This window comes from Agrobacterium sp. 22-210-1 (assembly GCF_053522525.1).
The window spans coordinates 228,354-342,369 of sequence record NZ_JBNWCI010000004.1; the positions used below are offsets into that span (position 1 = coordinate 228,354).

104 protein-coding genes (1 of these 104 running past the window's edge) are annotated in these 114,016 nt (G+C 58.8%); 63 read left to right on the top strand and 41 right to left on the bottom strand.

The window, feature by feature from the left end:
• Positions 1-162: the final stretch of a DUF1223 domain-containing protein gene (locus ACQZ5F_RS23230; protein ID WP_225338245.1), read on the top strand. The gene continues 579 nt to the left of window position 1, outside the view; the window shows 162 of its 741 coding nt (coding positions 580-741); its start codon lies off the left edge, out of view; it ends in the stop codon at positions 160-162.
• Between the two features lie 400 nt (positions 163-562).
• Positions 563-955 carry a DUF2794 domain-containing protein gene (locus tag ACQZ5F_RS23235; protein ID WP_046799574.1) on the top strand — a complete coding sequence of 131 codons (393 nt, stop codon included), beginning with the start codon at positions 563-565 and terminating at the stop codon, positions 953-955.
• A 127-nt stretch (positions 956-1,082) separates the two neighbouring features.
• Here the strand turns inward: ACQZ5F_RS23235 and ACQZ5F_RS23240 are convergent, their stop codons facing one another.
• The 3 genes from ACQZ5F_RS23240 to ACQZ5F_RS23250 all read right to left on the bottom strand — a co-directional run bounded on the left by ACQZ5F_RS23240 (position 1,083) and on the right by ACQZ5F_RS23250 (position 5,306).
• Positions 1,083-1,820 carry a Bax inhibitor-1/YccA family protein gene (locus ACQZ5F_RS23240; RefSeq protein WP_046799573.1) on the bottom strand — a complete coding sequence of 246 codons (738 nt, stop codon included), beginning with the start codon at positions 1,818-1,820 and terminating at the stop codon, positions 1,083-1,085.
• 217 nt (positions 1,821-2,037) lie between these two features.
• Positions 2,038-4,599, bottom strand: a complete 2,562-nt coding sequence (locus tag ACQZ5F_RS23245; protein ID WP_225338246.1) for an ABC transporter permease — start codon at positions 4,597-4,599, stop codon at positions 2,038-2,040.
• Positions 4,596-5,306 (bottom strand): ABC transporter ATP-binding protein, encoded by a 711-nt coding sequence (locus ACQZ5F_RS23250; RefSeq protein WP_052818730.1) that lies wholly within the window; start codon positions 5,304-5,306, stop codon positions 4,596-4,598. Before ACQZ5F_RS23250 ends, ACQZ5F_RS23245 begins: the two co-directional genes overlap by 4 nt.
• Positions 5,307-5,409: 103 nt before the next feature.
• On the opposite strand from ACQZ5F_RS23250, the gene ACQZ5F_RS23255 reads away from it, so the two are divergent.
• On the top strand, positions 5,410-6,060 hold the full coding sequence (locus ACQZ5F_RS23255; RefSeq protein WP_225338247.1) for an arylesterase: 651 nt from the start codon (positions 5,410-5,412) through the stop codon (positions 6,058-6,060).
• 68 nt (positions 6,061-6,128) lie between these two features.
• Positions 6,129-6,722 carry an RNA 2',3'-cyclic phosphodiesterase gene (gene thpR, locus ACQZ5F_RS23260; protein ID WP_052818732.1) on the top strand — a complete coding sequence of 198 codons (594 nt, stop codon included), beginning with the start codon at positions 6,129-6,131 and terminating at the stop codon, positions 6,720-6,722.
• On the opposite strand, the gene ACQZ5F_RS23265 is transcribed toward thpR, so the two are convergent.
• Entirely contained in the window at positions 6,656-7,135 is a 480-nt protein-coding gene (locus ACQZ5F_RS23265; protein WP_052818733.1) for a low molecular weight protein-tyrosine-phosphatase, read from the bottom strand. The genes thpR and ACQZ5F_RS23265 overlap by 67 nt on opposite strands.
• Before the next feature lie 59 nt (positions 7,136-7,194).
• Here ACQZ5F_RS23265 and ACQZ5F_RS23270 point away from each other — a divergent pair, with 59 nt between their 5' ends.
• The 7 genes from ACQZ5F_RS23270 to ACQZ5F_RS23300 all read left to right on the top strand — a co-directional run bounded on the left by ACQZ5F_RS23270 (position 7,195) and on the right by ACQZ5F_RS23300 (position 13,012).
• Entirely contained in the window at positions 7,195-7,500 is a 306-nt protein-coding gene (locus ACQZ5F_RS23270) for a 4a-hydroxytetrahydrobiopterin dehydratase (RefSeq protein ID WP_046799568.1), read from the top strand.
• A 51-nt stretch (positions 7,501-7,551) separates the two neighbouring features.
• Positions 7,552-7,932, top strand: a complete 381-nt coding sequence (locus tag ACQZ5F_RS23275) for a YkvA family protein (protein WP_046799567.1) — start codon at positions 7,552-7,554, stop codon at positions 7,930-7,932.
• Positions 7,933-8,228: 296 nt separating this feature from the next.
• The gene (locus tag ACQZ5F_RS23280) at positions 8,229-8,732 is read left to right on the top strand and encodes an invasion associated locus B family protein (RefSeq protein WP_003523183.1); all 504 of its coding nucleotides are present in this window, start codon (positions 8,229-8,231) and stop codon (positions 8,730-8,732) included.
• 266 nt (positions 8,733-8,998) lie between these two features.
• On the top strand, positions 8,999-10,171 hold the full coding sequence (rlmN, locus tag ACQZ5F_RS23285; RefSeq protein WP_137086094.1) for a 23S rRNA (adenine(2503)-C(2))-methyltransferase RlmN: 1,173 nt from the start codon (positions 8,999-9,001) through the stop codon (positions 10,169-10,171).
• Between the two features lie 108 nt (positions 10,172-10,279).
• Positions 10,280-11,233, top strand: coding sequence for an ABC transporter substrate-binding protein (locus tag ACQZ5F_RS23290; RefSeq protein ID WP_046799566.1), 954 nt, complete (start codon positions 10,280-10,282; stop codon positions 11,231-11,233).
• A gap of 106 nt (positions 11,234-11,339) precedes the next feature.
• Positions 11,340-12,221, top strand: coding sequence for an ABC transporter permease (locus ACQZ5F_RS23295; RefSeq protein ID WP_046799565.1), 882 nt, complete (start codon positions 11,340-11,342; stop codon positions 12,219-12,221).
• Complete coding sequence (locus tag ACQZ5F_RS23300) at positions 12,218-13,012, top strand: ABC transporter ATP-binding protein (protein WP_046799564.1); 795 nt, start codon at positions 12,218-12,220, stop codon at positions 13,010-13,012. Before ACQZ5F_RS23295 ends, ACQZ5F_RS23300 begins: the two co-directional genes overlap by 4 nt.
• A 39-nt stretch (positions 13,013-13,051) precedes the next feature.
• On the opposite strand, the gene ACQZ5F_RS23305 is transcribed toward ACQZ5F_RS23300, so the two are convergent.
• Together ACQZ5F_RS23305 and ACQZ5F_RS23310 are read right to left on the bottom strand one after the other, a co-directional pair.
• Entirely contained in the window at positions 13,052-13,699 is a 648-nt protein-coding gene (locus tag ACQZ5F_RS23305; RefSeq protein WP_046799756.1) for a LysE family translocator, read from the bottom strand.
• 147 nt (positions 13,700-13,846) lie between these two features.
• The gene (locus tag ACQZ5F_RS23310) at positions 13,847-14,701 is read right to left on the bottom strand and encodes an SDR family NAD(P)-dependent oxidoreductase (protein WP_046799563.1); all 855 of its coding nucleotides are present in this window, start codon (positions 14,699-14,701) and stop codon (positions 13,847-13,849) included.
• Between the two features lie 315 nt (positions 14,702-15,016).
• Between ACQZ5F_RS23310 and ACQZ5F_RS23315 the strand changes: the two genes are divergently transcribed.
• Positions 15,017-16,240, top strand: coding sequence for an argininosuccinate synthase (locus ACQZ5F_RS23315; protein ID WP_046799755.1), 1,224 nt, complete (start codon positions 15,017-15,019; stop codon positions 16,238-16,240).
• A 54-nt stretch (positions 16,241-16,294) separates the two neighbouring features.
• On the opposite strand, the gene ACQZ5F_RS23320 is transcribed toward ACQZ5F_RS23315, so the two are convergent.
• The 3 genes from ACQZ5F_RS23320 to ACQZ5F_RS23330 all read right to left on the bottom strand — a co-directional run bounded on the left by ACQZ5F_RS23320 (position 16,295) and on the right by ACQZ5F_RS23330 (position 18,445).
• A complete protein-coding gene (locus ACQZ5F_RS23320; protein WP_225338249.1) occupies positions 16,295-17,491 on the bottom strand; it encodes a multidrug effflux MFS transporter in 1,197 nt (398 codons plus the stop codon).
• 5 nt (positions 17,492-17,496) lie between these two features.
• Complete coding sequence (locus ACQZ5F_RS23325) at positions 17,497-17,955, bottom strand: MarR family winged helix-turn-helix transcriptional regulator (RefSeq protein WP_046799562.1); 459 nt, start codon at positions 17,953-17,955, stop codon at positions 17,497-17,499.
• A gap of 133 nt (positions 17,956-18,088) precedes the next feature.
• Positions 18,089-18,445, bottom strand: a complete 357-nt coding sequence (locus ACQZ5F_RS23330; RefSeq protein WP_225338250.1) for a hypothetical protein — start codon at positions 18,443-18,445, stop codon at positions 18,089-18,091.
• A 244-nt stretch (positions 18,446-18,689) separates the two neighbouring features.
• On the opposite strand from ACQZ5F_RS23330, the gene ACQZ5F_RS23335 reads away from it, so the two are divergent.
• The 4 genes from ACQZ5F_RS23335 (at position 18,690) to ppa (ending at position 24,158) form a co-directional block, all read left to right on the top strand.
• Positions 18,690-20,750 carry a M3 family metallopeptidase gene (locus ACQZ5F_RS23335; protein WP_225338251.1) on the top strand — a complete coding sequence of 687 codons (2,061 nt, stop codon included), beginning with the start codon at positions 18,690-18,692 and terminating at the stop codon, positions 20,748-20,750.
• A gap of 162 nt (positions 20,751-20,912) precedes the next feature.
• Positions 20,913-22,733: a translational GTPase TypA gene (gene typA, locus ACQZ5F_RS23340; protein ID WP_046799559.1), complete on the top strand. Its 1,821-nt coding sequence runs from the start codon at positions 20,913-20,915 to the stop codon at positions 22,731-22,733.
• Positions 22,734-22,949: 216 nt separating this feature from the next.
• The gene (locus tag ACQZ5F_RS23345) at positions 22,950-23,456 is read left to right on the top strand and encodes a GNAT family N-acetyltransferase (RefSeq protein WP_006310825.1); all 507 of its coding nucleotides are present in this window, start codon (positions 22,950-22,952) and stop codon (positions 23,454-23,456) included.
• Positions 23,457-23,624: 168 nt separating this feature from the next.
• A complete protein-coding gene (gene ppa, locus ACQZ5F_RS23350) occupies positions 23,625-24,158 on the top strand; it encodes an inorganic diphosphatase (RefSeq protein ID WP_448731101.1) in 534 nt (177 codons plus the stop codon).
• Between the two features lie 5 nt (positions 24,159-24,163).
• On the opposite strand, the gene ACQZ5F_RS23355 is transcribed toward ppa, so the two are convergent.
• Positions 24,164-24,475, bottom strand: a complete 312-nt coding sequence (locus tag ACQZ5F_RS23355) for a DUF167 domain-containing protein (RefSeq protein ID WP_225338252.1) — start codon at positions 24,473-24,475, stop codon at positions 24,164-24,166.
• Entirely contained in the window at positions 24,472-24,762 is a 291-nt protein-coding gene (locus tag ACQZ5F_RS23360; RefSeq protein ID WP_003492418.1) for a YggT family protein, read from the bottom strand. The genes ACQZ5F_RS23355 and ACQZ5F_RS23360 overlap by 4 nt, the downstream gene beginning before the upstream one ends.
• 137 nt (positions 24,763-24,899) lie before the next feature.
• On the opposite strand from ACQZ5F_RS23360, the gene ACQZ5F_RS23365 reads away from it, so the two are divergent.
• Positions 24,900-26,132 carry an MFS transporter gene (locus ACQZ5F_RS23365; RefSeq protein ID WP_225338253.1) on the top strand — a complete coding sequence of 411 codons (1,233 nt, stop codon included), beginning with the start codon at positions 24,900-24,902 and terminating at the stop codon, positions 26,130-26,132.
• 12 nt (positions 26,133-26,144) lie between these two features.
• Here ACQZ5F_RS23365 and ACQZ5F_RS23370 read toward each other — a convergent pair whose 3' ends face one another.
• The 6 genes from ACQZ5F_RS23370 to hemC all read right to left on the bottom strand — a co-directional run bounded on the left by ACQZ5F_RS23370 (position 26,145) and on the right by hemC (position 32,189).
• Complete coding sequence (locus ACQZ5F_RS23370) at positions 26,145-26,876, bottom strand: glutamine amidotransferase (RefSeq protein WP_225338254.1); 732 nt, start codon at positions 26,874-26,876, stop codon at positions 26,145-26,147.
• On the bottom strand, positions 26,866-27,354 hold the full coding sequence (locus tag ACQZ5F_RS23375; protein ID WP_225338255.1) for a tellurite resistance TerB family protein: 489 nt from the start codon (positions 27,352-27,354) through the stop codon (positions 26,866-26,868). The genes ACQZ5F_RS23370 and ACQZ5F_RS23375 overlap by 11 nt, the downstream gene beginning before the upstream one ends.
• 14 nt (positions 27,355-27,368) lie before the next feature.
• On the bottom strand, positions 27,369-28,985 hold the full coding sequence (locus ACQZ5F_RS23380; RefSeq protein ID WP_225244932.1) for a heme biosynthesis protein HemY: 1,617 nt from the start codon (positions 28,983-28,985) through the stop codon (positions 27,369-27,371).
• A gap of 4 nt (positions 28,986-28,989) precedes the next feature.
• Positions 28,990-30,441 carry a mitofilin family membrane protein gene (locus ACQZ5F_RS23385; protein ID WP_225338257.1) on the bottom strand — a complete coding sequence of 484 codons (1,452 nt, stop codon included), beginning with the start codon at positions 30,439-30,441 and terminating at the stop codon, positions 28,990-28,992.
• A gap of 73 nt (positions 30,442-30,514) precedes the next feature.
• A complete protein-coding gene (locus tag ACQZ5F_RS23390) occupies positions 30,515-31,255 on the bottom strand; it encodes a uroporphyrinogen-III synthase (RefSeq protein WP_225338258.1) in 741 nt (246 codons plus the stop codon).
• Between the two features lie 4 nt (positions 31,256-31,259).
• Complete coding sequence (hemC, locus tag ACQZ5F_RS23395; protein WP_225338259.1) at positions 31,260-32,189, bottom strand: hydroxymethylbilane synthase; 930 nt, start codon at positions 32,187-32,189, stop codon at positions 31,260-31,262.
• A gap of 73 nt (positions 32,190-32,262) precedes the next feature.
• Here hemC and tsaD point away from each other — a divergent pair, with 73 nt between their 5' ends.
• From tsaD to ACQZ5F_RS23420, 5 genes are all read left to right on the top strand, one after another.
• Entirely contained in the window at positions 32,263-33,360 is a 1,098-nt protein-coding gene (tsaD, locus tag ACQZ5F_RS23400; RefSeq protein WP_225244936.1) for a tRNA (adenosine(37)-N6)-threonylcarbamoyltransferase complex transferase subunit TsaD, read from the top strand.
• Complete coding sequence (locus tag ACQZ5F_RS23405; RefSeq protein ID WP_046799549.1) at positions 33,360-34,343, top strand: NAD(P)H-dependent glycerol-3-phosphate dehydrogenase; 984 nt, start codon at positions 33,360-33,362, stop codon at positions 34,341-34,343. Before tsaD ends, ACQZ5F_RS23405 begins: the two co-directional genes overlap by 1 nt.
• A gap of 88 nt (positions 34,344-34,431) precedes the next feature.
• Positions 34,432-34,725 (top strand): YciI-like protein, encoded by a 294-nt coding sequence (locus tag ACQZ5F_RS23410; RefSeq protein WP_052818748.1) that lies wholly within the window; start codon positions 34,432-34,434, stop codon positions 34,723-34,725.
• Between the two features lie 6 nt (positions 34,726-34,731).
• Positions 34,732-35,175: an EVE domain-containing protein gene (locus ACQZ5F_RS23415; RefSeq protein WP_137085381.1), complete on the top strand. Its 444-nt coding sequence runs from the start codon at positions 34,732-34,734 to the stop codon at positions 35,173-35,175.
• Positions 35,176-35,182: 7 nt separating this feature from the next.
• The gene (locus ACQZ5F_RS23420; RefSeq protein WP_225338260.1) at positions 35,183-35,827 is read left to right on the top strand and encodes a class I SAM-dependent methyltransferase; all 645 of its coding nucleotides are present in this window, start codon (positions 35,183-35,185) and stop codon (positions 35,825-35,827) included.
• A gap of 9 nt (positions 35,828-35,836) precedes the next feature.
• On the opposite strand, the gene ACQZ5F_RS23425 is transcribed toward ACQZ5F_RS23420, so the two are convergent.
• Positions 35,837-36,205, bottom strand: a complete 369-nt coding sequence (locus tag ACQZ5F_RS23425) for a hypothetical protein (protein ID WP_448731102.1) — start codon at positions 36,203-36,205, stop codon at positions 35,837-35,839.
• 305 nt (positions 36,206-36,510) lie between these two features.
• On the opposite strand from ACQZ5F_RS23425, the gene sdhC reads away from it, so the two are divergent.
• The 16 genes from sdhC to ACQZ5F_RS23505 all read left to right on the top strand — a co-directional run bounded on the left by sdhC (position 36,511) and on the right by ACQZ5F_RS23505 (position 53,636).
• Positions 36,511-36,903, top strand: coding sequence for a succinate dehydrogenase, cytochrome b556 subunit (gene sdhC / locus ACQZ5F_RS23430; RefSeq protein ID WP_046799544.1), 393 nt, complete (start codon positions 36,511-36,513; stop codon positions 36,901-36,903).
• A gap of 11 nt (positions 36,904-36,914) precedes the next feature.
• Entirely contained in the window at positions 36,915-37,295 is a 381-nt protein-coding gene (gene sdhD, locus ACQZ5F_RS23435; RefSeq protein ID WP_046799543.1) for a succinate dehydrogenase, hydrophobic membrane anchor protein, read from the top strand.
• A gap of 7 nt (positions 37,296-37,302) precedes the next feature.
• Entirely contained in the window at positions 37,303-39,144 is a 1,842-nt protein-coding gene (gene sdhA / locus ACQZ5F_RS23440; protein ID WP_052818753.1) for a succinate dehydrogenase flavoprotein subunit, read from the top strand.
• Between the two features lie 15 nt (positions 39,145-39,159).
• Positions 39,160-39,939 carry a succinate dehydrogenase iron-sulfur subunit gene (locus ACQZ5F_RS23445; protein WP_052818754.1) on the top strand — a complete coding sequence of 260 codons (780 nt, stop codon included), beginning with the start codon at positions 39,160-39,162 and terminating at the stop codon, positions 39,937-39,939.
• A 205-nt stretch (positions 39,940-40,144) separates the two neighbouring features.
• Positions 40,145-40,687 (top strand): protease inhibitor Inh/omp19 family protein, encoded by a 543-nt coding sequence (locus ACQZ5F_RS23450; RefSeq protein ID WP_052818755.1) that lies wholly within the window; start codon positions 40,145-40,147, stop codon positions 40,685-40,687.
• Between the two features lie 93 nt (positions 40,688-40,780).
• Positions 40,781-41,944, top strand: a complete 1,164-nt coding sequence (gene zapE / locus ACQZ5F_RS23455; RefSeq protein ID WP_225338262.1) for a cell division protein ZapE — start codon at positions 40,781-40,783, stop codon at positions 41,942-41,944.
• A 178-nt stretch (positions 41,945-42,122) separates the two neighbouring features.
• The gene (gene mdh, locus ACQZ5F_RS23460) at positions 42,123-43,085 is read left to right on the top strand and encodes a malate dehydrogenase (RefSeq protein WP_003504984.1); all 963 of its coding nucleotides are present in this window, start codon (positions 42,123-42,125) and stop codon (positions 43,083-43,085) included.
• 32 nt (positions 43,086-43,117) lie between these two features.
• Positions 43,118-44,311, top strand: coding sequence for an ADP-forming succinate--CoA ligase subunit beta (gene sucC / locus ACQZ5F_RS23465; RefSeq protein ID WP_225338263.1), 1,194 nt, complete (start codon positions 43,118-43,120; stop codon positions 44,309-44,311).
• A 17-nt stretch (positions 44,312-44,328) separates the two neighbouring features.
• Positions 44,329-45,231: a succinate--CoA ligase subunit alpha gene (sucD, locus tag ACQZ5F_RS23470; protein ID WP_046799538.1), complete on the top strand. Its 903-nt coding sequence runs from the start codon at positions 44,329-44,331 to the stop codon at positions 45,229-45,231.
• Positions 45,232-45,409: 178 nt separating this feature from the next.
• Positions 45,410-48,406 carry a 2-oxoglutarate dehydrogenase E1 component gene (locus tag ACQZ5F_RS23475; RefSeq protein WP_046799537.1) on the top strand — a complete coding sequence of 999 codons (2,997 nt, stop codon included), beginning with the start codon at positions 45,410-45,412 and terminating at the stop codon, positions 48,404-48,406.
• A 53-nt stretch (positions 48,407-48,459) separates the two neighbouring features.
• A complete protein-coding gene (gene odhB, locus ACQZ5F_RS23480) occupies positions 48,460-49,683 on the top strand; it encodes a 2-oxoglutarate dehydrogenase complex dihydrolipoyllysine-residue succinyltransferase (RefSeq protein WP_225338264.1) in 1,224 nt (407 codons plus the stop codon).
• A 69-nt stretch (positions 49,684-49,752) separates the two neighbouring features.
• Positions 49,753-50,166 (top strand): MAPEG family protein, encoded by a 414-nt coding sequence (locus ACQZ5F_RS23485; RefSeq protein WP_052818757.1) that lies wholly within the window; start codon positions 49,753-49,755, stop codon positions 50,164-50,166.
• A gap of 13 nt (positions 50,167-50,179) precedes the next feature.
• The gene (locus ACQZ5F_RS23490) at positions 50,180-50,824 is read left to right on the top strand and encodes a LysE family translocator (RefSeq protein WP_046799534.1); all 645 of its coding nucleotides are present in this window, start codon (positions 50,180-50,182) and stop codon (positions 50,822-50,824) included.
• A 67-nt stretch (positions 50,825-50,891) separates the two neighbouring features.
• Positions 50,892-52,298, top strand: coding sequence for a dihydrolipoyl dehydrogenase (gene lpdA / locus ACQZ5F_RS23495; protein WP_225338265.1), 1,407 nt, complete (start codon positions 50,892-50,894; stop codon positions 52,296-52,298).
• Positions 52,299-52,424: 126 nt separating this feature from the next.
• Entirely contained in the window at positions 52,425-52,925 is a 501-nt protein-coding gene (locus ACQZ5F_RS23500) for a cytochrome b (protein ID WP_225338266.1), read from the top strand.
• 222 nt (positions 52,926-53,147) lie between these two features.
• Complete coding sequence (locus ACQZ5F_RS23505) at positions 53,148-53,636, top strand: DUF2867 domain-containing protein (RefSeq protein WP_225338267.1); 489 nt, start codon at positions 53,148-53,150, stop codon at positions 53,634-53,636.
• Here the strand turns inward: ACQZ5F_RS23505 and ACQZ5F_RS23510 are convergent.
• Complete coding sequence (locus ACQZ5F_RS23510) at positions 53,620-54,714, bottom strand: TraB/GumN family protein (protein ID WP_225338268.1); 1,095 nt, start codon at positions 54,712-54,714, stop codon at positions 53,620-53,622. The two genes, ACQZ5F_RS23505 and ACQZ5F_RS23510, sit on opposite strands and share 17 nt — an antisense overlap.
• A gap of 80 nt (positions 54,715-54,794) precedes the next feature.
• A complete protein-coding gene (locus ACQZ5F_RS23515; RefSeq protein WP_137085365.1) occupies positions 54,795-55,742 on the bottom strand; it encodes a tyrosine recombinase XerC in 948 nt (315 codons plus the stop codon).
• Between the two features lie 121 nt (positions 55,743-55,863).
• Here ACQZ5F_RS23515 and ACQZ5F_RS23520 point away from each other — a divergent pair, with 121 nt between their 5' ends.
• The 8 genes from ACQZ5F_RS23520 to fdhD all read left to right on the top strand — a co-directional run bounded on the left by ACQZ5F_RS23520 (position 55,864) and on the right by fdhD (position 65,005).
• The gene (locus ACQZ5F_RS23520; protein WP_052818842.1) at positions 55,864-58,080 is read left to right on the top strand and encodes a primosomal protein N'; all 2,217 of its coding nucleotides are present in this window, start codon (positions 55,864-55,866) and stop codon (positions 58,078-58,080) included.
• Between the two features lie 80 nt (positions 58,081-58,160).
• On the top strand, positions 58,161-58,547 hold the full coding sequence (locus tag ACQZ5F_RS23525; protein ID WP_046799530.1) for an AGROH133_08824 family phage infection protein: 387 nt from the start codon (positions 58,161-58,163) through the stop codon (positions 58,545-58,547).
• A gap of 259 nt (positions 58,548-58,806) precedes the next feature.
• Entirely contained in the window at positions 58,807-59,373 is a 567-nt protein-coding gene (locus ACQZ5F_RS23530) for a F0F1 ATP synthase subunit delta (protein WP_170979849.1), read from the top strand.
• Positions 59,373-60,902: a F0F1 ATP synthase subunit alpha gene (gene atpA / locus ACQZ5F_RS23535; protein WP_046799528.1), complete on the top strand. Its 1,530-nt coding sequence runs from the start codon at positions 59,373-59,375 to the stop codon at positions 60,900-60,902. Before ACQZ5F_RS23530 ends, atpA begins: the two co-directional genes overlap by 1 nt.
• A 30-nt stretch (positions 60,903-60,932) precedes the next feature.
• Entirely contained in the window at positions 60,933-61,811 is an 879-nt protein-coding gene (locus ACQZ5F_RS23540) for a F0F1 ATP synthase subunit gamma (RefSeq protein WP_046799527.1), read from the top strand.
• Between the two features lie 23 nt (positions 61,812-61,834).
• Positions 61,835-63,289: a F0F1 ATP synthase subunit beta gene (atpD, locus tag ACQZ5F_RS23545; protein WP_046799526.1), complete on the top strand. Its 1,455-nt coding sequence runs from the start codon at positions 61,835-61,837 to the stop codon at positions 63,287-63,289.
• Between the two features lie 129 nt (positions 63,290-63,418).
• Positions 63,419-63,829 carry a F0F1 ATP synthase subunit epsilon gene (locus tag ACQZ5F_RS23550; RefSeq protein WP_006310765.1) on the top strand — a complete coding sequence of 137 codons (411 nt, stop codon included), beginning with the start codon at positions 63,419-63,421 and terminating at the stop codon, positions 63,827-63,829.
• A 360-nt stretch (positions 63,830-64,189) separates the two neighbouring features.
• Complete coding sequence (gene fdhD, locus ACQZ5F_RS23555; protein ID WP_225338308.1) at positions 64,190-65,005, top strand: formate dehydrogenase accessory sulfurtransferase FdhD; 816 nt, start codon at positions 64,190-64,192, stop codon at positions 65,003-65,005.
• A gap of 45 nt (positions 65,006-65,050) precedes the next feature.
• Here the strand turns inward: fdhD and ACQZ5F_RS23560 are convergent, their stop codons facing one another.
• From ACQZ5F_RS23560 to ACQZ5F_RS23580, 5 genes are all read right to left on the bottom strand, one after another.
• The gene (locus ACQZ5F_RS23560; protein WP_432704561.1) at positions 65,051-66,826 is read right to left on the bottom strand and encodes a methyl-accepting chemotaxis protein; all 1,776 of its coding nucleotides are present in this window, start codon (positions 66,824-66,826) and stop codon (positions 65,051-65,053) included.
• Positions 66,827-67,200: 374 nt separating this feature from the next.
• The gene (locus tag ACQZ5F_RS23565) at positions 67,201-67,677 is read right to left on the bottom strand and encodes a chemotaxis protein CheW (protein WP_003504949.1); all 477 of its coding nucleotides are present in this window, start codon (positions 67,675-67,677) and stop codon (positions 67,201-67,203) included.
• Positions 67,678-67,941: 264 nt separating this feature from the next.
• Positions 67,942-72,102 carry a translocation/assembly module TamB domain-containing protein gene (locus ACQZ5F_RS23570; protein ID WP_448731103.1) on the bottom strand — a complete coding sequence of 1,387 codons (4,161 nt, stop codon included), beginning with the start codon at positions 72,100-72,102 and terminating at the stop codon, positions 67,942-67,944.
• 45 nt (positions 72,103-72,147) lie between these two features.
• Positions 72,148-74,073 (bottom strand): autotransporter assembly complex protein TamA, encoded by a 1,926-nt coding sequence (locus tag ACQZ5F_RS23575; protein WP_225338271.1) that lies wholly within the window; start codon positions 74,071-74,073, stop codon positions 72,148-72,150.
• A gap of 175 nt (positions 74,074-74,248) precedes the next feature.
• A complete protein-coding gene (locus tag ACQZ5F_RS23580) occupies positions 74,249-74,500 on the bottom strand; it encodes a YMGG-like glycine zipper-containing protein (RefSeq protein WP_003492347.1) in 252 nt (83 codons plus the stop codon).
• Positions 74,501-74,871: 371 nt separating this feature from the next.
• Between ACQZ5F_RS23580 and hemA the strand changes: the two genes are divergently transcribed.
• A complete protein-coding gene (gene hemA / locus ACQZ5F_RS23585; RefSeq protein WP_052818764.1) occupies positions 74,872-76,089 on the top strand; it encodes a 5-aminolevulinate synthase in 1,218 nt (405 codons plus the stop codon).
• A 35-nt stretch (positions 76,090-76,124) separates the two neighbouring features.
• Here hemA and ACQZ5F_RS23590 read toward each other — a convergent pair whose 3' ends face one another.
• Positions 76,125-77,318: a 1-deoxy-D-xylulose-5-phosphate reductoisomerase gene (locus tag ACQZ5F_RS23590; RefSeq protein ID WP_225244948.1), complete on the bottom strand. Its 1,194-nt coding sequence runs from the start codon at positions 77,316-77,318 to the stop codon at positions 76,125-76,127.
• Positions 77,319-77,504: 186 nt separating this feature from the next.
• On the opposite strand from ACQZ5F_RS23590, the gene ACQZ5F_RS23595 reads away from it, so the two are divergent.
• Both ACQZ5F_RS23595 and ACQZ5F_RS23600 read left to right on the top strand, forming a co-directional pair.
• The gene (locus ACQZ5F_RS23595) at positions 77,505-78,206 is read left to right on the top strand and encodes a phosphatase PAP2 family protein (RefSeq protein WP_225338272.1); all 702 of its coding nucleotides are present in this window, start codon (positions 77,505-77,507) and stop codon (positions 78,204-78,206) included.
• Between the two features lie 33 nt (positions 78,207-78,239).
• Entirely contained in the window at positions 78,240-79,493 is a 1,254-nt protein-coding gene (locus tag ACQZ5F_RS23600) for an FAD-dependent oxidoreductase (protein WP_225338273.1), read from the top strand.
• A gap of 6 nt (positions 79,494-79,499) precedes the next feature.
• Here ACQZ5F_RS23600 and ACQZ5F_RS23605 read toward each other — a convergent pair whose 3' ends face one another.
• The 4 genes from ACQZ5F_RS23605 to ACQZ5F_RS23620 are packed head-to-tail and all read right to left on the bottom strand — an operon-like array spanning position 79,500 to position 83,397.
• Complete coding sequence (locus ACQZ5F_RS23605; RefSeq protein ID WP_046799518.1) at positions 79,500-80,426, bottom strand: ROK family protein; 927 nt, start codon at positions 80,424-80,426, stop codon at positions 79,500-79,502.
• Between the two features lie 3 nt (positions 80,427-80,429).
• On the bottom strand, positions 80,430-81,596 hold the full coding sequence (gene nagA, locus ACQZ5F_RS23610; protein ID WP_225338274.1) for an N-acetylglucosamine-6-phosphate deacetylase: 1,167 nt from the start codon (positions 81,594-81,596) through the stop codon (positions 80,430-80,432).
• Positions 81,593-82,615 carry an SIS domain-containing protein gene (locus ACQZ5F_RS23615; protein WP_225338275.1) on the bottom strand — a complete coding sequence of 341 codons (1,023 nt, stop codon included), beginning with the start codon at positions 82,613-82,615 and terminating at the stop codon, positions 81,593-81,595. The genes nagA and ACQZ5F_RS23615 overlap by 4 nt, the downstream gene beginning before the upstream one ends.
• Positions 82,616-82,641: 26 nt before the next feature.
• Positions 82,642-83,397, bottom strand: coding sequence for a GntR family transcriptional regulator (locus ACQZ5F_RS23620; protein ID WP_046799515.1), 756 nt, complete (start codon positions 83,395-83,397; stop codon positions 82,642-82,644).
• A gap of 439 nt (positions 83,398-83,836) precedes the next feature.
• Between ACQZ5F_RS23620 and ACQZ5F_RS23625 the strand changes: the two genes are divergently transcribed.
• The 5 genes from ACQZ5F_RS23625 to ACQZ5F_RS23645 all read left to right on the top strand — a co-directional run bounded on the left by ACQZ5F_RS23625 (position 83,837) and on the right by ACQZ5F_RS23645 (position 89,341).
• Positions 83,837-85,018, top strand: coding sequence for a Gfo/Idh/MocA family protein (locus ACQZ5F_RS23625; RefSeq protein WP_225338276.1), 1,182 nt, complete (start codon positions 83,837-83,839; stop codon positions 85,016-85,018).
• 12 nt (positions 85,019-85,030) lie between these two features.
• A complete protein-coding gene (locus ACQZ5F_RS23630; RefSeq protein ID WP_003521273.1) occupies positions 85,031-85,915 on the top strand; it encodes a carbohydrate ABC transporter permease in 885 nt (294 codons plus the stop codon).
• Positions 85,912-86,769, top strand: a complete 858-nt coding sequence (locus tag ACQZ5F_RS23635) for a carbohydrate ABC transporter permease (RefSeq protein WP_020809501.1) — start codon at positions 85,912-85,914, stop codon at positions 86,767-86,769. The genes ACQZ5F_RS23630 and ACQZ5F_RS23635 overlap by 4 nt, the downstream gene beginning before the upstream one ends.
• Positions 86,770-86,806: 37 nt before the next feature.
• On the top strand, positions 86,807-88,039 hold the full coding sequence (locus ACQZ5F_RS23640) for an ABC transporter substrate-binding protein (protein WP_225338277.1): 1,233 nt from the start codon (positions 86,807-86,809) through the stop codon (positions 88,037-88,039).
• Positions 88,040-88,228: 189 nt separating this feature from the next.
• Entirely contained in the window at positions 88,229-89,341 is a 1,113-nt protein-coding gene (locus ACQZ5F_RS23645; protein ID WP_225338278.1) for an ABC transporter ATP-binding protein, read from the top strand.
• Positions 89,342-89,493: 152 nt separating this feature from the next.
• Here the strand turns inward: ACQZ5F_RS23645 and ACQZ5F_RS23650 are convergent, their stop codons facing one another.
• Entirely contained in the window at positions 89,494-89,979 is a 486-nt protein-coding gene (locus ACQZ5F_RS23650; protein ID WP_225338279.1) for a hypothetical protein, read from the bottom strand.
• Between the two features lie 243 nt (positions 89,980-90,222).
• On the opposite strand from ACQZ5F_RS23650, the gene ACQZ5F_RS23655 reads away from it, so the two are divergent.
• From ACQZ5F_RS23655 to ACQZ5F_RS23680, 6 genes are all read left to right on the top strand, one after another.
• Positions 90,223-91,086 carry a MurR/RpiR family transcriptional regulator gene (locus ACQZ5F_RS23655; protein WP_046799507.1) on the top strand — a complete coding sequence of 288 codons (864 nt, stop codon included), beginning with the start codon at positions 90,223-90,225 and terminating at the stop codon, positions 91,084-91,086.
• 84 nt (positions 91,087-91,170) lie between these two features.
• A complete protein-coding gene (locus tag ACQZ5F_RS23660; protein ID WP_225338280.1) occupies positions 91,171-91,953 on the top strand; it encodes an SDR family oxidoreductase in 783 nt (260 codons plus the stop codon).
• Between the two features lie 44 nt (positions 91,954-91,997).
• A complete protein-coding gene (locus tag ACQZ5F_RS23665) occupies positions 91,998-93,917 on the top strand; it encodes a beta-N-acetylhexosaminidase (protein ID WP_225338281.1) in 1,920 nt (639 codons plus the stop codon).
• A 13-nt stretch (positions 93,918-93,930) separates the two neighbouring features.
• On the top strand, positions 93,931-95,364 hold the full coding sequence (locus tag ACQZ5F_RS23670) for a M81 family metallopeptidase (RefSeq protein ID WP_448731104.1): 1,434 nt from the start codon (positions 93,931-93,933) through the stop codon (positions 95,362-95,364).
• A gap of 62 nt (positions 95,365-95,426) precedes the next feature.
• Positions 95,427-96,632, top strand: coding sequence for an MFS transporter (locus ACQZ5F_RS23675; RefSeq protein WP_225338283.1), 1,206 nt, complete (start codon positions 95,427-95,429; stop codon positions 96,630-96,632).
• 79 nt (positions 96,633-96,711) lie between these two features.
• A complete protein-coding gene (locus ACQZ5F_RS23680; RefSeq protein ID WP_046799503.1) occupies positions 96,712-97,452 on the top strand; it encodes a copper homeostasis protein CutC in 741 nt (246 codons plus the stop codon).
• Here the strand turns inward: ACQZ5F_RS23680 and ACQZ5F_RS23685 are convergent.
• The 7 genes from ACQZ5F_RS23685 to ACQZ5F_RS23715 form a co-directional block, all read right to left on the bottom strand.
• Positions 97,418-98,569: a glycosyltransferase family protein gene (locus ACQZ5F_RS23685; RefSeq protein WP_225338284.1), complete on the bottom strand. Its 1,152-nt coding sequence runs from the start codon at positions 98,567-98,569 to the stop codon at positions 97,418-97,420. The genes ACQZ5F_RS23680 and ACQZ5F_RS23685 overlap by 35 nt on opposite strands.
• On the bottom strand, positions 98,566-99,813 hold the full coding sequence (locus ACQZ5F_RS23690) for a glycosyltransferase (protein WP_225338285.1): 1,248 nt from the start codon (positions 99,811-99,813) through the stop codon (positions 98,566-98,568). The genes ACQZ5F_RS23685 and ACQZ5F_RS23690 overlap by 4 nt, the downstream gene beginning before the upstream one ends.
• Positions 99,814-99,856: 43 nt before the next feature.
• The gene (locus tag ACQZ5F_RS23695; protein ID WP_046799500.1) at positions 99,857-101,065 is read right to left on the bottom strand and encodes a glycosyltransferase family protein; all 1,209 of its coding nucleotides are present in this window, start codon (positions 101,063-101,065) and stop codon (positions 99,857-99,859) included.
• Positions 101,066-101,137: 72 nt separating this feature from the next.
• Complete coding sequence (locus ACQZ5F_RS23700) at positions 101,138-102,313, bottom strand: ABC transporter permease (RefSeq protein ID WP_046799499.1); 1,176 nt, start codon at positions 102,311-102,313, stop codon at positions 101,138-101,140.
• Positions 102,310-103,308, bottom strand: coding sequence for an ABC transporter permease (locus ACQZ5F_RS23705; protein WP_225244961.1), 999 nt, complete (start codon positions 103,306-103,308; stop codon positions 102,310-102,312). Before ACQZ5F_RS23705 ends, ACQZ5F_RS23700 begins: the two co-directional genes overlap by 4 nt.
• A 1-nt stretch (position 103,309) precedes the next feature.
• A complete protein-coding gene (locus ACQZ5F_RS23710; protein ID WP_046799497.1) occupies positions 103,310-105,211 on the bottom strand; it encodes an ABC transporter substrate-binding protein in 1,902 nt (633 codons plus the stop codon).
• Positions 105,208-107,100: an ABC transporter ATP-binding protein gene (locus ACQZ5F_RS23715; RefSeq protein ID WP_225338286.1), complete on the bottom strand. Its 1,893-nt coding sequence runs from the start codon at positions 107,098-107,100 to the stop codon at positions 105,208-105,210. The genes ACQZ5F_RS23710 and ACQZ5F_RS23715 overlap by 4 nt, the downstream gene beginning before the upstream one ends.
• A gap of 211 nt (positions 107,101-107,311) precedes the next feature.
• Here ACQZ5F_RS23715 and ACQZ5F_RS23720 point away from each other — a divergent pair, with 211 nt between their 5' ends.
• Entirely contained in the window at positions 107,312-108,271 is a 960-nt protein-coding gene (locus tag ACQZ5F_RS23720) for a glycosyltransferase family 32 protein (RefSeq protein ID WP_046799495.1), read from the top strand.
• Here ACQZ5F_RS23720 and ACQZ5F_RS23725 read toward each other — a convergent pair.
• Positions 108,263-109,006, bottom strand: a complete 744-nt coding sequence (locus ACQZ5F_RS23725) for a polysaccharide deacetylase family protein (protein WP_137085329.1) — start codon at positions 109,004-109,006, stop codon at positions 108,263-108,265. The genes ACQZ5F_RS23720 and ACQZ5F_RS23725 overlap by 9 nt on opposite strands.
• Positions 109,003-110,100 carry a glycosyltransferase family 4 protein gene (locus ACQZ5F_RS23730; protein WP_225338287.1) on the bottom strand — a complete coding sequence of 366 codons (1,098 nt, stop codon included), beginning with the start codon at positions 110,098-110,100 and terminating at the stop codon, positions 109,003-109,005. The genes ACQZ5F_RS23725 and ACQZ5F_RS23730 overlap by 4 nt, the downstream gene beginning before the upstream one ends.
• A 127-nt stretch (positions 110,101-110,227) precedes the next feature.
• On the opposite strand from ACQZ5F_RS23730, the gene ACQZ5F_RS23735 reads away from it, so the two are divergent.
• Positions 110,228-111,568 carry a nucleotide sugar dehydrogenase gene (locus ACQZ5F_RS23735; protein WP_225338288.1) on the top strand — a complete coding sequence of 447 codons (1,341 nt, stop codon included), beginning with the start codon at positions 110,228-110,230 and terminating at the stop codon, positions 111,566-111,568.
• A gap of 12 nt (positions 111,569-111,580) precedes the next feature.
• The gene (locus tag ACQZ5F_RS23740; RefSeq protein WP_046799491.1) at positions 111,581-112,063 is read left to right on the top strand and encodes a class I SAM-dependent methyltransferase; all 483 of its coding nucleotides are present in this window, start codon (positions 111,581-111,583) and stop codon (positions 112,061-112,063) included.
• Positions 112,064-112,100: 37 nt separating this feature from the next.
• Here the strand turns inward: ACQZ5F_RS23740 and ACQZ5F_RS23745 are convergent, their stop codons facing one another.
• Positions 112,101-113,795, bottom strand: a complete 1,695-nt coding sequence (locus ACQZ5F_RS23745; protein WP_225338289.1) for an adenylate/guanylate cyclase domain-containing protein — start codon at positions 113,793-113,795, stop codon at positions 112,101-112,103.
• Positions 113,796-114,016: the final 221 nt, after the last annotated feature.

Consider the following 114,016-nt stretch of genomic DNA (forward strand, 5'->3'; position numbering starts at 1 on the left):
GGCATGTGGGATGGTTCGCCGATGACGGTGAAGCTGCCGGCCAGCGTTGTGGCAAAGGTGAAAAAGGGCGGCTGCGCCGTTCTGCTGCAGACGGCCAATGCCAGCGGAGATCCCGCAGCAATCGTCGGCGCAAGTATCCTGCTTGGAAATGAAACCCCCTGATCGCCTGTCGGGCGATTGAAGATCCGGTCCGGGCATTGGGGGCTGGGGGTAAAGGGTCAATGCACCGGACCGGGTCATCTTGGTGCCTAGGCATCAATTGACAATAGGACTATTCCACCCAATTCGGGCCATGGTTTGACCGAAATACGGCAGGCCATGCGAAAATGGCTGCCTAAATGGTTACCATTTTTTACCCCTGCTTTTGTTGCAGGCAGTGTTCTTGGCATCGTTGGGCGGCAATTTTTCAGGGTTACCTTCTTCCCGTTCTATAGCCGGCTGAAAGATGTTGAGGCCCATCCAGCGACTTCTGCACTGGTGCACAAGCGTCTCGCAAGGCTTGCAATTTCGCTTTCACAGGCTCACATTGATGAGAAGACTTGGGTGGAATCGGAGGTATTGGATGACCGATCAACCGGATGTGCAGCAGGTGCAGACCGCTTCACGCGATAATTCCACCGTTGTCGATCTCCGCGAATACAGAAAAGACAAAGACCCTTTGCCGGTCACGTTTCACCGGCGCGAACTGGACGCGATCCTGCGCATCTATGGCCGCATGGTGGGTGAGGGGGAATGGCGTGATTATGCCATTGACCACCTGAAGGAAAAGGCGGTGTTTTCCGTCTTTAAACGCTCAGGCGAAATGCCGCTTTACCGGATTGAGAAGAACCCCAAGCTGGCGTCAAAACAGGGCGCTTATTGTGTGGTCAATACCGATGGCCGCATTCTCAAGCGTGGCCATGAGCTGCCGCAGGTTCTCAAGGTTTTCGACAAGGTTCTGAAGCTGATCGAATGAGCTTCTAAAATAGATGGCTCGCTTGGCGGATGCGACCGTGGGAAAGCGATTATCAGTTATGGATGTTTAAAAATAAAAAGGCGGCCGAAGGGCCGCCTTTCATCTGTCGTCTGTTGAACTCTCAACCTTAGTCGTCGCGGTTACCCATGAACTGCAGCAGGAAGGTGAAGAGGTTGATGAAGTCGAGGTAGAGCGTCAGCGCACCCATGATGGCCTTGCGGCCGGCAACGGCAACGTCGTCACCATCAAAGTACATTTCCTTGATCTTCTGGGTATCGTAGGCGGTCAGGCCTGCGAAGATCAGCACGCCGATTGCGGAGATCGCGAACTGCAGCGCGGAGGATGCAAGGAAGATGTTGACGATGGACGCGATGATCAGGCCGAACAGACCCATGATCAGGAACGAACCAAGACCGGAAAGGTTCTTTTTCGTCGTGTAACCGTAAAGCGAGAGCGCACCGAACGAAGCGGCGGTCACGAAGAACGTCTGAACGATGCTCTGGCCGGTGAAGACGATGAAGATCGACGACAGCGACACGCCCATCAGCGCGGCATAGACCCAGAAGGTCGTCTGCGCGGCGGAAACGCTCATGTTCTGAATACGGAAGCTAAGGAAGAAAACCAGTGCCAGCGGTGCGAGCATGATGACCCAGCGCAGCGGGGATGCATAAAGCAGCTGCTGGAAGGCAGGGTTGGACGCAGCGAATGAGTAGGTTGCGAAAGCCGCAACGCCGGTGATGACCAGAGCCAGCGCCATCAGGTTGTAAACCTTCAGCATATAGGCGCGGAGACCTTCATCGATCATCGCACCAGTCTGTGCACGGGTCTGCGCCATGCGGTTCTGGTAGTTATTGAAGTCAGCCATTGTTTCCTCTTTTGAGCTCCGTAATTGCTACGGTGTCGGGATACCTCCCGGGCGCCGCTGCGGAGCTTCAGCAAGCCTGTCCAGAATATGATGGCAGAACGTGTTCGATACAAGGCCTTTTGCAGCCGAAAAGACACCATATGCGCGAAAAGCGCTCACGTTTTGGCGATCATTACAAAGAATTAATCGCTAAAGTTAAGCGGGGCACAACCGATGATCATTCCCCCGCCTGCCGCAGAACCGGCGCGGCCTTCTGGCCGAGAATGCGCCAGGTGCCGATGAGGCCTATGCCAACAGTCATGACGAGAGCGACAACGAGGGTCCCGATCGCCACATCCGGCAGGAAACTGGAAGGCAACTTCATGATGCGGGCGATCACGAACCATGCGGAGACGCCGCCGGCGAAAAGCGCGAAGACGGCGGTGGCGAGACCGAGCATCATATATTCGTAGGAGAAAGCGCGAATGAGCAGATTTCGCGTGCCGCCCAGCGTTTTCAGGATGACGGCATCATGGGTGCGGGCTCGGTTTCCGGCAGCGAGTGCGCCGGCGAGAACGAGAACGGATGCGATCAATGCGACGGCTGCGGCAGCGCGGATGGCGGTGGCGAGCTGGCCGACCAGCCGGTTGACGACATCGAGAGCGTCCTTCACGCGCACGCTTGTTATCGTCGGGTAGGTGTTGGTAACGGAGCGCAATATCCGGCCTTCGTCGCTTGCGGAAGCGGAAGGATCGGCAAGTGTCGCCAGCCAGGCATGGGGTGCGCCGCGGAATGTATTCGGCGAAAATACCATGACGAAATTGATCGACAGGGATTCCCATTCGACGTTGCGCAGATTGGCGATCTTTGCCGTAATGCTGCGGCCGAGGACGTTGACGGTTACTGTGTCGCCAATCTTGAGGCCAAGTTCCTGTGCCTCTTTTGCCGCGAAGGAGACCAGCGGTTCACCGCTATAGTCTGGCCCCCACCATGTACCTTCCGTGAGCTTCGTGTTTTCCGGCATGTTTTCGGAATAGGTTATGCCGCGATCGCCACGCAACAACCAGCGGCCGGATGGCGGCACCTCCATCTTCGTCACATCTTCGCCGTTGAGCGCCAGAATACGGCCGCGCAGCATTGGCACTTCGGTCAGTGTGCCTTGGGGTGCTTCCCGTTTCAGCAGATCACGGAAGCCCTGCACCTCGCTGCCCTGAATATCGACGAAAAAGAAATTCGGTGCACGTTCCGGCAGGCTGTCGGTCAGCTCGCGGCGCAGATTGCCGTCGATCAGTGTCAGCGTCACGAGCAATGTCAGGCCAAGGCCAAGTGAGAGAACGACCGAAGGCGTGAGCGCTCCCGGCCGGTGAATATTGCCGATCGCCAGACGAAGGGCGGCGGAATGGACGCGCGGGCTGCGTTTGGCGATGGCCTTGACGCCGGAGGCCACCAGCCGCAGCACCACGAAGGCAAAAGCGATGGCGGCGAGGAACACCGAGGCTATGAAGCGATCTTCCGCCGAGAAGATGGCAAGGGCGGCCAGCGCTGCCAGCAACAGGCCCGTTGCTGCCAGATAGGGCCAGGACGGCCAGTTGCCTTCCTCGAAACCCTGTTCGCGGAAAAGTGCCGTTGCCGGAACCTCACGCGCCTGGCCTAGCGGCACGATGGCGAAAGCGAACGTCGTCAAGAGGCCGAACAAAGCGGCGAGACCGAGCGCACTGGAATAGAAGGCAAGCTCTTCCGGTACGGGCAGCACGCCTTCCAGAAACCGCATGGCAATCAGAGGTGCGATGGCGCCAACAACGAGACCGATGACGATACCGACGGCGGCAATGAAGGCGATCTGGAAAAGATAGGTCATGGTGACCACGGAGGCCGGTGCGCCGAGGCATTTCAGCGAGGCGATCGTCGTGCGCTTGGAATCGAGAAAGGCGCGAACGGCGTTGGCGACACCGACACCACCGACGATAAGGGCGGTGAGGCCCACCAATGTCAGGAATTGCGAGAAGCGGTTGACGTTTTCGGTCAGCGACGGTGCTGCCCGATCACTGGTGCGGATGGACCAACCGGCATTGGGAAAGGCCTTGTTGGCCGCGTCGGTCATCGTTGCCCGCGCTGCAGGGTCACTCAGCTTGATCTTGTAGGCGTGTTCGACGAGGCTGCCGGTCTGAACGAGACCGGAGGCGAAAAGGGCGTCGCGGCTGATCATCAGCCTTGGCGCGAAACCGAAACCGTCGGATAGCGCATCCGGCTCATCGACCACCGTGCCGGTCAGTTTCAGCTTTGTGTTACCAAGCAGGACTTCGTCGCCGATCTTGATGCCGAGCCGTTCCAGCAACAGCGGTGCGGCAATGGCGCCATAGGTGTCGCCATTGCCGGCCAGAAGTTCACTCAGCGGCCGGTTGGGATCGGCTACGAAGGTTCCATAGAGCGGATAGGCGCCGTCAATGGCTTTCACTTCCGTCAGCGTCTGTTCGGAACCATCGGCAAGGCGGGCCATGGAGCGAAGCCCAGTGGAAACCGCGACCGTGCCAAGGCCATCCAGATAGGCCTGTTCCTCCTGCGTCGCCTCCCTGTTGCGCAATTCGAAACGCACGTCGCCGGCCAGAATCGACTGGCCTTCGGTGGCAATGGCGCTGGTGACAGCGCGCGACACGGAATTGACGGCGGCGATTGCGCCGGTTCCAAGCGCGATACAGGCGAGGAAAATGTAAAAGCCGCTCAACCCGCCGCGAATTTCGCGCCGTGCGAGCCTCATGGCATTTCTGATATTCGCGAAAGACGGAAGAAGGGATCCCATCATGCCGATACCGCCCGCGCCATCTGGGGGCGCGCGCTGTCGCCCTCAATCTCGCCGGAGCGCACTTTGATCTGCCGAGAGCAGCGGGCGGCGAGTGACGGATCATGGGTAACGAGGACCATGGTCATGCCGCGTTCGGCCTGTTTGGTAAAAAGAAGATCGGCGATCTGTTTGCCGGTATCGGTATCGAGATTACCCGTGGGCTCATCGGCGATCAGCACGGCCGGCGAGGGGGCAAGCGCGCGGGCGATGGCGACACGCTGCTGTTCGCCACCGGAGAGCTGGCCGGGATAGTGGTTGAGGCGTTCTCCGAGACCGACGGCGACGAGTTCACGCCTGGCGATCTCGAAGGGATTGGGGGTATTGGCCAGTTCCAGCGGAACGGCGACGTTTTCCAGCGCCGTCATATTGGCGATGAGGTGGAAGGACTGGAAAACGATGCCGATATTCTTGCCGCGAAAATCCGCCAGCGCATCCTCGCCGAGCCTGTGCAGTTGCGTATCCGCGATGATGATTTCACCGCTGTCCAGCCGTTCGAGACCGGCAAGCACCATCAGCAGCGTCGATTTCCCCGAGCCGGAAGGGCCGACAATGCCGACTGCTTCACCTTCACCTATCAAAAGATCGATGGATTTGAGAACGTGGACGGAGGCGGCGGCGTTGCCGAGCGTGAGGTCGGCCTTCTTCAGCTCTATGATGCTTTTCGTCACAATTCTCGTTCCTATATAAGGTGATGAAAATGGTCTGGCGGTGTCGATGCGGTCGGTATTTCAGACAATGGAAACCAAGTTAGGCCAAGTTAGGAAAGCCGTGATGAGATTTAAAGCTGCCCTGTTTCACTTCATCGTCATTTTCTCCGCCGCCCTTTCCGGCACGGCTGCCACGGCTCAGGAACGGACATTGCAACTGGTCGGCCTCGGCGACAGTCTCATGGCCGGGTATCAGCTGCCACCCACCGACAGCTACACCGTACAGCTTGAAGCTGCATTAAAGGCGAAGGGCGTCAATGTCGCCATCGCCAATGCCGGCGTGTCCGGCGATACCTCATCCGGTGGTCTGGCGCGGGCGGAATGGTCGGTTCCTGATGGTACGGACGGAGTCATTCTGGAACTCGGCGCCAACGATGCGCTGCGTGGTATTGCCCCGGAACAGACGGAAAAGAACCTCGATTCCATCATTTCCGGTTTTCAGAAACGCAATATAGCGGTGCTGCTGGTCGGCATTATGGCGCCGCCGAATATGGGTGACGACTACGCCAGGCGCTTCAATCCGATCTTTCCGAAGCTTGCGGAAAAATACAACCTGCCGCTTTATCCCTTCTTTCTGGATGGCGTAGTGAGCGATGACAAGCTGAAACTGGATGACAAGATGCACCCCAATACCGAAGGTGTTGCCGTGATGGTGGAGAAATCTTTGCCGGCTGTTGAAAGCTTCATCAAGACAATCGGTGCGCAAAAAAAATAAGCACTTGCGCCCGTCTGCATTGCGTGATTCGCTATGCTTGTTCTGCCAAGAGATTCGGGGAGCTCGCCATGCCGAGACTGTTTACCGCCCTCGAAATTCCGCGCAATGCGGCTATGAGCCTCTCATTGTTGCGCGGTGGTCTGCCGGGAGCCCGGTGGATCGATGTGGAGAATTATCACATAACCCTGCGTTTTATCGGTGACATCGACGGACGGACCGCCGATGAGGTTGTCGATAGGCTGGATCGGATCGAGAGGCCTGAGTTCCAGCTCAATCTCACCGGTATGGGTTCCTTCGGCTCCAAGAAACCGCATTCCATCTGGGCCGGGGTTTCTCCCTCACCGGAAATGCATGCGCTGCAGGCCGAAGTCGAGAGAATTTGTCAAAGGATCGGTCTCCCGCCTGATCCGCGCAAATTCATGCCGCATGTGACGCTGGCGCGGTTGCGCTCCTCGCGTCTGGACGATGTGGTGCATTATCTTTCCGGACGCGGCAATTTCCGCACATCGCCCTTCACCGTCGGACGTTTCGTGCTGATGTCGTCGAAGGAATCGGTAGGAGGCGGCCCCTATGTCGTGGAAGAGGCGTTCCCACTTCACGAAGCGCGGTCCAGCTCCATCTTTTCGAGCAACGAGCTGCATCCCGCCAAAAGCATGTTGTAGACGGTCAGAAATCCGTCTTCACCACCGAAATAGGGATCCGGGACGCTCTCGTGGCGTCCCGAAGCATAGTCCAGAAACAGGTGGATTTTGTGCCTGCGGTTTTCCGGCGCCTTTTGAAGCAGTTTCGCCAGATTGCTCGTATCCATGGCAAGGATGAGATCGAAGTTTTCGAAATCGGCCTGGCTGACCTGCCGCGCGCGCTGCCCTGAAATATCGATGCCATGCTTGCGGGCTATCGCGATGGATCGGCGATCCGGGGCATTGCCGGTATGCCAGCCGCCGGTGCCGGCGGAGTCGACCGTCAATTGGCGGGATACACCATCTCTATCGGCAAGGTTTGTCAAAACGCCTTCGGCAAGTGGTGAGCGGCAGATATTGCCCATGCAGACAAAAAGAACAGCTATATGTTTCATGGAATATGCGTCGATCCGGTCGTTGAGGCGTTAATGGGTATCAAGCGGAGGCAAGATTGATGAAATATCCCAGAGTTGAACCGGAAGCCATCCGGCAGGCATTGTCTAAACTCGAAGGCTGGGCCCTGCGCGAGGACGGGGCGGCGATCGTCAGGTCCTTCAAGTTCTCCAGTTTTGCGGAAGCCTTCGGTTTCATGGCGGAATCGGCTCTTGCGGCGGAAAGGCTCAATCATCACCCGGAATGGTCCAATGTCTACTCGCGCGTGAAAGTCTGCCTCACCACCCATGATTCACAGGGCGTAACCGAGCGGGATTTTCTTCTGGCCGAGGCCATGCAGAAGGCAGCGGCAGGCCGGGGGAATTGAACGGCGGGCGTTAACTCCCATATAATAGCCGTGACCGGAGGACCGTCGATCATGGATGATGTGAAAATCGGTGAAATTCTTCTGCCGGGTGAAACCGACAAGCAGCAGGAGCGCGAGAATGTCGTGCGCGCCAAATTCTGGCCCAAGCTGAAGCGGGTGATGACCAAGGTGCCGTTCGCGCGCGACGCGGCTGCGGCCTATTATTGCGCGATCGACCGTGACACGCCGCTGCGCGCCAAGGGCATTATTCTCGCTGCGCTCGCTTATTTCATCATGCCCATCGACGCCGTGCCGGATATGCTGGCGGTCGTCGGTTTTACCGATGATATCGCGGTCATCACTGCCGCGCTCGCCATGATCCGCGCCCATATCAAGATGGAGCATTACGATGCGGCGGATGCCATGCTGAAGAGACAGCAGGAAGCCGGGTAACGCCTCTGTGATGTGCCCGCCCGACGCAGCCTGACGGGTGACAAATTCTTGCCTGAATTTGTGTGTCATACACATGAAGGAAGGTCGTTCCGCGCCCTTCCTTCAGGGTGCGGGGAGTCGCCAATCTGTAACACTGCAAGACGTTTTAGGCATTTTATGCGTGTTGTTGACGGTTTGGTAACCGCTTCCCGACCACAATGAGAAAAGACGATCCGCACCTGAACGTGGCCGATCCAGAAAATGGAGCCCGCCGCTGCTTCGGGCTAATGGAAGACAATAACCCGGCAGGAAATTCTATGTTTGTAAGAAGTGTAGCAACCGCAGCGGCCATTTTGCTGACCAGCGTCGGCGTAGCATCTGCACAGTCGCCCACGCGCATCCAGCAGTTCAATGCTTGGGGTGCCTATTCGTACAAATCGGGCAACAGCACCGTCTGCTACGTTCTTTCCATTCCGACCGCCAAGGAACCGGCGAGCGTCGATCACGGCGATATCTTCTTCATCGTCTCGCAGCGTCCGGGCCAGAACATTTCCTATGAGCCGCAGGCCATGGTGGGTTATCCGCTGAAGCAGGGCTCCAAGGTCAATGTGACGATCGACAACAAGAACTTCGTCATGTTCACCAAGGACAAGGCTGCCTGGGTTGAAAACGCTGCCGAAGAGCCCGCTCTCGTGGCTGCCATGAAGGGCGGCAAGTCGATGACGGTCAAGGCGGTTTCCGGTCGCGGCACCGCGACCTCCTATTCCTATTCGCTCTCGGGTATTTCGGCTGCTCTCAAGCAGATCGAGAGCTGCAAGTAATCCTGACGCTTTATCGCGTTTGATAATGGCCGGTCATCGACCGGCCATTTGCGTTTTTGCTTGTTTGATGCTAAAGGCGCGGCAACATTGACAGGCGGATGCGCGAAAAGTGCTCCGCCTTTGATTTTCTCGACATGCAGACGATTTTCCGCCTATCAGACAGGCCGGTCGTGCGATGCATGGAACGATGGGATAGCGTGATGTCCGTAATGCAAGCCCCTGCCGGCCTGGCAGTCAAAACCCCGCTGATCGCCAATAGCGATCTCATGTCCGGCAAGCCGTCGCTGATCGGCCTGACGCGTGAGGAAATGGGCGAGGCGCTGGCCGAGATCGGCGTGGCGCAAAAGCAGGTGAAGATGCGCGTCAGCCAGTTGTGGAACTGGCTTTATGTGCGCGGCGTCTCGGATTTCGACAACATGACGAATGTCGCCAAGGAGCTTCGCGAGAAGCTGAAGGCGGCCTTCACCATCGCCCGTCCAGAAATCGTCGAGGAGCAGATATCCAATGATGGCACCCGCAAATGGCTGATGCGTTTTCCACCGCGCGGTGCGGGACGCCCGGTCGAAATCGAGACGGTCTATATTCCCGAAGAGGGTCGCGGCACGCTGTGCATTTCGAGCCAGGTCGGCTGTTCGCTCACCTGTTCCTTCTGTCACACCGGCACGCAGCGCCTGGTGCGCAACCTGACGGCCGAGGAAATTCTTGCCCAGCTGCTGCTGGCGCGTGACCGGCTCGGCGATTTTCCCGATGGTTCGACACCGGTCGGCGCTTATGTGCCGAGCGAAGGCCGCAAGGTATCCAACATCGTGATGATGGGCATGGGCGAGCCGCTCTATAATTTCGAGCACGTTAAGACCGCGCTTCTGATCGCGACCGATGGTGACGGCCTGTCGCTTTCCAAGCGACGTGTGACGCTGTCCACCTCAGGCGTCGTGCCGGAAATCTTTCGTACCGGTGACGAGATTGGCGTGATGCTGGCGATTTCGCTGCATGCGGTGCGTGACGATCTGCGCGACATGCTGGTGCCGATCAACAAGAAATATCCGCTGAAGGAACTGATCGAGGCCTGCCGCAACTATCCGGGTCTTTCCAATGCCCGTCGCATCACCTTCGAATATGTGATGCTGAAGGATGTGAATGACAGCCTGGAAGACGCCAAGATGCTGGTGCAGCTGCTGAAGGGCGTTCCGGCCAAGATCAACCTCATTCCGTTCAATCCGTGGCCGGGCACGAACTACCAGTGCTCCGAATGGGCGCAGATCGAGAAGTTCGCCGATTTCATCAATCAGGCGGGTTATGCCTCGCCGATCCGCACGCCGCGCGGCCGCGATATTCTCGCTGCTTGCGGCCAGTTGAAGTCGGAATCGGAACGCATGCGCAAGACCGAAAGGCTGGCTTTCGAGGCGATGATGATCGCCAATCACGGTGCGGATGACTGAATCAGCCGCATTTGCGCCATAAAGCTGGTTTTCCGGCGGTTCTCCGATTGATTTCGGTCTGTCTTGTTCCTAGAAAGACGAAAACAGGGAACCAACAGGAGGATATCCATGCGCGCATTCATTCTGGCTCTCGCTGCTGCGAGCGCCATCGTTCTGCCGGCCAAGGCTGAAAACGTCACCGTTGCCGTCACCGCCATTGTTGAACATCCGGCGCTTGACGCTGCCCGTGACGGCGTCAAGGCTGCCCTTGCCGAAGCTGGCTACAAGGAAGGCGAGAACCTCAAATTCCTCTACGAGTCCGCGCAGGGCAATCCCGGCACCGCGGCGCAGATTGCGCGCCAGTTCGTCGGCGATGCGCCCAACGTCATCGTACCGATCTCCACGCCGTCGGCTCAGGCTGTCGTTGCGGCCACGCGTGACATTCCGGTTGTCTTCACGGCGGTTTCCGATCCCGTCGGCGCACAGCTCATCAAGAGCATGGAAAAGCCCGGCGGCAATGTGACCGGCCTTTCCGACATGCTGCCGGTTGGCGAACATCTGGCGCTCATCAAGGAAATTTCGCCGAACGCCAAGTCCATCGGCTTCATCTACAACTCGGCCGAAGCCAACTCCGCTTCGACGCTCGCCCTGCTGAAGGCCGAGGCCGAGAAGGCTGGCCTGAAGGTCGTCGAGTCCGTCGCCACCAAGTCCGCTGAAGTTCAGGGCGCGACGCGCGCTCTGGTTGGCAAGGCTGATGTGATCTACGTTCCGACCGACAACACCATCGTTTCTGCTTTCGAGGCGGCAGCGGGCGTTGCGAGCGAAGCCAAGATCCCGCTTTATGCCGCTGATACGGATTCCGTCGCGCGTGGTGCGGTTGCAGCCCTCGGCTTCAACTATTTCGACGTTGGCAAACAGACCGGCGCCGTCGTTGTCCGCATCCTCAAGGGTGAAAAGCCGGGCGACATTGCTGCAACCGTCGCTGTTGGCACCGATCTCGTGATCAACAAGAAGGTTGCCGAAAAAGTTGGCGTCACCTTCCCTGAAAGCGTGACGAAGCGCGCCACCAAGGTCATCGACTGAACCGAAACCAGACTGAATTGCGGGCGGCGGTATTACGCCGCCCGTTTTACGTGGCACGAGACGGTGCCCGTATCCGCCTGATGGCGGCAATAACAAGGACATTACCGTGAGCCAAATCGCCTTCTGGGGTGCCGTGGAGCTGGGACTGGTCTTCGCTTTTGTGGCGATTGGCGTCTATCTCGCTTTCCGGGTGCTAGATTTTCCTGACCTGACCGTGGACGGTTCGTTTCCGCTTGGCGCTGCCGTTGCCGCCGTGCTGATCATCGCCGGTCTGAATGCCTGGGTGGCGACGGCGGTTGCGATGGTTGCCGGTGCCGCTGCGGGCATGGTCACCGCAACGCTCAACGTTCGTTTTAAAATCCTCAACCTGCTGGCTTCGATCCTGACGATGATCGCGCTGTTTTCCGTCAATCTGCGGGTGATGGGAAAACCGAATGTGGCGCTGCTCAATCAGGATACGATGGTATCGCCGTTTTACGGCCTCGGCCTTTCCGAATATCTGGTGAGGCCGCTCTTCGTCGGCGCGCTGGTGCTGATCGCGGTCATTCTCGTCTGGCGTTTTCTTGAAAGCGATGCGGGCCTTGCCATGCGGGCGACGGGGGCCAATGCGCGGATGGCGCGGGCGCAGGGCGTGAAGACCGGCAACCAGATCTATCTCGGCATGGCGCTTTCGAATGCGCTGGTTGCACTCGGCGGTGCGCTGTTTGCACAGACCAACGGCTTTGCCGATGTGACCTCCGGTGTCGGCACCATCGTTGTCGGGCTTGCGGCCGTCATCATCGGTGAGACGCTGTTTGGCGCACGCGGCATTCTGATCGCGCTCATCGGCTGTGTCTTCGGCTCCATTGCCTATCGTCTTGCCATCCAGCTCGCTTTGTCGAGCGATGTGCTCGGTCTCAAGGCGTCCGATCTCAATTTCGTAACGGCGGTATTGGTGGCCATTGCATTGATCCTGCCCCGACTGCGCCGCGGGGGAGCAACATCGTGATTTCCCTTTCCGATATTCAGGTCGTCTTCGGACGTGGCACGCCGTTGCAAAAGCAGGCGCTGGCCAAGATCGATCTCACCATCGAGGATGGTTCCTTCGTCACCGTCATCGGCTCCAATGGCGCCGGCAAATCCACGCTTCTTGGCGTCTTGGCCGGCGACGTGCTGCCGACGGCGGGCAAGGTGATGATTGGTGGTGCCGACGTTACCCGTAAGCCGACCGCCAGCCGGGCCGGTCGGGTGGCACGCGTGTTTCAGGACCCGCTTGCGGGCAGTTGCGGCGCACTCACCATTGAAGAAAATCTGGCACTGGCGGCGTCGCGCGGAGAACGTCGCGGTTTGTTGTCGGCGCTTGGACGCGGCAGGCGGGATTTCTTTAGAGAACGTATCGCCTCGCTCAATCTCGGTCTCGAAAACCGACTGAAGGATCGCATGGACCTTTTGTCCGGCGGGCAAAGACAGGCAGTGTCGCTTGTCATGGCGACGCTTTCCGGTTCGGATGTGCTGCTGCTCGACGAACATACGGCAGCACTCGATCCCGGCATGGCTGAGTTCGTGATGGAATTGACCCGCAAGGTGGTGTCGGAGCGCAAGCTGACAACGCTGATGGTCACGCATTCCATGCGTCAGGCGCTGGATTATGGTACCCGCACGATCATGCTGCATGCCGGTGAAATCGTACTCGACGTGTCCGGTGACAGCCGCAAGGACCTGGAAGTTGAGGATCTGATCGACATGTTCCGCAAGATACGCGGCCAGAAGCTGGATGACGACGAGCTTTTGATCGGCTGATCATTCCCAAAGGCGCCTTCGGGCGCCTTTTTTTTGCACTCAGCGCGTCTGCGTGAAGAAAATCTTGACGGCGAAAAGCGAAAAGACGCCGGCGATCGTGTAATCCAGTCCGCGCAGAACCTTCCGGTTGCGTTGCAGCCAGGCGGAGAGAACATCTGCGGCAATCACGATGCCGATGCCGATCGGCAGCGCCACGATGATCGACCAGAGCCCTAGGAAAATAAGCTTGCCGGTGACATGCGGATCGGACGCGCTGACGAATTGCGGCAGGAAGGTCATGAAGAAGATGATGATCTTCGGGTTCAGGAGATTGACCCAGATGCCGTTCAGGAGCGCTGATTTCAGGGAGGACTGGGCTTTCTCGCCGGTGGTCTTGACCATCACGAAATCCGAGCCCTTGCGGATCGCCTGAATGGCGAGCCAGACCAGATAGGCGGCCCCGCCGGTCTTCAGGATCATGAAGGCCGTCGGCGAGGCGACAATGAGGGCGGCGACCCCGAAAGCGACCAGCATCGTGTGCACCGTGATGCCGATATTGGTTCCCAGAAGCGTCATGAAACCCGCTGTCCGGCCCTCGCGCAGCGACCGGCTGATCCACAGCGTCATGTCAGGCCCCGGCGTCACCGCCAGAAGCAGAATGGCGATGGTGAAGGCGATAAGTGTTGGCAGGCTCGGAACGAAATCCATCGCGGCACCCATGAAATCTGGAGATTGCCGTTGCTTAACGCGATTTCGTGTTCCTGCCAATGTTTTTGCGCGTCGGTGCGTTGGCGCGAAAGCAGCTGATCAATTAGAAAGCCGCCGCAATTTTCAAATCGCGGCGGCCGAGAACATTCAGTTTTTCAGGAAGCTGGTGAAGGCGGCGGAATATTCCGTGTGCCAGCGTGAAAGCGGCGGGCGGTTCTGGACGATGTCCTGCGCCGCCCAGAGAATGCGTTTCTCGTCCGTCGGGCGGTCCACTTCGCCATCCGGGCATAGAATGTAGAAATCGCCCCGGCTGATACTCTCGATCATGAAATCGACGGTCTGCTCACCGGTCCATGCGCCCTGCGGCTTTTCCGTCCTGCCATTGGCGGTCAGGCCGGTGAAGACGAAACCGGGGATCAGCAGGTGGGCAGAAACCGCGCCGTTGGGAATATTGCGCAATTCGTGCTGAAGTGCCTCCGTGAAGGTTTTGACACCCGATTTGGAGACGTTATAGGCGGGATCCCCGGGCGGCGTGGTGATGCCCTGCTTCGAGCCGGTATTGATGATGAGCGACGCCTCGCCATGGGCAACCATGCCCTGGCCAAAGACACGGCTGCCGTTCACCACCCCCATCAGATTGACGTTGATGACTTTTTCCCAATTGGCCTGTGGTCCGAAAATGGCGCTGCCGGGCTGGATGCCGGCGTTGTTCATGAGGACGTGGATGCGTCCGAAACGCTGGATGACGGCGCGTTCCAGCGCCTCCAGCTCATCAAGTTTCGATACGTCGGTCGGGATGGTGACGATCTGCGCTTCACCGTCCTTGGCGACGTTCAGAATATCCGCATGCGCTGCGGCGAGCTTTTCACCGTCGAGATCGACGAGCACGACACTCATGCCGAAGCTTGCGAATTTGCGGGCGGCGGCAAGTCCGATGCCGGATGCCGCACCTGTTATGACAGCGACATTATCTTCCTTGAATGCAGGGTGGATGGTCGTCATAGGTTTCTCCTTCGCGTCGTTTCTGCTGTTTCCAGCGGTTTGCAACGTTGCCTGAACCTGAGTGGCTTCATTCACGGTCTTCAAGTCGATCGCGCCGCTTCATGATAAAGCGCGAATTTTCTAAATGCATGTGACAATCGCTTCGTTCCCAGCGGCGCGGCCTGTCATCACCCGTCGCCAGACGCCCCCATCAATTGTTTTGTCGCTTATCTCACGGAAAAGCGCTTCACACATTTCGGGTTGCACTGTAAAAGTGCCGAAATCCCAAGGAAATGGCGGTGCCCGGATGCCGTCATCATGCAGATGGACATCACTATGGCACTTCCGAAAGACGTTAAGAAAGTCGTTCTCGCCTATTCCGGCGGTCTCGACACCTCGATCATCCTGAAATGGCTTCAGACGGAACTCGGCGCTGAGGTCGTGACCTTCACTGCCGATCTCGGCCAGGGCGAAGAGCTTGAGCCGGCGCGCAAGAAGGCCGAGATGCTGGGCATCAAGGAAATCTTCATCGAGGACGTCCGCGAAGAATTCGTCCGCGATTTCGTATTCCCGATGTTTCGCGCCAACGCCGTTTATGAAGGCGTCTATCTGCTCGGCACCTCGATTGCCCGTCCGCTGATTTCCAAGCACCTGATCGAGATCGCCAAGAAGACCGGCGCTGACGCCATTGCCCATGGCGCCACCGGCAAGGGTAACGACCAGGTCCGTTTCGAGCTTTCGGCCTATGCGCTGAACCCTGACATCAAGATCATTGCGCCGTGGCGCGACTGGGCGTTCAAGAGCCGTACCGATCTTCTGGAATTCGCCGAACAGAACCAGATCCCGGTCGCCAAGGACAAGAAGGGCGAAGCGCCTTTCTCGGTTGACGCCAACCTGCTGCACTCCTCTTCCGAGGGCAAGGTTCTGGAAGACCCGGCACGGGAAGCGCCTGAATATGTGCATATGCGCACCATTTCCCCGGAAGCGGCCCCCGACAAGGCAACCGTCATCAAGGTCGGCTTCCGCAAGGGCGACGCCTGCTCCATCAATGGTGTTGAAATGTCGCCCGCGACGCTTCTCGCCACGCTCAACAATTATGGTCGCGAAAACGGCATCGGCCGTCTTGATCTGGTCGAGAACCGTTTCGTCGGCATGAAGTCGCGCGGCGTTTATGAAACGCCCGGCGGCACGATCCTGCTTGCCGCACATCGCGCCATCGAATCCATCACGCTCGACCGGGGTGCAGCGCATCTCAAGGACGATCTGATGCCGCGTTACGCTGAACTCATCTACTACGGCTTCTGGTTCTCGCCGGAGCGTGAAATGCTTCAGGCGCTGATCGACAAGAGCCAGGAACATGTGGAAGGCGAAGTGACGCTGAAGCTCTACAAGGGCAATGTCATGGTAACCGGCCGCGAGAGCGAAAAGTCGCTTTATTCCGACGCGCTGGTGACCTTCGAAGACGACCACGGCGCTTACGACCAGAAGGATGCGGCAGGCTTCATCAAACTCAATGCACTGCGTCTTCGCACACTCGCCAAGCGTAACCTCAGCAAATAATTCTGCTGTCGTGGAAATAATGAAACCCGCTGGCTGCGACGCCGGCGGGTTTTTTCACGTCTCTCTTCTGGAGACGATGCGGAAGCCGATATAGCTGGCGACGGCGGTGAATTCCATCACCGGAATGATGATGCCGAAGCCGGTCAGCGGGGAACCGATGAGTGAGGCCGCAGCCCCGCCTGCAAACCCCGATCCCATCTGGATGAAGCCCATCATCGCCGATGCCGAACCGGCAATATGCGGGAACGGTGCGAGGGCCGCCGTCACCATGGATGGCGTCAGCAAGGCTATGCCGACTGTTGCGACCGCCACAGGCCCCATGATCGAAAGGAAGGATGGCGGTATCAGGAATACCGACAGCAGGATGAGGAGACCGCCTGTTGCCGAAAAACAGAGACCAAGTATGACTGAACGGCGGTCACCCAATCGCGGCGCGATATAACGCAGGGCGATGGAGCCGAAGAAATAGGCGCCGGTTTGCATCAGCATGCCGATGCCGAATGCGGTGGGGGTCATGCCGACTTCATTGATGAGAATGAAGGTCAGCATGGTGGCCTGCGCATAAAGCGCGCCGATGGAACCGCCGAGCACGAGTGCGGCAAGAAGAAAACGTGGCTGTGTGAGCAATGTGCCATAGGCAGACAGGAGACGGCGGGGGCGGATCAGGTTTCTGTCCGGGACTGTCGTTTCGCGCAGAAAGACCACGACCGAAAAGATGGCGATGGCCCCGAGACCGGCCATGAGGAAAAACACCGATTGCCAGCCGAAGGCTGCAAGGGATAGCCCGCCGATTGTTGGTCCCATGGCCGGGCCGACGGCCAGCATGATGCCGATGAGGTTTATGATGCTGGAGGCGTCAGCGCCGGTGAACTGGTCGCGGACCACCGCGCGCGCCACTGTCATGCCGACGGAGGCGCCGATGCCCTGTACCAGCCGGGCGACAAGCAGGACTTCAATCGTCGGTGCAAAAACCGCAAGCAGCCCGCCGCCGAGAAAGATTGAAAGAAAGAACAGGCTGGCCTTTCGCCGTCCAAAAGCGTCGGATGCCGGTCCGGCTATCAACTGGGCGATGGCGAAACCGGCAAAATAAAGCGACAGGCTGAGTTTGACGGCGGGCTCGGTGGTGGCGAAAACCCGTGTCAGCTCCGGCATGGCAGGTGTATAGATCGCCATGGAAATGGGCGCCAGCGCCGTCAGTAACGCACCCAGTATTGCCGTACGCTTTCTGGACATGATCGTTTCTGGCGACATTGCGATCAGCTGTTCTGGCTCGGCTGTTCCGGCTGCAGATTGTTACGAAGTGTCTGCAGGAAGCTGCGGAAGAGCGCAACTTCTTCCTCGTTCAGACCCTGGGTGGCGTGACGAACCAGCTGGTCGATTTCCTGCCGCACGGCTTCAAGCATGTCGGCGGAGGTTTTCGTCAACACGATGCGCTTGGAACGTCTGTCCTGCGGGTCCTGCTGGCGCTCGATGAGGTCAAGGGATTGCAGCTTGTCGAGATAGGCGCAGATCGTCATGGGCTCAATGCCGAGGCGGGCGGCGATGTCAGATTGTTTGCTGCCATCAACGACGGCAACCGTCAGCAATGCTCTTGCCTCGCCGGGGGTCAAGCCCAGTCCGGCTTCGGAAATGCGGCGCTCAAATGCACTGTTCAGCAGACGCGCGCCGCTGTTCAGCAAAAATGCCAATGAATCTTTTTCGCGTTTCGTGCCCATGCTTCGCCTTTTCGTAAGTCAGCCTTACTAAATTCCGGGCGATAATCAATGGTACACAAATCATATTGTCGAAAATCGAGTAAAGTATGTGTCAGTTCGGTTGCTATATGCTCAAAAAGATAGTCGAAGATCGTTACGCCAAAGCAAAAAAAGACAGGACGTCCTGCATTTTTTGCGCCTCATCCGCCGTGCCGATGGAGCTGGCGATTTCGGCCCGGTCGGAAAAATACGACAGGAAGTCGAAATCCGTATCATCGGTCACGTCGGATATGTCGATTACCTCACCTTTGGCGTTCAGCGTCTGCACCGGCAGTTCGGAGGAAAGCTCAAGCCAGGTATCGTGGCCGATTTTCCCCGCATCGTAATATTCCCTGGCGATTTCGCGCAATTCGCGCGGGCTGATGCGGGTGAAATCGATGCGTTTCACCGTCTCCTCGAAGCCGGCACCTGCATCGGATTTGGCCGCCTTGCCGAAATCGGTATTGCCCACGGATCTGGCATTTCTGGAATTGTCCCTGAAAAGGAAATTATTAGAGGACCTTAAAGAATAAATCTCCATAATACATATCTCCATCATGGGATATTATTTCAATAAACCAGATCATGTCGCCGCGGCTCCGGTCAATACTTTGCCGTGGATACATTGGCGTATTCCACACCAAATTCCGGATATTGAATTGGCGGTGGAGGCGTGCCCATATGGGTTTAAACCGGAATTGTACAAGGAAGATGAAATGCCATCCAAGACCGCGCTTTATCCCGCACTCGTTACCTGGAACGGTCACAACGGTCTGCCGAAATTCGATGCGGTCAAGGATGAGGATTTCGCTCCGGCCTTCGAAGCTGCCCTTCTGTCGCACGAACAGGAAATTGATGCGATTTCCGGCAATGCTCAGGCGCCGACGTTTGAAAACACCGTGACCGCGCTCGAAATAGCAGGCGACGAACTTTCGCGCATTTCAGCCCTGTTCTGGAACAAGGCTGGGGCGCATACCAATAGCGCCATTCAGGCACTGGAGCGGGAAATCGCACCGAAAATGTCGCGGCACTATTCGAAGATCGGCATGAATGAGGCCCTCTTCAAGCGTATCGATACGTTATGGGAGAAGCGCGATTCGCTCGGGCTGACGGGCGAGGAAAAGCGTGTTCTCGAACGCCACTGGAAGGGTTTCGTGCGCTCCGGCGCCAAGTTGCAGAAGGACCGGCAGGAACGGCTGGCGACCATCAACGAGGAGCTTGCCGGTCTTGGCGCCAGCTTCGGGCAGAATGTGCTGGCGGATGAAAAGAGCTGGAAACTGCTACTTGCCACGGAAGAGGAGCTTGCCGGCATTCCCGGCTTTCTGCGCGATGCGATGGCGGGTGCTGCCCGCGAGCATGGCGAAGACGGGAAATTCGCCGTTACCCTTTCCCGCTCGATCATCGAGCCTTTTCTGACCTTTTCCGAGCGCCGGGATTTGCGCGAACAAGCCTTCAAGGCCTGGGCGGCGCGGGGTGAAAACGGTGGCGAGACCGACAATCGCGAGATCGTCCATCGCACACTCGAACTGCGCGAGGAGAAGGCAAAGCTTCTCGGTTACGCGAATTTTGCCGCCTATAAGCTCGACGACACAATGGCAAAAACGCCCGACGCCGTGAACGGCCTTCTCGGCCAGGTCTGGGAAAAGGCAGTTCTTCGCGCCGCTGAAGAAGAGGCCGAGCTTGCCGCCATCATTGTCGAGGAAGGCAGGAACCACGAGGTTTTGCCATGGGACTGGCGGCATTATGCAGAAAAGTTGCGGACACGGAAATTCAGCTTCTCCGAGACTGAGTTGAAACCCTATCTGCAACTGGAAAAGATCATCGAGGCCTGCTTCGATGTGGCCAACCGGCTCTTCGGAATTCGCGCCGTGGAAGCAAAGGGCGTTGCCGCCTACCATCCGGATGTGCGGGTTTTCGAAATCCGCGATGAACAGGGCGATCTGAAGGCCATGTTCCTCGGCGATTATTTCGCCCGTCCTTCCAAGCGTTCCGGCGCGTGGATGAGCTCGTTCCAGTCACAGCACAAGCTGCCCTTGAAGAACGGCACCATCGGCGAAATACCGATCATCTATAATGTCTGCAATTTCGCAAAACCGGCCGAAGGAAAACCGGCGCTGCTTTCGCTGGACGATGCACGCACGCTGTTTCATGAATTCGGCCACGCGCTGCATGGCATGTTGTCTGATGTTACTTACCCTTCCGTGTCCGGAACGGGTGTCTCGCGCGATTTCGTCGAATTGCCGTCGCAGCTTTACGAACATTGGCTGACGGTTCCGGAAATCCTGGAAAAATATGCCCTGCATTATGAAACCGGTGCGCCGATGCCAAAGGCGCTGCTGGACAAGGTTCTGGCCGCGCAGACCTTCAATGCCGGTTTCAGCACGGTGGAATTCACTTCTTCGGCCATTGTCGACATGGCGTTTCACACCCGCGACAGCGTCGGTGATCCAATGGCCGTGCAGGGTGAGGTGCTTTCCGCGCTCAACATGCCGAAATCCATCGTCATGCGGCATGCGACGCCGCATTTCCAGCATGTGTTCTCCGGTGACGGTTATTCCGCCGGTTATTATTCCTACATGTGGTCGGAGGTGCTGGATGCCGATGCGTTTTCCGCTTTTGAGGAAGCCGGCAATGCCTTTGATGGTGAGATGGCGCGCCGGCTGAAGGACAATATCTATTCTGTTGGCGGTTCCATCGATCCGGAGGAGGCCTATCTTGCCTTCCGCGGCAAGATGCCTAGCCCGGACGCCATGCTGTTGAAGCGCGGCCTCGTATAAGAGCACGCTATAAAAGACTGTCATATTTCTGAGCTAGAACCGGAGCGCAGGGGGCTTATGACAAGCCCCCCCTTTCGCATTTGCAAAAAAAAGGTTATGAGCGCGCCAAACTAAATTGGCGCATCTCACGATAGTAGCGCCCAACCTCAGAGATTTTGAACAATGGCACTTCGCAACATCGCGATCATCGCGCACGTTGACCATGGAAAAACGACGCTCGTGGACGAGCTTCTGAAGCAGTCCGGCTCGTTCCGCGACAACCAGCGCGTCGCCGAGCGTGTGATGGACAGCAACGATCTCGAAAAGGAACGTGGCATCACCATTCTCGCCAAGGCGACCTCGGTGGAGTGGAAGGGTGTCCGCATCAACATCGTCGACACCCCCGGCCACGCCGACTTCGGCGGTGAAGTCGAGCGTATCCTGTCGATGGTGGATGGCGCGATCGTTCTGGTCGATTCGTCCGAAGGCCCGATGCCGCAGACCAAGTTCGTGGTCAGCAAGGCGCTGAAGGTTGGTCTTCGCCCGATCGTCGCGATCAACAAGATCGACCGTCCGGATGGCCGTCATGAAGAAGTCATCAACGAAGTGTTCGACCTTTTCGCGAACCTCGACGCCACCGACGAGCAGCTCGACTTCCCAATCCTTTACGGTTCCGGCCGTGACGGCTGGATGAACGTCAACCCGGAAGGTCCGAAGGATCAGGGTCTTGCACCCTTGCTCGACCTGGTTCTCGAACATGTTCCGGAGCCCAAGGTCGAAGAAGGCCCGTTCCGTCTTATCGGCACGATCCTTGAAGCCAACCCTTTCCTCGGCCGTATCATCACCGGTCGTATCGCCTCCGGTTCAATCAAGCCGAACCAGGCCGTGAAGGTGCTCGGCCAGGACGGCAAGACGATCGAAACCGGTCGTATTTCCAAGATTCTCGCATTCCGCGGTATCGAGCGCACCGCGATCGATGAGGCTCATGCGGGCGACATCGTTGCGATCGCCGGCCTTTCCAAGGGCACTGTCGCAGACACCTTCTGTGATCCCTCCGTCACCGAGGCGATGACCGCGCAGCCGATCGATCCGCCAACCGTTACCATGTCCTTCATCGTCAACGACAGCCCGCTTGCCGGCACCGAAGGTGACAAGGTTACGAGCCGCGTTATCCGCGACCGCCTGTTCAAGGAAGCCGAAGGCAACGTTGCGCTGAAGATTGAAGAAGCCGAAGGCAAGGATTCGTTCTTCGTGTCCGGCCGTGGCGAATTGCAGCTGGCCGTTCTGATCGAAACCATGCGCCGCGAAGGCTTCGAGCTTGCTGTGTCGCGTCCGCGCGTTGTGATGCACAAGGATGAGAACGGCACCCTGCTGGAGCCGATCGAAGAAGTCGTGATCGACGTTGATGAAGAGCATTCCGGCGTCGTCGTTCAGAAGATGTCCGAGCGCAAGGCTGAAATGGCCGAGCTTCGTCCTTCCGGCGGCAATCGCGTTCGCCTGAAGTTCTACGCCCCGACCCGCGGCCTGATCGGCTACCAGTCTGAACTTTTGACCGACACGCGCGGCACCGCAATCATGAACCGCCTGTTCCACGATTATCAGCCCTTCAAGGGCCAGATCGCTGGTCGCGTCAACGGCGTTCTGCTGTCGAATGGTTCGGGCGAAGCCGTCGCTTACGCCATGTTCAACCTTGAAGATCGCGGCCCGATGATCATCGAGCCGGGTGAGAAGGTTTATGCTGGCATGATCATCGGCATTCACACGCGCGATAATGATCTCGAAGTGAACGTGCTGAAGGGCAAGCAGCTGACCAACATTCGCGCCGCCGGCAAGGATGAAGCCGTCAAGCTGACCCCGCCGATCCGCATGACGCTCGATCGCGCTCTTTCCTGGATCCAGGAAGACGAGCTGATGGAAGTGACGCCGAAGTCCATCCGTCTGCGCAAGATGTTCCTCGATGCCAACGACCGCAAGCGTTTCGAAAAGGCCAAGCTTGCTGTCTGATTGCGACTTGTTGTGACGAATTTGAAAGAACCCGGCTTCGAGCCGGGTTTTTTTATGCATTCGTTTTTATGTGTGCATGAGTCGAAAGGTGCTTGTGTCAAAGGTTAAGGATGCGTTAATTTTTGCTGGTCGTCCACATGAATAGGCTGTGGGTAAGCTTGCCGGTGTTAACCTTTATGACTGGCAAGTTTCCGTGGCCGGGGCCAGAATCGCGTTATGAAAACGTTATCCATCGATGTTCGCCGTGCCGAGCCGCATGATGCGCGCGCCATCTCCGAAGCGCACCGTCTGTCGTGGCAACAGGCCTATGCGGGGCTGATCCCGCACCGGCCGTTGACGCAGATGCTGGAACGCCGCGGCGAAATCTGGTGGAAGAAAGCGACCAGAGGCTCCGCCACCATGCTGGTGGTGGAAGTGGCCGGTGTGGTTGCCGGATATGCGACGCTGGGCCTCAGCCGGGCGCGTGGGCTGCCGCATGACGGCGAGATTTACGAACTTTATCTGCGGCCGGAATATCAGGGCATCGGGCTCGGCTCGCTGCTGTTTACGGAGGCCCGCAGGCTGCTGACATCGCTCGGCTGCAATGGCATCGTCGTGTGGTGCCTCGAAGACAGTGACGTCGCCAATCGGTTCTTCCGTTCGCATGGCGGCCGCGACATTGCCGAAGGTATGGAAGATTTCGGCGGCAAGTCGTTACGCAAGGTTGGTTTCGTCTGGAACTGACAAAAGCTGCGGATGGATTGCGTATTGGCGTGGTTTTTCCCGTCGCCATGCGTAATCGCGATAACCTCAAATCCCGCATTCTGCCTAATCCGCTCAAAGCCATGTTGCAATGCGGCGACTTTCCCAGTATCGAAAACCAAATCCAACCCGTCGAATTGAGGGAAGCGAATGCGTATCGATGCAATTTCCATAGGCAAGAACCCGCCGGATGACGTGAATGTTATCGTTGAGGTGCCGGTCGGTGGCCATCCGATCAAGTACGAGATGGACAAGGACGCCGGTGCGCTGATCGTTGATCGCTTCCTCTACACGCCGATGACCTATCCGGGTAACTATGGCTTCGTGCCGCACACGCTGTCCGACGATGGCGACCCGATCGACGTTCTCATCTGCAACACCCGCCCGCTGGTTCCCGGCTGTGTTATCAACGTCCGTCCCATCGGCGTGATGATCATGGAAGATGATGGCGGCAAGGACGAGAAAATCCTCGCTGTTCCGGCTCGGAAGCTGACGCGCCGTTACGACAAGGTTCACAACTACACCGACCTGCCGGAAATCACGCTGAAGCAGATCGAGCACTTCTTCGAGCACTACAAGGATCTGGAGCCCGGCAAGTGGGTGAAGATGGGCGGCTGGCAGGATGTCGACGTCGCCAAGAAGCTGATCGTCGAAGCTATTGAGCGCTACAAGGCGCAGGGCTGATCGGCTTAACCCATCAGCTTTTTAAAGAGCTTTTCGAAATCCTCCGGGTCGGTGTCGATCCGGAGGATTTTTTTGCGCGCTGTTTCGCCTGAAATGATGGTGATGGACGATTTGGGCAGCCTGAGTTTTTTTGCCAGCAAAACAATCAGGGCCTTGTTCGCCTTGCCGTCTTCCGGCACGGCGCTGACGCGGGCTTTCAGATAGGCGCGTCCGTCCGCATGCTGCTCCACACCGTCAATCGCATCCCGCCCGCCGCTCGGCGTCAGGCGAACGGACAGGCGGACATGATCATCGTGTTTCTGCCAGCAGCCACTCAAACGGTCATCGGATAAAGCGTGTTCCACATGAAGGAGCGGATGAAGAAGATGATCAGCAGCAGGATGATCGGCGAAATGTCGATGCCGCCGAGATTGGGCAGAATGCGGCGGATGGGGCGCAGGGCCGGTTCCGTGACATTGACCAGGAAGCTGCCGATGGCATTCACAAACTGGTTGCGGGAATTGATGACGTTGAAGGCATACAGCCAGGAAAAAATGGCGCTGGCGATCAGCACCCACGTGTAGAGGTTCAAAGCCAGATCGATGGTCTGAAACAGGGCAAGCATCAATATCTCCGTATCTTGGTTGCAAGACATTTAGACATTCGCTGGTGAACGGGCAAGTGTTGCGCCAATAGGGCTGGCGATTCTTGTGATATCGCTCTATTGCAAACGTCTCATATTCTCTCGAGAGCACCCAGCCGATGTCCCTGCCTTCTGCCGAAAACCGTTTCGGTGCATTCCGGCATAGTTCCTATCGTCGCTTCTTCAGCGCCCGCTTTTTTTCAGCCTTCGCCATCCAGATTGTCAGCGTCTCAGTCGGCTGGCAGATGTATGAGGTGACCGGTAACGCCTTTTATCTCGGTCTGATCGGGCTTTTTCAGTTTCTGCCGTCGCTGCTTTTGATCCTCGTTACCGGAACAGTTGCCGATAGACACAATCGCCGGCGTATCATGGCCGTTTGCCTTGTGGTCGCGGCTGGCTGCGCCGCCGCCCTGCTTGGTTTGACGCTGACGCACAGCTTTTCTCCGTGGCCGGTTTTCGCCATTCTGGTCGTGTTCGGAATTGAGCGGGCGTTCATGGGGCCGGCGGTTCAATCGCTGGCACCAAATCTTGTGCCCGTCGAGGATTTGCCGAACGCCATAGCGTGGAATTCTTCTTCCTGGCAGATGGCATCCATTCTTGGCCCGGTTGCGGGTGGTCTGCTTTATGGTCTCGGCGCTTCCGTCGCCTACATTGTGGCATTCATGCTCTTCATCGTGTCAGCGATGCTGGCGGTGACAATCCGCAAGCCGGAACAACGCGGCCCGGCGAAAGCCATCAGCCTCGAAACAATGCTGGCAGGCTTCAAATTCATTTCGCAGGAAAAAATCGTCCTTGGCGCCATTTCGCTCGACCTCTTCGCGGTCCTGCTGGGCGGCGCAGTCGCCCTGATGCCGATTTTCGCCAAGGAAGTTCTGACGCTCGGGCCATGGGGTCTCGGGTTGCTGCGTGCCGCCCCCGGCATTGGTGCAATTACCGTTGCGGTCATTCTGGCCTTCAGGCCCATCCGCCACCATGCCGGCCTGCTGATGTTTATTGGTGTTGGCCTCTTCGGCATTTCCACTGTCGTGTTTGGTCTCTCCGAAACCGCGTGGGTGTCCATTGCCGCATTGGTGGTCATGGGCGCATCGGACATGGTGTCGGTTTATGTGCGGGAAACCCTGATCGCGCTCTGGACGCCGGATGAGGTGCGCGGGCGTGTGAATGCGGTGAACATGGTGTTTGTGGGTGCATCGAACGAGCTGGGTGAATTCCGTGCCGGCACCATGGCGCATGTGGTCGGGGCGGTGCCTGCCGTCGTCATTGGTGGAGCAGGCACGCTTGCTGTCGCGGTTATCTGGGCGCTCGGTTTTTCGAAACTGCGCAAGATCGATAATCTGGATGCGCCGCGCTGACGGCAACGGGCCTCAGCGCTGGGCCTTGCCCTCAAAAACCAGATCGAGGAAATTGCTGAGCCAAGAGCGGAGCGGCGTGTCGAACAACATGCGGCCTTCAAGGTGCTGGCTGCCGACCTGCGCATTCGGCATGCCAAAGCGCTGCGCGCCGCGCACCACCCAGCTGTGCATCATGGCGCGGGTGAGTTCGGCGTGAAACTGTAGCCCCCAGGCATTTTTACCATACCGATAAGCCTGGTTGGGATAGGTTTCGCCCGATGCCAGAAGCTCGGCTCCGCGCGGCAGCTCGAACCCTTCCTTGTGGAAATGATAAACCATCTTCGGCCAATGCGGCATCAAAAGCCGTCCGTGTTCGGTAGCGTGAAGCGGATACCAGCCGATTTCCACCTTGCCGTCCCGGTCGGCCTCAACCTTGCCGCCCAGATGTTTGGACAACATCTGCGCGCCAAGACAGATGCCAAGAAAGGGCTTGTTCTCCTTCAGCGGAACCTTCAGCCAGTCGATTTCGGCTTTGACATAATCATGCGGGTCATTGGCGCTCATTGGGCCGCCGAAGATGATGGCGCCCGCGTGTTTCTCGAGTGTCTGCGGCAGGTCGTCGCCGAGCGCGGGTCGCCTTATATCCAGCCGATACCCTTTTTCCACCAGCATCTGGCCGACGCGGCCGGGCGTGGAACGTTCCTGATGCAGGACGATGAGCAGCGAAGGTTGTTTTCCCTGTTGCCTGGAAGGGTCAAACAGCATCGTCGTGGTTTTCGCTTTCTTCAGCCGGCCCGGACCTCGTGGCGGCCTGCTGACGTTGCAGAACCCTGTCGCGCACTGAAACACCAAGCAGATCGGCAACTCGCCAGATCACATGGTCTTCCATTTCGCTTCGTTCGCCGTCAGCGTAAACAATATCCCATAATATGCCAATAAGCTCCACCCGCTGATCTTCATCGAGATGGCGACGGATATCGGTGGTGAAGCGGTAATAATCAACAGCTTCCTTGCCCGCCTCCTGACCGGCGGCGAGAAGCGCATCAAGCTTGCCGGAATCGAGGTGGTAATAATCCTGAAGGATTTCGCGCAGGCGGTCCCGCTCGCTTTTCGAGACGGTGCCATCCGCTTCCATTACCTGAAAACAGAGGGCGGCGACTGCCACCCTTAAATCATCCGGGCTGAAATCATCCGCATGCGGGCCGACGAGGTTTTGAATAAACGACTGAATCCGGTTGAGCATCGATATCCTGTTCGTCAGAAGAGTTTGAGCCGGGTCTTGGGTTCGGCTTCTGCGCCGGGTTTCTTGACGCCGGGATCATCCGGCGCGCCGCCGAAGAAGGGTACGGCTTCCGCCTTCTCGTCCGCTGCTTTGCTTTCAACGGGCGCTTCGATAGTGGCGGGCTTTTTCTCCTTCGGAGCCGATACGGTAGGCGCGACCTCTATCGGTGCGGCGGGAACGGGTTTCGGCTCGGCGCGAGGCTCGGGAGCAGCTTCGACGACGATTGTTTTCGCAACCGGTTCCGCCCTTGCGGGTGCTGCGGCCATCGCATTTTCGATTGTCAGGTCTTCGACTGGACCTTCGAGCTGGCCAAAAGGTGCTTTCCATTCAAAGGCATCGAGACGGCCCGTCACTGGCGAAACCGGCAGCCATTTTTCCGAAACGACGCCATCCGCCACCCATGCGGGGTCACGCGGCGCGCGCAGCGCCTGCGCCATCCAGTAACGCACCCGGCCCTGATCACCCGTTTCAGCCTCCTCGATATCGGCCATCAGCAGGAAGATGCTTTCACGCGGCTCGATCCGGGCTGCGGCTTCGGCCTTGGCCCGCGCCTTGGCAAATTCCTTGGCGTCGAGCGCCGCCTGCGCCACGGCAAACAGGGATTCGATGTTGTTGGGCTTCAGGCTTTCCAGCCGCTCGGCGCGTTTCAGCCGGTCGATGGCGGTATCGCCGCTGCGGGCGCGGACATAAAGCTCGGCGATCTGCGGATGCGGATCGGTTTTCCACACGGGCTCCAGAACCGTGGCGGCCTTGCGCAGGTTGTCCTCGCGCAGATAGGATTTTGCTGCGATCAGCGCTGCCGGAACGAGGCTCTTTGCGAGCTTGAGGGCATGTTTGGCGTCCTCGCGCGCGCTGACGGGATCGCTTTCCAGCTTTTCGCCGGCCTTGGCGGTGAGAAGCACGGCTTTCAGCCGTTCCGCCTCGCCGCGTTCGATGACGCTGGCTGCCTTCTGCTGGTCGAGCAGGCGGATCGCGTCATCCCACTGTCCGTTGCGACAACGATTTTCCAGCGTCGCCTGTGCTGCCCAGGGCAGGTAGGGGGCTTTTTCCGCCGCGTCCTCGGCATATTGCTGGGCGGCTTCATAAGCACCCTGACGGCGCGCCTCGATATAAAGGCCGCGAAGGCCAAGCTCGCGGGTTTCGGGATCGCGGGCCATGGCTTCGAACTTGCGGCGCGCTTCGTCATATTTGCCTTCGATGAGATCGGCCTGCGCATCGAGCAAGTGGATCAGCGGCTCCTGATCGGCGTTGAGCAATCCTTGCGTGCGGGCCGTCATCTTGCGGGCGAGGATGGCGTTGCCGGCGCCTGCGGCGATGAGGCCGGTGGAGAGCGCCTGGTAACCGCGGTCGCGCTTGCGGGCACGAAAATAGCGGCGGGCGGCATTGGGCGAGGTCCAGACGGCGTTGACGATCCACCAGACCAGCATGACGGCTGCAACCAGCGCCGCGATGATCGAGGCGGCGACCATCAGGCTCATTTCGATCAACTGGCCCTGCCAGACGATGGAAAGCACGCCCGGCCGGTCCGCAAGCCACGAGAAACCGAAACCAAGCGCCAGAACGATAAGGGCGAAAGTCAGAATTCTGGTCATGCCCTTACCCCTGCCTGCCGGTGCTGGTGATGGCGCGGTTCAATGTGCCGCCGACCAGATTTTCGACCTCGATGCGCGCATCCAGAGATTTCTTGTAATCGGCGGATGCCGTTTTGGCCGCCTCTGGAAGCCCGTTCCATTCAAGTGCTGCGCCCTGCAGATCACCGTTGCGCAGCTTGTTTTCCATGCGTGCGATCATGGCGTCGGGTGTCTCACCCTCGATATTTCCGACCGGGCGGACCTTCACCAGCGAAAAGGCGCTTTCTGTCAGGCGCTCCATGATGCCCTGATTGGGGTCGGGCTGGTTGATGGCCGACAGCATCGCATTGGCGACATCAGGGAATTTCTGCATCAGCTCCGACCGCGACGGCACGCCGGTTGCGGCAAAGGATTGCAGCGATGCGATGGCTGGATCGTCAGGCGTGACCTTGGAGAGCGTGTCGAGCTCCGTCAGGAACGGCCCGCCGCGATCGATCGCGGCCTTCAGCGCGGCCGAGGCGATGGCGCGGGCGACTTCGATATCGTCGCGCGGTTCGTTGATCTTGGTTTCCGCATCGGTAAGGCGGCGCGTCAGTTCCGCGGTTGCCGAGGCCTGTGCGGATCGTTCCGATTGCAGGGCGGCTTCCAGCGCGGTGACTTTTTCCGAAAGCCCATCCACCTGCGGGGCCTCACCCTTTGCGCCTTCGAGCGTCGCGATGCGCTGTTCCAGTGCCGAGGTATCGGCTGCCGGGGCATTGGCGAGTTGCTGCCGCAGGCCGGTGATATCGGTTTTCAGTGCAGCGATCTCATCGCTTCCGGCTCTTCCGGAATTGGAGGAGGGCAGTATACCTGCATATTGCATGCTGCCGGCGGCGGCGAGTGCTATGAGGCCGCCGACGATACCTGCTGCGATAAGGCCGGAGGTCGCCGCCTGTTTGCGGTCCGCCTGCTGCGGGGTGGACGGTTTGTCCGGTCCTGAAGACGAGGTCGTGGTCGAGGGTTTGGCAGCGGAGGCGTTGCCGGATGTGCTGGAGGAGGCGGTGGAGCCGAAGGCCGGTTTCGAAGCCGCAGCAGCGGTTGCGGCGGCACTTGTTCCGGCTGTATCCGTGGTCGGTTTTGCCTCGGCTTTGGGCGGAACAGTGGCCTGTGATACCGGCTCTTTCTGCTTGTCCCCGGGGGGCTCGGCCTTCGGTTCGGCGGCTGCGGGGTCCGCTTTGCCAACATTGGGCTCGGGCTCGATAGGGGTTTTCCCGGGCTGGTCCCAGATGGGGGCGGGATTGCCCGTTGCGGCTGCCTCAGGCTTCGTTGCCGGAGTGCCCGGCTCTACAGGCGACGACGGCGTTTTGTCATCGGGCTTTTCGTCCATCCTGGCAGCGTCCCCATCGGCGGAAATTGCTTTCACGTCTTTTGCGTCCAGGTCGATTGTGACCGGTTCGGCTTTGGACTTGGAGTGGCGTGGCGGCTTTCCCGATACCATGACAACCTCATTTCTGCCTGCAGTACTCTAAACCTAGTCAGTGACGGCGGCAAAGGAAAGGGGCGAACGCCAATTAGGTTCCAGAGTACTGGCACAGAAGTTCGAACATCGCCGCCTCGCTCGGCTCTTCGGCGGCGATGGCCTTTGAGCGGAAAATTTCCGGAACCAGAGAAAGCACGTTGCGGCTGATGCAGATGAACTGGACCGCCGCCAGCGCTGCCGCATATTTTTCCGCCGACGCATGGCTAAAAAAGGCCCGTGCCGCTTCGGACGAATAGAGCAGGACTACATCGGCAGCGGTGTCGAGAAGGGCCGTTTCAAGCATGGTTTCGGGGATGTTCGAGGGTAGCATCTCGTAACAGTCGACCGTTCTGAAGGGAATGCCCGCTGCGGCAAGGCCTTCCTCGAAGACGGAGCCACGTGGCCTGCCGGCGAGATAGAGCAGGGGTTGCCCTTCGGAAAGAAGAGCGCGGTGCTCCGTCACCAGCGCCGTCAGACCCAAGGCATCTCCGGAGGCGGTGAGTATCTGCCCGAAACCGGTATTTTTCGCCGCTTGCGCTGTTGCTCCACCGACGGCAAAAAGTGGTTTCGACAGATGCGGTGCCAGCTGCTCTCCGAATGTATCCAGCGCCCGCAATGCCTCTGCGCTGGTTACCGCGATGGCCGCCAGCGGGGCGGATAGCGCTGAGATGGCGCGTTCGCCATGATGGATGGGATGAAACAGCGGAAGAAGCACCGGCTCATGGCCGAGCGCTTCAAGCTTTGCGGCCGTCCTTTCGCCCGAACGCTGCGGCCGGGTGACGACGATCCGCATCGGCTCAGCTCCAGCCTTCGAAGAAATTGCTGCCCGCCTTGGCGCGCACGTCTTCGCCGGCCTGTCGGCCGAGTTTTGCCGCGTCCCTGCGGTTGCCGGAGATTTCGATGCCGTGGCTCGTCTGGCCATCGGGGGTAAGGATGAGCCCGGAAAAATGCAGCTCCTCGCCGTCGCAGGTGGCATAACCGGCGATTGGCGTGCGACAGGAGCCGTCAAGCGCGGCCAGAAAGGCGCGCTCACAGGTCACGGCGTCAAAAGTCGGCCTGTCATTTATGGGGGCAAGCAGCTCGTCCATCCGCGTATCGCCGATGCGGCTTTCCACACAGATCGCGCCTTGCGCCGGCGCAGGGGGGAATTCCTTCGGATCGAGAATTTCCGTCGGGACATTCTCCTTGCCGAGCCTTTTCAGGCCGGCAAAGGCAAGAAGCGTTGCATCCGCCTGGCCTTCTTCCAGCTTGCGCAGGCGGGTATCGACCAGGCCGCGAAAGATGATGACGCTCAGATCCGGCCGCAGGCGGCGGATCAGCGCCTGACGGCGCAGGGAGGCGGAGCCGACAACGGCGCCCTGCGGCAGCTCCAGAAGCCTCGGCGCGGTGCGGCCGATGAAGGCGTCGCGCATGTCTTCGCGTGGCAGGAAGGCGGAAAGATAGAGGCCTTCGGGCAAAACGGTCGGCATGTCCTTGGAGGAATGCACGGCAATATCGAGTTCGCCGGACAGAAGCTGGTTTTCCAGTTCCTCCGTGAACAGGCCCTTGCCGCCGATTTCCGACAAGGCGCGGTCGGTTATCCGATCACCCTTGGTGGACAGCACGACGATTTCGAACATGTCTTCCGGCAAGCCATGCGTCGACATCAGCCGGTTGCGCGTCTCGTAAGCCTGCGCGAGCGCCAGCGGGCTGCCGCGCGTGCCGATTCGGAAAGGTTTTGTTTGCATCCGCGTCTATCCATTGTTACCGGAGTTGTCTTAGACCAACTCAGCGCATGATCGCAATGAACGAACAGATTTGATGACCCCCTTTCTTCGTATCCTCGGCATAGAGACCAGTTGTGACGAAACCGCTGCATCCATTGTGGTTCGGCATGCGGACGGCCGTGGCGAGATCGTTTCCGACGTCGTTTTGTCGCAGCTTGAGGAACACAGCGCCTATGGCGGCGTGGTGCCGGAAATTGCTGCGCGCGCCCATGTCGAGGCGCTGGACACGCTGGTGGAAGAGGCGCTGGAGCAGGCGGGCGTGACACTTGCCGATATCGACGCCATTGCCGCCACATCCGGTCCCGGCCTTATCGGCGGCTTGCTGGTGGGGTTGATGACGGGCAAGGCGATTGCCATGGCTGCGGATAAGCCGCTTTACGCCATCAACCATCTGGAGGGCCATGCGCTGACGGCGCGGCTGACGGACGGTCTTTCCTTCCCTTATCTGATGCTGCTGGTTTCAGGTGGGCATACCCAGCTGGTGCTGGTGCGTGGCGTCGGCGATTATGAGCGCTGGGGCACCACCATCGATGACGCTTTGGGTGAGGCCTTTGACAAGACGGCGAAACTTTTAGGCCTGCCCTATCCCGGTGGCCCAGCGGTCGAGAAGGCGGCAGTGAAGGGTGACCCGAACCGTTTTCCGCTGCCGCGTCCGATGGTCGGCGAAACCCGTTTGGATTTTTCCTTCTCCGGCTTGAAGACGGCGGTGCGGCAGGCCGCAACTGCCATCGCGCCGCTTTCGGAGCAGGATATTGCCGATATCTGCGCGTCCTTCCAGAAAGCGGTGTCGCGCACCCTCAAGGATCGCATCGGCCGCGGCCTTGCCCGTTTCAGCCAGGAATTTCCGCATCTGGAAACCAAACCGGCGCTGGTCGTGGCCGGCGGTGTTGCGGCCAATCAGGAAATCCGCCAGACGCTTCAGGCGCTTTGCGATACGCATGGCTTCCGTTTCGTTGCGCCGCCACACCGGCTTTGCACCGACAATGCCGCGATGATCGCCTGGGCGGGACTGGAGCGCATGGCGGATGGCAGGCAGGCAGATCCGCTGGAGATACCGCCGCGCTCGCGCTGGCCACTTGATGGCAATGCGGAGACTTTGATCGGTTTCGGCAAAAGGGGAGCCAAGGCCTGATGCAGCGGGAAAAAATCGTCGTCATCGGTGCTGGCGCCTTCGGAACCGCGCTTGCCGTCGTCATTGCGCTGGAAAACCGGCATGACGTCACCCTGCTCGGCCGTGATGCGTCCCTGATGGCCGATCTGAAGGTTGATCGTGTTCACGATGCGGCTCTGCCGGGTGTCGAGCTGCCGGATGCGCTTGAATTTTCGGCCGAGCCGGATGTGCTGGCTGGCGCCAGTATCGTGCTCTTCGCCATGCCCTCGCAGGCCCATGCGGATGCGGCGCGTCATTACGGTCCTTATCTGGCTAATGATTCTATCATCGTCACGTGCGCCAAGGGCATCGACCGCAACTCCGGTCGCCTGCTGACGGAGCTTCTGGAAGCGGAACTGCCGCATCACCCGATTGCAGTCCTTTCCGGTCCGGGATTTGCGGCGGATATCGCGCGCGGGCTGCCGACCGCCATGGCGATTGCGGCGGAAGACGCAGCGGTTGCCGAACGGCTGGCGACCACGATTTCCGGCAGGACCTTCCGGCTTTATGCCTCCACTGACCGCATCGGCGTGCAGCTTGGCGGGGCGCTGAAGAATGTTCTCGCCATCGCCGCCGGCATCGTCGAAGGCGCGGGTCTTGGCGATTCCGCCCGGGCGGCGCTGATTTCGCGCGGGCTTGCCGAGATGTCGCGTCTCATTGTCGCCATGGGCGGCAAGGCTGATACTGTACGCGGTCTTTCCGGTCTTGGTGATCTGGTGCTGACCGCCACCAGCCACCAGTCGCGCAACCTGCGTTTCGGCATCGCGCTTGGCCGGGGTGAGGGCAAGGACATGTCCGGCGGGTTGGTGGAAGGCGCTTTTGCGGCTGCCGTCGCCGCCCGACTTGGAGAAAGTCACGCCGTCGACATGCCGGTTACCGAAGCGGTGGCTGCCATCATCGACGGAAATCTGGATGTGGCGAGCGCCATGCAACAATTGATGACACGGCCCATTACCACCGAATGAGGGTGGGGCCTTTGAATAGTTTTTACGCATGTCCTGGTCCCGAAACCGCTGACACTTTTGGGAGACATGCTCTAGCGAGGAGACTGAAATGCTGTTTGCCTTTATCTGCAAGGACAAGCCCGGCCATCTGAATGTGCGTATGGAAACGCGCCCGGCCCATCTGGAGCATCTGAACAAGCTGAATGCCGAGGGCACGCTGAAGATCGCCGGCCCGTTTCTGGATGCCGAAGGCAAGCCGAATGGCAGCCTCGTGATCGTTGAAGCCGCTGATATAGATGCGGCGAAGGCGCTGGCCGATGCCGATCCCTATGCAAAGGCCGGCCTGTTCGAAAGCGTCGATGTGAAGCCCTATAACTGGGTCTTCAACAATCCGGGAGCTTGAGCGGGCATGGCGAATTACTGGCTTTACAAGTCCGAGCCGTTCAAATGGTCCTGGGAGATGCAGAAGGCCAAGGGCGAGGCGGGTGAAGAATGGACCGGCGTGCGCAATTATCAGGCGCGCAACAACATGCGCGCCATGAAGATCGGCGACAAGGGTTTCTTCTACCATTCCAATGAGGGGCTGGATGTCGTCGGCATCGTCGAAGTCTGCGCATTGTCGCATCCGGACTCGACTGCCGAAGGCGATCTGAAATGGGACTGCGTGGATATCCGCGCCGTTTGCGATATGCCGCAGCCGGTTTCGCTGAAGGATGTGAAGGCCAACCCCAAGTTGGAGAAGATGTCGCTCGTCACCTCCATGCGGCTTTCCGTGCAGCCCGTGACGGAAGAGGAATATCTCGAGGTCTGCCGCATGGGCAGCCTTGCCAATCCGCCGAAGTCACCGGACTGATCCTTCGGTGAAGACTGATCCCGAACGCTTCATTCTCGACAATGCTGCGATCATGCATCCACCGCATGTGCCGGAATTGCGCCTTTATCTTGCCACCGAAGCTCATGAGCTGTGGCTGAAGACGGAGGAGGAGCTGGAAGAGATCGGTCTGCCGCCGCCTTTCTGGGCCTTTGCCTGGGCCGGCGGGCAGGGGCTTGCCCGTTATGTTCTCGATCATCCTGAAAGCGTTTCCGGTAAGCGCGTGCTGGATTTCGCCAGTGGCTCCGGCTTAGTCGCTATTGCTGCGGCAAAGGCCGGCGCAGCCAAGGTTCTCGCCGCCGATATCGACCCGTGGACGCAAACCGCCATTCGGTTGAATGCGGCGCTCAACAGCGTGGATATAGGGTTTACTGGTGTTGATCTGGTTGGCAAACCGGTAGACGCGGATGTTCTGCTGGCGGGAGATGTGTTTTACGATCGCGCCTTCGCCGACCTTCTCCTGCCATGGTTTCTGGAATTGACGGCGAAGGGCGTGAGCGTGTTTGTCGGCGATCCGGGGCGGGCTTATCTGCCCAAACAGCGGCTTTTCGCCGAGGCTACCTATCAGGTTCCGGTGACGCGGGCTCTGGAAGACAGCGAAGTCAAGAAGACCACGGTTTGGCGTTTTGTCTGATTGTTTGATTTAAGGCCGGATGATGCAGACGCCGTGCTCGTAGGCGCAGGCATCGCTGGCGGTTTCGGCACGGGCATTTATTATCTTCGCTTTGGGCGCAAACTGCGCGGCCGTTGTTACGCCTGCGCCGTTTCGCGCAAGCCGACCGCCTACCGCGAAATAATTGCCGTTGCCGCGTATGCGAAGCCCCGATATCGCCCCTACATAGGTGCCGCCGGGAAGAGTGGAAGGCAGCCCGTCGGTAGAGAAACTTGCCTGCGATTGTTGATGCCGATAATCATGGCGGCCGTGAAAATCCTCTGCCGCTGCGGGCGGCATTACGGTGAAAATGACGCCTGCGACCATCATGGTCAGAGCGGCGATTCGGCGCTGTAACATGAGCCTCATTCTCCGGATTTTCTTGGTTAATCAAAGGTAAATTACACGATTTATGAATTACGTAAAGGTAAATATTTCGAGGGTGTAAATCTTGGAAACGCTCGATTTTTTATTTTGAGGCAAAAAAATCCAAAAAAAATTCGTGAACCAATCGATTAAATTCGAATCGGTCTTGAAATATGCTTGTCGTGACGCCCCCATGTGATTAAACGTCGCGGTTGGTGCAATGCACATTCTTTCGTCATGTGTAGTTGCTTGGGGGCGTCCGGTTTGAAGGGCGCACGGGAAAACGCCGCGAGGTTCTGATGGCGAATCTGACAAATAACCGGCCTCTGTCGCCGCATCTTCAAGTTTACAAGCTGATTCCGACGATGGTCTCATCCATCGTGCACCGCATCACCGGCGGTGCACTTTATTTCGGAACGCTGCTGGTTGCCTGGTGGCTGATCGCGCTTGCTTCCGGCCCGGCCTATTACGACTGGGTCAACTGGGCGATGGGCACGATCATCGGCAGGCTTATCCTGATCGGTTATACATGGGCTCTCGTCCATCACCTGGTGGGTGGTCTTCGTCACTTCATGTGGGATCTGGGATACGGCTTCGAAAAGCATTTTACCACCAAGCTGGCAAAGGCCTCGTGGGTGGTGTCGATCTGTCTGACCGCGCTGATCTGGGTCGTCGCCCTGATCGTGCGCTGAGGAGATTTATCATGGATATGCGTACCCCTCTCGGAAAGGTTCGCGGCCTCGGCTCCGCCAAGGAAGGCACCGACCATTTCTGGCGCCAGCGACTGACGGCGGTTGCCAACGTTCCGCTGCTGATCTTCTTCGTGGTCTTCCTCATCCAGTATGCTGGCGCGCCCTATGCGGAAGTCGTCGCGGCGCTGTCGAACCCGCTTGTTGCCGTTATCATGGGTCTCGTGCTGGTTTCCGGCCTCATCCATATGAAGCTCGGCATGCAGGTCATCATTGAAGACTATATTCACGCCGAGGTTTCGAAGCTCGTTCTTCTGATGCTCAATACGTTTTTCGCGGTTCTCATTGGCGGTCTTTGCATCTTCGCCATTCTGAAAATCGCATTCGCAGGATAATTCCGCCATGGCATCGATCAGTTCACCTTCCCAGAATGGCAAAGCTTACACCTATGTCGATCACTCCTACGACGTGATCGTGGTGGGCGCCGGCGGCGCGGGTCTGCGCGCAACGCTCGGCATGGCGGAACAGGGTTTCCGCACGGCCTGCATCACCAAGGTTTTCCCGACGCGCTCGCACACGGTCGCGGCGCAGGGCGGCATCGCCGCCTCGCTCACCAATATGACGCCTGACTGTTGGCAGTGGCACCTTTACGACACCGTGAAGGGCTCCGACTGGCTGGGCGACGTTGATGCGATGCAATATCTCGCCATGGAAGCGCCGAAGGCTGTCTATGAGCTGGAGCACTACGGCGTGCCCTTCTCGCGCAATGCCGAAGGCAAGATTTACCAGCGCCCGTTCGGCGGTCACATGCAGAATTACGGTGAAGGCCCGCCCGTGCAGCGCACCTGTGCCGCCGCCGACCGCACCGGCCACGCCATTCTGCACACCCTTTATGGCCAGTCGCTGCGCAACAATGCGGAATTCTTCATCGAGTATTTCGCGCTCGACCTCATCATGTCGGAAGACGGTCGTTGCACCGGCGTCGTGGCGTGGAACCTCGATGACGGCACGATCCATCGCTTCTCCGCCAAGATGGTGGTGCTGGCGACCGGCGGTTACGGCCGCGCCTATTTCTCGGCAACGTCTGCCCATACCTGCACCGGCGACGGCGGTGGCATGATCGCCCGTGCCGGCCTGCCGCTTCAGGATATGGAATTCGTGCAGTTCCACCCGACCGGCATTTATGGCGCGGGCTGCCTGATCACCGAAGGCGCACGCGGCGAAGGCGGTTATCTCGTCAACTCCGAAGGCGAACGCTTCATGGAGCGTTATGCGCCGTCCGCGAAGGACCTTGCCTCGCGTGACGTGGTGTCGCGCTGCATGACGATGGAAATCCGTGAAGGCCGAGGCGTCGGCAAGAACAAGGACCACATCTTCCTGCATCTCGATCATCTCGATCCTGCGATCCTGCATGAACGTCTTCCGGGCATTTCCGAAAGCGCCAAGATTTTCGCCGGTGTCGATGTGACGCGCGAACCGATCCCGGTCCTGCCGACCGTTCACTACAATATGGGCGGCATTCCGACCAATTATTGGGGTGAAGTGTTGAATGCCGATGCCAACAACCCGGAACGTATCGCGCCCGGCCTGATGGCTGTCGGCGAAGCCGGTTGCGCCTCGGTTCATGGTGCGAACCGCCTCGGCTCCAACTCGCTGATCGACCTCGTGGTCTTCGGCCGTGCCGCCGCCATTCGCGCCGCACAGGTTATCGACCGCGACGCGGCGGTTCCGGCGCTCGACATTGCTGCCTGCGACAAGATCATGGAACGCTTCGACAGCCTGCGTTTCGCCAATGGCTCGACGCCGACGGCGGTGCTGCGCGACAAGATGCAGCGCGCCATGCAGGACGATGCGGCGGTGTTCCGCACGCAGGAATCGCTGGAAAGCGGATGCCAGCGTCTTTCCGCCATCTGGAAGGAACTGCCTGATGTCAAGGTCACCGACCGTTCGATGGTCTGGAATTCCGATCTGGTCGAGACGCTTGAGTTGCACAATCTGATGGCGAACGCGATCACCACGGTCTATGGCGCGGAAGCGCGCAAGGAAAGCCGCGGTTCGCATGCTCGTGAGGATTTCGTCGATGGTCCATTCGCCGGTCGCGACGATGTGAACTGGCGCAAGCACACGCTTGCCTGGGTCAGCCCCGAAGGCGACGTCAAGCTCGATTATCGCCCGGTTCACACCGACCTGATCGCCGACGGCATCGATCCGAAAAAGATCGAGCCGAAGGCGCGCGTCTACTGATTTGAGGAACTGGATATGGTTGAACTCGCTCTCCCCAAGAATTCCCAGATCAACGAAGGCAAGGTCTGGCCGAAGCCTGACGGTGCCAAGAATGTGCGCGAATACCGCATTTATCGCTGGAACCCGGATGACGGCCAGAACCCGCGCATCGATACCTATTATATCGATGTCGACGATTGCGGACCGATGGTTCTCGATGCGCTTCTCTACATCAAGAACAATATCGACCCGACGCTGACGCTGCGCCGCTCCTGCCGCGAAGGCATTTGCGGTTCCTGCGCCATGAATATCGACGGTACCAACACGCTTGCCTGCACCAAGGGCATGGAAGAGATCAACGGCACGGTGAAGGTTTATCCGCTGCCGCATATGCCCGTGGTGAAGGACCTCGTTCCTGACCTGTCGAACTTCTACGCCCAGCATCGTTCCATCGAGCCCTGGCTGAAGACGGTTTCGCCGACGCCCGCCAAGGAATGGAAACAGAGCCATGAGGACCGCCTGAAGCTGGATGGTCTCTATGAGTGCATTCTGTGCGCCTGCTGCTCGACCTCCTGTCCCAGCTACTGGTGGAATGGCGACCGTTACCTCGGTCCCGCCGTTCTGCTGCAGGCCTATCGCTGGCTGATCGACAGCCGCGATGAGGCAACCGGTGAGCGTCTCGACAATCTCGAGGACCCGTTCCGCCTTTATCGCTGCCACACCATCATGAACTGCGCGCAGGCCTGCCCGAAGGGTCTTAACCCGGCCAAGGCGATCGCGGAAATCAAGAAGATGATGGTCGAACGCCGCGTCTAAAAGCGATTCGCTGGGGACGGCGATTTATCCGGGCCGCGGTCTCCACCGCGGCTCTTTTTTCAACCGGGCCTGGGAATTTTCGGTAAAAATTGACCGAAATGGTAATTATGCCGGCCATCGCTTGCGCAAGGTAAGGCTTTAGTAATAATTCAGCCTTCTTGTTCGATCATGGTCTTTCCGGAAGCGAGAGAATCGGGAGCTTGATATGCAATTCAGATATGTGGTGACGGGCCTTGCGGTTGTAATGAGCCTTGCCGGTTGCCAACGTACCTCCTACGATTACAACAACAACGGCAGCAATAATCCCGGTTATACGCCGCCGCTGCAGGCGCAGCCGGTTCCCTCCGTTCAGTCCGGCGCCCTGCCACCGCCCGGTGGCGCTTCGGGCAGCCAGTTCCCGTCGGCGCCCGCCTCGGCAACGCCTGGCGGCACCGATGTTGCTTCTGCCGCTCCGCCGACGACGGCGCTCGACGTCACCAAGGAATCCATGGTCGGCAACTGGCGCATTTCCAATGGCGGCGCAAATTGCGACATGTTCCTGACGCTCACCAATCTCGGCAGCGGTTCGCGCGGCGGCACACGTGGCTGCTCCGGCGAGCTGACGGCTATGGGTTCCTGGGAAGTGTCCGGCAAGATGGTTCTCTTCAAGAACCGTGCAGGTGACACGATCGGTCGCGTCTACAAGAGCGCCGATGCGCGCTTTGACGGAACGACCAATAGCGGCCAGCCACTCAGCCTCAGCCGATAGAGCATTTCCGGTGTATCCGGATCGCCTTGCCTGTTCTGAGCCATTCCATTCGTCGCGGAAGCCTGTCGGTGTCCGCGACCGGAGCGCTTTTCCATGAAGCCATTGCCCGATTACAATCATAGTGTCGTTGAACAGCTCAACGCATTAACGGCGGCTGGCACCTTGCAGGCGGATGCGGCACAACTCGGTGTAGCAGCCCACCTCGACCGTATCCTTGCCGACCTGAAGGCACGCAAACCCGCCAAGAAAAAAAGCGCGCTCGGCTGGATGTTTGCGCGCAAGGCCGGGCCTGCCGCCGCCGTCAAGGGACTGTATGTCTATGGCAGCGTCGGCCGCGGCAAGACGATGCTTATGGACATGTTCTATGAGATGGCGCCCGTCTCTTCCAAGCGGCGCTGCCATTTTCACGAGTTCATGGCGGACGTGCATAATCGCGTGCATGCGCATCGGCAGAAGCTGAAGAATGGCGAAACCAAACAGGCCGATCCCATTCCGCCCGTCGCGGCCCAGCTGCTGGCGGAAGCGGAACTTCTGTGCTTTGACGAGTTTACTGTCACGGATATTGCCGATGCGATGATCCTTGCCCGGCTGTTCAGCGAGCTCTTCGCCAATGGCTGCACATTGGTGACGACCTCCAACGTCGTGCCCGACAATCTTTACAAGGACGGCCTTAATCGCGGACTGTTCCTGCCCTTCGTCGATCTGCTGAAGAAGTATGTGGATGTGGTGACGTTGGACAGCCCGACCGATTACCGGATGGAAAAGCTGGAAAGCCTGCCGGTCTATGTCACGCCGCTCGACGGTTCGGCGGATCAGGCGATGGATATGGCCTGGCGTCACATGACCGGTGGCCATCTCGTCGCGCCGACGGAAATACCAATGAAGGGCCGCTCCATTCTGGTGCCGCGTGCCAGCGGCCGGGTCGCCCGTTTCTCGTTTTCCGACCTTTGCGAAAAGCCACTCGGGGCTTCCGACTTCCTCGCCATTGCCAATCGGTTCGATACGGTCTTCATCGATCATATCCCGCTGCTCAATGCGGACAAGCGGAACGAGACCAAACGTTTCATCATCCTCATCGATGCGCTTTACGACCACAGTGTCCGGCTTTTTGCTTCCGCCGCAGCTATGCCGGAGGACTTGCTAGGCAAGCGCAAGGGGACGGAGGGTTTCGAGTTCGATCGTACGGCCTCGCGGCTGTTTGAGATGCGCAGTGCGGATTATCTCGCTCTGCATCACGAAAAGCGGCTGAAAGTTTGACATTTTCGTGACGCATTTTCTTACGTTTACGTAAGAAAATAATGATCTAAACGATTGAAAATATTCATCACAAAAGAATCTGTTGCCAATTTTGGCCAATGGGGCTAATCGAAGTGCGACAATTTGGCTGCCGGTTTGGCGCGGTGAAATTGAATTGAAGCTCAAGAGGAAGCATTCGATGGCTCGCAAAAAAATTGCACTTATTGGTTCTGGCATGATCGGCGGTACGCTGGCACATCTCGCCAGCCTGAAGGAACTGGGCGATATCGTCCTCTTCGACATCGCCGACGGCATTCCGCAGGGCAAGGGTCTGGATATTGCCCAGTCCGGCCCGGTTGAAGGTTTCAATGCGAAGCTCACCGGTGCTTCCGATTACGCCGCCATCGAAGGCGCAGACGTCTGCATCGTCACTGCCGGTGTTGCCCGCAAGCCCGGCATGAGCCGCGACGATCTTCTTGGCATCAACCTCAAGGTCATGGAACAGGTCGGCGCCGGCATCAAGAAATATGCCCCGAATGCTTTCGTCATCTGCATCACCAACCCGCTCGACGCCATGGTCTGGGCGCTGCAGAAGTTCTCCGGCCTGCCGAAGAACAAGGTCGTCGGCATGGCCGGCGTTCTCGACAGCGCGCGTTTCCGCCTGTTCCTGGCTGAAGAATTCAACGTTTCGGTTCAGGACGTCACGGCGTTCGTTCTTGGCGGTCATGGCGATACGATGGTGCCGCTGGCACGTTATTCCACCGTTGGCGGCATTCCGCTGACCGATCTCGTCAAGATGGGTTGGCTGACCGCCGAACGCCTTGAGCAGATCATCCAGCGCACCCGCGACGGCGGTGCGGAAATCGTCGGCCTGTTGAAGACGGGCTCGGCCTATTATGCGCCGGCCGCTTCGGCAATCGAAATGGCTGAATCCTACCTCAAGGACAAGAAGCGCGTTCTGCCCGCCGCTGCTCATCTCTCGGGCCAGTATGGCGTTGACGACATGTATGTCGGCGTGCCCACCATCATCGGTGCCGGCGGTATCGAGCGCATCATCGAGATCGAACTGAACAAGGAAGAAGAAGCCGCCTTCCAGAAGTCCGTCGGCGCTGTCGCTGGTCTTTGCGAAGCCTGCGTCAACATCGCTCCGTCGCTGAAGTAATACTCCAAGCGGCTCCAAACAGGGATTATTCCATGAATATTCACGAATATCAGGCCAAGGCTCTTCTGAAGGGCTACGGTGCGCCGGTTGCTGAAGGCGTCGCCATCCTCAAGGTCGAAGAAGCCGAAGCTGCGGCAAAGCAGCTTCCCGGCCCGCTTTACGTCGTCAAGAGCCAGATCCATGCTGGCGGCCGTGGCAAGGGCAAGTTCAAGGAACTCGGCCCCGACGCCAAGGGTGGCGTTCGTCTGGCAAAGTCGATCGCGGAAGTCGTTTCCCACGCCAAGGACATGCTCGGCAACACGCTGGTAACGGCCCAGACGGGCGATGCCGGCAAGCAGGTCAACCGCCTCTATATCGAAGACGGCGCTGACATTGCCCGCGAACTTTATTGCTCGCTGCTGGTTGACCGTTCGGTCGGCCAGGTTGCTTTCGTGGTTTCCACCGAAGGCGGCATGGATATCGAGGCTGTCGCCCACGACACGCCCGAAAAGATCCACACCATCGCCATCAACCCGGAAAAGGGTGTGAGCGACGCTGACGTTGCCGCGATCTCCAAGGCTCTCGAGCTTGAGGGTGCTGCAGCCGAAGACGCAAAGTCGCTGTTCCCGATCCTCTACAAGGCCTTCAACGAGAAGGACATGGCTCTCCTTGAGGTCAACCCGCTGATCGTCATGGAAAATGGCCATCTGCGCGTTCTCGACGCCAAGATGTCCTTCGACGGCAACGCGCTGTTCCGCCATGATGATGTCAAGGCGCTGCGCGACGAGACCGAAGAAGACGCCAAGGAAATCGAAGCCTCGAAGTGGGACCTCGCTTACGTGGCGCTCGACGGCAACATCGGCTGCATGGTCAATGGTGCAGGCCTTGCCATGGCGACGATGGACATCATCAAGCTTTACGGCAAAGAGCCGGCTAACTTCTGCGACGTCGGCGGTGGCGCCGGCAAGGAGAAGGTTGCGGCAGCATTCAAGATCATCACGGCTGACCCGAAGGTCGAGGGCATCCTCGTCAACATCTTCGGCGGCATCATGAAGTGCGACGTCATCGCCGAAGGCGTGATTGCCGCGGTGAAGGAAGTCGGTTTGCAGGTTCCGCTCGTTGTTCGCCTCGAAGGCACCAACGTCGAACTTGGCAAGAAGCTCCTGAACGAATCTGGCCTTGCGATTACGGCTGCTGACGATCTGGACGACGCAGCCAAGAAGATCGTCGCGGCGATCAACGGCTAATTGAGGGACCGGAAATAATGTCTATTCTCGTTAATAAAGACACGAAGATCCTTGTTCAGGGTCTGACCGGCAAGACCGGTACCTTCCACACCGAACAGGCGCTTGCCTATTACGGCACGCAGATGGTCGGCGGTATTCACCCGAAGAAGGGTGGCGAAACCTGGACCGGATCGAAGGGCGAAAGCCTGCCGATCTTCGCAACGGTTGCCGAAGCCAAGGAAAAGACCGGTGCAGACGCATCTGTGATCTACGTTCCGCCGGCAGGTGCCGCTGACGCCATCATCGAAGCCATCGAGGCCGAGATTCCGTTCATCACCTGCATCACCGAAGGTATTCCGGTTATGGACATGGTGCGCGTCAAGGCCCGCCTCGACCGTTCGAAGTCGCGCCTGCTCGGTCCGAACTGCCCCGGCATCATGACGCCGGAAGAATGCAAGATCGGCATCATGCCGGGCTCCATCTTCCGCAAGGGTTCGGTCGGTATCGTTTCCCGTTCGGGCACGCTCACCTATGAAGCCGTGTTCCAGACTTCCAACGAAGGCCTCGGCCAGACGACGGCTGTCGGCATCGGCGGCGACCCGGTCAAGGGCACCGAGTTCATCGACATCCTGGAAATGTTCCTCGCCGACGAAGCCACGCAGTCGATCATCATGATCGGCGAAATCGGCGGCTCGGCTGAAGAAGATGCGGCGCAGTTCCTGATCGACGAAGCCAAGAAGGGCCGCAAGAAGCCGATGGCCGGCTTCATCGCGGGCCGTACGGCTCCGAAGGGCCGCACCATGGGCCACGCTGGCGCTGTCGTTTCCGGCGGCAAGGGCGATGCAGAGTCCAAGATCGCCGCCATGGAAGCAGCCGGCATCAAGGTATCGCCTTCCCCGGCGCGCCTCGGCAAGACGCTGGTTGAAGTCCTCAAGGGCTGAGACCACATGAGACCGGTAACGGGCGGTGCGGCTTCAACGCTGCGCTGCCCGATGCCGCAAAGACGATAGACAGAACAGCATACCGCCCCGGCGGCAGACAGCAGTAATCAAAGCGGCAGGCCGGTGAAACGGCCGTAACGGCATCGAGGAGGCGGACGGACAAGTCCGCAGGAACACAATGGCAAGGCAAGAAGCGAACGAGCAGTTTCAGATCACGTCGTTTCTGGACGGCGCGAATGCAGCCTATATCGAGCAGCTCTATGCCCGGTACGAAGAGGATCCCTCTTCCGTGTCGCCGGAGTGGCAGAGCTTCTTCAAGGCGTTGTCCGACAATCCGGAAGACGTGAAGAAGGCCGCACAAGGCGCCTCCTGGAAGCGCGCCAACTGGCCGATCCCGGCAAATGGTGAACTGGTATCCGCACTCGACGGCAACTGGGCCACGGTCGAGAAGGCCATCGAGAAGAAGGTTCAGGCAAAGGCAGAGACGAAGAGCGCCGCTACCGGCAAGCCCGTCAGCGAAGCGGAAGTGCTGCAAGCGACCCGTGACAGCGTTCGCGCCATCATGATGATCCGCGCCTACCGTATGCGCGGCCACCTGCATGCCAAGCTCGATCCGCTCGGCATCGCCAGCGCCGTCGAAGATTACAACGAGCTTTCGCCGAAGTCCTACGGCTTTGAGGAAAGCGATTACGATCGCAAGATTTTCATCGATAACGTGCTCGGCCTCGAATATGCGAGTGTGCGCGAGATGGTCGAGATTCTCGAGCGTACCTATTGCTCAACGCTCGGCGTTGAATTCATGCACATGTCCAACCCGGAAGAAAAGGGCTGGATTCAGGAGCGCATCGAAGGCCCGGACAAGGGTGTGGACTTCACGCCCGAGGGCAAGAAGGCCATTCTGTCCAAGCTGGTCGAAGCCGAAGGTTACGAACAGTTCCTCGACGTGCGTTTCAAGGGCACCAAGCGTTTCGGCCTCGATGGCGGTGAATCGCTGATCCCGGCGCTGGAACAGATCATCAAGCGCGGCGGTCAGGAAGGCCTGGAAGAGGTCGTTCTCGGCATGGCCCACCGTGGCCGCCTGAACGTTCTGACCAACGTCATGGGCAAGCCGCACCGCGCCGTGTTCCACGAGTTCAAGGGCGGTTCGTTCAAGCCTGACGATGTCGAGGGTTCGGGCGACGTGAAGTACCATCTCGGTGCCTCCTCCGACCGCGAATTCGACGGCAACAAGGTTCACCTGTCGCTGACTGCCAACCCGTCGCACCTTGAAATCGTCAACCCCGTTGTCATGGGCAAGGCGCGCGCCAAGCAGGACCAACTGGCCAAGCAGTGGGACGGCGACATCATTCCGCTTTCCGAACGCGCCAAGGTGCTGCCGCTGCTTCTACATGGTGATGCCGCTTTTGCCGGTCAGGGCGTGGTTGCTGAAATTCTTGGCCTGTCCGGCCTGCGCGGTCATCGCGTTGCCGGCACCATGCATTTCATCATCAACAACCAGATCGGTTTCACGACGAACCCGGCCTTCTCGCGCTCGTCGCCTTATCCGTCCGACGTCGCCAAGATGATTGAAGCGCCGATCTTCCACGTCAACGGTGACGATCCGGAAGCTGTTGTCTATGCGGCCAAGGTTGCGACCGAATATCGCATGAAGTTCCACAAGCCTGTCGTCATCGACATGTTCTGTTACCGCCGCTTCGGCCATAACGAAGGCGATGAGCCGGCGTTCACGCAGCCGAAGATGTACAAGGTCATCCGTGGCCACAAGACCGTCGCCCGCATCTATGCCGACCGCCTGATTGCGGAAGGCCTGATCACCGAAGGTGATTTCGAGAAGGTCAAGGCCGATTGGCGCGCCCATCTCGAGCAGGAATTCGAGGCAGGCCAGTCCTACAAGCCGAACAAGGCTGACTGGCTGGATGGTCAGTGGTCGGGCCTGCGCGCTGCCGACAATGCCGATGAGCAGCGTCGTGGCAAGACCGGCGTGCCGATGAAGCAGCTGAAGGAAATCGGCAAGAAGCTGTCGACCATTCCTGAAGGTTTCACCGCGCATCGCACGATCCAGCGTTTCATGGAAAACCGCTCGCAGATGATCGAGACGGGTGAAGGCATCGACTGGGCGATGGCGGAAGCGCTTGCTTTCGGTTCGCTCGTCGTTGACGGTCACAAGATCCGCCTTTCCGGCCAGGATTGTGAACGCGGCACCTTCTCGCAGCGCCATTCGGTTCTTTACGATCAGGAAACCGAAGAGCGTTACATCCCGCTCGCCAATCTCGCCCCGACGCAGGCCCGTTACGAAGTCATCAACTCGATGCTTTCGGAAGAAGCCGTTCTCGGCTTCGAATATGGCTACTCGCTCGCCCGCCCAAATGCGCTGACGCTTTGGGAAGCACAGTTCGGTGACTTCGCCAACGGCGCGCAGGTCGTGTTCGACCAGTTCATCTCGTCTGGCGAGCGCAAGTGGCTGCGTATGTCCGGTCTCGTCTGCCTTCTGCCGCATGGTTATGAAGGTCAGGGTCCGGAACATTCGTCTGCCCGTCTGGAGCGCTGGTTGCAGATGTGTGCGGAAGACAACATGCAGGTCGCCAACGTGACGACACCTGCCAACTACTTCCACATCCTGCGCCGCCAGATGAAGCGTGACTTCCGCAAGCCGCTGATCCTGATGACGCCGAAGTCCTTGCTGCGTCACAAGCGCGCCACCTCGTCGCTGGCGGAGCTTGCCGGCGAGTCCTCCTTCCACCGTCTCCTGTGGGACGATGCGGAGGTCATCAAGGATGGTCCGATCAAGCTGCAGAAGGATTCGAAGATCCGCCGTGTCGTCATTTGCACGGGCAAGGTCTATTACGATCTTCTCGAAGAGCGTGAAAAGCGCGGTATCGACGACATCTACCTGCTGCGCGTCGAACAGCTTTATCCGTTCCCGGCAAAGGCGCTCATCAACGAGCTTTCCCGTTTCCGCCACGCGGAAATGGTCTGGTGCCAGGAAGAGCCGAAGAACATGGGTTCGTGGTCGTTCATCGATCCTTACCTGGAATGGGTTCTGGCGCATATCGACGCCAAGTACCAGAAGGTCCGTTACACGGGCCGTCCGGCTGCCGCCTCTCCGGCGACCGGCCTGATGTCCAAGCACCTGGCGCAGCTTGCTGCGTTCCTGGAAGACGCGCTGGGAGAGTGAGAACTCTCCCGCATCGCCCCGCAAAAAAGACACCTGAATAACGGAACTAGATCATGGCCACTGAAATCCGCGTACCAACCCTCGGCGAATCCGTCAGCGAAGCGACCGTCGGCACCTGGTTCAAGAAGGTCGGCGATACCGTCAAGGCCGACGAACCTCTCGTTGAACTGGAAACCGACAAGGTTACCGTCGAAGTCCCGGCGCCCGCTTCCGGCGTGCTGACCGAAATCGTTGCACAGAACGGCGAGACTGTCGGTCTCGACGCGCTTCTCGGCCAGATCGCCGAAGGTGCTGCCGGCGCTGCGACCTCAGCACCGGCTGCAAAGCCCGCTGCCGCACCGGCACCCGCAGCAACCGCTGCTGCGCCCGCCGCCAGCGGCATGCCGCCGGCACCTGCCGCCGGCAAGCTGCTTGCTGAAAACAACCTGTCTGCCGATCAGGTCGATGGTTCCGGCAAGCGTGGCCAGGTTCTGAAGGGCGACGTTCTCGCCGCTGTCGCCAAGGGCGTTTCGGCGCCTGCCGCCGCGCCGGCTCCGGTTGCTGCTGCTCCCCGTCCGGTTTCCGCCGAGCAGGATCAGGTTCGCGAAGAGCGCGTGAAGATGACCCGCCTGCGCCAGACCATCGCCCGCCGCCTGAAGGACGCACAGAACACCGCCGCCATGCTGACCACCTATAACGAGGTGGACATGAGCGCGGTCATGGACCTGCGCAACCGTTACAAGGACGTGTTCGAGAAGAAGCATGGCGTCAAGCTCGGCTTCATGGGCTTCTTCACCAAGGCCGTGACCCACGCGCTGAAGGAACTGCCGGCTGTTAACGCTGAAATCGACGGCACGGACATCATCTACAAGAACTATTGTCACGTCGGCATGGCTGTTGGCACCGACAAGGGTCTCGTCGTTCCTGTCATTCGCGATGCCGACCAGCTCTCCATCGCCGGCGTCGAAAAGGAACTCGGTCGCCTCGCCAAGGCAGCGCGCGACGGTTCGCTCGGCATGGCCGACATGCAGGGCGGCACCTTCACCATCACCAATGGCGGTGTCTACGGCTCGCTGATGTCTTCGCCGATCCTCAATGCGCCGCAGTCTGGCATTCTCGGCATGCACAAGATCCAGGAGCGTCCGGTCGCCATCGGCGGTCAGGTTGTCATCCGCCCGATGATGTATCTTGCGCTCTCCTACGATCACCGTATCGTTGACGGCAAGGAAGCCGTGACCTTCCTCGTTCGCGTCAAGGAAAGCCTGGAAGATCCGGAACGTCTGGTTCTCGATCTCTAATCGGTCTTGCTTTTCCTTTCAGCGGGATTTCAACTGAGGTCCCGCTGAAATCGCATCAGGAGAGCGAAAGTGCAGCCGACATTTCTTGCCGCTTCCCCCTTTTTACCGTTGATCGGTCTCAGCGTCCTGTTGCTTGTGGTGCATGTAATGCTGCAAGCCATGACGGCGACGCGGGAACTGGGGCTGGACTGGAATGCCGGCCCGCGGGATGCGGAGAAGAAACCGGAAGGCAGGCTTACCGGCCGTGCAGCCCGCGCGTCTGAAAATTTCCGGGAGACCTATCCCGCTTTCATAGCACTCGCCTTCGGCGTCATCATGGCCGGCGATCCATCCGGACTGGCACTGACCGGCGCGTGGATATGGCTGATCTGCCGGGTGATTTACATACCGCTTTATCTGGCCGGCGTGCCTTATATCCGCTCACTGGTCTGGCTCGGCTCCATGCTCGGCCTCGCGCTGATGCTTTTCGTGTTGATGTTCTAGAGGCTTGTTTCAGATGCATCAGTATTTGATCGAACTTGCATCCCTGATGGCGATCTTCGCTTTCGCGATCGTGTCCCCCGGCGCCGATCTGGCAATGGTCATGCGCCAGGCCATGGTGCATGGGCGCAGGCAGGCCATCATCACCAGCTTCGGTGTCGGCACATCGCTGATGTTCCACGTTACCTATACGATCCTCGGGCTTGGTCTCATCATTTCCCAGTCGATCTATCTCTTCAACATCGTCAAGTGGCTTGGTGTCGCCTATCTTATCTATATCGGCATCAAGGCGCTGCGCGCCGGTAAGACGGAATTACCGTCGGCTGAAGGCGAGGGTGGTGTTCAGGTCAAAAGCAGCCAGACGGCACTCAAGGCCTTCACGCTCGGTTTCGCCGCCAATGCGCTCAATCCCAAGCCGGTGTTTTTCTTCCTGTCGATCTTTTCGACGGTGGTTCATGCCCATACGCCGGTCGCCATCAAATTCGGATACGGTCTCGTCATGGCGAGCTGCCTTATCCTGTGGTTCGTCGGCGTCAGCCTGTTCATGACGACGCCGCGCATGCGCGCTGCATTTCAGCGCGCCAGCCAATGGATAGACCGCACCAGCGGCGTGGTCTTCATTGCACTCGGTATAAAACTCGCAACGGAAAAAGCGGCCTGAGTTTCAGGTCAAACGCAAGCAGGGCAATGATCCGGTATCTTGCCCGACATCAATCAGGAAAACGAACATGGCATATGATGTAGTTGTAATCGGCACGGGCCCCGGCGGTTATGTTTGCGCGGTCAAGGCGGCACAGCTGGGCCTGAAGGTCGCTGTCATCGAGAAGCGTGCGACCTATGGCGGCACCTGCCTGAATGTCGGCTGCATTCCCTCCAAGGCGCTGCTGCACGCGTCCGAAACATTTGCGCATGTTGCCCATGGCGTCGATTCGCTCGGTATCGAAGTCGCCGCGCCGAAACTGAACCTCGAGAAGATGATGGGCCACAAGGACGGCGTGGTGAAGGCCAATGTCGATGGCGTCGCCTTCCTGTTCAAGAAGAACAAGATCGATGCCTTCCAGGGCACTGGCAAGGTCGTTTCCGCCGGCAAAGTTTCCGTCACCAACGACAAGGGTGAAGTTCAGGAAATCGAAGCCAAGAACATCGTCATCGCCACCGGTTCGGATGTTGCGGGCATTCCGGGCGTTCAGGTCGATATCGATGAAAGCGTCATCGTCTCCTCCACTGGCGCGATCGCTCTCTCCAAGGTTCCGGAAAAGCTCATCGTTGTTGGCGGCGGCGTTATCGGCCTCGAGCTCGGTTCGGTCTGGTCGCGTCTCGGCGCGAAGGTCACCGTTGTCGAATATCTTGACAATATTCTCGGTGGCATGGATGGCGAAGTTTCCAAGCAGGCGCAGCGTCTGCTGGCCAAGCAGGGCCTCGATTTCAAGCTCGGCGCCAAGGTGACGGCCGTTGAAAAGACCGCTGCCGGTGCAAAGGTCGTGTTCGAGCCGGTCAAGGGCGGCGCTGCCGAAACGCTGGAAGCGAATGTCGTGCTGATTTCCACCGGTCGCAAGCCCTACACCGAAGGTCTTGGCCTTGCGGAAGCAGGCGTGGTGCTGGACAGCCGTGGCCGCGTCGAAATCGACGGCCACTACAAGACTAATGTCGACGGTATCTATGCGATCGGTGACGTGGTGAAAGGCCCGATGCTGGCGCACAAGGCGGAAGACGAGGGTGTTGCGCTTGCGGAAATCCTCGCTGGCCAGCGTGGACACGTGAACTACGACGTCATTCCGGCCGTCGTCTATACGCAGCCGGAAATCGCTTCCGTCGGCAAGACCGAGGAAGAACTGAAGGCTGCTGGCGTTGCCTACAAGGTCGGCAAGTTTCCCTTCACCGCCAATGGCCGCGCCCGCGCCATGCAGGTGACGGATGGTTTCGTGAAGATCCTTGCCGACAAGGAAACCGACCGGGTTCTCGGCGGCCACATCGTCGGCTTCGGCGCTGGCGAAATGATCCACGAGATTACTGTGCTGATGGAGTTCGGCGGTTCTTCGGAAGATCTCGGCCGCACCTGCCACGCGCATCCGACCATGTCGGAAGCCGTGAAGGAAGCAGCACTTGCGACGTTCTTCAAGCCGATCCACATGTGATCGGCGTTTGAGCCTGACGCTCAAATATTAAATTTCAGTCATCTGCTGAACCCCGGCTTGCCATGCAGGCCGGGGTTTTTCATACTGCGCCATAGCCTGTCTAACCTTTTGATAAAAGGCAATAAAATGGCGTATTCCAGTCAAGTTTCCTTCTCCGTTCCGCAACGTGTCATCCATTGGGCGATGGCGCTTCTGATCTTCTTCAACCTGCTGTTTCCCGATGCCATGGCCCATGCCTATCGGCTGATGCGGCGGGGTGAAACATTGACGCCGGAGCAGATTTCTTCGGCCAATATTCACGCTTATGTCGGTTTTGCCGTGCTGCTGCTTGCGGTTCTACGCCTCTGTCTACGCTTCTTTCAGGGTGTGCCGCCGCATCCCGCCGAGGAGCCTCGACCATTCCAGATCGCCGCCAAAGTGGTACATTTCACCTTTTATGCCCTGTTCTTTGTGCTGCCCCTGTCCGGTATCGCTGCCTATTACTTTGGTGCCCAGCCGGCGGGGCAGTTACATTCCGGCCCCTTCAAAGCGCTGATGTGGGTGTTGATCGTCGGCCATGTTGCAGCTGTCCTGGTTCACCAGTTCTATTGGCGCACCAATGTCCTGAAACGGATGACGCACGGCTAGAGCGGGATGGCGAAAAGTGTAAGCGGTTTTCGCCTGAAATTCCGCTCTAACTTTATGATTTAGATCATGATGATTTTAGGTCGATCCGACCTAAAATCATCATGATCTAGGACACACGTCGTACTTTTGCCGGAAATGCCAAGCGGCGGTTTGTCGCGTTTTCTGTCCGGCTGAAAAGGAAGATGATGAGCCTCGCCGCATCGCGCGGTTGGGGGTTCAGGGATGCCGGATAGCGAAGACATATTGCCGGGCGCTGACTGGCGGGATTGTTTTGAGGGCGAGATGGTGACGCCGGAATCATCATCGCTGGATGTGAGCAGGCTTCTTCTCGATCATCCCCCGGCATGGATCACCAGCCTGATGGCGCTTCGAAACGGCGTCGTCTCGCTTTTCGGCTTGAAAACGGTCGAACTGGCGGCGGGCACTTCGGCGGGCGGTTTTCCGGTTCTGTCATCCACGCCGCAGCGGACAATTCTCGGCTTCGATGACCACCATCTCGATTTCCGGATCGTTGTCGATCTCGAAGGGAGCCCTAACTGCCGGTTGGTGAATGTCACCACCATCGTCAGGCGCAAGAACGCCTTCGGGCGGCTTTACATTTTCGTGGTCGGACCGTTTCATCGGCGCATCGTGCCAGCGACGATGCGCCCGTTTTGCACCAACGTTCGGCCCGTCAAGATTAGGGAGGAGACGGTCAGTCGACCCGCGTGAGCGTAAAGCCCTTTGCGCGCAGCAATTGGATCACGCCTTCTTCACCCGGCAGGTGCAACGCGCCGACGGCCATGAAGACATTGCCTTTGGCAAGCTCGGGGGTCGCCCGATCCGCCATGACGTGATTGCGATCGGTGATGATGCGTTGCTCGAAGGCGGCATAACCCTGATCGCCCTCTGCCGGTTTTTTGGTGTCGAGGCTTTTCAGCATGGGCATGGTCATGCCGATATCACCAGCGACATAGAGATCGGTCATGGTGGTCATGATGTCGTCCATGCGATCGCCGAGTTCCAATGTTTCGATCAAAGCCTGCAGATGAAATTCCATCGGCAGTTCTGACATGGCCGTCAACTGCTCGACCATCGTTTCCAGACCGACGAGACGTTTTCCGTCCGCGAGCGCATCTTCGGCCAGTTTTTTGTCGAGAAAGGAGAGGCCGGTTGCCTTGCGGGCGAACTCGCAGGCCGGAAGGGCGACGAAGCTTGACAGCATCCACGGCTTCATGCGCGAAACGGCATTCAGCGGAATGCCACGCTCCTTGAGACCCTTTTCCAGGCGCGTGACATTTTCGGGTGACAAAATGTCGGTGATCGACTTGCCATCCAGAAACATGGTGAGTTCGGGTTTGCTCAGCAGCGAGGTCGCGACCTTCTTGTCGTCGACGATTTCGTCCGATTCCACGATGACGGTCGCGGATTTTTCGAAGGCAGGTGTCGCGGCGGCAGGCATTCCTAGGACGCGTGGGTCGGTGACATGCATCGTACCGAGAAGATAGGACGGTTCCGTTCCGGCCTTTTCGATGCGCCAGAAATTGCCCTTGCCATTGGGGATCGCGGCCGCTTCCTGTTCGATCTTCGCGAAGGCCTGCGGATCGGTCTTGCGCATGTCCACGAGAATATCGCTGCCGGTGCAAGTGATCTGTTGCTCCGCGGCTTCCGCTTCACCCAGTGAAAGCAACGTCATGAGCAGGATGGCGATGGCCGTGACATGCAGGGCCGCCAGCAGCCAAAGCAGGGCGTCGCCGGTTTTGCCCATCAGGGTGGCGGTGAAGTTTTGTGGCTTTATCAGGCTGTGCATGGGTCCAATCCGGTTCTTGTTTGCTTATAGAACGGCGGTTTGGATGTCTGGTTAATGATTGTGGTTAACCATTTCCTGCTTCATGCACGCGGGTGGGCGTTGTCGTAGATTTCCAGCAATCTTGCGGTATCGACGCCGGTATAGACCTGGGTAGTGGACAGGCTGGCATGGCCCAGCAGTTCCTGAATGGTGCGCAGATCGCCGCCGCCGGCCAAAAGGTGTGTGGCGAAGGAATGGCGCAGCGCATGCGGCGTGGCGTTTTCCGGCAGGCCGAAAGCGCCTCTCAGCTTCTGCATTTCCCGCTGGATGATGGCAGGCTGGAGTTTTCCGCCGCGTGCGCCAAGGAACATCGGTTCATTCGCCGCCAGAGCATAGGGGCAAAGCTTCTTGTAGGCGTCGACCGCTTCCGTCACAACCGCCAGCAGCGGCACGATACGGGTCTTGTTGCCCTTGCCGGTGATGCGCAGGCTGCGGGCACCGGGCGGGATATCGGCCGGCGTCAGACCGAGCGCTTCGGAAATACGAAGGCCGCAGCCATAAAGCAGCGAGAGGACCGCTGCATTGCGGGCGGCGATCCATGGTTCCTCGTTCAACTGCGCCTCGGCCGTGGTGATTTTCAACGCCTGCCGGTCGGTTAGTGGTTTCGGCAGGGATTTCGGCTGTTTTGGCGCGCGCATGGCGGTGGCGCCGGCCGCATTGACGAGGCCCTTTTTTTGCAGGTGGTGAAGAAGGGAGCGCAGTCCCGCCAGATGCCGGCCGAGTGAACGCGCACCAACACCTTCCTTGCGCCGGTTGGCCAGAAAGGCGCGAAGATCGACCGGGCGCAGATCGGCTATATCGGCAATGGCGGCGGGCTTGCCGATGTAACCTGTAAGGAACGTCAGGAACTGGCGGGTGTCGCGCTCATAGGCCTCGACGGTATTGTCCGAAAGACGGCGTTCGCCGGCAAGGGCGGTAAGCCAGGACTGGCGTTCGTTCAACAGATCCGGTTCGGCAAATGTCAGGATTTCAGTCACGCAGCGCTCCATTCCGTGTCTTGACGCTATGCTCTTATGGTCAGCATTTGGTTAAGAGATGGACTTTGCAAAGCCCGCCCACTACATGCGAGCGGTTTCCTTTTTCATTTCGCCGGGGCATGGTCGCCACATCATGGCAAAAGATTCGTCCGATCTGTTTGGGGCTCTGTTCGACCCGCCGTCGCCCACGCGCACGGTGCCCGTTCTCGTGCCCATGCCGGCGCCCGGGCCTTATAGTTATGCCGTGCCGGAAGATATGGTGGTAGAGACGGGCTCTGTCGTGCAGGTGCCGCTCGGCCCGCGGCAGGTCTTTGGCGTGGTGTGGGACGATGCCGGAGAGAAGGGCGTCGATCCGAAGAAATTGCGGCCCATCACCAAGAGTTTCGAGTGCCCGCCGCTGAAGGCGGAGATGCGCCGCTTCGTTGACTGGGTCGCCGCCTATACGCTTTCGCCGCCCGGTCTCGTGGCGCGCATGGCGCTTCGAGCGCCCGCCGCCTTCGATCCAGAACCGATGATCGAGGGCCTCCGGCTGACCGAAGGCCGGCCGGAGCGCCTTACCCCCGCCCGCGAACGGGTGATGGAACTGGCGGCGGAAGGGCATGGCTGGACGAAGAGCGGGCTTGCCCATGCCGCCGGCGTTTCCACCAGCGTTGTCGATGGCCTCGTCAAGCAGGGCGTATTCGAGACGGTTTTTCTGCCGGCGCCGCCTGTTGTGGCCGAGCCTGATCCTGACTATGCCGAGCCGCGACTGGAAGGCCCGCAGAAACAGGCGGCATCGGAAATCCTCGAGGACGTGCGCAAAGGCGGTTTTCATGTCTCGCTGATCGACGGCGTGACCGGCTCCGGCAAGACGGAGGTCTATTTCGAGGCGGTAGCCGAGACGCTCCGGCAAGGCAGGCAGGTGCTGATCCTGCTGCCCGAAATTGCCCTGACGGCCGCGTTTCTGGAGCGTTTTCAGGATCGTTTCGGCGCGAAACCGGCGGAATGGCATTCGGACCTGTCGCCGCGCATGCGTGAAAAGGTCTGGCGGCAGGCGGTGACGGGCGAAGTGAAGGTGGTGGCTGGCGCACGCTCGGCGCTTTTCCTGCCCTTCGACAATCTCGGTCTCATCATTGTCGATGAAGAGCACGACCCGGCCTACAAGCAGGAAGACCGTGTCTTTTATAATGCCCGTGACATGGCCGTTGTCCGGGCGCGAATAGCAGAATTTCCTGTCGTGCTGGTGTCGGCCACGCCATCGGTGGAAAGCCAGGTCAATGGCAGTTCGGGGCGTTACAACACAATCCACCTGCACACGCGGTTCGGCGATGCGGCGATGCCCGATCTGCATCTTGTCGATATGCGCCGTCATCCGCCGGAGAGGGGAGGGTTTCTCTCACCCGTCCTGCTGCGCGGCATCGGCAAGACCATCGAGAAGGGTGAGCAGGCGCTGCTTTTCCTCAATCGCCGCGGTTATGCGCCGCTGACGCTCTGCCGGGTTTGCGGCCACCGTTTCCAGTGCCCGCAATGTTCCAGCTGGCTGGTGGAGCACCGGTTCCGCAATCAATTGCAGTGCCACCAGTGCGGCCACAGTGAGCCGACGCCCGATCATTGCCCGGAATGCGGCACCTTCGATCACCTGGTGGCGTGCGGGCCGGGTGTGGAGCGCATTGCCGAGGAGGTGGAGAAACATTTCCCCGAAGCCCGCACCATCGTGCTCTCCTCCGATCTCATGGGTGTCAAGCGCCTGCGGCTGGAGCTGGAGGCGATCGTCAAGGGTGAGGCGGATATCGTCATCGGCACGCAGCTCGTCGCCAAGGGGCATAATTTTCCCCTGATGACGCTTGTCGGCATCGTTGATGCCGATCTCGGCCTTGCCAATGGCGATCCGCGTGCGGCGGAGCGAACGTTCCAGCTGCTCTCGCAGGTGACGGGCCGCGCCGGGCGCACAGGCTTGAAGAGCCATGGTCTCCTGCAAACCTACCAGCCGCAGCATCCGGTCATGCAGGCAATCGTTTCGGGGGATGCCTCGGCCTTTTACGAAAGAGAGATCGTCGAGCGGGAAAAGGCCGTTCTGCCGCCCTTCGGTCGCCTTGCCTCGATCATCGTTTCCGCCGATACGCGCGCGGAAGCGGAAACCCATGCGCGAGGTTTAAGGGCCGCCGCCCCGCAGGTTACGGGCATCATGCTGCTCGGCCCGGCGGAAGCGCCGCTTGCCCTGATCCGCGGCCGTCATCGTTTCCGTCTCCTGGTGCATGGGCGACGCAATTCCGACATGCAGTCTTTTCTCCGGACGCTGCTGGCCAACGGACCCAAGGAACGGGGCAGCGTGCATGTGCAGCTCGACATCGATCCGCAAAGTTTCCTTTGAACTTTGCCAATCAAGGCGTTTTCCCGCTGTCATGACCGTGTCATAACGCAGCAGGCGAAAAGAATGATTTGGGGAACGAGATGGAGTTTTATTTTCCTGCCGAATTCGGCGAGCAGCTGGCCTTCGGTGCGGCGGCGGTGTCGGCCGTGATCGGCCTTTTTTTTATGTTCGCGCCCGGTATTACGCTGCGCGCTTTCGGTCTGCAGCCGGCTGGTGAGCGTAGGGACGGCTACGCGCTCGTGCGTTCATCGCTTGCCGGGTTCTATCTTGGTCTTGGCGCCGCCGCCCTGCTTCTGGCGCAGCCCATGGTCTATCTCGCTTTCGGCGCGGCTTTCGGTCTCAGCGTGTTCGGCGGCATTCTCTCCATTCTCTCGGATGGAGGCGCAACCATGCGGAATTTCATACTCCTGGTTGTACACTTTCTGCTGTCCGCACTGTCGTTGAGCTACGTCTTCGGGCTCGTCTGAGGCAGGCTTTTGGGCTTTTGTGCCGCACCAAACCCGCATCCTGGGCGAAAACGGAAAATTTAAACGCATTCCCCCTTGCCCAAACGGCGCTTTCCGCTATTACGCGTGTTGCGAGTCCCGGCGTCCTATGCTAGACGGACCGCGAAATTGGGAAAAGGCGGGGGAATTCCGGTCTTTTTCGGGGAAATTGAAACGATTTCAAGAATTTGATGCGGTGGAGCCCCATCGCTGACAATCTTGGATGATTAGCAGGGAAAAAGTGCCCGTGGCAGACACCTCCCAGGGAACATCCGGTGTAGCGGAAAGGTATGCGTCGTCGCTTTTCGAGCTTGCTTTGGAAGCGGGTGCGGTTGAAGCGGTTGGAGCCGATCTGGACAAGTTCGGCGCACTTCTCGACGAAAGCGACGATTTGAAGCGTCTGGTTGCGAGCCCGGTGTTTTCCGCCGAGGATCAGTTCAAGGCAATCACCGCGATCTGCGAGAAGGCCGGCATTGCCGGTCTTGCTGTTAATTTCCTCAAGGTCGTTGCCAATAACCGCCGTCTCTTTGCCGTTCCCGGCATGATCCGCGCCTACCGCACCATTGCCGCCGCCCACCGCGGCGAAATCACCGCCGAGGTCACCTCGGCACATGCGCTCGACGAGGCGCAGGAAACTGAACTGAAAGCGGCGCTGAAGAGCGTTACCGGCAAGGATGTGACGATTTCCGTTACCGTCGATCCGTCGATCCTCGGCGGCCTGATCGTCAAGGTCGGTTCCCGCCAGATCGATACGTCTCTTCGCACCAAACTTTCCACCCTTAAGCTTGCACTGAAAGAGGTTGGCTGATGGATATCCGCGCCGCGGAAATTTCCGCAATTCTGAAAGATCAAATCAAAAATTTCGGCAACGAGGCGGAAGTCTCGGAAGTCGGGCAGGTGCTTTCCGTCGGTGACGGTATCGCCCGCGTTTATGGCCTCGACAATGTTCAGGCCGGCGAAATGGTCGAGTTCCCCGGCGGCATCCGCGGCATGGCGCTCAACCTTGAAGCCGACAATGTCGGTGTGGTTATCTTCGGTTCGGACCGTGACATCAAGGAAGGCGACACCGTAAAGCGGACTGGCGCTATCGTTGACGTTCCCGTCGGCCCGGAACTGCTCGGCCGCGTCGTTGACGCGCTCGGCAACCCGATCGACGGCAAGGGCCCGATCAATGCCGCCAAGCGTTCGCGCGTTGACGTCAAGGCTCCCGGCATCATTCCGCGCAAGTCGGTTCATGAGCCGATGTCGACCGGCCTCAAGGCCATCGACGCCCTCATCCCGGTTGGCCGCGGCCAGCGCGAGCTCGTCATCGGCGACCGCCAGACCGGCAAGACCGCCATCATTCTCGACACGATCCTGAATCAGAAGGCCATTCACGACAATGGTCCTGACGGCGACAAGCTTTATTGCGTCTACGTCGCTATCGGTCAGAAGCGTTCGACCGTTGCCCAGTTCGTGAAGGTTCTGGAAGAGCGCGGCGCGCTGCAGTATTCGATCATCGTTGCTGCAACGGCTTCCGATCCGGCTCCGATGCAGTACCTCGCACCGTTTGCCGGTTGCGCCATGGGCGAATATTTCCGTGACAACGGCAAGCACGCTCTCATCGGCTACGACGACCTTTCCAAGCAGGCTGTTGCCTATCGTCAGATGTCGCTTCTGCTGCGCCGTCCTCCGGGCCGCGAAGCTTATCCGGGCGACGTTTTCTACCTCCACTCCCGTCTTCTCGAGCGCGCTGCAAAGCTCTCCGACGAAATGGGCGCTGGTTCGCTGACGGCTCTGCCCGTTATCGAAACCCAGGGTAACGACGTTTCTGCCTTCATTCCGACCAACGTGATCTCGATCACCGACGGCCAGATCTTCCTTGAAACCGACCTGTTCTATCAGGGTATCCGCCCGGCTGTTAACGTCGGTCTGTCGGTTTCGCGCGTTGGCTCCGCCGCTCAGATCAAGGCGATGAAGCAGGTTGCCGGTTCGATCAAGGGTGAGCTTGCCCAGTATCGCGAAATGGCTGCCTTTGCGCAGTTCGGTTCGGATCTCGATGCTTCCACGCAGCGCCTGCTCAACCGCGGCGCCCGCCTGACAGAGCTTCTGAAGCAGCCGCAGTTCTCGCCGCTCAAGACGGAAGAACAGGTTGCGGTGATCTTCGCCGGTGTCAACGGCTACCTCGACAAGATTCCGGTCGCACAGGTCGGCAAGTTCGAGCAGGGTTTCCTCTCCTACCTCCGTTCGGAAGGCAAGGCGATCCTCGACACCATCCGCACGGAAAAGGCTATCAGCGACGATACCAAGGGCAAGCTCAAGGGCGCTCTTGATAACTTCGCCAAGTCTTTCTCGTAATCAGGGCTCTTTTACTCGGACGGATAACGGATGCCTTCACTAAAGGATCTGAAAAACCGCATTGCCTCCGTGAAGGCGACGCAGAAGATTACCAAGGCGATGAAAATGGTCGCCGCGGCGAAGCTTCGGCGCGCCCAGGAAGCTGCGGAGGCCGCCCGGCCTTACTCTCAGCGCATGAGCGCCGTTCTCGCCAACATCGCCAATGCGGTCGAGGCGGACGTTGCTCCGGCACTGATGACCGGCACCGGCAAGGACGACGTGCATCTGCTCGTCGTCTGCACGGCCGAACGTGGTCTTTGCGGCGGTTTCAACTCGCAAATTTCCCGTTTTGCCCGCGATCAGGCCCGCAAGCTGATTTCGGAAGGCAAGACGGTCAAGATCATCACGGTCGGCAAGAAGGGTTATGACAGCCTTCGCCGCGAATTTGCAGCGAACATCATCGAGCGCATCGAACTGCGCGAAGTGAAGAAGGTCGGTTTTGAAAATGCCGACCAGATCGCCAAGAAGGTGATCTCGCTCTTCAACGCCGGTGAGTTTGATGTCTGCACGCTGATCTATTCGGAATTCAAGTCCGTCATCAGCCAGATCCCGACCGGCCTGCAGCTCATTCCGGCCGCAACGCCTGTTGTGGAAGAGGATGCCGCGACGCAGAACGCCGTCTACGAATATGAGCCGGATGCGGCTTCTATTCTGGAAGACCTTATTCCGCGCAACATTTCGGTTCAGGTTTTCCGAGCTCTGCTCGAAAACGTTGCCGGTGAAATGGGCGCCAAGATGAGCGCGATGGATAATGCAACGCGCAATGCCGGTGAGATGATCAACAAGCTGACGCTTTCCTACAACCGTCAGCGTCAGGCTCAGATCACCAAGGAACTCATTGAAATCATTTCGGGCGCGGAAGCGCTCTGAGGTAAGGAAAGAGGGTAAGGATAATGGCTAAGGCAGCTACCCCCAAGAAAACCGCAGCGGTGAACGGCGCGGGCAAGGTTACCCAGGTTATCGGCGCTGTTGTCGACGTGGCGTTCGAAGGCGAACTGCCTCCGATCCTGAACGCGCTCGAAACCGAGAACAACGGCAACCGCCTCGTTCTGGAAGTCGCGCAGCATCTCGGCGAAAACGTCGTCCGCACGATCGCCATGGACTCGACCGAAGGTCTGGTTCGTGGTCAGGCCGTCGCCAACACCGGCGCGCCGATCGAAGTTCCGGTTGGTCCCGAAACGCTCGGCCGCATCATGAACGTCATCGGCGAGCCGGTTGACGAAGCAGGCCCGATCGTTACGGCCAAGAAGCGCGCCATCCACCAGGATGCACCGTCTTACGTCGAGCAGTCGACCGAAGCGCAGATCCTCGTCACCGGCATCAAGGTCGTCGACCTTCTGGCTCCTTACGCCAAGGGCGGCAAGATCGGCCTGTTCGGCGGCGCCGGCGTTGGCAAGACGGTTCTCATCATGGAACTGATCAACAACGTCGCCAAGGCGCATGGTGGTTACTCGGTATTCGCCGGTGTGGGTGAACGTACCCGCGAAGGCAACGACCTTTACCACGAAATGATCGAATCCAACGTCAACAAGCTCGGCGGCGGCGAAGGATCCAAGGCTGCGCTCGTCTATGGCCAGATGAACGAACCGCCGGGTGCGCGCGCCCGCGTCGCTCTGACCGGTCTGACGATCGCTGAAAACTTCCGTGATGAAGGCCAGGACGTTCTGTTCTTCGTGGACAACATCTTCCGCTTCACGCAGGCTGGTTCGGAAGTGTCGGCTCTGCTCGGCCGTATTCCTTCGGCCGTGGGCTACCAGCCGACGCTGGCAACCGACATGGGCCAGATGCAGGAACGCATCACCACCACGACCAAGGGTTCCATCACCTCGGTTCAGGCAATTTACGTTCCCGCCGACGACTTGACCGACCCGGCGCCGGCCACCTCGTTCGCGCATCTTGACGCAACGACGGTTCTGTCGCGTTCGATCGCCGAAAAGGGTATTTACCCGGCTGTTGACCCGCTCGACTCCACCTCGCGCATGCTCGACCCGATGATCGTTGGCGAAGAGCATTACGAAGTTGCCCGTAAGGTTCAGTCGACTCTGCAGCGCTACAAGTCTCTCCAGGACATCATCGCCATTCTCGGCATGGACGAACTGTCGGAAGAAGACAAGCTGACGGTTGCTCGCGCCCGCAAGATCGAGCGCTTCCTGTCGCAGCCGTTCTTCGTTGCTGAAGTCTTCACCGGTTCTCCGGGCAAGCTCGTCGCGCTCGAAGACACGATCAAGGGCTTCAAGGGTCTGGTCAATGGCGAATACGACAACCTGCCGGAAGCTGCTTTCTACATGGTCGGTTCGATGGAAGAAGCCATCGAAAAGGCAAAGAAGCTGGCTGGCGAAGCTGCCTGATTATGAATTGGCGGGCGCGTGGTTCAACCGCGCGCCTTGCCGGCAATGACGGCGAAACCGAAATGGTGAGGCCGGCGTTGTAAAAGACAAGTCCGTGACGCCCGCGTAATTGAAAAGAAGTGAATAGCCATGGCTGACAGTTTCAAATTCGATCTCGTTTCCCCGGAACGTCTGCTCGTTTCCGAAACGGTTACGGAAGTCGTCATCCCGGCAACGCTGGGTGAGATGACGGTTCTGGCCAATCATGCTCCGACGATGACGACGATCAAGCCGGGTCTGGTGACGGTGAAGTTCGCCTCCGGTGAGACGCATAAATACGTCGTTTTCGGCGGTTTTGCCGATATTCTCCCGACGGGTTGCACGCTTCTGGCAGAATCCGCCGTTTCGGCCGATGATATGTCCCCCGACACGCTGCAGAAGCGTATCGATGCGGCCAAGGCCGAAATCCAGGAGGGTAATCATCACCACGAGCATCTGACCAAGCTTGAAAAGCACCTTTACGAACTGACGAACCTGCATGAGGTTCTCGTCGCTGCTTGAAAGCACCGGGCGGGTTCGAAAGAATGACTGCCCACAAAAAACTAAAACAGAAAGCGGCCGCTTCGGTCGCTTTTTTTGTTTTGGGCTGTTGCCTCCCCATGTCAGGCGAAACATGGCTGCTTTCGCATAGGAGCGGGCCAGTTGGCCTGGTCTAAGCTTCTGACCGGCGTTGGCGGGATTGCATTAGCGATTCACGTGCGGAAAATGGGTCAGGCGAGGAGCGCCTTCAACGGTTCTGTTTCAACGGGTAAACCGGGGAAACCGATTCCGATTTTCAGGACTTTCGGCTAGATGTAATACCGGGAAGAAATGCTGTTTTGGGATCGTGAGCGAGACGAGGCAGATTTTCGTCATGGAGGAGTGATCGGCGTGTCGGCAAAGGCAAGTTACCGAAGGGTCGCAAGAACCGCTTTGCGCGAAGGGGCCATAACCGAGGGTGAGCGGGCGGTGCCCGAGGAGGTGCCGGTTGCCTTTTCTTATGGTGGCAGCACCCATGCCGTGATGATGGCCAGCCCCGCCGATCTCGTCGATTTCGCGGTCGGGTTCAGTCTTACGGAAGGCATCATATCCACAAGGGCGGAAATCCGGTCTATTGAGGTGATCGAGGCCGGGGCGGGCTTCGATGTTCAGTTGGATTTGCTGGATGCCAATGCGGATGCGCTAAGGGCAAGACGGCGGCATATGGCAGGCCCTGTCGGCTGCGGTCTTTGTGGCATCGAGTCCATAGAACAGGCGGTCCGGGTGGTGCCGGAGTTGAGCAGCGTGGAAGTCGCCGTTGAGGGTGATGACATCATCGCCGCGATGAAAGCGCTGAATGAAGCGCAAAGCCTCAATCGCGAAACGCGGGCAGTTCACGGCGCGGGTTTCTACAATCATCAAAAAGGGCTGCTTGCTGTCCGCGAAGATGTCGGCCGCCATAATGCGCTCGATAAGCTCGCAGGTGCGGTTATCAATGCGGACCTATCGCCTGATGCGGGAATTGTGGTGGTCACCAGCCGCCTGTCGGTGGAAATGGTCCAGAAGACGGCCATTCTTGGCAGCCCCATTCTGGCGGCGATCTCCGCGCCCACTGCGCTTGCCATCGAAACAGCCGAGAGTTCGGGTGTCACACTTGTGGCGCTGGTGCGGGGTGAAGATTTTGAAATCTTCACCCGGGCGGATCGTATCATTCTATAACATTGAGTCCGCCGTTTCCCGGCGGCCCTTGGCTTCAGAGGCGGCCTAGAACTCCGCCCATTCGGCTGCTGCGTTTCCGTGAGATCTTGGCGCGGCGGCATATCGCGGTTGCGATGTCGGTAGCCGGGTGACGATGGCTGGCTTTTTGTCGGCCGGGCGGGCAAGTGATGCCGATGCCTCATGCGATATTCTGAATTGCCGCAGCAATTCGTGCAGATTTTCTGCCTCACTGGCGAGGCCGTGGCTGGCGGCGGTGGTTTCCTCCACCATGGCGGCGTTTTTCTGGGTTGCCTGATCCATGACGTTGACGGCCTGATTGATTTCCTTCAGCCCGTTGGCCTGTTCGCGCGATGCCTCGACGATGGCCGAAACATTGACGTCGATTTCGCCCATCTGCAATTGAATATCCTTGAGGGCGCCACCGGTTCTTCCCACCAGATCCACACCATTGGCGACCTGTTCGCGGGAGGTGTTGATGAGGGATTTGATTTCCTTTGCCGCAACGGCGGATCGCTGTGCGAGTTCGCGGACCTCCTGCGCCACGACGGCGAAACCCTTGCCCGCCTCCCCGGCCCGGGCGGCTTCAACGCCCGCATTCAGCGCGAGAAGATTGGTCTGGAAGGCAATATCGTCGATGACACCGATAATGTTGGTGATTTCGCCTGACGAACGCGAAATGGCGTCCATTGCGGAAATCGCCTGCTGAACGATTTCGCCCGAATGTTCGGCATGGTCTTTCGTTCGCAGCACCAGCTTGCCGGCTTCGCCGGCGCGTTGGCTGGCATCGCTTACTGTTGTGGTGATTTCCTCAAGCGCGGCTGCCGTCTCTTCCAGCGAGGCGGCCTGTTGTTCGGTGCGCTGCGAGAGTTGATCGGCAGCAATGCGGATTTCGCCCGAGCCCGATGCGATGGTGGAGGCATTGTGGGCGATCGTCTGCATGGTGACCTGAAGCTTGCCGACAACTTCGTTGAAGTCCTGGCGCAATTTCTCCATGCTGGGCACGAAACTATTGTCCAGGCGCTGCACGAGGTCGCCAGCCGCCAGCGCCCGCAGGGCATCGGCAAGCACGCTGATGGCGCTCATGCGCGGCGTCACGTCGGTGGCGAATTTCACCACTTTCACCACTTTGCCAGCGTCATCCAGCACAGGATTATAGGCGGCCTGGATCCATATTTCCTTGCCGTTCTTGCCATAGCGAACAAATTCATCCGAGATGAATTCTCCCGCTGCAAGGCGCTGCCAGAAACTGGCATAGGCGGGCGAGGCGGCATAGGCCGCATCACAGAAGATGCGATGGTGCCTGCCCTCGATTTCCTTGAGGTCGTAATTTACGGTGGTGCAGAAATTTGGATTGGCGGTGATGATCGTGCCGTCGGGGAAAAACTCGATGGTGGCCTGCGAGCGGGAAAGTGCCTCCAGTTTGCCGGCGTCTTCCGCGGCCTTGATCTTCTTGGCGGTGATATCGGTGGCGATCTTGATCACCTTGTAGGGCTTACCCGAACGAAAAACCGGGTTGTAGGAAGCCTCGATCCAGATAACCGCGCCATCCTTGCGAATACGCCGATATTCCTTGGCCTGAAACTCGCCACGGGCGAGAGATTGCCAGAACTCCTGATAGGCACGCGATGCGGCGAAATCGCCGTCGCAGAAGATTCGGTGGTGCTTGCCGGTGATTTCGGCGAGATCGTAACCCAGCGCGGCACAGAAATTGCGGTTTGCCGTGAGAATATTACCTTTAAGATCGAATTCTATGACCGCTTGCGATCTGGAGATCGCATCGAGCATGTTTCGGTTATCTGCGCTTTTCCCTAACCCCAGCATTGGACGTCCCCCGAATATCGGCCACAGCGCGGCCAGCCGCATAAGAGGATGCGGTTCGCGCCGTATCATGTTGAACAACGAACAGGTTTGCCGCCGAAAGCGGCAATGCAGGCACTTGCGTCTTTTCGGCCTAGGTCAGGTATCGGACCCGCGAGATGGCGTGTCGGTGCGGTACTGATTTTCAGCTTTTAATATTAGATATCTATAATATTAAAATGTTCTTATTTACAAAATGCAGGAATAGAAAAAACAAAACCGCCGGGCGATGCTCCGGCGGTCTGGCCTGATTGTCGATATTGGGAGCGAAACGGGCTCGTCTCTTTTGTCTGCGTCAGAATGCAAACCGCTGAGGGAAAGCCCGCCAATAGGCGGGCTTAAGCCGCGAGATCTTCCGCTTCAGTGCCCTTGAACATCTTTGCGAGGTTCAGGAAGCAGATCATGCCATGTTCGTTGGCGATGATGCCTTCGGAATAGGACTTGTCAAAAGAGGCCGAGATTTCCGGAACCGGCTGAACCTGGTTTGCCGGGATCGTCAGAATGTCGGACACGCGGTCAACCAGCATGCCGATGACCATGTTGTGTACTTCGGCCACCACGATGGCGCTTCTCTCATTGGCGACGGTGCTCTTCATGCCGAGCTTGTGGGCCAGATCGATGATCGGAATGACCGAGCCGCGCAGGTTCATGACGCCGATAACGTCTTTCGGTGCGTGGGGAATAGGCGTGGAAGGCGCCCAGCCGCGAATTTCGCGGATAGTCGTCGTCTTCACGCAGAATTCCTGATCGTGCAGGCGGAACGCGATGATTTCCAGCGTCTCACCGCCAAAATTGGTAGAGTTTATCATTGCCATCAGAATTCTTCCCAATGCTCGCTGTGGAGGCCGGCGCAAGTGCACCGACACTTGCATATGCGGATTTGGCGTTCTGCCTGGTGCCTGAACAGCCGGAAATACAATTTCCGTCTTCAATGGAAGATTCGTAACATGAGATGGTTTCGCAAACCTAAATGCGAACGGCTCTGGAGTGTTTTCGTTTTCTTCGAATCGCGAAAACACTCTCTTTTTGTTTTACGCATTGTCCGGACGTAAAACCGCTACGCATTTTTACTGGAGTGCTTAGTATTCTTTCTCGTAAAATATACCGGCTGCGCCTTCGCCATCGCCGCCCGCCTCACCGCGCAGTTTCACACCGCGCCCGACATCGAGGTTGATGATGGCTTTGGCACCGGATTCACCGCTCTGCTGCAACTCGAGATAGGTTCTCTCATTGAGATATTTGCCGGCGGAAACGCGGGCCTGGCCCTCTGAATCGGTGGAAATATCCAGATCATCGACGCCGAGATTGCTTCTGAGCTTGTCGAACAGCGAGGTTGAGCGACCGCCGGCCAGTTGGGCGGCGGCATCTGCCAGCCGGGCGATCTGCAGAGCGGAGAGTTTCGACATGGACTGGCCAAAGATCAGCTGTGCCATGACCTCATCCTGTGGCAGGGCAGGGGCCGAGGAGAAGGCGAATGTCGGGTCGTTGGCATTGCCGGAAACCGCAACCGTGACGGTGGTTGAACCGACCGTCGAATCCGCCTTCATATCGAGAACCGGGATAAGGCCGCCACCGAAGCTGATGTTGCCGGTGGTGAAATCAAGACGACGGGTGAGGATTTCCAGCCGGCCGCGACGCATTTCAAAACCGCCGGAAATGACCGGAACCGCCGCTGTGCCGCGGATCGTCAGATTGCCGGTCAGTTCTGCGTCGATGCCGCGTCCACGCACGAAGATGCCACTCGGTGCATTCACCTGCAGATCGAGATTGATGGTGGAAGAGCTGCCGCTGCCGCCCTGATCGCCACCGAGCGCTTTTGCCTGCGCACGTACCTTTGGCGGGGCGTTCTTGTGCTTGACGTCGATTTCCGTCAGCGAGGCCGGGAGTTTCTCCGGAATGGTGATGGCGCTTCTGTCCAGCGTCAGGTTGCCGCCCAGAACTGGCGAGTTCAGCAGCGGACCTTTCAACGTCAACGTGCCGCTCACCACCGTGGTCACCAATGTTCCGTCATTATAGCCGGCGCGATCCAGCGTGATTGAAATATCGGCTGGGAAACCCGATCCGCCGGCAATACCGACGCTGCCTGTTCCTGAGATCGTTCCGCCGCCTGCCAGTTTACCCGTCAATCGGGAAATGACAGCGCGGTCGCGATCGAAGGTGATGGTTGCACCCAGTCCGTTAACGGTCAGGTTCCGTCGTACGTCGGTCAGGCGTGTGCCATCGGTGGTGATGCTGCCGGTAACAACAGGTGCTGTGGCGCTGCCGGAAATTTTCACGTCGATGGCAGCCGTGCCATCCACATCGAGACCCTGGGCGGCAGTCTGCGCCGCAACGGCGGAAAAGGGCAATCTGCCGGTAAAAGCCATCGAGAGCGGGCGATTGCCGGCGATGCCGAGAGACCCGCCGCCAGAGAGCGCCATACCGCCTTGGCCGGTTACATTCGTATCGATCTGCAGTGTGCCGCCGGCAAAACGGCCGTTCGCCTTGATGCCAAGCGCCGCAAGCCCTGCGGCGCGGGTCTGCGAGACCTCGGCATTCGACCAGTTCAGATTATAATCGACCGAGGGATCGGATGCCGCGCCCTTGGCGCTGACGGTGCCGGATATGTTGCCCGCGGCATCCAGCCCGGTAGCGAAGGCGTTGGCGAGACTGGCGGGAAGCGAACGGATATCGGCATTGATGTCGAGCGCCGATCCGGCGGTGCCGTTGACCTCAATGCGGCCATCGCCGGTGATGATGGTCAGATCGGAGATGCGTGCCGTGCCATTCTGGATGGCAATGGTGCTTGGTTTTTCAAGCCGCACGGCTATGCCCTTCGGGGCGGCGGAAAAAGTGTCGAGCCTTACCGTCATCGGTGTTCCGCCGGTATCGGCGCTGCCCTTCACCACCAGCGGTGCATTGTCGTAACGGCCGTTGACGTCGAATTGCGTTGTCGTGCCGGAATGGCCGATTGTGGCATTCAGGCCGGAAATCGACGCGGCGCCGGCGTTGACGCTGTCGGCACTGACCTTGCCGTTAATGGCCAGCGCCTGCAGGTCATCGATGGCGATATCGGCGGCGAGCTTGGAGATTGTCGTCGTGCCCTGACGGATGCTGCCGCCATTCGCCTTTATCGTTGCGGCAATCCGGCCATTGGCGTTGCTCAGGGCGATATCGCCGGCAATATCCCCATCCGCCTGCTGCGCAGCAAGTGCGGCCAGCAGGGCAAGATCGGGAAAATTGAACGAAAGATTACCCGTCGGCAGGAATTGCTGCGAGAATTGCAGCTGCCCGTTCAGCAGGTTGCGGCCCACGGCCACGTGCAGTTCAGGTATCGCCGTGCCGTTTTCCGTTTGCACCACGTTGGCGTTGGCGTCGATTTTCTGCCGGTCGAGGCTGCCGCTGGCGGTGAGTTTCGCCTGCGGTGCCGTGGGATCAGCCTTGCCTGTGGCGTTGATTTTCAGTGCTTCGAGGGTTCGTCCGGCGAGAACCGCGCTTTCAGAACTGAGGGTGACGTTGAAATCCGGTGCGGAAATTGCGCCGCTGGCATCGATTGCAAACTCGGCGACACCCTTTGCCTGCGGTGTCAGCTTTTCGAGAGCTGGGAATTTGCCGGTCAGGCTGGCGTTTAACGCATCGTTTTCCAGGCTGACATTGCCTGCCGCCTCGATCGTTCCGGATTTGACGGTGAGGTTCTCAACGCTGGTGCGCCCGCCAATGGTCAGGTCGATATCGCCCTGCAGGGCGATTGTGGTGTCGAATTTTTCCGCCAGCGCCGGCGGCAGGGTGGCCGGCAGGGCGAAGAGCTGCACGTTGGAGGTCAGGCGATTATTGGCGAGATCGAAACTGCCGTTCAGGGTTCCGCCGACGCTGGCGCTTTCGAGCGTCGCACCGTCAAAGCCGATGGCGGAAGAGGTGAGGCTGAGTGGCGCCTTGATGGTGAGCGGCGCACGCACCAGCCGGTCGATATCAGGGCTGACGAAGGATGATTGCGCAACCGACAGGACGGTGGCGATGGTGCCGCTACGGCTGGCAATGTTGAGATCGGTGCTTTCGGCCGTCAGTTTGACATCGTCAAGCCGGCCCTGGGGCAGGGCAAGGCTGCGCAATGATGCCGTGGTCTTCAAATGTGCGGCATCCGCGTCGCCTTTCAGCGAAAGGTCGAGGCCGTTGATGAGGGCCTGAACTTCGCCATTGTTGAGAGGCCAGCGAAAATCGACGGGACCGGCGGTGCCGATGAGGTTGGCGGCAAGATCGTTTTGGCCGTTCGGATCGATGGTGCCGGAAGCAGTCAGCAACAATGTGCCGGTCTCCAGCGTGCTGCTGCCGATTTCGATGCGGCCCTGCTGTGAGAGCGTGGCGTTTGCATCAAGCTTCGTCTCGCCGGCAAAAAGCTGGCGGAAGGCGGGGGGGAGGAGCAGATCCGGCTGACCGCCGCCCGCGATCTCGACACGGCGCGTGCCGTCATCGCCAAGAATATGGCGGCCGCTAACATTGACGACGGGGTTACCGGCGACATTGCCGCGCAGCGTACCGGTCCAGTTGGAAAGCGGTCCTTCGCCATTCACGTCGATCGCCACGGCGGGCGTACCTGGCAGCGAAAGCAGCGTGGCGAGAAGCCCGCCTTCGGGCTCCTTCATTTCCGCTTTCAGCTTCAGCACATTTTCATTTGGCAAAAAGGCGATGTCGGCATTCACGGCGGCATCCACCGCATTCATCCGATGGGCCGTAAGTGACAGCCTGATATCATCACGGGCGGCCTTGAGATTGCCTTCGGCCGTCAACTCGAAAGGGCTGCCGAGAAGTGATTGCCCAAGGCTGATATCTGGAAAGCTGAAATTATCGATGCCGACTTCAATCGGCAGCGAAGAACTACCGGAGCTTTTGGTGGTCGTCTGCTCGGAGGCTAGCGGTTTACGCTCGACATCGATCGATCCGGCCGAGACCCGGTCGGCATGAAAGGTTCCGGCAAGAAGCGAGAGCGGCGACCAGTCGACGGCGATCTGGTTCACGCGGGCATAGGGTCCCTGCCGGTCCGAAAGGGTGACGTTGTCGAGCCGGAGGCGGCCTGTCAAAAGGCCGCTCGGGGGAGAAATCTCGATCGTCTGATCGGGCGTCGATACAAGTGTTGAAATCTGCTTTGCGGCAATTCTGGCGCCCATCGGCGTAAACCCGACGAACAGAACCGCAAGCAGCACCAGCACCACGCCGCACAAGGCAACGTAGCCCAGCCATTTCAGCAATCGAATCAACGTTTTCATCAAAGGTAATCTACACTCTGTTTTAAGGGTGTTCGATGGCGGCGTTTAAAAAGACTGGCCGATGCCAGCATAAATGCCGAAACTGTTACCACCATCATATTTATCAAGCGGCATGGCGACGTCGAGACGCAGAGGCCCGAAGGGCGTCGCGTAACGCAGGCCGATGCCGGCGCCCGCCCGGATATCGGAAAAATCGGGTGTCACTTCATCCGAAACCACACCCGCATCGATGAAGGGCACGATGCCGATCGTATCCGTGACCTTGATGCGGGCCTCAACGGAGCCGACCACATAGGAGCGGCCGCCCGTCGCGTCGCCGGCGGCATTATAGGGCGATATTTCCTGATAGCTGTAGCCGCGTACCGATCCGCCGCCGCCGGCATAAAAGCGCCTGGTGGTGGGTATGTCCTGCAGATCGCTGCCGCCGACCAGCACACCGCCGGAAAGCTTTCCGGCCATGATCAGCCGGTCCTCGGCACCAAGCCCCTTGTAGCCCGAAATAGAGCCTTCGAAAGAGGAAAAGAAGGTGCCGTTCAGCGCTTCATAGCTCGGCTTGGCGGCCAGCGATGCGCGAAAGCCTTCGGTCGGATTGAGCTTGTCGTCGCGTGTGTCGCGAACGAATTCCAGCGGAATGGAGGTGGTGAGATATTCGTTCTTGCCGAATGCATCTTCCGTATCGGCCCATTGCACCTCAAGGCCGGCTGCGGCTGTATCGGTATCGTTCAGCTCGTAGGCGAAACCGGCCGTGCCCGTCACGGTCTTGGCGTCGTATGTATCGGGATGTTCGGTCTTGGCAATCAGGCTGGTCTTGAACGTGGTGCGCGGATTGAACATGCCGGGCTTGGTGAAGGTGATGCCCGCCGAATAATCCATGCCTTCGACGCTTGATGCCTCGGCGATGCGCGAGACCGAGCCTTCGATACGCAGCGATTCCGCCTGCCCGAACAGGTTTCTGTGGCCCCAATAACCCTGAAGGCCGATGCCTTCCGTGGTGGAATATTGGGCGCCGACACCGAAATAACGGTGCTTGCCTTCAGACACTTCGATGGTGAGCGGAATGGTGCCGTCGCGCGCCAGCGTGCCGGCTTCCTTGATCGTCAGGCTGGAAAAGACGCCCAGCTGGCGCAGCCGGTCCGCGGCCTTGCGCAGCTTTTCCGGCGAATAGGGTTCGCCGCCATTGAGGCGGGAATAACGGCGGATGAAATCGCCATCGACGGTTTTTTCGCCTGTTACGGTAACCGTGCCCAGTGGGGCAACCGGCCCGCCTTCCGCTGCCATGGTAATGTCAACCGTATTTGTCGCGTGGTTTGCCACCGCCTCGCGTTTCGTCAGCTTTGCAAGCGGACGGCCTTCGGCCTTCAGATCGTCGATCAGCTTGTTGCCGGCGCGGATGATTGCCAGAGACCCGGCCTCGCCGCCGGTGGTCAGACCGTATTCCTCAAGGTCGCGGCCCGTCACGTCGCCTTCGAGCCGGACGCTGCCTAGCGTGAATTTCGGACCCGGCGTCACCGTTATGACCACCGGTACGGGCGCGCTGTGATCAAAGACGGGATTGGGCGGCAGGGCATCTACATCCTTGCCGGCGACGGTGACCTTGACGATGCCGCCGTAACGGGCGTTTTCGTAAAGTGCTGCAATCAGTCTGTCCCTGTCGTCTCTTGCCTTTATCAGAAGGCCGAGATCGCCGGAGGCGGGCTTGTCCTTGTCGGCGAGAAGAAGTGAGCTGTTTTCGAGGCTGCCTTTAAGGGACTTATCGGCATCGGGAGCGTCAAGCGTGATGGCGTATTTGACGGGATTGATAACCTCGACCTCAGGTTCTTCCGAACCCCAAAGGCGCATGCCGAACAGTTTGAAGGCAAAGGCGTCACGGGTAAACGCCGGATACAGGGCGAACGTGAAAGCAACCGCAAGTGCGGTGCCAGCTTTCCGATACGCAATACCTGTCTTCGGGTTAGTTCGTGTTCTTCGCATAAGCTGCTTTATGGTTGAGCATTTATTTTGGCTCCAACCCGTTTCCTGTCCGTTAACATTGCAATTTAATCATAAATAAACGGCGTTGAGGACCCTTTGGCTTGCGTTTTGCCCGCCTTAACGCAAAAAGCCCCGGGTGACCGGGGCTTCTGTGCAACGGTATTTCGCGGTGCGATTAACGGCAACGCGCCGTGTAACGCTGACCGTACTGGTCGCGATAATAGCAATAGCCCGGCTCGGAAGCATTGCCGATCAAGGCACCGCCCACGCCGCCGATGGCCGCACCCACTGCCGCGCCACGAACATTGCCCGTGATAGCGCCGCCAAGGACCGCACCGGAAACGGCACCGATCGAAGCACCCTTTTCGGTCTGCGTGCAGCTTGCAAGCGACAGGCCGACCAGCGCAAATATGATTGCCTTTTTCATGAAACTCTCTCCAACGTTACAATGAGCTCTTCGGCTCGGTAGGCGTCCCATATTTATCTGCGGCGACTGCTACCTCCGACCGCCACAGATAACTAACAATTCGATGCCGTTAAGGGAAGCCTCATGTTTCGGGGATTCCTCCGCGCGTAAATCGATTGCGTGCCAGACAACGGAGCTACGCGAAAAAGGTTCCAAAATTCGTGGTTTTTTGATGTGAATCAATTTTGTACTTTTCATTGACGGCTATAAACGGTTTATTGGAATGGTTCAAAACAACGGCGAATTGACGCAGACGCGGTTAAAGTGGCCCGAAAGGGTTGACGGTCCCGGTGTCGGAGCGGAAAACGGTCTGGTCAATTCTGGAGCATGGCATGGACTTCGAGGCATTTTTCACGACGGAACTGCAAAGCCTGCATTCTGAGGGACGTTATCGCGTTTTTGCGGATATCGAACGCCAGCAGGGCAATTTTCCCCGCGCGACACGGTATAACGCCAATGGCGAGCGCAAGGACGTAACGGTCTGGTGCTCCAACGACTATCTCGGCATGGGCCAGAACCCGAAAGTCATCGAAGCCATGAAAGCGGCGATCGATCACTGTGGCGCGGGTGCGGGAGGCACCCGGAATATTTCTGGTACCAACCATTATCATGTGCTTCTTGAACAGGAACTTGCCGATCTGCACGGCAAGGAATCGGCGCTGATCTTCACCTCGGGTTATGTGTCCAACTGGGCCACCCTCGGCACACTCGGCCAGAAGATTCCGGGCCTCATCATTTTCTCCGATGCGCTCAACCATGCATCGATGATCGAAGGTATCCGTTACGGTCGTTGCGAACGGGTGATCTGGAAGCACAACGATCTCGAAGATCTCGAGGCAAAGCTCAAGGCCGCTGATCCAAATGCGCCGAAACTCATCGCCTTTGAATCGGTCTATTCGATGGATGGCGATATCGCGCCTATCAAGGAAATCTGTGATCTGGCCGACCGTTATGGCGCCATGACCTATCTCGACGAGGTTCACGCCGTTGGCATGTATGGCCCGCGCGGTGGCGGCATTGCCGAGCGCGAAGGCCTGATGGATCGCCTGACGATCATCGAAGGAACGCTTGGCAAGGCCTTCGGCGTGATGGGTGGTTATATTACCGGCTCCACTGCGGTCTGCGACTTCATCCGCTCTTTCGCCTCCGGTTTCATCTTCACGACGGCCCTGCCGCCGTCGCTCGCTGCCGGCGCCATTGCCTCGATCCAGCATCTGAAGGCCAGCCCTTTCGAGCGCGCCCGCCATCAGGACCGGGTGCGCAAGCTGCGCGGCCTTCTGGACGCGCGCGGTATTCCGCATATGGACAATCCGAGCCACATCGTACCCGTCATGGTCGGCGATGCCGCCAAGTGCAAGTGGATTTCGGATATCCTGCTCGACAATCACGGCGTCTATGTGCAGCCGATCAATTATCCGACCGTGCCGCGCAAGACCGAGCGCCTGCGCATCACCCCGACACCGCTGCATAGCGATGCCGATATTGAGCAGCTGGTTGGTGCGCTGCATCAGCTCTGGTCGCATTGCGCGTTGGCGCGGGCGGTGGCGTGAGGCCGTAGCTCAAATAAAAGCAGACCGGGCCGCGTTTACGCGGCCTTTTCTTTGGTGGAGATCAACTTGCGGGCGTGGCGGCGGGCTTCTTCGTCCGCCGCAAACACATCTTCAATCGTGGAGGCGGAGCGGCCGTCATGCATGCGGTCCATGACCGTTTCGACGATTTCGGCCATGTCGAGGAAGCCGATGCCGCCCGCGACGAAGGCGTGAAAGGCGGTCTCTTCGGCTGCGTTCAGGGCCGCGCCCTGCAAACCACCACGCTCCAGCGCCATACGGGCGAGCCGCAACGCGGGGAAGCGGGCTTCATCCGGTGCCTCGAAATCGAGCCGCGCCAGTTTTGCGAAATCCAGTCGTTCCACGCTGAGATTACCGCGCTCAGGATAGGTAAGGGCATAGGAGATGGCGGTGCGCATGTCTGGCGAACCGAGCTGGGCGATATAGGAGCCGTCGGTGTAACCGACCATTGAATGTATGATCGACTGCGGGTGGACGATCACCTCCACCTGATCGGGCCGGAGATCGAAGAGATATTTCGCCTCGATCATTTCCAGCCCCTTGTTGAACATCGAGGCGCTGCCGATGGATACCTTCAGCCCCATCGACCAGTTGGGATGGGCGCGGGCAATATCGGCCGTGACATTGGCCATCTCGTCGCGTGACCAGGTGCGGAATGGCCCGCCGGAGGCCGTCAGCACGATACGCTCCACCGCCTGTTTGTGGTCGCCCGTCAGGCACTGGAAGATCGCGCTGTGTTCGCTGTCGACCGGGATCAGCCTGCCGCCGCCCTGTTTGACCGTGCGCAGAAAAACATCACCGGCTGAAACGAGGCATTCCTTGTTGGCAAGGGCGATATCGGCGCCGCGCCGGGCGGCTGTCAGCGTCGGGGCGAGGCCGGGCGTCCCGGCAATCGCCGCCATCACCCAGCCGGCATCCATCGACGCAGCTTCTTCAAGGCCTGATTTGCCAGCGGCAACTTTTATGCCGGTGCCGGCAAGGGCTGATTTCAATGCTTCATATTTGTCATCTTCGGCCGTCACCACCATCTGTGCGCCGAATTGACGCGCCTGCTCTGCCAGAAGTGCGATGTTTCCCGCGCCAGTCAGCGCCATGATCTGGAATTGGTCGCGGCCGCCGAGCTGACGCACGACATCCAGCGTGTTGGTGCCGATCGAACCGGTCGAACCCAATATCGTCAGTTTGCGTGGCATTTCACTGGCATTCGTCATCTTCGGTCCGTTGGTATTGTGCGGTTCGCACCTTTTAGAGCATGCCATTCTTGCGAAACCGCTGCACAGTTTCGGTGACATGCACTAGCCTCTACTCGCGAAAATCAGCCATAACAAGGATAAAGCCCGGCTATTGTTTTTGCGGATGGCAAAGCCATATGCAAGAAAAACGATGAGAGGACTTAGATGCGACGTTTCCTGGTTTCCAGCGGATGGATTTTTGCAGCAAGCCTTGTGCTGGTGCTGGTCTTTATTCCTCTCGATCCACGTCTTTCCGAAAGCGCGCAGGCCCTGCCCGGAACGATCGTCTCCTTCAATCGCGCCATCACCGATTTCGGAACCTTCAGCTGGATGCTTTATTCCACGGGCGCCCTTGCCATTCTTGCCTATGTCGGCGCACGGGTTTTGCAGGCGCAGACCTATGCCGGTCGCTTGAGAACCGCATGGCGGCTTCTCGCCTATTTTTTCCTGACGATCGGAACGGCGAGCATTCTCGTCCACACGCTGAAATTCCTGATCGGGCGGGCGCGGCCGGAGCTTTTCCTGGAAATGGGGGCCTATAGCCTCACGCCATTTACCGGGGATAATCTCTACGAAAGCTTTCCCTCTGGTCATTCGACCGCTGCCGGTGCGTTTTTCGGCGTTTTCGCCATGCTGATGCCGCGCTTCCGCTGGGCGTTTCTCTTGCTCGCCCTTGTCATCGGCGTTTCGCGTGTCATCGTTGGCGCGCATTATCCAAGTGATGTCGCCGTGGGGCTGCTGCTCGGTATGTGGACGGCCATGGCCTTCGCTTTTATCTTTGCTCGGTCCGAAATGCTGTTTCGGTTCGATGCCTATGGTTGGCCGCAGCCGAAAAATGCAAATCTTCCGGTGGCGGATCCAGGATAGGGACGTTTAACGGGGCGGAAACGGAGAGATGTGATGGAAGAAGCGAAGGTCGTGCCGGAAAATGACGGTAAGGCGGTTCAGTACATCCATACCTCCGTTGCCATTGCCGGCGGTGGGCCGGCGGGTGTGATGCTTGGCCTGCTGCTTGCGCGCAGCGGTATCGATGTAACGGTGGTCGAGAAACACGGGGATTTCCTGCGCGATTTTCGCGGCGACACCATTCATCCCTCCACACTTGAACTGATGGAGCAGCTGGGTTTCATCGAGGAGTTCCTGAGCTTGCCGCATACGCGTGCGCCACGGCTGAACGCGGTTATCGGCGGCGAGCGTATCACGATTGCGGATTTTTCCCGGCTGCCGGTCCGCCATCGTTTCATCGCCTTCATGCCGCAATGGGATTTTCTCAATTTCATCGTCGGCAAGGCCGGGCAATATGAGAACTTCCGGCTGCTTATGAATGCGCCGGTCACCAGCCTGATCGAGCGCGCCGGGCGTGTCGGCGGTCTCATCGTCAATACACCTGATGGTGTGATCGAGATTGCCGCTGATCTGGTGGTGGGTGCGGATGGCCGCACTTCCATAGTCCGGGAGGCGGCGGGGCTCGAAATCCAGCGGTTCGGTATTCCGACCGAGGTGCTGTGGATGCGCCTTTCGAAGCAGCCGGGTGATTCGACCGAAACCATGGGACACGTCGGTTCGCGGCAGGGGTTCGTGATGATCAACCGGGGTGATTACTGGCAATGCGGTTATGTGGTGCGCAAAGGCTTTTTCGCGGACATAAAGCTGCAGGGACTTGAAGCGTTCAGGGACAGGGTGGCGGAAATTTGCCCTTTCCCGCGCGAGAGGCTTGACGAGCTTAATAGCTGGGATGACGTGCATCTCCTGACCGTTCGCATCGACCGGCTGAAGCGCTGGTGGAAACCCGGTCTGATCTGCATTGGGGACGCGGCCCATGCCATGTCGCCGGTTGGCGGTGTCGGCGTCAATCTGGCCGTTCAGGATGCCGTTGCCGCTGCCAACGTGCTCGTGCCGGTATTTTTGTCCGGCCGGCCGGTTGGTGACGATGATCTCGCCGCAATCGAAAAACGGCGATCCTTCCCAACCAAGGCCACGCAATTTCTGCAGCGGATGATGCGTATCGGTCGCAAGAAGGGGCAGGCGGAGGAGTCGGAAAAGCCGAAAGGTCCGCCGGCCCTCGTGCTGGCGCTCATGCGATTTCCGCTTCTTGCCCATTTGACCGGGCGGCTGGTCGGGCTGGGCTTCCGCCGGGAAAAGATCGAGACATAAGACCGCTCAGGCAGGGACGGCGATTTCCTTCTCATATTTCAGTCCGATGACGGCGGAACCGATCAGCCCCGGCTCGATCCGGCAAATGGCAGGCACGACCAGCGGGCGATTGAAACGCCGGAGAACGCGGCCCCTGACCGCTTCGTCCAGAGCGATCAGAAGCTCTCGTGAATTCGAAAGCCCACCGCCGACAGGCACGATGGTTGCGCCGGTGACGTTGATCACCATCGCCAATGGTGAGGCGAGAATATCAATGAGAACATCGATGGTTCTCGCGGCCTGCGCATCGCCCGCCTGCCAGGCGGAGATGATGTCCTCGCTGGTCATCTCCTGCCGGTGAAGATGCAAATGCAGCTTTTCCATACCGCGGGCGCTGCCGATCGCATCGACGCAACCGGTGAGGCCACAGCCGCACTCAAAACGCGGTAGCGCTACCGGCGGGTTGCCCGCCAATGTGGCAGCCACCGGCCCATGGCCCCATTCACCGGCGAAACCGCCATCGCTGTTGATGAGCCTGCCATCGATGACCAGCCCGCCGCCGACACCCGTTCCGAGGATGACGCCGAAGACGACACGATGGCCCTGTCCGGAACCGATTTCCGATTCGGCGATCACGAAACAATCGGCATCGTTTGAAACGATGACAGGAAGGTTGAGCGCTTTTTCCAACTCGTCCTTCAGCACCCTGCCATGGATACTCTGAATATTGGCAACGGTGGCCTTGCCGGTTTCGGGATCGATGACGCCGGCAATCGACAGCGACACGCAGGCGGGCGAACCGCCGCTCTCGTCGATGACGGACTTCAGGCCGGCTGCGAAATCCTCGAAACTGGTTTTCGGTGTCGGTATGCGCGGCACGGGGCGAATATCATCGGGGGCATAAGCAATGGCCCCCTTGATGGTCGTTCCGCCAATATCGAAACAAACGATCATTGTTCAGGCTCCGGAGCGCGCTGCATCGTGGATTTTTTCTCCACCGATCCATGTGGAATGCATTTGAAGGTCAGGTGTCAGCACCACGAAATCCGCATCGGAACCGGTCTGGAGTTTTCCCTTAGCCGTCGCACCGATGGCTTTTGCCGGATAAGCGGAGGCCATTCTCAAGGCCTCCTCCAGCGGCAGGCCCATCTTCTCATGCATGAAACGGATGCAGGAGAGCATGTCGATGTCCGCTCCCGCCAGCGTGCCATCGGCTAGTGTCAGGCGTCCGCCATTGCGGTAGACGCGCCGGCCGTTCAGTTCGAAGCCGTCATCATCCGTGCCGATGGTGGACATGGCATCGGTGACGAGGAAGATGCGGGCGGGGCCATTCTTGGCGCGCAGCGCAATGCCGATTGCGGCCGGATCGACATGGAAACCATCGGCGATCAGACCGCAATCCAGTTTTCCGTTTGAAAGTGCGGCTCCCACCAGACCGGGTTCGCGATGGCCAAGCGGGCTCATGGCGTTGAAGAGATGAGTTACCATGGAAGCGCCGGCATCAGCATAGGCCGTCGCCACATCGAGACCTGTGTCGGTGTGGCCGAGGCTGACGACGATGCCGGCTTTTCGGAGCGTTGCAACCTGCTCTTCGGTGACGTTTTCCGGCGCAATGGTGGTCAGCACGAAGGCAAGCTCCGCCTTGCAACGGGTCAGAACCTCAAGATCGGCTGCTTCCATCTTTCGGATCAGCGCCGGATCATGGGTGCCCTTGCGTGCGACCGAAAGATGTGGCCCCTCGAAATGCAGACCGAGGAAACCCGGCACATTTGCCGTACTGGCGGCGATGCCCGCCTGTGCCGCTTTGGAGGTCACATCCGGCTGGTCGGTGATGAGCGTGACCATCAGCGCCGTGGTGCCGAATTTTGCGTGGGCGGAGCAGATGCGCGCGATGCCGGCCACATCCGGCTGGTTGTTGAACATGACCCCGCCGCCGCCATTGACCTGAAGGTCTATGAAGCCCGGCGCGATGAGCAATCCGTTCGCATCAATCACTTCGGCTTCGGCAGGCACGTTGTGTGAGATGGCGGTGACGTGTCCGTCGCTGGTCAGTAGCGCCTTGCCATCATGCCAGGCGGCGCCATCGAAAATACGGGCGCCGACAAATGCCTTTATGCCGCTCATTGGGTTTCCGTTACCTTCTTCAATGCCGCCGGCGCATCCGGGTTGAAGCCGCGTGCGCGCGACAATTGCTCGATGAAGCCGTAAAACGGCGCGATGAGCAACAGGGCATCGGTCAGCGGATGGTTGGTCTCGACGAAGGGCAGGGGCTTGGCCGGGCTGCCTTTTGAAGATGTGACGAAAACATTTGCGCCCTTATGGGCAAGATTTGCGGCGATATCCGTCACCGAAGTCTCGGCGCGGTCGCGTGCGGCAAAGGCGATGACCGGGAATTTCGGTGCGACCAGCGAAACGGGGCCATGCATGACTTCCGCCGAGGAGTAGGCTTCCGCGTGCAGTTCGCAGGTTTCCTTGCATTTCAGCGCGGCTTCTGCGGCAATGGCAAGGGCAGGGCCTCGGCCCAGCATATAAAGCGATTCTTCGCCCTTCACCGCCTCGGCAATCTGGCTCCAGTCCAGCGCAACGGCTCTTGCGAAATTCTGCGGCAGGTCGCTGACGGCTTTGGCGAGCAGGCTGTCTTCCGTCCACTCGGCAAGGATCGCGAGGCCGGCAACGATGGAGTTGACGAAGGATTTGGTGGCGGCGACCGCTTTTTCCGGTCCCGCCTGAATGTCGATGGCCTGATTGGCCGCATTGCCAAGCGGAGAGGGCAGGGTGTTGACGAGAGAGAAGGTGAGCGCGCCGCCCTTGCCGGCGCTTTCCGCCAGCGCAACGATATCAGGGCTTTTGCCCGATTGCGATACGGCGAAGGCCGCCGCCCGTTCCAGCCGCAGTTTCGTCTGGTAGATCGAGGCGAGCGAGGGCCCGAGCGACGCGACCGGCAGTCCGGTTTGCAATTCGATCGCATATTTCAGGAAATGCGCGGCGTGATCTGAGGATCCGCGCGCAATCGTGACGATAACGGCTGGATCGCGGGCCTTCAGCTGGCTGCCGGCTTCCTGAAAATCATTTTTCGCATTGTCCAGCAGACGGGCGACGGCATCGGGAATCTCGTTGATTTCCTGGCGCATCAGGGTTGTCATCGTTTCGTGTCCTTGGTCGGTGTGTTTCACTCTGAGGTCATCGTCAATTCGGCGACGAGGTCATAGGCGTCGCTGCGGTAAAGGGCGCGTGATATTTCCATGAGCCGTCCGCTTTCCAGATAGGCCATACGCTGAACGGACAGCGCTGCCGAGCCCGGCGGAACGCCCAGCAGCAGCGTTTCCTCATCCGTCAGATTGCGGGCGGAAATGCGCTGAATGGCACGGACGGGGCGAATGCCGTTTTTCTCAAGCTCCAGATAAAGCGAGTTCTCGACCAGCTGCGGGTCGGGCAGAAGATCACCGGGCAGGCTCGTCACTTCGAGCGCAATCGGCTGGTCATTGGCAAGGCGTAGGCGGGTAAGCCGCGCCACCATGGCGGATTGGGAAAGGCCGAGCGCCATCATCTCGTCGCCGGTCGGATAGAACAATCCCCTGTCCAGCCAGCGCGTGCTTGCGGCCATGCCGCGGCGGCGCATATCTTCCGTAAACGAGGTAAGCTTGGTCAGTGGCTGCTGCATGCGGGTGATGGGTTTGACGACAAAGGTGCCGGAACCGTGCCTGCGGACCAGAAGACCGTCGCGCACCAGATCATCCACCGCCTTGCGCACCGTCACGCGGCTGACGCAGGCGCTTTCGGCAATGTCACGCTCGGGCGGCAGGGCGTCACCATGCTTCAGTCGACCGCCATTGATGGCGTCTTCAATCGTCTGACGCAGTTTCAGATAGAGCGGGCCGCCGCCTCCCGATTGCAGGTCATCCAGATTAAGCACTGCCCCGTTCATCCATAACCTCTGTCACAATTAATGTGGCCAATTCTGGCTATACCATACGCGCCATAATCAGCAATACCAAAATAAAACCATTAACGAATTTGTACGATTAATAGGGGATTTATTCGGTAGTTTGCCGAATAATAAGGCTTTATGCTTGAAATTCGTCCATTAACCAAAAAATTTTTCCGGTTGCAGATATTGCTCTAGACGATTGGCATTTTTTTGGTATTGTTTTCGCAGCGGTGGTCGACGGCGCTCTGTTGCGCACTCGTATCGCTGGGAAAAATCGGTCTCCGGTCCTGAGTTGGACGTGCGAAATCGAATTTAACTTGACCGTCTTGAAAATTAATTTCATCGTGGCAGGAAATTATCGCAGATAACTGAATGGCCAACGTAGAAATGGTCACTTCTGCGAAAATGAATTACGAATGAACAGGGAACAAAGTTCATGAAGGTGGGAATTATCGGACTCGGATTCCGTCTCGGTTATCTGGGCTACGTTTTTCATGAAATCGACAAGGATTTCGAGATCGTCGGTTATGTCGATCCCGCTCCGGCTGGCCTGCCGGGTCTGCAGGAAAAGGGCATTTCGGTCGGCAAGGCGTATGACAGCCCCGAGGCACTGATCGCCAACGAAAAATTCGATCTTCTGATGATCGGCTCGCCGAACCATATGCACCTGGAGCATATCCGCCTCGGGCTCGAAGCCGGTTGCACCATCTTCAGTGAAAAGCCGATCGTCGTCAGCATCGAGGAAAGCCTTGAGCTTGCCCGACTGCTCAACAAGCACGGTCATGAGCGGCTACTGGTGGGCCTTGTCCTGCGTTATTCGCCGCTTTACCGCGATCTGCGCGCCGCTCAGGCCGAAGGCAAGCTCGGCGATGTTGTTTCCATCGAGGCCTCGGAACATATTCCGCCCTATCATGGCGCGTTCTTCATGCGCGACTGGCGGCGTTACGAGCATTATTCCGGCTCCTTCATGCTGGAAAAATGCTGCCACGACCTCGATCTCTACAATGGCGTGGTCGGTGCGCGGCCGCGTTTCGTCTCGAGCTTCGGCGGGCGCAAGAGCTTCACGCCGGCAAACGCGCCGCAGCATGACGGCATCAACGACATGGAGGTGTACCATCGCAAGCCGAGCGGCTGGATGGGTTCTGACAAGGTATTCGACAGCGACGGCGACATCATCGATTACCAGACGGCGATCGTCGAATATGAGAACGGCGCATCGCTCGCCTTCCATACCAATCTCAACGTTCCCGACGATTTCCGCCGTTTCTGCGTCATTGGCGCCAAGGGCATGGCCGAGGGTGATTTCGTGCGCGGCTTCCTGAACGTGCACAATGCCCGGACAAATGAAAAGACCGTGGCCAAGACCTATTCGGCGGCGACTGCGCTCTCGCAGCATTACGGGGCGGACGAGCAGATGGCCGAGGACGTGATCGCCCATATCGTCAAGGGTGCGGCCCTTCCGGTTTCCGCACTCGATGCGATCGAGGCCGGTATTCTGGCGCTTGCCATGGACGAAGCGCGCCATGGCCGTAAAGTGATCGATCTCAAGCCGGTGTGGGAGGAATACGATCTGGCGCTGCACGGGCAGCCGAAATCCCCCGCTGTGAAATCGGCTTGAGGGGGCGGCGCGATGGATGCGAAACGCAGCGCGGTCGTCTTTGCCTGGCTTCTTCTTCTGCCGGCGCTTTTATATATCACGGTTATCGTTGCTTATCCGCTCGTCGATACCTTCATCCTGTCCTTTACCGATGCGTCGCTTAGAAAAACGACGAATTGGGTCGGCTTCATCAACTACGAGAAGATTTTCAACGCGACTTTTGCCGATGTCATCACGCGGACCTTTATCTGGACGTTCTTTTCCGTCTCGATAAAGATGATCATCGGCACATTCGGTGCAGTTCTGCTGAATTCGGCCGTGCCCGGCCGGGCGCTGTTCCGTATCCTGACCATGCCGCCATGGATCGTGCCGATGGCTATCGGCATCTTCATGTGGGGCTGGATGTATAACGGCCAGTTCGGCATGATTTCCGGGGTGCTCCAGAACCTTGGCCTGGTGGATGGTCCGGTTGCGTTCCTCGCCTATGGCAGAACGGCCTTCTGGGCGACGATCGTCACCGACGTCTGGATCGGCGTGCCGATGGTGACGCTCTATCTGCTGGCGGCCATTCAGGCCATTCCGCAGGATCTCTACGAGGCCGCGTGGACAGACGGGGCAAGCCGTTTTTACCGCTTCCGCCGTATCACGCTGCCGCTGATGCTGCCGGCCATGATTACCATGTCGATGATCTCGCTGATTTCGACCTTCAATTCCTTCGATATCATCTGGATCCTGACGCAGGGCGGTCCGACCGGCCAGACCACGACCATGATCATCGACACATACAAGACGGCGATCGGCTCCTACAAATACGGTGAAGGTGCGGCCCGCGCCGTGCTGATCTGCATCTTCCTGTCGATCTTCACCTATTTCTACTTCCGCATCACCAGCCGCATCTCGCAGGAGGCCAGCCGATGAGCGACAAGAATGCGATGATCAACCGCTACAGGTGGTATGAAATCGTCGGGATTTATTGCGGTATCGCCGTATTCCTGACCTTCGTGCTGGCGCCCTTCGTGGAAGGATTTCTGGTTTCGCTGAAACCGCTCAGCCTGCTTTTCTCCTCGCCCTACAAGTTCTGGCCGGAAAACGGTTCCTTCGAGGCCTACCGGACCATGTGGGTCAGCGTTCCGGGCTTTGCCCGCTACGTTTTCAACTCCTTCTTCATCTCCACCATTTCGACCATCATCGTCCTCATCCTGGTGGTGCCGGCCTCCTATGCTTTCGCCCGTTTTGAGTTTCGTGGGCGTGGGCAGTTGCTTGGTGCGTTTCTGGCGATCAACATGTTTTCGGGCGCGGTGCTTCTGATCCCGCTTTACCGGCTGATGCGCAACATGGGTGTGCTGAACACCTATCTGGCGATGATCATTCCCGGCGCGGCCTTCCTGATCCCGACTGCCATCTGGCTGCTGCGCACCTATATGCTGCGTATCCCGCGGGAGCTGGAAGAGGCGGCCTATGTGGACGGTGCGAGCTATTTCTATACCTTCCGCCGGGTGATCCTGCCGCTGGCGATGCCGGGCATCGCTGTCGTCTCCATCACCACCTTCATCGGCGCCTATGCCCAGCAGTTCATCTTCGCGCTCACCTTCAATTCCAAGACCGAATATATGCCGCTGCCCATCGGCCTATTCGCCTATTTCGGTCGCCAGGAAGTCATCTGGAATGAGTTGATGGCGGCCAGCTTCGTCGGCATTGCGCCGGCCATGGTCGTGATCTTCTTCATGCAACGATATCTCGTCAGCGGCCTTACCGCCGGCGCGGTGAAATAATCAACAACCGGAACGACCACCAAACGGGAGACTACCTATGGCACTGAAACATTACGGATTGGCGCTCTGCGCTTTCGCATTTGCCGGTTCCACTGCCCTTACGACGGTGACGGCGCACGCCGCCGACAAGGAGATCAGCTGGATCTATTGCGGCGACAAGATGGACCCCATCCATGAGAAATACATCAAGGAATGGGAAGGCAAGAACGAGGGCTGGAAGGTCGTGCCCGAGGTCGTCGGCTGGGCCCAGTGCCAGGACAAGGCGACCACGCTCGCCGCTGCCGGCACCCCGGTCGCCATGGCCTATGTCGGTTCGCGCACGCTGAAGCAGTTCGCGCAGAACGATCTCATCGTTCCGGTGCCGATGACGGAAGACGAAAAGAAGACCTATTATCCCAACATCGTCGACACTGTAACCTTCGAGGACACACAGTGGGGTGTACCGGTCGCCTTCTCGACCAAGGCGCTCTATTGGAACAAGGACCTGTTCAAGCAGGCGGGTCTCGACCCCGAAGTGCCGCCGAAGACCTGGGCTGAAGAAATCGCCTTCGCCAAGCAGATCAAGGAAAAGACCGGCATTGCCGGTTATGGCCTGCCCGCCAAGACCTTCGACAACACCATGCACCAGTTCATGCATTGGGTTTACACCAATAACGGCAAGGTCATCGACGGCGACAAGATCACCGTCGACAGCCCGCAGGTCGTTGCAGCCCTCACGGCTTACAAGGACATCACGCCTTATTCCGTCGAAGGTCCGACGGCCTATGAGCAGAACGAAATCCGCGCCATCTTCCTTGATGGCAAGGTCGGCATGATCCAGGCCGGTTCGGGTGCTGCAACCCGCCTGCAGGAAACCAAGATCAACTGGGGCATTGCCACGTTGCCGCTCGGTCCCGAAGCCAAGGGTCCCGGCACGCTGCTCATCACCGACAGCCTTGCGATCTTCAAGGGAACCGGCGTGGAAGAAAAGGCGACAGAATTCGCCAAATTCATCACTTCGCCCGGCCCGCAGGGCGAATACGAATTGCAGGGCGGCGCTGGCCTCACCCCGCTGCGTCCGTCGCCTAAGGTCGATGAATTCATCGCCAAGGATCCCTTCTGGAAGCCGCTGATCGACGGTATCGCCTATGGTGGTCCCGAGCCGCTCTTCACCGACTACAAGGGTTTCCAGGACACGATGATCGAGATGGTGCAGTCTGTCGTCACCGGCAAGGCTACGCCGGAGGATGCCGCGAAGAAGGCCTCCACCGCTCTCGAGCAGTATAAATAATCCACAATGCGACGGTTGCGGGCGCAGGTCGCCCGCAACCTCATGAATTCGCCGCGAGAATGCCAGCCGCTGTGACGGAAGGGGCTTCCCGTGTTTTTCAACGGTTCCGGTAAGGCGCGGTTTTCCCCCCGTGTTGCGGAACGTCTCTGAACGCAGCCTGATGTCGGCTGGTGACGGGAGAGGCAAGTTTTGGGTCAGCTTTATCTCAACAACGTCCGCAAGAACTATGGACATTTCGAAGTCATCAAGGGCGTTCAGCTCGACATCAGGGATGGCGAGTTCGTCGTTTTTGTCGGCCCTTCGGGATGCGGCAAATCCACATTGCTGCGCATGATCGCCGGCCTTGAGGATATTACCGCCGGTGACGTCGTCATTAACGGCGTGAAGGTCAATGAATTGCCGCCGGTCAAACGCGGCATCGCCATGGTCTTCCAGTCCTATGCGCTCTATCCGCATATGACGGTTTTCGAAAACATCGCTTTTCCGCTCCGCGTCGAAAAGATGGAAGAGAACAAGATCAAGGAAAAGGTCGAAGGGGTTGCCAAGATCCTGCAACTCGACCAGCGTCTGCAGCAGCGCCCCGGCATGTTGTCCGGCGGCCAGCGCCAGCGCGTGGCGATCGGCCGCGCCATCGTTCGCGAGCCGAAGATATTCCTGTTCGATGAGCCGCTTTCCAACCTCGATGCGGCGCTTCGCGCCGATATGCGCATCGAGCTTACCAATCTTCACCGGACGTTGCAGGCGACGATGATCTATGTCACCCACGATCAAGTCGAGGCCATGACCATGGCCGACCGCATCGTGGTGCTGAATGCCGGCGAAATCGCCCAGGTCGGCGCGCCCCTCGAGCTCTATCACAAGCCCGCCAACCTGTTCGTCGCCGGTTTCATCGGAAATCCGAAAATGAATTTCCTGAAGGTCATTTGCAAATCCGTCGGCGCCGAAGGCGTGACTGTGGAATATGAGGGCCAGACGGTAACGGTGCCGGTGGAGCCTCGCGCCGGCCTTGAAGGCAGGCAACTGACGCTTGGCATTCGCCCGGAACATACCGGTCTTGAAACGGCTGACCTCAATGTGAAGGTGTCGCCCAGCGTCATCGAGCGGCTGGGGGTGAACACGATCGCTTATGGCGTAGCCCCGACGGGCGAGAACTATTGCGCGCTGCTGTCCGGTTCCGCGCCTGTCGTCGTTGATGAACCGATCATCACCGGCATCAAGGCATCGGATTGCCACCTGTTCGATGAAAGTGGCATTGCGCTGGAACGGCGCGTCGACCTTTCAGTCCTCAAGCTTATCCAATAAGGGGCAGGAACCGGGTCATGAAATCTGTTTTCCCGTGCCCGGCTGTTTCTGATGCGATGCATTTCCGGCGGTCTTCCGTCGTCGCCGCCAGACGAAAAAACAACGCCGGGCTTTCGGCCCGGCGTTCGCAGCGTTCCCGCATGCCTGCTCTATCATGGCATGGGATTGGGCATGTAACCGGTGAAACCGCTGATCTTCCAGCGTCCTTCGTGCAGCCGGCAATAATAGAGCGTCTGCCATTTCATGACGTCGAAGCCACCATCGGCTTTGCGAAGCCCGCCGTCGAATTTCTTGCGAACCAGCGCAGTTTCGCCTTCCACTTCGATTTCTTCCAGCGTGGTGGTGGCAAAGATGGCGCCCCTTGGGTCTTCGGCAAATTGCTGGGTTTGAAAATCCTTGGCCTGTTTCAGCCACTCGTCGCGATAGGCGGCGAGCGACGGGAAGGACAGGCGCCAATTGTCCGGGTTAGCCTCACGATTGGCGTTAATGCCGAGAAAGCCGTCCTCGACGAAATCGTCTGCGACCTGCGACCAGTCGGCGGTGAGGAACGCATCGATGTCCCGCGTCACCAGCATTTCCCAGATCGAATGGCGGGCGGTGTCTGTTTCGGCAAAGGGGTTCTTGAATGGATCGCGCATGGTTGTGGTCCGTTGTTGAAATTATTTTCAGGATTTGGAGATTTCTCTGGCGCAGATTGTTGGCATATGCTCATCTCGCAATCAACAGAGAAAATTATTTTCAAATCAAGGATGTGCGGCGTGTCGTCATCGGGACGAAAGATGATCGATTCAGGGGTATGTACGGTTGACGGGCGTCTCGGATTAGGATGCATCGGTAACGGGGCCAAGCCTTAAGTTTTGGCGGAACGGAGACCGGTGAACATGGATATTTTCGCAAGAATACAGGAAGACAGGGGGCAGTTCTCGCAATCGGAACGGCGGATCGCCGATATTCTGGTTTCGGACTTCGAATTTGCCGTCAATGCCTCGATCATCGAGCTTGCGGCCCGCGCCGAGGTTTCTCCGCCGACGGTGACGCGTTTCTGCCGTCGTGTGGGTTGTCTGAGCTTTTCAGATTTCAAGGTCAGCCTCGCCAAGACCGCTTATGTGGGCATTCGTTATCTAACCTCGGAACCATCAAGCACGGGCCCGTCGGATGTTGCCGAGGAGGTGCTTGCCAAGGCGCAGGAGGCGCTTTTCCTGCTGCACAAGACGCTTGACCCCGCCCTTGCCGAAAAGGCGGCGATCAAGATTGCCAATGGCGGCATGATCTACGCCTTCGGTGCCGGCGGCAACTCCTCGATGATCGCCTCGGAAATCCAGAACCGGCTATTCCGCCTTGGGCTGCGCGTTTCCACCAGTGCCGATCACAGCATGCAACTGATGATGACGGCCGCCGCGCGCAAGGAAGACGTGATTATCGGTTCGTCCTTTTCCGGTCGCAATATGGAACTGGTGAAGTGTTTCAGGCTGGCGCGGGAAATGGGGGTGACCACCATCGCGCTGACCCAGAGTGACACGCCGCTGGCCGTGGCGGCCGATATCGTCGTGGCCGTCAATGTGCCCGAGGGAAACAACATCTTCCGCCCGACCTCATCGCGTTACGCCTATCTGGCGGCCGTCGATATTCTTGCGACGCTTGCCGCGTATCACCACCGGCAAAGGTCGATGGTGACGTTGCGTCACATCAAACAGCAGCTCGTGGAGCATCGCGATTCGGATGACAAGCAATTGCTCGGTGACTGAGTGCGGATGATAAAAAAATAGGGGCTGCATTGCCTGATATCCCGCACCGTGGCGGGTTGGAAAGCTTCAAGGGAGTGGTAGGAGATGAAGGACAGGAAAGACCAGCTCGCCGTCGTTACCGGCGCGGCAGGTGACATTGGTCGGGCGATTGCGGCAGCACTTTCTGAAAGCCACGCGAAGGTGGTGTTGGTCGATATCGATGGCGGCGCCCTGTCCAATGCGCTTTCGCAGCTTTCCGGTCCCGGCTTCGTTACGAAAACCTGTGATGTCACCGATCCGCAGGACCTTGCGCGGCTGGCCACTGAGGTTGCGGAATTGGGCGACGTCGCAACCCTCGTCAACAATGCGGGTGCCGCAAGGGCCGTAAGCCTGCACGACACGACCGCTGACATATGGCGCAAGGACAATGCCCTCAATCTCGAAGCGCCGTTTCTCTGCTTCAGGGCTTTTGAGGATGCGCTGAAGCGGACACAGGGGTCGGTGGTCAACATTACCTCCGTCAACGGCATGGCGGTATTCGGCCATCCGGCCTATAGCGCGGCAAAGGCCGGATTGATCCATCTGACGAAGCTGATCGCTGTCGAATACGGCAAATTCGGTATTCGCGCTAACGCCGTTGCGCCCGGAACCGTGCGCACACAGGCATGGGAAGCACGGGCGGCCAGCAATCCGCAGGTCTTCGAGGAGGCGAAGCACTGGTATCCGCTGCAGCGGATCGTGCGGCCCGAAGATGTGGCCAGCGCGGTAGCCTTTCTGGCCGGTCCACAGGCGCAGGCCATCAGCGGCGTGTGCCTGCCGGTCGATTGCGGGCTGACGGCGGGGCAGGCGCCGCTGGCCCGGACTTTTTCGCAATCCGAACACTACTGATCGAAGCCCTTTCACGGGCTCAAAACGCAATGAAGGGGAGCATCATGGCGCTCGCAAATTACCGTCTCGAAAATTCATGGCACCCGCTCGCAGAGTCCGCATCCGGCGGCTTTACGTTCACGCTGGTCAATCTTTCCCGCGAACCGCTGAAGGATTTTCGCATCGTCTACACCTCGCTGACGCGGACGGTGGACAAGCCGGCTTGCGGCAATGCCGTTTATCTGCGCCGCAATGCCAATTTCCATGAGTTTGCGCCGCCAGCCGGTTTCGTGCTTGAAGCGGGGAAATCCTGGCGCTTCACCGTCGACGGTCTCCTGAGGCCTGCCCGGCATCGCACCGACGGGGCGAAATCCGCCTATGTCAGCCTTGCTGATGGGACACATCGTGCAGTTGATGTCGGCGATCTGATGCTGGATGGGCGGCATAGCGAGCCGGCGCCCGTGCTGCTTCCGGAAGGCGAGCTCGAACTGCCTTTCGCCATCCAGCCGTGGCCTGCTGAAATCAATGCCGAACCGGGGGAGGGCTTTCCAGTCGCGCTTTTCCCGACGGAAGACGCTAGTACGGAAGAAGTTTTTGCGGTGGAAACCGTGCTGTCGCTGTTCCGTAGGCTTTTTGCCGTTGGCCATGTGCCGTTCAGCCTTGCGCCGACTCATGAGGGTAAACCGCTCCATTTCAAGCAGCATAGCGGGCTGGAAGCCGAGGGTTATCGTCTCACCTTTTCCGGAGAAGCGGTGGTTGTGGAATATTCGGCCGCTGCCGGTCTGCAATATGGCCTGACGGTTCTGGCGCAATTGCTGCATGGCGCGCGTATTGATCCCAAATTCCGCTTCCCGGCGTCGGGCAGCATCAGTGATGCGCCACGTTACAGCTGGCGCGGCTGCCATCTGGATGTCTCGCGGCAATTTTATCCGACCGGCGATGTCGTGCGGCTTATCGATATTCTCGCATGGCTGCGCATGAACCGTTTCCATTGGCATCTGACGGATGACGAAGCGTGGCGTCTCGAAATCAAGGCCTATCCGCTGCTGACCACCGTTGGCGCGACACGTGGTCCGGATGCGCCGCTTCTGCCGCAGCTCGGCAACGGGGCTGAACCGGTTTCGGGCTATTATACCCAGGACGACGTGCGCAGGGTCGTTGCCCATGCGGCGGCATTGAATATCGAAATTGTGCCAGAGGTCGATATTCCCGGCCATAGCACCGCGGCTCTCACCGCCTATCCGGATCTGACGGACGGGCAGGAAGCGCCGGACAGCTATCGTTCAGTGCAGGGATATCCGAACAATGCGCTCAACCCCGCCATCGAACCGACCTATGAGTTCCTCGGCAAGATATTCGACGAGATGGTGGAGCTGTTCCCGTCGCGGCTGATCCATATCGGCGGCGATGAGGTTGCGGATGGTTCATGGTTGGCCTCGCCGCTTGCCAAGGCACTGATGGAAAAGGAGGGGCTCGACGGTACCTTCGGCATCCAGTCCTATTTCATGAAGCGCATTCAGGGGATGCTGCATGAGCGCGGTCGCCAGCTTGCCGGTTGGGACGAGGTTTCGCACGGCGGCGGTGTCGATCCGGCGGGAACATTGCTGATGGCGTGGCAGAAGCCGGAAGTGGGTCTTGAGCTTGCAAAACAGGGTTATGACGTGGTGATGACGCCGGGTCAGGCCTATTATCTCGACATGGTGCAGGATGAAGCCTGGCAGGAGCCGGGTGCAAGCTGGGCCGGCACCGTTCCGCCTTCGCATACCTATGCCTATGAGGCCGTCGGCGAATTTCCCGAGGAATTGAAGGAGCGGATGAAAGGTGTTCAGGCCTGCATCTGGTCCGAACATTTCCTCAACCGCGCCTATTTCAACCATCTGGTTTTCCCGCGGCTACCGGCCATTGCCGAGGCGGCATGGACGCCAAAGGCGCAGAAGGACTGGCTGCGGTTCTCCGCCATCGTTCCCTTGAGCCCGGTTTATTAAGGGGGAAGGTGCCATGCGTATTGCCGTTGGTGGAATCCATACCGAATGCAGCACCTATTCGCCGGTGCTGATGGGCGAACAGGATTTTCGCGTCTTTCGCGGCGCGGAGCTTCTGGAGGCGGAATACTTCAATTTTCTCGGTGAAGGTGGGGCGGACGTGCTGCCGCTTTTGCACGCTCGTGCCGTGCCGGGTGGCCCGGTGTCGCGTGCGGCTTATGATGCGTTCAAGGCGGAGTTTCTTGACCGTCTCAAGGCTTGCCTGCCGCTCGACGGGCTTTATCTAGCCATGCACGGCGCGATGAATGTCGAAGGCATGGATGATGCAGAGGGGGACTGGATTTCCAGCGCCCGCACTGTCGTTGGGCCGGATGTGATCATTTCCGCAAGCTACGACCTGCATGGCAATGTCAGCCAGACCATCATCGATCAGCTGGATATATTCGCCGGCTACCGAACTGCGCCACATATCGACGTGCGCGAGACGATGGTGCGGGCCTGGACGATGTTGCTCAAAGCCCTGAAAACGGGTGAAAAGCCCGGCGTGGTTTGGGCGAAAATTCCGGTTCTCCTGCCCGGTGAAAAGACGTCCACCGAAGATGAACCGGCCAAAAGCCTTTATGCGGTTCTGCCGGGTTATGACGCCCGGCCCGGTATATGGGATGCGAATTTTATGATCGGTTACGTCTGGGCCGATGAGCCACGGGCGACGGCCTGCGCGGTGGTGACGGGATCGGATCGAGAGGCTGCACGGGCCGTTGCGGCCGAAATCGCGCAATCTTACTGGGATGCCCGGCAGGATTTTCGTTTCGGACCCGTGACGGAGCCGCTTGAAGCCATTCTGGATATTGCGGAAAAGACGGCTACCGGGCCGATCATTCTCGCTGACTCAGGCGACAATCCAACGGGTGGCGGGGTGGGCGATCGTGCCGATGTTCTGGCAGCGCTGATTGCGCACAACTGGCAGGGTGCTCTCTTAGGCGGCATAACCGACCGACCGGCGGTTAAAGCCTGCTTTGCGGCTGGCGAGGGGGCAAGCCTTTCCCTAACGATTGGCGGCAGCCTCGACCCGCAGAGCCCGTCGGTCACCGTCGAAGCCAAGGTCCTGAAATTGGACGGTTCCGGCGCTGCGGATCAGCGACAGGCGGTGGTGGGCATCGGTGGCATCACCGTCATTCTGGCGGCGCGGCGCAGGCCCTATCACATGATTTCGGATTTCACCCGTCTCGGTTTCGATCCGAAGGCGGTGAAGCTGCTGGTCGTCAAGTCAGGTTATCTTTCGCCGGAACTTGCGCCGATCGCCAATCCCAACCTGATGGCGCTGACGGAAGGCGTTATCAATCAAGATATCGAAAACCTTCCCAACCGCCGCCGGGATGGGGATTTTTACCCATGGAAGCCGCATTTCGATTATATGCCCAAACCCATTCTTTCGGCCCGCTGGCGATGACAGCGGTCCGGTAGCTTTTATCCAGCGATCCGGCGGGGCCGGATCATCTCAGGCGAATATCCATGCCGTCGGCTCTTTCCATCGTCATCAACAATCCGTCGATCCGCATCGGGGCGCTCGCCATCCTGTTTTTCGGATTTTCGAATGCGGCAACCGCACCTTATCAGGCGGTCATCGGCATTCGCGAAATCGGACTCAGCAACACCGTCTATTCCCTGCTGATGCTGTTTGCCGCCATCATCAATGTCAGCGCCAGCGTACTGATGGGCATCGTCGCCGACAGGCTGGGCGAATATCGCAAGCCCATGCTGTTCATCGCGCTCTTCGGTGTCAGCGGTTATATGCTGGTTTATCTGGCGGGTAACGCCACGGCGTTTGTGAGCGCGAAGCTCATTCTCCTGCCGATTTTCGGGGCGATGAACTCGCTGATCTTCGCGCATGTACGCGCCGATGCCCGCAACCTTTCGACGGGCGACATGATTGCCGTAAACTCGATCATGCGGGCCACCATCTCGCTGTCATGGGTGCTGGTGCCGGGCATCGTCGGCATTTTTCTCATCAGTTCCGGCAATATGCTGACGGCCTTCCTGTTTTCGGGCCTATGCGCACTCGTCTGCTTTCTGCTCGTGGCCTTCTGCCTGCCTCGGGCCGCCACGCCGGCGGTGGTGAATACGGAAGCGCGCTTCGGCCTGCGCGCCTCGCTTGCGGAAATCGGATCGCGGCGAGTATTGCTGCGGATCATCGCCATCGCGCTCATCTGCTCGATGCTGCATCTCAATGATTCGATACGTTCGCTCATCATAACGGGGCAGGCGAAGGGTACGGTTGCGGATATCGGCATCGTGGCGGGCATCGTCGCCGCACTGGAAATCGTTTTCATTCTCCTATGGGGCTGGATCGAGAAGAAGGTGCCGCAAACACTGACCTTGGCGGCGGGAGCGGTGCTTTATGCGCTTTACCTCATTCTGCAGGGGCTTGCGACGGAGCCCTGGCATATCTACGCGCAGACTTTCATCAGCGCGCTGGGGGCTGCTGCCATCATCAGCATCCCCATCACTTATCTGCAGGAATTGATCGCAGACCGGCCGGGGCTTGGAAGCTCGCTGATCGCGGTCAATATCTTCCTCGGCGCCGGTCTTGGCGCGTTGATTTTTGCCTTGGGAACGATGGTTTCCACCTATTCGGGAACCTCCATATTGGGGGCGATCGTGGGTCTTGGCGGCGTTTATATGCTCTACACGCTTGATGGGACGGGTCGCCGCAGGTAGAGCGTCGGACCGAAAAGTGCGGGCGGGTTTCGGATGGTCCGGTGCGTAAACAGGGCACGTTCAAATGAAAGAGGTTAGGATGATTCTCGAGATTTGCGTGGACGATGTGGCCGGTCTGGAAGCGGCGGTTCGGGGCGGAGCCGATCGGATCGAGTTGTGCGCTGCGCTCTCCGGCGGCGGCGTCACGCCGTCTGCCGGCTTCATGCAACGGGCGGCGTCCTGTGGATTGCCCGTCAGCGTGATGATCAGGCCACGCGCCGGTGACTTCGTGTTCACGCGCGACGAAGCCGATGTGATGAAACGCGATATCGACGCGGCACGTGCGGCAGGCCTTTCCGGCCTGGTGCTTGGCGCATCGCTTGGCGACGGCTCGCTTGATATTGCCCTGCTCGAAGAACTGTGCCGTCACGCCGATGGGCTGGATATGACGCTGCACCGCGCCTTTGATGTCGTTCCCGACATGGATGAGGCCCTTGAGGCCGCCATTGCGCTGGGTTTCCCGAGAATTCTCACTTCCGGTGGCGCACGTTCAGCGCTTGAGGGGATCGAGGCTCTGGCGCATCTATCGGAGATCGCCGCAGGCCGGATCGTCATCATGCCGGGTGCCGGCGTGCGTCCGCAGAGCGTGCAGGCATTGCTGGATCGCTTTCCAATCACGGAAATCCACGCATCCTGTTCCGCCGTCCCGCCTTATGATCCGGAAAGCCGGGTAGCGAAGCTCGGTTTCACCGGCGATGGCCGCAAGGGCACGGATGAGGCGGCGGTTCGCGAATTAAGGGCGATCCTCACCGCTCATCATAAAGGCGGCGCAAAGCTCTAGCCGTACCGGCCGCGCCATCGAGATCAAGGTGGATCGTGTCCGGTCCCGGCAGGGCCAATGCCGCCGTGATGGCATCGGCCATGGATTTCGCGGAGATATCCCTTTCCTCCAGCACATGTGCCAACCCCAGCCGCACGAGCCGCTCGGCACGGGCGCTCTGTTCGGTTTCGCCACCCGCCGCGAAGGGGATGAGGAGAGAACGGCATTTGGCCTGAAGAATATCGCAGACGGTATTGTAACCGGCCTGCGAAACCGAAAGGCGCGCGCCGGCGAGCAGACTCGCGAAATCCTTGCGGAAACGGAAGACAGAGACATTGTCCGGTGCCTCAGCCGAAATTGCATCGAAATCCACCTGGGGCATGTTGGGGCCGGTGACGAGGCACCAGTTCTTGATGCCGTCCAGCAGCGGTGCGGCCTCAAGGGCGGCCCGAACAAGTGCTGCACCGACTGCGCCACCGCCGGCGGACACTACGATATCGAATTTCTCCGCCGGTTGCGGCGGTGGGTTCGGGGCGACAAGGCCAGTATAGATGATGCGCTGACTGATCTCGCCGGCGAGGGGAAAGGTGTCTTCCAGCCGGGCGAAATCCGGATCACCATGCACCAGCACGGCATCGAAATGTTTTTTCACCAGCGACACGGTTTCTTCGTCCCGACCCGGCTTGGTTTTTTCCTGCAAGATGTCGCGCAGCGATGTCATGACCAGTGGGCGCGGTTCGCTGTCCTCGATCTCGTCCAGAAGCGGCAGCAATTCGAACCGCACCTGCCTGCGGCCGAAGGGGAAAGCTTCGATGATGACGATATCGGGTTTTGCACCGTGATAGGCGCCGATCAGCATATCGGTTCGAAGCTTCCTGAAGCCGTCGTCCACTGGTTTGCCGGAACTGTCGACAAGGCCGGAAAAGCTGCCATCGCTGACGGCGATCGGCGGTAATTCGACATGGCGGATTCCCTCACCCGGAAAGCCCGGAACCGGGGTGCCGCCCGTCACCAGAACAATATCGAAACCATCCGCCTGAAGGGCATTGGCAATGCGGCTGGCGCGGGCGATGTGGCCGATACCCAGAAGGTGCTGGACGTAGAAAAAGACGGAAGGGCGTTTTTCCGGATCACTCATGGTGCTTTTTCCCATTCGGTCTCAAACAGGGCTTTCAGCTCGTTAATGCTGGTGCGGTGATCGAAGGCGGTTCGCACGCGGTTCTCCGCGGCAGCGCCCAGACGCTGACGCAATTGTGGATCGGTGATCGCGGCGCGCAACGCCTCGGCGAAGGCGGCGGGATTTTCCGGCTCGGTCAGCAGGCCGTTTTCGCCAGAGACGAAAAACTCCGGAATTCCGGAAATATTGGTGGAAATGCAGGTCAGCGCCTGGCTGGCGGCTTCGACCAGCACGTTGGGAAGGCCGTCGCGGTCGCCGTCGCTGGTGATGCGGCAGGCAAGTGCGAAGAGATCCGCTTCGCGGTAATTCTCCAGCACCTGCTTCTGGTCCATGGCGCCGGTCCAGACGATCCTGTCGGCGATGCCAAGCTCATCGGCGAGTTTCTTCAGCACGGCAAGTTCGTCGCCGCCACCGATATGGGTGAAACGCCAATGGACCTCTTGCGGCAGCGAGGCCAGCGCCTGCAGCAGAATATCGATGCCTTTTTTCTTGACTGCCCGGCCGACGCTTAAAATCCGGACCGGATCATCTGCGTCCGATCCATCTCTTGCCGGTCGCGATGTTTCGAAATGCGGGAAGCGGGTGAGATCGAGCCCGTGATAGCTGAGATGCACATTCCGTTTTGCCCCGGCAAGGGTCTGCAGGTGCTGAAAACCGCCGGCGGTGCAGGTCACTGCCCAACGGGCGCTTTGCAACTTGGCGGCAAGGTCACGATCGTCCGAGGTCCAGATATCCTTGGCGTGAGCGGAAATCGTCCAGGGCGTTCCGGTGATCAGATGCGTATAGGCGGCGACCGAGGCGGGCGTGTGAATGAAGTGAACATGCAGCCACTCGGCATCCACAGGCCATTCATGCGCCAGCACGGCGGCCTGCCCGAAACGGCGGAAGCGGTTGCGGCTGAGATCATGCGGCAGATCGCTGAAAAACCGGCGGAGCGCCTTGGTGAAGCCCGGCTTTTTTCGGCAGGCCCAGAGCGCTTTCAGAACACGCAGGGGTTCCTCATGCAGATATTCCGGCAGGTATGTGACGGGCGCGTGGATTTCGTCATGAACGGGATGACGCTTTTTGTCTGTCGGCCGGCGCATGGACATGAGTTCGAGTTTCAGTCCGGCCTTTTCAAGTCCCAGAAGTTCCTGGGCAATGAAAGTCTCGGACAGGCGCGGATAGCCCTTGAGGAGCACCACGATTTTTTTTGTATCGGTCACGTTGCGCGTGTCTCTTTTGAAGCGGTGATTATCAGGGAGCCGGTCACGCGGTGAGCGTGATTGGCATCCGCTCGCCCTCGGGCGGCAGCCATTCGGCGATCCGTTTCGATATGTTTTCCAGGCCGTCGAGCTTCAGCTCCCGCGAATTGACGGAGGGCGGTGCACGGTTCGGCAGGGCTTTGAGAGCTTCCGCCATTTTTGCGGGGTTTTCGGCGTCCTCCGGCAGAAGCATGTCGAAAAGGCCGAGTTCCGAGGCGCGGCTGGCGCGGATCAGCTGCTCTTCCCGCGGCACGGTGCGCGGCACGACGAGGGCGGGCTTGTCGAAGGACAAAATCTCGCAGACGGTGTTATAGCCGCCCATCGACACGACGGCCTGGGCGCCGGCGACAAGATCTTCCATGCGGTTGTCGAATTCGATGATCTCGATATGGGGAATATCGGCAACGCTGCTCATGAAGCGCTGGCGCTGATCGGCCGGCATATAGGGGCCGAGCACCACAAGTGCCTTATGTGTCAGTTCGCTGTCATGGCGGTAGGCGTTGATGACATCGTCGATCAATTCGCTGCCATCGCCGCCGCCGCCGGTGGTGATGAGAAGGTAATCGCCTACCGGCCGGTGTGCCACGGTTTCTGCCTGCGTTTTCGACCTTTGCAGGAAGCCGACGAAATCCATCTTGTCACGAACGTTTTCGGGGACATCCAGCCCCGTCAGCGGGTCGTGAAAATCCGGCGGGCCATAGACCCAGACATGGTCATAAAACTGGCCGATCTTGGTCATGACGTTGTTGCGCTTCCACTCGGCTTCGAGCAGTTGCGGCGCATCCATGACATCGCGCAGGCCGATGACGAGCTTGGTTCCCTGTCCCTTGAGATAGGCGAGGGTTTCCTCCACTTCACCGCGAAGACCCATGGGTTCCTTGTCGACGATGAAGATGTCAGGCTTAAAGCTTTCGGCCGTATGATAGATGATGGAGCGGCGCATCTTCAGGGTTTCCTGAAGATCGATGTGCCTGTCCATCGAAGTATATTCGCCATTGCGCAGCTTGATGACGCTCGGGATTTTCACGAAATCGACGCGGGCGCGATAATCGAAAGCGCCGGCAATGGTGGCGCCCGAAATGATGAGGACGTTGAGGCCGCGATAATCTTCCACCAGCGCATGGGCGATCGTGCGACAACGCCGCAGATGCCCGAGGCCGAAAGAATCGTGGCTGTACATGAGAATACGCGCGTCGTTCAAACGGGAGGTCATGGGCCACACCTCTTATTGCCTTTCACGATAAAGGCGATGGCGGAAAGGCAGTTCATCAAGGCGTATTCCATTTTATCTGAAAGGGTCCGCAGCATCACGTAGTCCGTCACCGAAGAAATTAAAGGCCAGAATGACGAGAACGACCGGGATCGTCGGTATGAGAAGCCATGGATATAGCGCAATGACGCTGACGCTGCGCGCCTCCGTGAGCAGAATTCCCCAACTTGTGATCGGTGGGCGCAGACCTAGACCGAGAAAGCTCAGCGCGGTTTCGCCGAGGATCATGCCCGGAATCGTCAATGTGGCCGAGGCGATGAGATGCGACATGAAGCCGGGAATAAGATGTCTGCCGATGATGCGCGGTGTGCCCGCACCCATCAATTGTGCAGCCAAAACATAGTCTTCCTCGCGAAGCGCCAGCAATTTCGAGCGCACTGCACGCGCCAGCCCCGTCCAGTCCAGCATGCCGAGAATGATGGTAATGCCGAGATAGACGAGGATCGGGCTCCAGGTCACCGGCATGATTGCCGCGAGCGCCAACCATAGCGGAATGCTTGGAATGGATTGCAGGACCTCAATGATGCGCTGGACAATCAGATCGAAGGTGCCGCCGCGATAACCGGCGAGACCGCCGATCACAATGCCGAGAACGAAGCTCATGGCGACGCCGAGAAGGCCGATGGTAAGCGAGATGCGCGCACCGTAGATGATCCGCGACAGCACATCGCGTCCGAGGCGATCGGTGCCGAGCAGGAACATTTCGCCACCTTCAGCGGGGCAAACAAAGTGGGTTCTGCCTTCGAACATGCCCCAGAAACGGTAGGTATCGCCCTTGCAGAAGAAACGTAGCGGCTGAACATCCGTCGGCACGTCGCGATAGACACGCCTCAAATTGTCCATGTCGAGCGTCATTTCCCGACCGTATACGAAAGGCCCGACAAATTTTCCGTTGTCGAACAAATGAATGGCCTGCGGCGGGGCGTAGATATGTTCAATATTGCGGGTATGGAGATTGTAGGGCGCGAGGAACTCGCTGATCAGGATCGAAAGATAAAGCACCACCAGAAAGGCGCCGGACCACACCGCGATCCTGTGCTGGCGGAACTGCCACCACATGAGCTTCAGCTGCGATGCCTTGCTGAAGGCTGCCATTCCGGATGTATTCGGTTCGATCAGCGAAGGATCGAAAGGCGCGGTCGAGACGTAATGGGGCAGCGCTTCGCCTGAATTCGGGATGGATGAAGTCATTTGACGTTACCACCTCCGAAGCGGATTCGCGGGTCGAGTATGGCAAGGGCGATATCCGACACCAGAACGCCGATCACCGTCAGGAAAGCGAGGAACATCAGGAACGAACCGGCCAGATACATATCCTGGCTTTGCAGGGCCCGGATGAGCATGGGGCCGGTGGTCTCGAGCGACAGGACGACGGCGGTGATTTCCGCACCTGATATGATGGCGGGCAGGATCGAGCCGATATCCGAGATGAAGAAATTCAGCGCCATGCGCAAGGGGTATTTGGTCAGCACCTTGAAGGGGTGCAGGCCCTTGGCCCGGGCGGTGACGACATATTGTTTCTGCAATTCGTCCAGAAGATTGGCGCGCAGGCGGCGGATCATGCCGGCTGTGCCAGCCGTTCCGATGATGAGGACGGGTATCCAGATATGTTCGAGGATCGATCTGAACTTCGCCCAGCTCATCGCTTGGTTCAGATATTCCCGGTCCATCAGATGGCCGATGGAGATGCCGAACCAGATATTGGCAAAATACATCAGGATCAGCGCCAGCATGAAGTTGGGGATGGCGATGCCGAGCAGGCCGAGAAAGGTCAGGCCATAATCGCCCCAGCTATATTTATGCGTGGCAGAGTAGATGCCGATTGGAAAGGCGATCAGCCAGGTGACGATGATGGTGAGGAACGACACCAGAACCGTGAGCCAGAGGCGGTCTCCGACGACATCGCTAACGGGCAGCTGATATTCGAAGGAATAACCGAAATCGCCGACCAGCATGCCCGTCGCCCAGCGGAAGTAGCGGATCGGGGCAGGCTGGTCGAAGCCGTAGCGGGCGCGCAGCTCTTCGATTTCGGCAAGGTTGGCCGTCTCGCCCATGGCACGCAGTTCGGCGACATAGCTTTCGAAATAATCGCCCGGCGGCAGTTCGATGATGGTGAAGACCAACATCGAAATCAGGATCAGCGTGGGGATCATGACGAGGATGCGCTTGAGAATATATCGCAGCATATCAGGCGTCCCCGTCGTACCAGAAGGCATCCGGCAGGTAGACGCCGAGATACGATGTGGGTTCATAACCGAAAAGCGCTTTTTCCGGCACGTTTCGCATGCGTTTGACATGGACGACAGGCTGAAGCGCGCCGTTGACGATGCCGATGGAAAATACCTGCTGCGTATAGATGCCCAGCATTTCCAGCCAGATGGCCTCGCGCTCTTCCTCGGTGACGCTTCGGCGCCATTTTTTCAGCAGGCCGAGCAGATGTGCCGCTTCCGGCAAATCGGGCTCCTTGCCCTCGCGACCGCCGGAAAGATAATGGATGCCCCAGACCGGCCATTGCAACTGGTCGTCACCGGTGGGCGCAAGGCCGGAAGGCAGCATGTCCGGGGTCGGCACACCATTGTCCATGCCCATCCATACCGACATCATCACCTCACCGCCCATGGCGCGCTTGCGGAAGACATCGCGCTGGGTGGGGCGGACCGAAACCGCAACGCCGATATGCCGCCAATGATCCGTCACCAGTTCCATCACGTCTGTCTCGAGCGTGCTTTCGCCTGTCGTCTCGACGATGATATAGGCCGGGCGGCCATCGGGCAGGAGCCTTATGCCGGCATTGTCGCGCTTGTCGAGACCCACTTCATCGAGCAGCCTGTTGGCTGCCGCGCGGTCGAAGGCGCTCCAGGCTTCGGCAAATTCCGGCCGGTAGAGCGGGCTTTCCGGCAGAACCGTGTCGGCGCTTTCCTTCGCCAGCCCGTAAAAACAGACCATGTTGATTTCGTGCCGGTTGATCGCAAGGGACAGTGCACGGCGCACCCGCACATCCTGGAAATAACCCCGCCATGCCGGGTCGGCGCAATTGAGGTTCGGCAGAAGCGCAACGCGCGATCCTTGCGAGCGCTTGTAAAGGTTGACCTTCAGGGGGAAGCGCTTTTCGGCATCCTTCAGGAAGGTGTAGTCGGCGAAATCGAGGCCGAAATATTGCAGATCGCTGTCGCCGGATGCCGTTTTGGCCGAGATGATGTCGGATGAGGTGACGTTCAGCAGGAAGCGATCGAGATAAGGCAGCTGCAGGCCGTTTTCATCGACGCGATGGTAATAGGGGTTGCGCTCGAATACGAACTGTTCGGCCGGTGGCGAGGTCGTGTTGCGCCATGCGTCCAGCGTTGGCAAAGCGGGGTTTTCCGGACGCACCTGCCGCGACATCTTGATATGCAGACCGCTCCAGTCATCCGCCTTGTTCTTCTTGATGAGTTTGGCGAGATTTTCGGCAGTCTGATATTTGATGTGGAACTGCTTCATATAAGCGGCGGGCAGGAACAGTCTCGCCGGCGAGGCAGCTGCAAGTTTCGCCAGAAAATCCGGGTTCGGACCTTCCCAGGTGTAACGCACGGTCATCTGGTCGACGACTTCGATCAGGGGCGGATTGTTGTTGACCAGAAGTTCGATCGGCGGACCGCCCTTATGGATTTCCTTATTGAGAGCGACATCCTCCCAGAAATAGCGGAAATCCTCCGAGGTAAAGTCGCTGCCATCGGACCATTTGTGGCCCTCGCGCAGCTTGAAAGTGAAGATACGTTCTTCCTGAACGTCGTAGCTTTCCAGAATGTCCGGGTGCAGCTCGAATTTTTCGTCATAACCGACCAGCCGGGCATAATTGCTGATAGGCATCAGCCTGATATCGCGTTGGCCGCCGATGAGCATGCGCACGGAGCCACCATGTTTTCCCGGCTCGCGGCCGAGCGATTTCATATTCATGACGCGGGGGTTTTTCGGCAGGCGTTCCGCAACGTCGGGCAACTCGCCCTTTTCCCGCTTTTCCTTGAAATAATCGGGGTCCGTATAGGCGGCGCGCGCATAGGCCGGCAGGAAGACGGAGGCCAGCAGGGCGAGAGTGGTGCGGCGCGTGATCAAGGGCGAAGCTCCCGGATATCAACGTTGCCGTTTGCGAGAACGAAATGGCCGTCGCCCAGATCGGCGGAGATCATGTCGCCATCACCCTCGTCACGGAACTGTTTGCCCCAGTCGAATTTGCCCGTCGCGCTGATTTTCCCAATGGTACGGAAATCGAGCGGACGGTCGAGGTCGGGAAAGGGCACGGCCGCCAGCAGCGATTTCGTGTAGGGATGCACGGGGGAGCGCATCATGATTTCCCGTGGTGCCAACTCAACGATGCGGCCTTCGCACATCACGGCCACGCGGTCGGCCATGTAATCCACCACCGCCAGATTGTGCGAGATGAAGAGGTAGGTGAGGCCGAGGTCTTTCTGCAAATCCTTGAGCAGGTTGAGGATTTGTGCCTGAACCGAGACATCGAGTGCGGAAACGGGTTCGTCACAGATCAGCAGTTCGGGCCCGAGCGCCAGTGCTCTCGCAATGCCAATGCGCTGCCTCTGGCCGCCGGAGAAGCTGTGCGGATAGCGGTTCAGCGCGCTTTCTCCAAGGCCGATGGCCTTGACGAGATTGCGGACTTTTTCGGCGCGGTATTTCGCATCACCCCGCCCGTGGATTTCCAGCGGCTCGCTTAAGATGTTGCCGACCGTCATGCGCGGAGACAGTGAGGAGATGGGGTCCTGAAAGACCATCTGTATTTTCGAGCGCAGCTCCTTGAGGTCGCCGTCCCTGGCATTGAGGACGTCGATATCGCCCTGCGGACGGTGGAAGGTGACGGAGCCTTCATCTGGACGGACGGCGCGCATGAGGATCTTGCTGACGGTGGTCTTGCCGCTGCCGCTTTCGCCCACCAGCCCGAGGCATTCGCCACGGTGGATTTCAAAACTGACGCTGTTGACGGCCTTGGTGGCGTTGGCATCACCTTTGCGGAACCAGCTGGATTTGCGGGTCGTGAAGGTCTTGCTGATATTATCAACGGTCAAAAGCGGGCCGGGGGTCTTGTTCACCGCAGCGGTTTTTTTGCCGACAAGGCTTTCGTGATCAACCTTGATTTCACGCAGCGCCTTCAGCCTCTCACCGGGCTTCATGTCAAAATGCGGCACGGCGGCCATCAGGCCCTTGAGATAGGGATGGCTTGGCGACTTGAAAATCTCGTCGACCGTTCCGGCTTCCATGATCTCGCCCTGATAGATCACGGCAACTTCGTCGGCGATATTTGCCACCACGCCGAGATCGTGGGTGATGAGCAGCATGCTCATGTTCAGACGGCTCTGGAGATCACGCAGCAGCTTGAGGATTTGCGCCTGGATGGTCACGTCGAGCGCCGTCGTCGGCTCGTCGGCGATCAGCAGCGCCGGACGACAGATCAGCGCCATGGCGATCATGGCGCGCTGGCGCATGCCGCCGGATAATTCGAAGGGATACATGTTTACGACCTTCTTGGGTTTGGAAAACCCTACGAGGTCGAGCGTTTCATACATTTTTTCCGCGCGTTCCGCCGGTGACAGAATGCTGTGGATGCGCAGCGCCTCATCGATCTGATTACCGACGGTGTGCAGCGGCGAAAAGGAGGTCATGGGCTCCTGAAAAATCAGCCCGATGCGGTTTCCGCGTATCGAGCGGATTTCCCGGCCGTCTTTCGGCAATTGCAGCAGATCGACGGGGCCGGCTGCAGCATTTTCCGGATCGGTGAATAGCACCCGGCCGTTCACCCGCGCCGTTTTGGGATGGATGCCCATGATGGTCTGGCCGATGACGGATTTACCCGAGCCGGATTCTCCCACAAGTGCCGTGACTTTTCCGGGAAGGATGCGAAGGCTGGTGCCCCTCACGGCATCAATGGTGCCGCCCATAAGAGAAAACGAGACCCGCAGATTTTCAATACGGAGCAAATCTGCGCCTGCGCTCATGCCAAAGGGTTCCTTGCCGTCTCTTTATCGTTGCCTTGTGACAATTTGCTCAGGAGGGCTTAAAGGCACGTTATCGCAGGGTTTGTTGTCTGTCTATGCTTCTGAAACATCGAATTGTGCAGCAAATTCAAAGCCGGCTTCTGAAACGCAATGGCTTGCCTGACGGCTCTTGTTTGGCGATATGTTAACGAGTGTTTCTGGATGAGGATCCATGTCCGACAAGAAATATTATGACGCGCAGCTGGAGAAAGCCCGGCAGTTGCAAAATGACGGCCAATATGCGGAAGCGCACGTGCTTCTTCTATCTCTGGTTGCGGAAAAAGATGGGCACCTGATGGGCGAGCGGACGGTGCTTGGCCTGCCACGCCGGCTGCACGCGGCGCGATTGCGCCTTGCCAAGGCGGAAGGCGATATGGTTGCCAAAATCGGTTACCAATATACGCTGGTGCCGCCGCCTCATGTGCTGGCAAAATATGCACAGTTTTCGCCGGAAGAGCGCCACACGCTCAATCTCAAAAGCAGGGAAAATGTGCCTCGGTTCATCCACCAGATATGGATCGGGCAAAAAGCCCCGCCGGTATCGGTGGAAGCCTGGGCCGCTCATGCCGCAAGGCACGGCTATGGCTACCGTCTCTGGCGGGAGGCCGATCTTGAGCGGGAAGGCGTGTTTGCAGACGCCGTCTTCAAGACCATGCTGGATCAGGGAGATTATCCGGGCGCGGTGGATGTGGCCCGTTATATTGTACTGGAACGGTTTGGCGGCATTTATCTCGATTGCGACTGGTATCCGGCGCGGGACGATGTGAGTTTCGATGCATTCCTGCCTCTGGTGGGGCTGACGGCATTCGACGAAAAAACGCCGCGTGATACTGGTCAGGGCAGCATGTTGCTTGCCAATTCCTTTATCGCCGCCCCGGCGGGTCATCCCGTTTTTCGCAGGATGCTGGAGGCGTTTCCCGGTATCGTCAAGGAGATGCCACGTGCACCGGCCTGGTGGTCGACCGGACCGCTGATTTTTACTGTCATCGCCCGGGAGGGAAGCATCAGCCTCGCACCGGCGGCGTTCGTTGCTGCGTCTCTTGCCGATCGCACGCCGTTTGCGGCGGTCGAAGCGCTTCGGCAGGAGCTCACCGAGGCGAATGGTCTGCTGATCGCCTGGAAATCATGGTGAGATTTCGTCAACGAGGTCTCTGGAAGAGCGCCATCTAGCAGCGGGATGATTTTTGGTTGCTTCGAAAAGCCGACGAAGAAAACGCCAGACATTCTCGTCGTGCACGAGATGATGCGTGAGGATGCCGGTGGTGCCCCCGTCTTCGGCAGTCTTCAGGATGCGGGCAGCGGTTTCGGCGAAAAGGATGTCGTCGTCGCGGCCGCCTCGGCTGCCGTGCCAGTCGATCACGTCGACATGGGTGTTCAGACGCGGCGGCAGGGTGTTTTTCTCCGGGCCGAAAACGGACAGGGCGCGATATCCGAGACCCGCCAATCCCTCGATGACAATGCCATCCACGCGGTTCCATGGCGGCACGAGCATCGGCACGAAACGTGTGCCATGCAGGTCGTGGAGTTTATCCAGTCCGGATTGCAATTCGTCGAGCACGAGGGAAAGCTCCCGGTGAGCTCCGAGTTCCTGTTTCTTCTCGCCGTTCCCGGCATAATTTGTGTGCGACCAGCCATGCACGGCCACATGGGCAATATCCGACGCATCCAGATATTGCGCGAGCCTGTCCGTCGTCATTTCGGGAATGACTGCGAGGGTGACCGGAACGGAAAAGCTGCGGCAAAGATCAAGCAGCGTATCGAGCGCGGATGTCGGCTCCACGGCATCGTCGTCCCGGAGCCAGAGATCGGCGGTCATGCCGCGCCGGCTGCATTCATCCAGTGCTGCAACCAGTTTTTCTACACTCATGATCTTCGCGCCTTTGCTTGCAGCAGGATATGGTCCAGCGTTGTTGCGGCGTTTTCCAGAGATCTTTCATTGACGACGAAATGGCGGGCCGCTTTTGCCAGTTCTTCGCGCTGCCTGTCATTGCCCAGCAGGGTTTTGATTGCGTCGGCATAGGCGGCTGTATCATTTTCCGGTGTCAGTAATCCTGTGATGCCGGATTTTACCACTTCGGGAACACCGGCCACTTTTTCGGCCACCACCGGCAGGCCGGCGGCCTGTGCCTCAAGATAGGCAAGACCATAGGCCTCGCCATGGCCGGGCCAGACATAGAGGGATGCTTTGGAAAGAAGCGCGGCGATCTCGGTTGCGGTTTTTTCGCCGTGCCAGACAAGACGGTTGTCGGGAAATTCGCTGAACATGGCCTCTACAGCGCCGCGTTCCGGCCCGTCACCGATGATATCCAGCGTCCAGTCGAGATCCTGCGGTAACAAAGCGAGTGCTTCAGAAAGCGCGCGATAGCTGTTCAGCTTGTCGCCCGCCCGCATCATGGCGACGGTGATGAGCTTTGCCGGTGTCTGGTCTGGGGCATTCGCAAGAAACTTTTCGGTATCGATAAAGGGCGGCAACATTGCAGAGTGCAGGGTTGGGGAAGCGCGCAAAAGCCCTTCGCGATCCCGTGCGGTGAAGCAGATATTGACCGCGGCCGCGTTCAATGCGGCCAGCAATTCATCCTGTATCGCCTGCCAGCCCATTGCATTGCGCTTTGGCGAATAGGAGGCCTCGGCGGTGACGTAGGCAATATCGAAACGGCTGGTGAGTTCCGGCCCGAGTAAATCCGGGGCCTTGTAGTAAGGGTGGTAACAGAACCAGAGGTCCGGCGCGCCTTCCTGTTCCCAGCGCTTGGTAATCGTCTCGATTTCACGCTCGGCCGCATCGACAAGCGAGGTTCGTGCCGGATCATCCGCCTGCTTCAAAAAGCTGCGCAGTTCGGAAGCAACGAAGACCGTGTGGCCGCCCATCGTCATCGCCTGCATCAGCAGGCGCGCCATCAACCGGTCTCCGGAAGGAACGGGATGGTTGGGCGATTTGAGCGGCGAATAAAAAGCGATCTTCATGCCGATGGTTGTGCGTTGGCGGCGGTTCCTGCGTCAACCGGAATTTGAAAGGGCCGAGCCTTGACAGCCCGGCCATTCTTGCCCAACTGAAAGGCATCTTTTGCACATGCGCGGAGCGTGACACGCTTTGAATTCTTCTGACGTTTCCCAGAACCTGCTTTCCAGCATCGAAAACAAAACCGCCAAGGCGGGCGTGATCGGCCTCGGCTATGTCGGCTTGCCGCTGGCCATGACGGTTGCCAAGGCCGGGTTCAGGGTCGTCGGCTTCGATATCGACCCCGGTAAAATTACCGCGATCGATGCGGGCCGCAGCTATATCGAGGCGGTATCCGATGAGGTGCTGGCAAGTGTCAGGCAGGACGACGGTTTCGCCGCGACCGCAGATTTCACCCGACTGGCCGAATGTGATGTGATCGCCATCTGCGTGCCGACGCCGCTTACGAAATATCGCGAGCCTGACCTTTCCTATGTCGAAAAGACCTGTCGGGATATTGCCGCGCATCTGCGCAAGGGGCAGCTCGTGGTACTGGAATCGACCACCTATCCCGGCACGACCGACGGGGTGGTGAAGACCATTCTGGAGAGCAGCGGGCTTGTTTCCGGCGTCGATTTCTTCATCGGCTTTTCGCCCGAGCGGGAAGATCCCGGCAATCGCGATTTCGAGACTTCGACCATTCCGAAGGTCGTCGCCGGCGATGGCGAAGCGGCCGGAAAACTGATGGCCGCGTTTTATGGTTCGGTTGTCAAAAAGATCGTGCCCGTTTCGACAAACGCTACGGCTGAGGCGGTGAAAATCACCGAAAACGTCTTCCGTGCCGTCAATATAGCGCTCGTCAATGAACTCAAGGTCGTCTACGAGGCCATGGGCATCGACATATGGGAAGTGATCGACGCGGCGAAAACCAAGCCTTTCGGTTTCATGCCGTTTTATCCTGGTCCGGGCCTCGGCGGCCACTGCATACCGATCGATCCGTTCTACCTCACCTGGAAATCACGCGAATATGAATTGCCGACGCGGTTCATCGAGCTTGCCGGGGAAATCAACACCGGCATGCCACGCCACGTCGTCGGGCGGGTTGCGGAAGCGCTCGATATTCATTCCGGCAAGGCGCTCAGCCGTTCGAAGGTTCTGGTCGTCGGCCTCGCCTACAAAAAGAATGTGCCCGATATTCGCGAAAGCCCCTCGCTGAAGCTCATCGAACTTATCCAGGAGCGCGGTGGTGAAGCGGCCTATTATGATCCGCATGTGGCGGAAATTCCGAAAACCCGCGAATACAGCCATCTGATGGGCATGAAATCGGTGTCATGGGACAGGCAGACGATCGGCGCTTTCGACGCCGTTCTCGTGGCCACCGACCATGACAATGTTGATTATGCCGCGCTCGGTGAATGGGCGCCGCTGATCATCGACACGCGAAATGTCTTTGCGCGGCGAGATATTGCCGCAAAACACATCATCAAAGCCTGATACGGACGGACCATGAGCAGACTGGACAGTTTTATTCGCCGGTTGACCGCGCAGCGGGATATTCTCAACCACCTCGCGGCCGATCTCGATCTGCCGGAAGAGGGTGCGCTGATGGAAATTGGCCTGGGAAACGGACGCACTTTCAATCACCTGCGCGAACTGTTTCCCAGCCGTCGTATCATCGCCTTCGACAGGGCCATGGGTGCTCATGCCTCCTCCGTTCCGGCGGCGGAGGATCTTGTTATTGGTGAAATTTCTGAGACCGCGCCCGCCTTCATCGGTGCGGATGCGGCGATGGTTCATGCCGATATCGGCACGGGCTATCCGGAAAAGGATGCGGTTACACTGACGTGGTTGCCGGATCTTGCCGCCGGCGTGCTGGCGAAAGGCGGCATCGCCGTCAGCGGTCTGCCGCTGGATCATCCCCTGCTCAATCCGCTGCCGGTGCCGAAAAGCGTGCCGACGGACCGCTATTTTCTCTATCGCAAGATTTGAACCCGCGCAGGTAAACAGCAAGGGCCCCGGCCTTGTCCTATAGATAACGTTCGCTCTCTTCCTTCGAAAGCAGGAAAACTTTCATCTGCGAGTTCCGTCCGCGGATGGTGATCTGCTCGCTGCGAAGGTCGGCGGTATCCTGCCCTGCCTGCGTTAGCGCCGGTTCGGAAACAACGATGGCTGCGCCGAATTCCTTGGCCTTGGATTCGAGCCGGCTTGCCACATTGACGGTATCGCCGATAGCCGTCAGGGTTTTTGCGGCGCCGTATCCCATGACACCGACGATGCTCGGGCCGGCGTGAATGCCGACAACGACTTCCAGGCGGACGGCGAATTGTTTCTCCAACCCCTCGTTTAAGATTGCGATATCGCGCAATATGGTGGCAGCCGCCTTCATGGCATTGCGGCAGGCGTGTTCCTCATCCTCTCCAAGTCCAAAAAGGGCCATGGCGCCATCGCCGATGAACTTGTCGAGATGCCCGCCTGCGTGCTCGACGGCCTGGCCGACTATGGTGAAATAACGGTTGAGGAGGAAGACGACATCATAAGGCAGCTTCGCCTCGGACAGCGTGGTGAAGTTACGCAGATCGCAAAAGAGGATGGCGATTTCCTCTTCCCGGCCGGGGCGGGCCAGCTGCGCATCGACCGGCAGGTCGTTCTGCTGAGGCGGCGAAACGAGAAGCGCGATACCAAGATCGCTTGTGGGGCGTAGCTGACAGCCGAGCCGCACATCCGAATCGGCATGGATGCGCCGCAATGTGGTTTGCTCTATGTCTCCGGGCGGCGGAAGCGGGCCTTTGCTGTCCAGAATCTTGACCCGACAGGTTGAGCAGCGCCCTTTGCCGCCGCAGACGGAATAATGTGGTATGCCCGCAAGCCGGCTGGCCTCCAGAATGCTGAGCCCGGCCGGCACACGCGCCTGCGCGCCATGTTCGTAACGAATTTCGATGGCCGTCAACCGTTGCCGCCAGCTGCGCACGCCGCGCAGGACGAAAACCAGCATTACCGCGCCGATAAACGATGTTTCCACCGTCCCGGTGATGAGCCGGATCTGCGTCTCCATTTCCCGTTGCAGCGGTAATTCATCTTTTTGAATGGTATTGTCGACGAGTCCCGGAGGAAGCGCGTATTTTTCGTCGATCTCCGCCAGCCATCGGCCGGCATCGCTGAAGCCCAGCAGCGCCAGAAGCGGCAGCAGCACCGCCACCGTCATGAATAACCCGGCTATTCGCGGATACCAGTCGCGGTAACGCAGCCAGAAATACAGGCCGATGCATCCGTGGACCCAGATCACCACCAAGGCGAGGCTTTGCCATGCGCCCTGTATCGGATTGTTGATCCACAGCCTGCGGATGACAGAGTAGTAGCCAACATCGATGCCATAAAGCATGTGCGACACGCGGATATTGACGGCGTGGCCGATGATCAGAAACGGGATCGACAGGCCGAAAATGACCTGAAGCGCTTCGCGCAACGGCATGCGCAATGTTCTGCGCAGATAAAGCGAGCGCAGAACAAGACAGACATGCACCAGAACCGAACCATAAAAAAGCAGGCTGCTGATGGGGTTGAGCCAGATCAGGCTGAACCATTTGCGCGCCCGTTCGGCGGTGTCGATTGAGATGAGTGCAAGGGAGTGATTGAAAAGATGGGAAAATACAAAAGCAAATATGATGAGACCGGATAAAATCCGGGCCTGTCTCAAGTTGGTCTCCGAAAAGAAACGGATCATGCAAATCCCATCATGTGGTCGCTCAGAGCAGAATCATCATTTAATAAGCCGTGATGTTCTTAGTGCAGGGAATCTCGTGGCAATATCGTGGAGCAAAAGGCTGGTAACGGTCAATTGTGCGTGTTCGAATGTCGCCAGCGCACGGCCTGTTTAAAGGAATCGCCCAGTGTGCTCTCGCTCTTTGTTTTTACGCATTTTCCGGACATAAAACCGCTGCGCAT

Bases quoted from the DNA above. Each gene is read 5' to 3' on its own strand.
- ACQZ5F_RS23235 (WP_046799574.1), top strand. From the start codon at position 563: ATGACCGATCAACCGGATGTGCAGCAGGTGCAGACCGCTTCACGCGAT.
- ACQZ5F_RS23240 (WP_046799573.1), bottom strand. From the start codon at position 1,820: ATGGCTGACTTCAATAACTACCAGAACCGCATGGCGCAGACCCGTGCA.
- ACQZ5F_RS23245 (WP_225338246.1), bottom strand. From the start codon at position 4,599: ATGATGGGATCCCTTCTTCCGTCTTTCGCGAATATCAGAAATGCCATG.
- ACQZ5F_RS23255 (WP_225338247.1), top strand. From the start codon at position 5,410: ATGAGATTTAAAGCTGCCCTGTTTCACTTCATCGTCATTTTCTCCGCC.
- thpR (WP_052818732.1), top strand. From the start codon at position 6,129: ATGCCGAGACTGTTTACCGCCCTCGAAATTCCGCGCAATGCGGCTATG.
- ACQZ5F_RS23265 (WP_052818733.1), bottom strand. From the start codon at position 7,135: ATGAAACATATAGCTGTTCTTTTTGTCTGCATGGGCAATATCTGCCGC.
- ACQZ5F_RS23270 (WP_046799568.1), top strand. From the start codon at position 7,195: ATGAAATATCCCAGAGTTGAACCGGAAGCCATCCGGCAGGCATTGTCT.
- ACQZ5F_RS23275 (WP_046799567.1), top strand. From the start codon at position 7,552: ATGGATGATGTGAAAATCGGTGAAATTCTTCTGCCGGGTGAAACCGAC.
- ACQZ5F_RS23280 (WP_003523183.1), top strand. From the start codon at position 8,229: ATGTTTGTAAGAAGTGTAGCAACCGCAGCGGCCATTTTGCTGACCAGC.
- rlmN (WP_137086094.1), top strand. From the start codon at position 8,999: ATGTCCGGCAAGCCGTCGCTGATCGGCCTGACGCGTGAGGAAATGGGC.
- ACQZ5F_RS23290 (WP_046799566.1), top strand. From the start codon at position 10,280: ATGCGCGCATTCATTCTGGCTCTCGCTGCTGCGAGCGCCATCGTTCTG.
- ACQZ5F_RS23305 (WP_046799756.1), bottom strand. From the start codon at position 13,699: ATGGATTTCGTTCCGAGCCTGCCAACACTTATCGCCTTCACCATCGCC.
- ACQZ5F_RS23310 (WP_046799563.1), bottom strand. From the start codon at position 14,701: ATGACGACCATCCACCCTGCATTCAAGGAAGATAATGTCGCTGTCATA.
- ACQZ5F_RS23315 (WP_046799755.1), top strand. From the start codon at position 15,017: ATGGCACTTCCGAAAGACGTTAAGAAAGTCGTTCTCGCCTATTCCGGC.
- ACQZ5F_RS23320 (WP_225338249.1), bottom strand. From the start codon at position 17,491: ATGTCGCCAGAAACGATCATGTCCAGAAAGCGTACGGCAATACTGGGT.
- ACQZ5F_RS23325 (WP_046799562.1), bottom strand. From the start codon at position 17,955: ATGGGCACGAAACGCGAAAAAGATTCATTGGCATTTTTGCTGAACAGC.
- ACQZ5F_RS23335 (WP_225338251.1), top strand. From the start codon at position 18,690: ATGCCATCCAAGACCGCGCTTTATCCCGCACTCGTTACCTGGAACGGT.
- typA (WP_046799559.1), top strand. From the start codon at position 20,913: ATGGCACTTCGCAACATCGCGATCATCGCGCACGTTGACCATGGAAAA.
- ACQZ5F_RS23345 (WP_006310825.1), top strand. From the start codon at position 22,950: ATGAAAACGTTATCCATCGATGTTCGCCGTGCCGAGCCGCATGATGCG.
- ppa (WP_448731101.1), top strand. From the start codon at position 23,625: ATGCGTATCGATGCAATTTCCATAGGCAAGAACCCGCCGGATGACGTG.
- ACQZ5F_RS23360 (WP_003492418.1), bottom strand. From the start codon at position 24,762: ATGCTTGCCCTGTTTCAGACCATCGATCTGGCTTTGAACCTCTACACG.
- ACQZ5F_RS23365 (WP_225338253.1), top strand. From the start codon at position 24,900: ATGTCCCTGCCTTCTGCCGAAAACCGTTTCGGTGCATTCCGGCATAGT.
- ACQZ5F_RS23370 (WP_225338254.1), bottom strand. From the start codon at position 26,876: ATGCTGTTTGACCCTTCCAGGCAACAGGGAAAACAACCTTCGCTGCTC.
- ACQZ5F_RS23375 (WP_225338255.1), bottom strand. From the start codon at position 27,354: ATGCTCAACCGGATTCAGTCGTTTATTCAAAACCTCGTCGGCCCGCAT.
- ACQZ5F_RS23380 (WP_225244932.1), bottom strand. From the start codon at position 28,985: ATGACCAGAATTCTGACTTTCGCCCTTATCGTTCTGGCGCTTGGTTTC.
- ACQZ5F_RS23385 (WP_225338257.1), bottom strand. From the start codon at position 30,441: ATGGTATCGGGAAAGCCGCCACGCCACTCCAAGTCCAAAGCCGAACCG.
- ACQZ5F_RS23390 (WP_225338258.1), bottom strand. From the start codon at position 31,255: ATGCGGATCGTCGTCACCCGGCCGCAGCGTTCGGGCGAAAGGACGGCC.
- hemC (WP_225338259.1), bottom strand. From the start codon at position 32,189: ATGCAAACAAAACCTTTCCGAATCGGCACGCGCGGCAGCCCGCTGGCG.
- tsaD (WP_225244936.1), top strand. From the start codon at position 32,263: ATGACCCCCTTTCTTCGTATCCTCGGCATAGAGACCAGTTGTGACGAA.
- ACQZ5F_RS23405 (WP_046799549.1), top strand. From the start codon at position 33,360: ATGCAGCGGGAAAAAATCGTCGTCATCGGTGCTGGCGCCTTCGGAACC.
- ACQZ5F_RS23410 (WP_052818748.1), top strand. From the start codon at position 34,432: ATGCTGTTTGCCTTTATCTGCAAGGACAAGCCCGGCCATCTGAATGTG.
- ACQZ5F_RS23415 (WP_137085381.1), top strand. From the start codon at position 34,732: ATGGCGAATTACTGGCTTTACAAGTCCGAGCCGTTCAAATGGTCCTGG.
- ACQZ5F_RS23425 (WP_448731102.1), bottom strand. From the start codon at position 36,205: ATGTTACAGCGCCGAATCGCCGCTCTGACCATGATGGTCGCAGGCGTC.
- sdhC (WP_046799544.1), top strand. From the start codon at position 36,511: ATGGCGAATCTGACAAATAACCGGCCTCTGTCGCCGCATCTTCAAGTT.
- sdhD (WP_046799543.1), top strand. From the start codon at position 36,915: ATGGATATGCGTACCCCTCTCGGAAAGGTTCGCGGCCTCGGCTCCGCC.
- sdhA (WP_052818753.1), top strand. From the start codon at position 37,303: ATGGCATCGATCAGTTCACCTTCCCAGAATGGCAAAGCTTACACCTAT.
- ACQZ5F_RS23445 (WP_052818754.1), top strand. From the start codon at position 39,160: ATGGTTGAACTCGCTCTCCCCAAGAATTCCCAGATCAACGAAGGCAAG.
- ACQZ5F_RS23450 (WP_052818755.1), top strand. From the start codon at position 40,145: ATGCAATTCAGATATGTGGTGACGGGCCTTGCGGTTGTAATGAGCCTT.
- zapE (WP_225338262.1), top strand. From the start codon at position 40,781: ATGAAGCCATTGCCCGATTACAATCATAGTGTCGTTGAACAGCTCAAC.
- mdh (WP_003504984.1), top strand. From the start codon at position 42,123: ATGGCTCGCAAAAAAATTGCACTTATTGGTTCTGGCATGATCGGCGGT.
- sucC (WP_225338263.1), top strand. From the start codon at position 43,118: ATGAATATTCACGAATATCAGGCCAAGGCTCTTCTGAAGGGCTACGGT.
- sucD (WP_046799538.1), top strand. From the start codon at position 44,329: ATGTCTATTCTCGTTAATAAAGACACGAAGATCCTTGTTCAGGGTCTG.
- ACQZ5F_RS23475 (WP_046799537.1), top strand. From the start codon at position 45,410: ATGGCAAGGCAAGAAGCGAACGAGCAGTTTCAGATCACGTCGTTTCTG.
- odhB (WP_225338264.1), top strand. From the start codon at position 48,460: ATGGCCACTGAAATCCGCGTACCAACCCTCGGCGAATCCGTCAGCGAA.
- ACQZ5F_RS23490 (WP_046799534.1), top strand. From the start codon at position 50,180: ATGCATCAGTATTTGATCGAACTTGCATCCCTGATGGCGATCTTCGCT.
- lpdA (WP_225338265.1), top strand. From the start codon at position 50,892: ATGGCATATGATGTAGTTGTAATCGGCACGGGCCCCGGCGGTTATGTT.
- ACQZ5F_RS23500 (WP_225338266.1), top strand. From the start codon at position 52,425: ATGGCGTATTCCAGTCAAGTTTCCTTCTCCGTTCCGCAACGTGTCATC.
- ACQZ5F_RS23505 (WP_225338267.1), top strand. From the start codon at position 53,148: ATGCCGGATAGCGAAGACATATTGCCGGGCGCTGACTGGCGGGATTGT.
- ACQZ5F_RS23510 (WP_225338268.1), bottom strand. From the start codon at position 54,714: ATGCACAGCCTGATAAAGCCACAAAACTTCACCGCCACCCTGATGGGC.
- ACQZ5F_RS23515 (WP_137085365.1), bottom strand. From the start codon at position 55,742: ATGGAGCGCTGCGTGACTGAAATCCTGACATTTGCCGAACCGGATCTG.
- ACQZ5F_RS23520 (WP_052818842.1), top strand. From the start codon at position 55,864: ATGGCAAAAGATTCGTCCGATCTGTTTGGGGCTCTGTTCGACCCGCCG.
- ACQZ5F_RS23525 (WP_046799530.1), top strand. From the start codon at position 58,161: ATGGAGTTTTATTTTCCTGCCGAATTCGGCGAGCAGCTGGCCTTCGGT.
- atpA (WP_046799528.1), top strand. From the start codon at position 59,373: ATGGATATCCGCGCCGCGGAAATTTCCGCAATTCTGAAAGATCAAATC.
- ACQZ5F_RS23540 (WP_046799527.1), top strand. From the start codon at position 60,933: ATGCCTTCACTAAAGGATCTGAAAAACCGCATTGCCTCCGTGAAGGCG.
- atpD (WP_046799526.1), top strand. From the start codon at position 61,835: ATGGCTAAGGCAGCTACCCCCAAGAAAACCGCAGCGGTGAACGGCGCG.
- ACQZ5F_RS23550 (WP_006310765.1), top strand. From the start codon at position 63,419: ATGGCTGACAGTTTCAAATTCGATCTCGTTTCCCCGGAACGTCTGCTC.
- ACQZ5F_RS23560 (WP_432704561.1), bottom strand. From the start codon at position 66,826: ATGCTGGGGTTAGGGAAAAGCGCAGATAACCGAAACATGCTCGATGCG.
- ACQZ5F_RS23565 (WP_003504949.1), bottom strand. From the start codon at position 67,677: ATGGCAATGATAAACTCTACCAATTTTGGCGGTGAGACGCTGGAAATC.
- ACQZ5F_RS23570 (WP_448731103.1), bottom strand. From the start codon at position 72,102: ATGAAAACGTTGATTCGATTGCTGAAATGGCTGGGCTACGTTGCCTTG.
- ACQZ5F_RS23575 (WP_225338271.1), bottom strand. From the start codon at position 74,073: ATGCGAAGAACACGAACTAACCCGAAGACAGGTATTGCGTATCGGAAA.
- ACQZ5F_RS23580 (WP_003492347.1), bottom strand. From the start codon at position 74,500: ATGAAAAAGGCAATCATATTTGCGCTGGTCGGCCTGTCGCTTGCAAGC.
- hemA (WP_052818764.1), top strand. From the start codon at position 74,872: ATGGACTTCGAGGCATTTTTCACGACGGAACTGCAAAGCCTGCATTCT.
- ACQZ5F_RS23590 (WP_225244948.1), bottom strand. From the start codon at position 77,318: ATGACGAATGCCAGTGAAATGCCACGCAAACTGACGATATTGGGTTCG.
- ACQZ5F_RS23595 (WP_225338272.1), top strand. From the start codon at position 77,505: ATGCGACGTTTCCTGGTTTCCAGCGGATGGATTTTTGCAGCAAGCCTT.
- ACQZ5F_RS23600 (WP_225338273.1), top strand. From the start codon at position 78,240: ATGGAAGAAGCGAAGGTCGTGCCGGAAAATGACGGTAAGGCGGTTCAG.
- ACQZ5F_RS23605 (WP_046799518.1), bottom strand. From the start codon at position 80,426: ATGATCGTTTGTTTCGATATTGGCGGAACGACCATCAAGGGGGCCATT.
- nagA (WP_225338274.1), bottom strand. From the start codon at position 81,596: ATGAGCGGCATAAAGGCATTTGTCGGCGCCCGTATTTTCGATGGCGCC.
- ACQZ5F_RS23615 (WP_225338275.1), bottom strand. From the start codon at position 82,615: ATGACAACCCTGATGCGCCAGGAAATCAACGAGATTCCCGATGCCGTC.
- ACQZ5F_RS23620 (WP_046799515.1), bottom strand. From the start codon at position 83,397: ATGAACGGGGCAGTGCTTAATCTGGATGACCTGCAATCGGGAGGCGGC.
- ACQZ5F_RS23625 (WP_225338276.1), top strand. From the start codon at position 83,837: ATGAAGGTGGGAATTATCGGACTCGGATTCCGTCTCGGTTATCTGGGC.
- ACQZ5F_RS23630 (WP_003521273.1), top strand. From the start codon at position 85,031: ATGGATGCGAAACGCAGCGCGGTCGTCTTTGCCTGGCTTCTTCTTCTG.
- ACQZ5F_RS23635 (WP_020809501.1), top strand. From the start codon at position 85,912: ATGAGCGACAAGAATGCGATGATCAACCGCTACAGGTGGTATGAAATC.
- ACQZ5F_RS23640 (WP_225338277.1), top strand. From the start codon at position 86,807: ATGGCACTGAAACATTACGGATTGGCGCTCTGCGCTTTCGCATTTGCC.
- ACQZ5F_RS23650 (WP_225338279.1), bottom strand. From the start codon at position 89,979: ATGCGCGATCCATTCAAGAACCCCTTTGCCGAAACAGACACCGCCCGC.
- ACQZ5F_RS23655 (WP_046799507.1), top strand. From the start codon at position 90,223: ATGGATATTTTCGCAAGAATACAGGAAGACAGGGGGCAGTTCTCGCAA.
- ACQZ5F_RS23660 (WP_225338280.1), top strand. From the start codon at position 91,171: ATGAAGGACAGGAAAGACCAGCTCGCCGTCGTTACCGGCGCGGCAGGT.
- ACQZ5F_RS23665 (WP_225338281.1), top strand. From the start codon at position 91,998: ATGGCGCTCGCAAATTACCGTCTCGAAAATTCATGGCACCCGCTCGCA.
- ACQZ5F_RS23670 (WP_448731104.1), top strand. From the start codon at position 93,931: ATGCGTATTGCCGTTGGTGGAATCCATACCGAATGCAGCACCTATTCG.
- ACQZ5F_RS23675 (WP_225338283.1), top strand. From the start codon at position 95,427: ATGCCGTCGGCTCTTTCCATCGTCATCAACAATCCGTCGATCCGCATC.
- ACQZ5F_RS23680 (WP_046799503.1), top strand. From the start codon at position 96,712: ATGATTCTCGAGATTTGCGTGGACGATGTGGCCGGTCTGGAAGCGGCG.
- ACQZ5F_RS23685 (WP_225338284.1), bottom strand. From the start codon at position 98,569: ATGAGTGATCCGGAAAAACGCCCTTCCGTCTTTTTCTACGTCCAGCAC.
- ACQZ5F_RS23695 (WP_046799500.1), bottom strand. From the start codon at position 101,065: ATGACCTCCCGTTTGAACGACGCGCGTATTCTCATGTACAGCCACGAT.
- ACQZ5F_RS23700 (WP_046799499.1), bottom strand. From the start codon at position 102,313: ATGACTTCATCCATCCCGAATTCAGGCGAAGCGCTGCCCCATTACGTC.
- ACQZ5F_RS23705 (WP_225244961.1), bottom strand. From the start codon at position 103,308: ATGCTGCGATATATTCTCAAGCGCATCCTCGTCATGATCCCCACGCTG.
- ACQZ5F_RS23715 (WP_225338286.1), bottom strand. From the start codon at position 107,100: ATGAGCGCAGGCGCAGATTTGCTCCGTATTGAAAATCTGCGGGTCTCG.
- ACQZ5F_RS23720 (WP_046799495.1), top strand. From the start codon at position 107,312: ATGTCCGACAAGAAATATTATGACGCGCAGCTGGAGAAAGCCCGGCAG.
- ACQZ5F_RS23725 (WP_137085329.1), bottom strand. From the start codon at position 109,006: ATGAGTGTAGAAAAACTGGTTGCAGCACTGGATGAATGCAGCCGGCGC.
- ACQZ5F_RS23730 (WP_225338287.1), bottom strand. From the start codon at position 110,100: ATGAAGATCGCTTTTTATTCGCCGCTCAAATCGCCCAACCATCCCGTT.
- ACQZ5F_RS23740 (WP_046799491.1), top strand. From the start codon at position 111,581: ATGAGCAGACTGGACAGTTTTATTCGCCGGTTGACCGCGCAGCGGGAT.
- ACQZ5F_RS23745 (WP_225338289.1), bottom strand. From the start codon at position 113,795: ATGATCCGTTTCTTTTCGGAGACCAACTTGAGACAGGCCCGGATTTTA.